This window comes from Pseudomonas koreensis (assembly GCF_025447595.1).
GTDB lineage: Bacteria > Pseudomonadota > Gammaproteobacteria > Pseudomonadales > Pseudomonadaceae > Aquipseudomonas > Aquipseudomonas koreensis_H.
On the sequence record NZ_JAOEJU010000008.1, the window covers coordinates 114,021 to 209,993 of the forward strand.

The 95,973-nt window shown below is 61.0% G+C and carries 94 protein-coding genes and 1 pseudogene (1 of these 95 cut by a window edge); 51 read left to right on the plus strand and 44 right to left on the minus strand.

All coding sequences use genetic code 11. The features are described 5' to 3' along the window. The 3 genes from chrA to N8H71_RS12710 form a co-directional block, all read left to right on the plus strand. On the plus strand, positions 1-640 hold the 3' end of the coding sequence (gene chrA / locus N8H71_RS12700) for a chromate efflux transporter (protein ID WP_262194242.1). The gene continues 707 nt to the left of window position 1, outside the view; the window shows 640 of its 1,347 coding nt (coding positions 708-1,347); its start codon lies off the left edge, out of view; its stop codon occupies positions 638-640. A gap of 422 nt (positions 641-1,062) precedes the next feature. Beyond that, on the plus strand, positions 1,063-2,427 hold the full coding sequence (locus N8H71_RS12705; RefSeq protein WP_262194243.1) for a glutamine synthetase family protein: 1,365 nt from the start codon (positions 1,063-1,065) through the stop codon (positions 2,425-2,427). Between the two features lie 144 nt (positions 2,428-2,571). Continuing rightward, complete coding sequence (locus N8H71_RS12710; protein ID WP_262194244.1) at positions 2,572-3,855, plus strand: NAD(P)/FAD-dependent oxidoreductase; 1,284 nt, start codon at positions 2,572-2,574, stop codon at positions 3,853-3,855. 125 nt (positions 3,856-3,980) lie between these two features. Here N8H71_RS12710 and N8H71_RS12715 read toward each other — a convergent pair whose 3' ends face one another. Next, the gene (locus tag N8H71_RS12715) at positions 3,981-4,766 is read right to left on the minus strand and encodes a DeoR/GlpR family DNA-binding transcription regulator (RefSeq protein WP_262194245.1); all 786 of its coding nucleotides are present in this window, start codon (positions 4,764-4,766) and stop codon (positions 3,981-3,983) included. Positions 4,767-5,011: 245 nt separating this feature from the next. After that, the gene (locus N8H71_RS12720; RefSeq protein WP_262194246.1) at positions 5,012-5,905 is read right to left on the minus strand and encodes a LysR family transcriptional regulator; all 894 of its coding nucleotides are present in this window, start codon (positions 5,903-5,905) and stop codon (positions 5,012-5,014) included. 84 nt (positions 5,906-5,989) lie between these two features. Here N8H71_RS12720 and N8H71_RS12725 point away from each other — a divergent pair, with 84 nt between their 5' ends. Next, complete coding sequence (locus N8H71_RS12725; protein ID WP_262194247.1) at positions 5,990-6,766, plus strand: NAD(P)H-dependent oxidoreductase; 777 nt, start codon at positions 5,990-5,992, stop codon at positions 6,764-6,766. Positions 6,767-6,790: 24 nt separating this feature from the next. On the opposite strand, the gene N8H71_RS12730 is transcribed toward N8H71_RS12725, so the two are convergent. Continuing rightward, on the minus strand, positions 6,791-7,306 hold the full coding sequence (locus tag N8H71_RS12730) for a transporter suffix domain-containing protein (protein ID WP_262194248.1): 516 nt from the start codon (positions 7,304-7,306) through the stop codon (positions 6,791-6,793). 131 nt (positions 7,307-7,437) lie between these two features. Here N8H71_RS12730 and N8H71_RS12735 point away from each other — a divergent pair, with 131 nt between their 5' ends. Genes N8H71_RS12735 through N8H71_RS12745 form a run of 3 tightly spaced genes read left to right on the plus strand, consistent with a single transcriptional unit; the run spans position 7,438 to position 11,111 of the window. Then, positions 7,438-8,991 carry an efflux transporter outer membrane subunit gene (locus N8H71_RS12735; RefSeq protein ID WP_262194250.1) on the plus strand — a complete coding sequence of 518 codons (1,554 nt, stop codon included), beginning with the start codon at positions 7,438-7,440 and terminating at the stop codon, positions 8,989-8,991. After that, entirely contained in the window at positions 8,984-10,096 is a 1,113-nt protein-coding gene (locus tag N8H71_RS12740; protein ID WP_262194251.1) for an HlyD family secretion protein, read from the plus strand. The genes N8H71_RS12735 and N8H71_RS12740 overlap by 8 nt, the downstream gene beginning before the upstream one ends. After that, positions 10,086-11,111, plus strand: coding sequence for a DUF2955 domain-containing protein (locus tag N8H71_RS12745; RefSeq protein WP_262194252.1), 1,026 nt, complete (start codon positions 10,086-10,088; stop codon positions 11,109-11,111). The genes N8H71_RS12740 and N8H71_RS12745 overlap by 11 nt, the downstream gene beginning before the upstream one ends. On the opposite strand, the gene N8H71_RS12750 is transcribed toward N8H71_RS12745, so the two are convergent. From N8H71_RS12750 to N8H71_RS12770, 5 genes are all read right to left on the minus strand, one after another. Next, positions 11,096-11,545 (minus strand): YMGG-like glycine zipper-containing protein, encoded by a 450-nt coding sequence (locus N8H71_RS12750; RefSeq protein WP_262194253.1) that lies wholly within the window; start codon positions 11,543-11,545, stop codon positions 11,096-11,098. The two genes, N8H71_RS12745 and N8H71_RS12750, sit on opposite strands and share 16 nt — an antisense overlap. Positions 11,546-11,651: 106 nt before the next feature. Continuing rightward, positions 11,652-12,671 (minus strand): AbrB family transcriptional regulator, encoded by a 1,020-nt coding sequence (locus tag N8H71_RS12755; protein WP_262194255.1) that lies wholly within the window; start codon positions 12,669-12,671, stop codon positions 11,652-11,654. A 28-nt stretch (positions 12,672-12,699) separates the two neighbouring features. Further along, positions 12,700-13,122 carry an HD domain-containing protein gene (locus tag N8H71_RS12760; RefSeq protein WP_262194256.1) on the minus strand — a complete coding sequence of 141 codons (423 nt, stop codon included), beginning with the start codon at positions 13,120-13,122 and terminating at the stop codon, positions 12,700-12,702. Positions 13,123-13,137: 15 nt separating this feature from the next. Continuing rightward, positions 13,138-13,527 (minus strand): hypothetical protein, encoded by a 390-nt coding sequence (locus N8H71_RS12765; RefSeq protein WP_262194257.1) that lies wholly within the window; start codon positions 13,525-13,527, stop codon positions 13,138-13,140. 200 nt (positions 13,528-13,727) lie between these two features. Next, entirely contained in the window at positions 13,728-14,153 is a 426-nt protein-coding gene (locus tag N8H71_RS12770) for a hypothetical protein (protein ID WP_262194258.1), read from the minus strand. A gap of 592 nt (positions 14,154-14,745) precedes the next feature. On the opposite strand from N8H71_RS12770, the gene N8H71_RS12775 reads away from it, so the two are divergent. After that, the gene (locus tag N8H71_RS12775) at positions 14,746-15,027 is read left to right on the plus strand and encodes a fructose-bisphosphate aldolase (RefSeq protein ID WP_262194260.1); all 282 of its coding nucleotides are present in this window, start codon (positions 14,746-14,748) and stop codon (positions 15,025-15,027) included. Between the two features lie 124 nt (positions 15,028-15,151). Here N8H71_RS12775 and N8H71_RS12780 read toward each other — a convergent pair whose 3' ends face one another. The 4 genes from N8H71_RS12780 to N8H71_RS12795 form a co-directional block, all read right to left on the minus strand. Next, positions 15,152-15,700, minus strand: a complete 549-nt coding sequence (locus tag N8H71_RS12780) for a cupin domain-containing protein (protein ID WP_011333561.1) — start codon at positions 15,698-15,700, stop codon at positions 15,152-15,154. A gap of 358 nt (positions 15,701-16,058) precedes the next feature. Further along, entirely contained in the window at positions 16,059-17,342 is a 1,284-nt protein-coding gene (locus N8H71_RS12785; RefSeq protein WP_262194261.1) for an NAD(P)/FAD-dependent oxidoreductase, read from the minus strand. 52 nt (positions 17,343-17,394) lie between these two features. Further along, complete coding sequence (locus tag N8H71_RS12790) at positions 17,395-18,885, minus strand: aldehyde dehydrogenase (protein ID WP_179695547.1); 1,491 nt, start codon at positions 18,883-18,885, stop codon at positions 17,395-17,397. 163 nt (positions 18,886-19,048) lie between these two features. Next, positions 19,049-20,425 (minus strand): glutamine synthetase family protein, encoded by a 1,377-nt coding sequence (locus N8H71_RS12795; RefSeq protein WP_262194262.1) that lies wholly within the window; start codon positions 20,423-20,425, stop codon positions 19,049-19,051. Between the two features lie 282 nt (positions 20,426-20,707). Between N8H71_RS12795 and N8H71_RS12800 the strand changes: the two genes are divergently transcribed. The 5 genes from N8H71_RS12800 to N8H71_RS12820 all read left to right on the plus strand — a co-directional run bounded on the left by N8H71_RS12800 (position 20,708) and on the right by N8H71_RS12820 (position 25,790). Continuing rightward, entirely contained in the window at positions 20,708-21,469 is a 762-nt protein-coding gene (locus N8H71_RS12800; RefSeq protein WP_102687367.1) for a gamma-glutamyl-gamma-aminobutyrate hydrolase family protein, read from the plus strand. A 219-nt stretch (positions 21,470-21,688) separates the two neighbouring features. Further along, positions 21,689-22,831 (plus strand): polyamine ABC transporter ATP-binding protein, encoded by a 1,143-nt coding sequence (gene potA, locus N8H71_RS12805; RefSeq protein ID WP_007957110.1) that lies wholly within the window; start codon positions 21,689-21,691, stop codon positions 22,829-22,831. Beyond that, entirely contained in the window at positions 22,828-23,742 is a 915-nt protein-coding gene (locus tag N8H71_RS12810) for an ABC transporter permease subunit (protein ID WP_230737168.1), read from the plus strand. Before potA ends, N8H71_RS12810 begins: the two co-directional genes overlap by 4 nt. Further along, positions 23,739-24,623 carry an ABC transporter permease subunit gene (locus tag N8H71_RS12815; RefSeq protein ID WP_262194263.1) on the plus strand — a complete coding sequence of 295 codons (885 nt, stop codon included), beginning with the start codon at positions 23,739-23,741 and terminating at the stop codon, positions 24,621-24,623. Before N8H71_RS12810 ends, N8H71_RS12815 begins: the two co-directional genes overlap by 4 nt. 69 nt (positions 24,624-24,692) lie before the next feature. After that, positions 24,693-25,790 (plus strand): polyamine ABC transporter substrate-binding protein, encoded by a 1,098-nt coding sequence (locus tag N8H71_RS12820; RefSeq protein WP_039770922.1) that lies wholly within the window; start codon positions 24,693-24,695, stop codon positions 25,788-25,790. A 240-nt stretch (positions 25,791-26,030) separates the two neighbouring features. Here N8H71_RS12820 and thpR read toward each other — a convergent pair whose 3' ends face one another. Further along, positions 26,031-26,570: an RNA 2',3'-cyclic phosphodiesterase gene (gene thpR, locus N8H71_RS12825; protein ID WP_262194264.1), complete on the minus strand. Its 540-nt coding sequence runs from the start codon at positions 26,568-26,570 to the stop codon at positions 26,031-26,033. Positions 26,571-26,677: 107 nt separating this feature from the next. Between thpR and N8H71_RS12830 the strand changes: the two genes are divergently transcribed. Then, entirely contained in the window at positions 26,678-26,872 is a 195-nt protein-coding gene (locus N8H71_RS12830; RefSeq protein ID WP_007957125.1) for a hypothetical protein, read from the plus strand. A gap of 117 nt (positions 26,873-26,989) precedes the next feature. Here the strand turns inward: N8H71_RS12830 and N8H71_RS12835 are convergent, their stop codons facing one another. Both N8H71_RS12835 and N8H71_RS12840 read right to left on the minus strand, forming a co-directional pair. Beyond that, complete coding sequence (locus tag N8H71_RS12835) at positions 26,990-27,343, minus strand: DUF1428 domain-containing protein (protein WP_262194265.1); 354 nt, start codon at positions 27,341-27,343, stop codon at positions 26,990-26,992. A gap of 18 nt (positions 27,344-27,361) precedes the next feature. Next, the gene (locus tag N8H71_RS12840; protein ID WP_262194266.1) at positions 27,362-28,426 is read right to left on the minus strand and encodes a hypothetical protein; all 1,065 of its coding nucleotides are present in this window, start codon (positions 28,424-28,426) and stop codon (positions 27,362-27,364) included. A 195-nt stretch (positions 28,427-28,621) separates the two neighbouring features. Here N8H71_RS12840 and N8H71_RS12845 point away from each other — a divergent pair, with 195 nt between their 5' ends. Beyond that, positions 28,622-28,894, plus strand: coding sequence for a hypothetical protein (locus N8H71_RS12845; RefSeq protein WP_262194267.1), 273 nt, complete (start codon positions 28,622-28,624; stop codon positions 28,892-28,894). A gap of 43 nt (positions 28,895-28,937) precedes the next feature. Here N8H71_RS12845 and N8H71_RS12850 read toward each other — a convergent pair whose 3' ends face one another. Beyond that, positions 28,938-29,135 (minus strand): hypothetical protein, encoded by a 198-nt coding sequence (locus N8H71_RS12850; RefSeq protein WP_262194268.1) that lies wholly within the window; start codon positions 29,133-29,135, stop codon positions 28,938-28,940. Positions 29,136-29,400: 265 nt separating this feature from the next. Between N8H71_RS12850 and paoA the strand changes: the two genes are divergently transcribed. From paoA to paoC, 3 genes are read left to right on the plus strand one after another with little or no spacing between them, the layout of a single operon-like run. Continuing rightward, positions 29,401-30,042 carry an aldehyde dehydrogenase iron-sulfur subunit PaoA gene (gene paoA / locus N8H71_RS12855; protein WP_262194270.1) on the plus strand — a complete coding sequence of 214 codons (642 nt, stop codon included), beginning with the start codon at positions 29,401-29,403 and terminating at the stop codon, positions 30,040-30,042. After that, a complete protein-coding gene (locus tag N8H71_RS12860) occupies positions 30,039-30,995 on the plus strand; it encodes an FAD binding domain-containing protein (protein ID WP_262194271.1) in 957 nt (318 codons plus the stop codon). The genes paoA and N8H71_RS12860 overlap by 4 nt, the downstream gene beginning before the upstream one ends. Beyond that, positions 30,992-33,190, plus strand: a complete 2,199-nt coding sequence (paoC, locus tag N8H71_RS12865) for an aldehyde oxidoreductase molybdenum-binding subunit PaoC (protein ID WP_262194272.1) — start codon at positions 30,992-30,994, stop codon at positions 33,188-33,190. Before N8H71_RS12860 ends, paoC begins: the two co-directional genes overlap by 4 nt. A 54-nt stretch (positions 33,191-33,244) precedes the next feature. On the opposite strand, the gene N8H71_RS12870 is transcribed toward paoC, so the two are convergent. Then, a complete protein-coding gene (locus tag N8H71_RS12870) occupies positions 33,245-34,189 on the minus strand; it encodes an aldo/keto reductase (protein ID WP_262194273.1) in 945 nt (314 codons plus the stop codon). Between the two features lie 111 nt (positions 34,190-34,300). On the opposite strand from N8H71_RS12870, the gene N8H71_RS12875 reads away from it, so the two are divergent. Then, positions 34,301-35,071, plus strand: a complete 771-nt coding sequence (locus N8H71_RS12875) for an alpha/beta hydrolase (protein ID WP_262194274.1) — start codon at positions 34,301-34,303, stop codon at positions 35,069-35,071. A gap of 129 nt (positions 35,072-35,200) precedes the next feature. Continuing rightward, entirely contained in the window at positions 35,201-36,067 is an 867-nt protein-coding gene (locus N8H71_RS12880) for a CAP domain-containing protein (RefSeq protein WP_262194275.1), read from the plus strand. Between the two features lie 4 nt (positions 36,068-36,071). Here N8H71_RS12880 and N8H71_RS12885 read toward each other — a convergent pair whose 3' ends face one another. Next, entirely contained in the window at positions 36,072-36,704 is a 633-nt protein-coding gene (locus N8H71_RS12885; protein ID WP_262194276.1) for a Vgb family protein, read from the minus strand. Positions 36,705-36,736: 32 nt separating this feature from the next. Continuing rightward, positions 36,737-37,948 carry a helix-turn-helix domain-containing protein gene (locus tag N8H71_RS12890; RefSeq protein ID WP_262194277.1) on the minus strand — a complete coding sequence of 404 codons (1,212 nt, stop codon included), beginning with the start codon at positions 37,946-37,948 and terminating at the stop codon, positions 36,737-36,739. Positions 37,949-38,154: 206 nt separating this feature from the next. Between N8H71_RS12890 and N8H71_RS12895 the strand changes: the two genes are divergently transcribed. Next, positions 38,155-38,763: a hypothetical protein gene (locus N8H71_RS12895; protein ID WP_262194278.1), complete on the plus strand. Its 609-nt coding sequence runs from the start codon at positions 38,155-38,157 to the stop codon at positions 38,761-38,763. A gap of 345 nt (positions 38,764-39,108) precedes the next feature. Next, positions 39,109-39,537 carry a nuclear transport factor 2 family protein gene (locus tag N8H71_RS12900; protein WP_262194279.1) on the plus strand — a complete coding sequence of 143 codons (429 nt, stop codon included), beginning with the start codon at positions 39,109-39,111 and terminating at the stop codon, positions 39,535-39,537. 67 nt (positions 39,538-39,604) lie between these two features. Here the strand turns inward: N8H71_RS12900 and mqo are convergent, their stop codons facing one another. Next, the gene (mqo, locus tag N8H71_RS12905; RefSeq protein ID WP_262194280.1) at positions 39,605-41,254 is read right to left on the minus strand and encodes a malate dehydrogenase (quinone); all 1,650 of its coding nucleotides are present in this window, start codon (positions 41,252-41,254) and stop codon (positions 39,605-39,607) included. Between the two features lie 431 nt (positions 41,255-41,685). On the opposite strand from mqo, the gene N8H71_RS12910 reads away from it, so the two are divergent. Continuing rightward, positions 41,686-42,111: a nuclear transport factor 2 family protein gene (locus tag N8H71_RS12910; protein ID WP_262194281.1), complete on the plus strand. Its 426-nt coding sequence runs from the start codon at positions 41,686-41,688 to the stop codon at positions 42,109-42,111. Between the two features lie 38 nt (positions 42,112-42,149). Here the strand turns inward: N8H71_RS12910 and N8H71_RS28855 are convergent, their stop codons facing one another. Both N8H71_RS28855 and N8H71_RS28860 read right to left on the minus strand, forming a co-directional pair. Then, a complete protein-coding gene (locus N8H71_RS28855) occupies positions 42,150-43,013 on the minus strand; it encodes a methyl-accepting chemotaxis protein (RefSeq protein WP_431768312.1) in 864 nt (287 codons plus the stop codon). After that, positions 43,005-43,763: pseudogene (locus N8H71_RS28860) on the minus strand (MCP four helix bundle domain-containing protein); the annotation flags it as partial. The gene N8H71_RS28855 and the pseudogene N8H71_RS28860, both read right to left, overlap by 9 nt. A gap of 249 nt (positions 43,764-44,012) precedes the next feature. On the opposite strand from N8H71_RS28860, the gene N8H71_RS12920 reads away from it, so the two are divergent. Together N8H71_RS12920 and N8H71_RS12925 are read left to right on the plus strand one after the other, a co-directional pair. Then, entirely contained in the window at positions 44,013-44,327 is a 315-nt protein-coding gene (locus tag N8H71_RS12920) for a DUF2388 domain-containing protein (RefSeq protein ID WP_262194283.1), read from the plus strand. Between the two features lie 114 nt (positions 44,328-44,441). Further along, a complete protein-coding gene (locus N8H71_RS12925; RefSeq protein ID WP_178082889.1) occupies positions 44,442-44,846 on the plus strand; it encodes a hypothetical protein in 405 nt (134 codons plus the stop codon). Here the strand turns inward: N8H71_RS12925 and ligD are convergent, their stop codons facing one another. The 3 genes from ligD to N8H71_RS12940 form a co-directional block, all read right to left on the minus strand. Then, entirely contained in the window at positions 44,847-47,393 is a 2,547-nt protein-coding gene (gene ligD / locus N8H71_RS12930) for a DNA ligase D (protein WP_262194285.1), read from the minus strand. A 122-nt stretch (positions 47,394-47,515) separates the two neighbouring features. Then, positions 47,516-48,247 carry a tellurite resistance TerB family protein gene (locus tag N8H71_RS12935; protein ID WP_262194287.1) on the minus strand — a complete coding sequence of 244 codons (732 nt, stop codon included), beginning with the start codon at positions 48,245-48,247 and terminating at the stop codon, positions 47,516-47,518. A gap of 91 nt (positions 48,248-48,338) precedes the next feature. After that, positions 48,339-49,073: a GntR family transcriptional regulator gene (locus N8H71_RS12940; RefSeq protein WP_262194288.1), complete on the minus strand. Its 735-nt coding sequence runs from the start codon at positions 49,071-49,073 to the stop codon at positions 48,339-48,341. Between the two features lie 117 nt (positions 49,074-49,190). On the opposite strand from N8H71_RS12940, the gene N8H71_RS12945 reads away from it, so the two are divergent. The 3 genes from N8H71_RS12945 to pcsA all read left to right on the plus strand — a co-directional run bounded on the left by N8H71_RS12945 (position 49,191) and on the right by pcsA (position 52,831). Then, complete coding sequence (locus N8H71_RS12945; protein WP_262194289.1) at positions 49,191-50,546, plus strand: class-II fumarase/aspartase family protein; 1,356 nt, start codon at positions 49,191-49,193, stop codon at positions 50,544-50,546. Positions 50,547-50,616: 70 nt separating this feature from the next. Further along, complete coding sequence (locus N8H71_RS12950) at positions 50,617-51,918, plus strand: cation:dicarboxylate symporter family transporter (protein WP_262194291.1); 1,302 nt, start codon at positions 50,617-50,619, stop codon at positions 51,916-51,918. Positions 51,919-52,108: 190 nt separating this feature from the next. Next, entirely contained in the window at positions 52,109-52,831 is a 723-nt protein-coding gene (pcsA, locus tag N8H71_RS12955; protein ID WP_115079921.1) for a phosphatidylcholine synthase, read from the plus strand. Positions 52,832-52,883: 52 nt separating this feature from the next. On the opposite strand, the gene N8H71_RS12960 is transcribed toward pcsA, so the two are convergent. Both N8H71_RS12960 and N8H71_RS12965 read right to left on the minus strand, forming a co-directional pair. After that, positions 52,884-53,696: a class I SAM-dependent methyltransferase gene (locus N8H71_RS12960; RefSeq protein ID WP_262194292.1), complete on the minus strand. Its 813-nt coding sequence runs from the start codon at positions 53,694-53,696 to the stop codon at positions 52,884-52,886. A gap of 25 nt (positions 53,697-53,721) precedes the next feature. Next, positions 53,722-53,994, minus strand: a complete 273-nt coding sequence (locus N8H71_RS12965) for a DUF4242 domain-containing protein (protein WP_064595343.1) — start codon at positions 53,992-53,994, stop codon at positions 53,722-53,724. A 231-nt stretch (positions 53,995-54,225) separates the two neighbouring features. Here N8H71_RS12965 and N8H71_RS12970 point away from each other — a divergent pair, with 231 nt between their 5' ends. Beyond that, the gene (locus N8H71_RS12970; protein WP_262194294.1) at positions 54,226-54,687 is read left to right on the plus strand and encodes a GNAT family N-acetyltransferase; all 462 of its coding nucleotides are present in this window, start codon (positions 54,226-54,228) and stop codon (positions 54,685-54,687) included. Positions 54,688-54,706: 19 nt separating this feature from the next. Here N8H71_RS12970 and N8H71_RS12975 read toward each other — a convergent pair whose 3' ends face one another. From N8H71_RS12975 to N8H71_RS12985, 3 genes are all read right to left on the minus strand, one after another. Further along, positions 54,707-55,921: a cytochrome c biogenesis protein DipZ gene (locus tag N8H71_RS12975; RefSeq protein ID WP_262194296.1), complete on the minus strand. Its 1,215-nt coding sequence runs from the start codon at positions 55,919-55,921 to the stop codon at positions 54,707-54,709. Positions 55,922-55,998: 77 nt separating this feature from the next. Continuing rightward, the gene (locus N8H71_RS12980; RefSeq protein WP_262194297.1) at positions 55,999-56,295 is read right to left on the minus strand and encodes a hypothetical protein; all 297 of its coding nucleotides are present in this window, start codon (positions 56,293-56,295) and stop codon (positions 55,999-56,001) included. Between the two features lie 29 nt (positions 56,296-56,324). After that, positions 56,325-56,594 (minus strand): DUF2790 domain-containing protein, encoded by a 270-nt coding sequence (locus N8H71_RS12985; protein ID WP_007956290.1) that lies wholly within the window; start codon positions 56,592-56,594, stop codon positions 56,325-56,327. Positions 56,595-56,900: 306 nt separating this feature from the next. Here N8H71_RS12985 and N8H71_RS12990 point away from each other — a divergent pair, with 306 nt between their 5' ends. Beyond that, the gene (locus tag N8H71_RS12990) at positions 56,901-57,641 is read left to right on the plus strand and encodes a response regulator (RefSeq protein ID WP_007956289.1); all 741 of its coding nucleotides are present in this window, start codon (positions 56,901-56,903) and stop codon (positions 57,639-57,641) included. Continuing rightward, positions 57,638-58,945, plus strand: coding sequence for an ATP-binding protein (locus N8H71_RS12995; protein ID WP_262194298.1), 1,308 nt, complete (start codon positions 57,638-57,640; stop codon positions 58,943-58,945). Before N8H71_RS12990 ends, N8H71_RS12995 begins: the two co-directional genes overlap by 4 nt. A 127-nt stretch (positions 58,946-59,072) precedes the next feature. Here the strand turns inward: N8H71_RS12995 and N8H71_RS13000 are convergent, their stop codons facing one another. Then, on the minus strand, positions 59,073-59,822 hold the full coding sequence (locus N8H71_RS13000) for an HvfC family RiPP maturation protein (protein WP_262194299.1): 750 nt from the start codon (positions 59,820-59,822) through the stop codon (positions 59,073-59,075). Continuing rightward, complete coding sequence (locus N8H71_RS13005; RefSeq protein ID WP_262194300.1) at positions 59,815-60,654, minus strand: HvfB family MNIO-type RiPP peptide maturase; 840 nt, start codon at positions 60,652-60,654, stop codon at positions 59,815-59,817. Before N8H71_RS13005 ends, N8H71_RS13000 begins: the two co-directional genes overlap by 8 nt. Before the next feature lie 1,314 nt (positions 60,655-61,968). On the opposite strand from N8H71_RS13005, the gene N8H71_RS13010 reads away from it, so the two are divergent. From N8H71_RS13010 to N8H71_RS13020, 3 genes are all read left to right on the plus strand, one after another. After that, on the plus strand, positions 61,969-63,015 hold the full coding sequence (locus N8H71_RS13010) for a class I SAM-dependent methyltransferase (RefSeq protein WP_179695578.1): 1,047 nt from the start codon (positions 61,969-61,971) through the stop codon (positions 63,013-63,015). Positions 63,016-63,177: 162 nt separating this feature from the next. Beyond that, the gene (locus N8H71_RS13015; protein WP_262194301.1) at positions 63,178-65,073 is read left to right on the plus strand and encodes a tetratricopeptide repeat protein; all 1,896 of its coding nucleotides are present in this window, start codon (positions 63,178-63,180) and stop codon (positions 65,071-65,073) included. A 78-nt stretch (positions 65,074-65,151) separates the two neighbouring features. Next, the gene (locus N8H71_RS13020; protein WP_262194302.1) at positions 65,152-66,003 is read left to right on the plus strand and encodes an NAD-dependent protein deacetylase; all 852 of its coding nucleotides are present in this window, start codon (positions 65,152-65,154) and stop codon (positions 66,001-66,003) included. Positions 66,004-66,104: 101 nt separating this feature from the next. On the opposite strand, the gene N8H71_RS13025 is transcribed toward N8H71_RS13020, so the two are convergent. Continuing rightward, positions 66,105-66,983 (minus strand): LysR family transcriptional regulator, encoded by an 879-nt coding sequence (locus tag N8H71_RS13025; protein WP_262194303.1) that lies wholly within the window; start codon positions 66,981-66,983, stop codon positions 66,105-66,107. 284 nt (positions 66,984-67,267) lie between these two features. Between N8H71_RS13025 and N8H71_RS13030 the strand changes: the two genes are divergently transcribed. The 3 genes from N8H71_RS13030 to N8H71_RS13040 are packed head-to-tail and all read left to right on the plus strand — an operon-like array spanning position 67,268 to position 69,849. After that, positions 67,268-67,966: a CoA transferase subunit A gene (locus N8H71_RS13030; protein WP_007956274.1), complete on the plus strand. Its 699-nt coding sequence runs from the start codon at positions 67,268-67,270 to the stop codon at positions 67,964-67,966. A gap of 24 nt (positions 67,967-67,990) precedes the next feature. Then, positions 67,991-68,656, plus strand: coding sequence for a CoA transferase subunit B (locus N8H71_RS13035; protein WP_007956272.1), 666 nt, complete (start codon positions 67,991-67,993; stop codon positions 68,654-68,656). A gap of 11 nt (positions 68,657-68,667) precedes the next feature. After that, positions 68,668-69,849, plus strand: coding sequence for an acetyl-CoA C-acetyltransferase (locus N8H71_RS13040; RefSeq protein ID WP_007956270.1), 1,182 nt, complete (start codon positions 68,668-68,670; stop codon positions 69,847-69,849). A gap of 114 nt (positions 69,850-69,963) precedes the next feature. Here N8H71_RS13040 and N8H71_RS13045 read toward each other — a convergent pair whose 3' ends face one another. Beyond that, positions 69,964-71,232 carry an Nramp family divalent metal transporter gene (locus N8H71_RS13045; protein ID WP_431768313.1) on the minus strand — a complete coding sequence of 423 codons (1,269 nt, stop codon included), beginning with the start codon at positions 71,230-71,232 and terminating at the stop codon, positions 69,964-69,966. A gap of 127 nt (positions 71,233-71,359) precedes the next feature. Next, positions 71,360-71,899, minus strand: coding sequence for a chalcone isomerase family protein (locus tag N8H71_RS13050; protein WP_262194305.1), 540 nt, complete (start codon positions 71,897-71,899; stop codon positions 71,360-71,362). 147 nt (positions 71,900-72,046) lie between these two features. Here N8H71_RS13050 and N8H71_RS13055 point away from each other — a divergent pair, with 147 nt between their 5' ends. Beyond that, a complete protein-coding gene (locus tag N8H71_RS13055) occupies positions 72,047-72,820 on the plus strand; it encodes a hypothetical protein (RefSeq protein WP_262194306.1) in 774 nt (257 codons plus the stop codon). Between the two features lie 86 nt (positions 72,821-72,906). Beyond that, positions 72,907-73,473 (plus strand): hypothetical protein, encoded by a 567-nt coding sequence (locus N8H71_RS13060; RefSeq protein ID WP_262194307.1) that lies wholly within the window; start codon positions 72,907-72,909, stop codon positions 73,471-73,473. A 3-nt stretch (positions 73,474-73,476) separates the two neighbouring features. Here N8H71_RS13060 and N8H71_RS13065 read toward each other — a convergent pair whose 3' ends face one another. From N8H71_RS13065 to N8H71_RS13080, 4 genes are all read right to left on the minus strand, one after another. Then, entirely contained in the window at positions 73,477-74,193 is a 717-nt protein-coding gene (locus N8H71_RS13065) for an alpha/beta hydrolase (protein ID WP_262194308.1), read from the minus strand. Positions 74,194-74,381: 188 nt separating this feature from the next. Beyond that, positions 74,382-75,494 (minus strand): succinylglutamate desuccinylase/aspartoacylase family protein, encoded by a 1,113-nt coding sequence (locus tag N8H71_RS13070; RefSeq protein ID WP_262194309.1) that lies wholly within the window; start codon positions 75,492-75,494, stop codon positions 74,382-74,384. 216 nt (positions 75,495-75,710) lie between these two features. Then, positions 75,711-76,490, minus strand: coding sequence for an ABC transporter substrate-binding protein (locus N8H71_RS13075; RefSeq protein WP_007956251.1), 780 nt, complete (start codon positions 76,488-76,490; stop codon positions 75,711-75,713). A gap of 254 nt (positions 76,491-76,744) precedes the next feature. Further along, the gene (locus N8H71_RS13080; RefSeq protein ID WP_262194310.1) at positions 76,745-77,179 is read right to left on the minus strand and encodes a rhodanese-like domain-containing protein; all 435 of its coding nucleotides are present in this window, start codon (positions 77,177-77,179) and stop codon (positions 76,745-76,747) included. A 100-nt stretch (positions 77,180-77,279) separates the two neighbouring features. Here N8H71_RS13080 and ftrA point away from each other — a divergent pair, with 100 nt between their 5' ends. Next, the gene (ftrA, locus tag N8H71_RS13085) at positions 77,280-78,254 is read left to right on the plus strand and encodes a transcriptional regulator FtrA (RefSeq protein WP_262194311.1); all 975 of its coding nucleotides are present in this window, start codon (positions 77,280-77,282) and stop codon (positions 78,252-78,254) included. A gap of 108 nt (positions 78,255-78,362) precedes the next feature. On the opposite strand, the gene cobF is transcribed toward ftrA, so the two are convergent. Both cobF and N8H71_RS13095 read right to left on the minus strand, forming a co-directional pair. Continuing rightward, positions 78,363-79,118: a precorrin-6A synthase (deacetylating) gene (gene cobF / locus N8H71_RS13090; RefSeq protein WP_262194312.1), complete on the minus strand. Its 756-nt coding sequence runs from the start codon at positions 79,116-79,118 to the stop codon at positions 78,363-78,365. Beyond that, a complete protein-coding gene (locus tag N8H71_RS13095; RefSeq protein WP_262194313.1) occupies positions 79,118-79,687 on the minus strand; it encodes a histidine phosphatase family protein in 570 nt (189 codons plus the stop codon). The genes cobF and N8H71_RS13095 overlap by 1 nt, the downstream gene beginning before the upstream one ends. Before the next feature lie 319 nt (positions 79,688-80,006). Between N8H71_RS13095 and N8H71_RS13100 the strand changes: the two genes are divergently transcribed. The 8 genes from N8H71_RS13100 to N8H71_RS13135 all read left to right on the plus strand — a co-directional run bounded on the left by N8H71_RS13100 (position 80,007) and on the right by N8H71_RS13135 (position 88,264). Further along, the gene (locus N8H71_RS13100) at positions 80,007-80,861 is read left to right on the plus strand and encodes a MurR/RpiR family transcriptional regulator (RefSeq protein ID WP_085607603.1); all 855 of its coding nucleotides are present in this window, start codon (positions 80,007-80,009) and stop codon (positions 80,859-80,861) included. Between the two features lie 2 nt (positions 80,862-80,863). Then, positions 80,864-81,508 (plus strand): isochorismatase family cysteine hydrolase, encoded by a 645-nt coding sequence (locus tag N8H71_RS13105; protein ID WP_262194314.1) that lies wholly within the window; start codon positions 80,864-80,866, stop codon positions 81,506-81,508. Continuing rightward, positions 81,505-82,836, plus strand: a complete 1,332-nt coding sequence (locus tag N8H71_RS13110) for a glutamine synthetase (RefSeq protein ID WP_262194315.1) — start codon at positions 81,505-81,507, stop codon at positions 82,834-82,836. The genes N8H71_RS13105 and N8H71_RS13110 overlap by 4 nt, the downstream gene beginning before the upstream one ends. Further along, positions 82,820-83,572, plus strand: coding sequence for an N-formylglutamate amidohydrolase (locus N8H71_RS13115; RefSeq protein ID WP_262194316.1), 753 nt, complete (start codon positions 82,820-82,822; stop codon positions 83,570-83,572). The genes N8H71_RS13110 and N8H71_RS13115 overlap by 17 nt, the downstream gene beginning before the upstream one ends. Positions 83,573-83,659: 87 nt before the next feature. Continuing rightward, positions 83,660-85,009: an APC family permease gene (locus tag N8H71_RS13120; RefSeq protein WP_085686274.1), complete on the plus strand. Its 1,350-nt coding sequence runs from the start codon at positions 83,660-83,662 to the stop codon at positions 85,007-85,009. Between the two features lie 118 nt (positions 85,010-85,127). After that, complete coding sequence (locus N8H71_RS13125) at positions 85,128-86,144, plus strand: arginine N-succinyltransferase (RefSeq protein WP_262194317.1); 1,017 nt, start codon at positions 85,128-85,130, stop codon at positions 86,142-86,144. A 55-nt stretch (positions 86,145-86,199) separates the two neighbouring features. Then, on the plus strand, positions 86,200-87,234 hold the full coding sequence (astA, locus tag N8H71_RS13130) for an arginine N-succinyltransferase (protein WP_007956239.1): 1,035 nt from the start codon (positions 86,200-86,202) through the stop codon (positions 87,232-87,234). A 160-nt stretch (positions 87,235-87,394) separates the two neighbouring features. Then, a complete protein-coding gene (locus N8H71_RS13135) occupies positions 87,395-88,264 on the plus strand; it encodes an isocitrate lyase/PEP mutase family protein (protein ID WP_007956238.1) in 870 nt (289 codons plus the stop codon). Positions 88,265-88,352: 88 nt separating this feature from the next. Here the strand turns inward: N8H71_RS13135 and N8H71_RS13140 are convergent, their stop codons facing one another. Further along, on the minus strand, positions 88,353-89,588 hold the full coding sequence (locus tag N8H71_RS13140) for a M20/M25/M40 family metallo-hydrolase (protein ID WP_262194318.1): 1,236 nt from the start codon (positions 89,586-89,588) through the stop codon (positions 88,353-88,355). 84 nt (positions 89,589-89,672) lie between these two features. Beyond that, entirely contained in the window at positions 89,673-90,746 is a 1,074-nt protein-coding gene (locus tag N8H71_RS13145) for a diguanylate cyclase (protein WP_262194319.1), read from the minus strand. Positions 90,747-90,936: 190 nt separating this feature from the next. Here N8H71_RS13145 and N8H71_RS13150 point away from each other — a divergent pair, with 190 nt between their 5' ends. The 3 genes from N8H71_RS13150 (at position 90,937) to hglS (ending at position 94,837) form a co-directional block, all read left to right on the plus strand. After that, positions 90,937-92,391, plus strand: coding sequence for a flavin-containing monooxygenase (locus tag N8H71_RS13150; protein WP_262194320.1), 1,455 nt, complete (start codon positions 90,937-90,939; stop codon positions 92,389-92,391). Between the two features lie 16 nt (positions 92,392-92,407). Then, positions 92,408-93,346: an alpha/beta fold hydrolase gene (locus N8H71_RS13155; protein WP_085686262.1), complete on the plus strand. Its 939-nt coding sequence runs from the start codon at positions 92,408-92,410 to the stop codon at positions 93,344-93,346. Positions 93,347-93,457: 111 nt separating this feature from the next. Further along, the gene (hglS, locus tag N8H71_RS13160; protein WP_262194321.1) at positions 93,458-94,837 is read left to right on the plus strand and encodes a 2-oxoadipate dioxygenase/decarboxylase HglS; all 1,380 of its coding nucleotides are present in this window, start codon (positions 93,458-93,460) and stop codon (positions 94,835-94,837) included. 46 nt (positions 94,838-94,883) lie between these two features. Here the strand turns inward: hglS and N8H71_RS13165 are convergent, their stop codons facing one another. Beyond that, entirely contained in the window at positions 94,884-95,561 is a 678-nt protein-coding gene (locus tag N8H71_RS13165; RefSeq protein WP_262194322.1) for a type 1 glutamine amidotransferase domain-containing protein, read from the minus strand. Positions 95,562-95,973 lie beyond the last annotated feature (412 nt).

Here is a 95,973-nt window from a genome sequence, read left to right on the forward strand (position 1 = left end):
GCTGTGGTGCCTGCCGATGGCGTTGCTGACGGCGCTGTTCGGCTGGGGTGGCACCTTCACGCAAATGGGCTGGTTCTTCACCAAAGCGGCGCTGTTGACGTTCGGCGGCGCTTACGCCGTGCTGCCCTACGTGTATCAAGGCGCGGTCGGGCACTACAGCTGGCTGACGCCGACGCAGATGATCGACGGTCTGGCGTTGGGTGAAACCACGCCGGGGCCGCTGATCATGGTGGTGGCGTTTGTCGGTTTTGTCGGGGCTTACGTGCAACCGACGTTTGGTCCGGACCATGCGTTTGCCGCCGGTGCGCTGGCCGCGACGCTGGTGACCTGGTTTACCTTCCTGCCTTCTTTCCTGTTCATTCTCGCGGGCGGGCCGTTGGTGGAGTCGACTCATAACGAGCTGAAATTCACTGCGCCACTGACCGCGATCACGGCAGCGGTGGTCGGGGTGATCCTGAATCTGGTGTGTTTCTTTGCTTACCACGTGTTCTGGCCCAACGGTTTTATCGGTCAGCCCGATATTTTCTCGATCGTGCTGGCCCTCATGGCCACCCTCGCCCTGTTCTTTTTCAAGCGCGGCGTGATCGAGGTGTTGATCGTTTGCGCCCTCGTCGGGCTGGGCTTTCATCTGTTGAGCTGAAGCGGGGACGCGCAACATGCTGCGGAATCAGGCGTTTACTTGGCCGGGGATTCCCCCTTACTATCCAGCCACACCGGCATGGCGGGACGCTCCCGTCGCCGACGTTTTCCGCCAACGGAAACACGCGTCATGAGCACGTCACTACAACAATCAGAATCGTTGAACGTCTCTGCACTGTGCGCCCTCCTTCACAGGGGCCGCGCATGAATCGCATCGTCAATCTCCCCATGGCCCTGAGCCGCTCCAAGCTGCGTCACTCCGCACGCCCGCCGGATATCTGCCTGCCCGTCTGATCGCGCCGGTAAAAATCGCGACAGTCCCCCTCTTTTTTCGATATCCCTGCCAGGACGCCCGCGCCTTTTGCCGAGCTGCGTCCGGCCCGAATCTGCGCGCCTGTGCGGCGCCATCGTGAGTGATTGATTATGAAATTCGCAGCCATTGAAGACGCCCGTAACTTTCTCGAGCAGAACCCCGACATCGACATGATCGAGCTGTTCATCCTCGACGCCAACGGCGTGCCGCGCGGCAAGTTGTTGCACCGCGAAGAGCTGCTCGCCGTGTACGAAAGCGGCCGCCCGCTGCCAAGCACCATCCTCGGCCTGACCGTGCATGGCGAAGACGTGGAAAACTCCGGTCTGGTGTGGGACGTCGGCGATATCGACTGCCGCGCCTACCCGCTGGAAGGCAGTCTGGTGCGCCTGCCGTGGCGGCAGATTCCGACTGCTGCGGTGCAGGTCAGCATGCACCCGGAACAAGGCATGCCGGCGAGCATCGCCGACCCGCGTCATCTGTTGATCAAGGTCATCGACCGCTTGAAAGCCGAGGGTTACCACCCGGTGATGGCCTGCGAGTTGGAGTTCTATCTGCTCGACGCCAAGCGCGATCACAACGGTCGCCCGCAACCGGCGCTGGATGCCGACGGCGGTCGACCGAGGCACACGCAGGTCTACGGTTTGCGTGAGCTGGAGCAGATCGAACCGTTCCTCGCCGACCTCTACAGCGCCTGCAAACTGCACGGCATTCCGGCGCGCACGGCGATCTCGGAATACGCGCCGGGCCAGGTGGAAATCACCCTCGAACACGGCGATGCGCTGGAGGCGATGGACCAGGCCGTACGCTATAAACGACTGGTCAAAGCCGTGGCGCACAAGCACGGGATGCAGGCGACCTTCATGGCCAAGCCGTTCGATCACCTGGCCGGCACCGGCATGCACATGCACGTCAGCCTCGCCGATGCCGAGGGGCGCAATCTGTTTGCCTCCGAAGATCCTGCCGGCACCCCGCTGCTGCGCACGGCGATTGGCGGGATGCTTGCGTCGTTGCTCGATTCGCTGCTGCTGTTCTGCCCGAACGCCAACTCCTACCGTCGTTTCCAGGCCAACAGCTACGCGCCACTGGCGCCGACCTGGGGCGTCGACAACCGTACCGTCAGCCTGCGCGTACCCGGCGGCCCAGCCAGCACCCGGCACATCGAACACCGCATCTGCGGCGCCGATGCCAACCCGTATCTGGCAGCTGCAGCGATCCTGGCAGGCATTCATCGCGGGATAAAAGAGGACATCGATCCGGGCGAGCCGGTGGAAGGCAACGGTTACGCGCAGGCGAAGGAATTGCTGCCGACCGACTGGCTGACTTCGCTCACGGCGCTGGAAAATTCGGTGTGGGCGCGGGATGCGCTGGGGCAGGAATTCCTCGGCGTGTATCTGGCAGTGAAACGTGCGGAATACCGGCAGTTCATGGCTGAAGTGGGCGAGCAGGACTGGCGCTGGTACTTGACCGAAGCCTGATCCTTCACAACTCCCCCCTGTGGGAGCGGGCTTGCCCGCGAAGGCGTCGTCACATTCAACACTTCAGGTGACTGACACATCGCTTTCGCGAGCAAGCTCGCTCCCACAGGGTCCGTGCACCGACTCCCGAATCTGGACACTGAAATGACTCAACGCACCAATTCCTACTACACCGCGACCCTCAACCGCGACACCGACTACCCGACGCTGCAAGGCAGGCACAAGGTCGATGTGGTGATCATCGGCGGCGGTTTCACCGGCGTCGCCACGGCCGTCGAGTTGGCCGAGAAAGGCCTGAAAGTGGCCATCGTCGAAAGCCACAAGATCGGCTGGGGCGCCACCGGTCGCAATGGCGGCCAGGTCACCGGCAGCCTGTCCGGCGACGGTGCGATGCGCAAACAGATGCGCAACACATTGGGCGATGAGGTCGATGATTTCATCTGGCACCTGCGCTGGCGCGGCCACGAAATCATCAAGCAACGGGTCGAGAAGTACGCGATCGATTGCGATCTCAAGCACGGCCATTTGCATGCAGCTTACAAGCCGAGCCACATGGCCGGTTTGCGCAGCGACTACGATGAAGCCGTACGTCGCGGCATGGGTGATGAAGTCAGCCTGCTCGACCGCAGCCAGGTGCGCGATCTGCTGCAAAGCGAGCTCTATCACGGCGCAATCAAGAACACCCGCAACATGCACCTGCACCCGCTCAACCTGTGCATCGGCGAGGCTCGGGCAGCGGAAAGCCTCGGCGCGCTGATCTTCGAAAACAGTGAAGTGCTGGAGATCATTCACGGCGACAACCCGGGTGTGCGCACCGCCCACGGCCAGATCGACGCCAATCAGGTGCTGCTGGCCGGCGACGTCTACCACAAGCTCGAACCGGGCCAGCTCAAGGGCAAGATCTTCCCGGCCATGGGCGGCATCGTCACCACCGAACCACTGGGGGATCTGGCCCGGCAGATCAACCCTGAAGACCTCGCCGTTTACGACTGCCGCTTCGTCCTCGATTACTACCGCCTCACCGCCGACGGTCGCCTGCTGTTCGGCGGCGGCGCCAACTACAGCGGCAAAGACTCACGGGACATCGCGGGCGAACTGCGCCCGTGCATCGAACAGACTTTCCCGGCACTCAAAGGGGTGAAGATCGATTATCAGTGGAGCTGCGCGATGGGCATCGTGATCAACCGCATCCCGCAACTGGGCAAGCTCTCGGACAACGTCTGGTATTGCCAGGGCTATTCCGGCCACGGCATCGCCACGACGCACATCATGGGCGAAATCATGAGCCGGGCGATCACCGGGCAACTGGAGCAGTTCGACACGTTTGCCGCGTGCTCGCACATTCGCGTGCCGATGGGGGATCTGCTGGGGAATCCGATGCTGGCGGCGGGCATGTGGTACTACCAAATGCTCGAAAAACTGCGCTGATCGAGCGGGCCCATCGCGAGCAAGCTCGCTCCCACAAAGTCCGAGGCGTACTCAAAACAGGTACCCCCCAAACCCTGTGGGAGCGAGCTTGCTCGCGAAAAGGCCTTTAAACTCACCACAAAACCTCAGTCAGGCGACTGCTCCACCTCAATCCCCAACCGCCGATAATCCTCAACACTCCCCGACGCCACATGCCGTTCGGTGATCAGCGTGTGCAAGCGCTCGCACGGCGCCACCACAAACGGTTCCACCGCGCCGAGCTTGTCCGCCGTGGTCACGGCAATCACCCGCGCCGCACAATCGAGCAGCGCCTGCTTGACCTGCACCTCATCGAAATGCAGCGAGGTGATGCCCACCTCCGGATGAATCGCGCAGACCCCGGTGATCGCCAGATCCGCCTTGATCCCCGACAGCAGCCGCAGCGCCTCATGTCCGCCAGCCGACATGGTTTTCGGGTTCAACTGCCCGCCCGCCAGAATCACTTTGATGCCCTGATACTCGGACAACGCAATCGCCGTCATCGGCGATGCCGTGACCGCCGTGAGGCTGATGTCCCTGGGCAGAGACCGCGCCACTTGCAACGTGGTCGAGCCGGAATCGAACATCACGGTCTGGCCGTTCTGTACCTTGCGCGCGGCCAATTGTGCCAGGCGGATCTTTACCTCATCGATCTCGTCGAGACGTGTGAAGTAATCCTTGCCGGTGTCCTTGGGCCGGGGCAGCGCCCCACCGTGTACTCGCTGTACCAGCCCGGCGTTGTCCAGTTCGGCGAGGTCGCGGCGGATGGTGTCTTCGGACACCGCGAAGTGTTGGCTCAGCTCGGACGCCATGACCTTGCCGTCACGTTCGAGGATCAGAAGGATTTTCTGCCGGCGCACGGACGGTAGTTCGGCAGCGGAATGATCGTGCATGGTTTTGCCTGTTTGTGCTTGTAATTGCAGGTTTTGCGAGAGTAGCCAAGCCGATCGCCAAACACAACGCTGGTATCAATGGTTTCAATCATTGAAATCAACAAGTCGAATTTTTTCTTCTTGCGGGACTTGTTCAAAATGGCCCCACTTTCAAAAAGATCAGGATGAATACCCCATGAACCTCAATTTCGCCTTCGCCTGCATGGTCGTCGTGTCGTTCGCCATCGCGCTCGGCCACGCCTGATTCAGACCGACGCGGCCAAGTGTTCGCGAAGCCACTTGTGCGCCGGATCACGGTGGGATCGTTCACCCCAGAACATCGCCATCTCGTAGCCCGGCACCTCCAGCGGTGCGGCGACCACTTGCAGTGCCGGGTTGTCACGCACCAGGCGTGACGGCAGCATCGCCACCAGGTCGGTGCTGGCCAGTACCGACATCACCAGCAGAAAGTGCGGCACCGACAGCACGACCTTTCGCGACAGCCCCACATCCGCCAGCGCCTTGTCGGTCACCCCGAAAAAGCCCCCGCCCTCCCGCGACACCATGACGTGCTCCAGTGCGCAGAATTGCTCGCGAGTCGGTACGGCGCTCAGCCCCGGATGCCCGACGCGTCCGGCCAATACGTAACGTTCGGTGAACAGCGTGCGATGACGCAACTCCGGCGGCGCGTCTTCCGTGATGTGCAGCGCCAGATCGAATATCCCCTGCTCCGCCTGCTTGACCATTTGCTTTGGCACCAGGTCGATGACTGCCAGACGCGTACCCGGCGCTTGCGCGCGCAAGCTGCCGAGGGCCGGCAACACGATGGTCGAGCCGCCATAGTCGGTCGCCGCGATTTTCCAGGTATGCGTCGCCTGTGCCGGATCAAATGCACTGGCCGGTGCCACTGCCCGCTCCAGCGCTTCCAGGGCTTCGCGCAGTGGCTCGCGAAGCTCATCGGCCCGCGCCGTCGGGCGCATGCCCCGAGGACCGGGCAGCAACAGCGGATCGCCGAAGATGTCGCGCAACTTGGCCAGGTGCACGCTTACCGACGGTTGCGACAGGTTCAGCCGCTGGGCGGCGCGAGTGACGTTGTGCTCGGCGAGCAGCACATCGAGGGTCAGCAGCAGGTTGATATCCAGCCGTCTTAAATTATTCATGGCTATACCAGACATATCAGACATTCATTTCCAATATACCCGGCAAACGCCGATCCTGCTGTCACTCGACAACGGAGCTTCAACATGAATGTCCTTTTGGTCTATGCCCACCCTGAACCTACCTCACTCAACGGCTCGCTCAGGGACTTCACCGTCCAGCGCCTGGAAGCCGCCGGACACAACGTGCAGGTGTCCGACCTGTACGCGATGAACTGGAAAACCACCCTCGACGCCGAAGACAGCCCGGAGCGCGACACCAGCCGTCCCCTCCACGCTTCGCTGGATTCAAAGATCGCCTACGCCGAAGGTCGGCAATCCGCTGACATCGCCGGCGAGCAGGAAAAACTGCGCTGGGCCGACACGCTGATCCTGCAGTTCCCGCTGTGGTGGTTCTCGATGCCGGCGATTCTCAAAGGCTGGGTCGAACGGGTCTACGCCTATGGTTTTGCCTACGGCGTCGGCGAGCACTCCGATGTTCGCTGGGGCAATCGTTACGGCGAAGGCAACATGCAAGGCAAGCGGGCGATGCTGATGGTCACGACCGGTGGCTGGGATTCGCATTACAGTCCACGCGGTATCAATGGCCCCATAGATGATCTGCTGTTTCCCATTCAGCACGGGATCCTGCATTACCCCGGTTTCGACGTGCTGCCGCCGTTCGTGGTGTACCGCACCAGCCGGATGGATGAGGCACGATTTGCGCAGACCTGCGAACAACTCGGCGCGCGTCTGGATGAACTCTGGAGCACTCGGCCGATTGCCTTCCGGCAGCAGAATGCCGGTGATTACGAGATTCCGGCACTGACCTTGAAAAGCGAAATTGCGCCGGACAGTGAAGGATTCGCCGCGCACATCAAATGACACAGGGGGCAATGCCCCCTTGTTTTATTCCGTGACCACCCGCGCCGTGCGCACGAACAGCGCATGCACCTTGTCCCAGAAGTTGCCCCCGAGCACAAAAAAGCTGCCGATGAACATCAGATCGCCCAGCGCCTGCATCTGCCAGAGGTTGGGTCGCACGCCCGGAAAGAAGTTGTCGAAATAAGGTTCCAGAAAGGACGACAACAGCGGCAGGCAGAACATCACCACGCCGATCTTGTGTCGCATCGGACTGACTTCGGCCACCGGCGTCGGTAGCACGCCCGAGATATAGCGGCCGATCGTACGTTTGAGTTCGGCGAACCCGGCCTTGCCCATCACGGCGATCACCAGCAACAGCAGCACCTTGTTGCTGATGAACAGCACGCCAGTCAGCGCCGCGACTTTCGAGCCTGGCACATCAAGGGCGGCTGCGAGCGGCACCAGAAGCCATGAACCGAGCATCACGCAGATGATCGCCACGCCGACCTTGAAGCGCCAGTTGGCGCCGGTCGGTTCAACCGGATTTTGAGCAGTCTCCATGGATTCCATACCTTTCGTCAGGGGCGCAGATCGATGAACTTCGCCTGAAAAAGCGTAGCAGGTGATTTGGCCTTTCAACCTGCAATCCGGGGTCTATGCTGCATTGAAAATTCCGATCTGGAACAGACAGAATGCCTGCAACGACGGCCCTGCTGCGACGACCCGGTCATCTGCTGCTGCTCGGAGCTCTGAGCCTTGGCGGTTGTATCCGTCTGGGACCGGACTTCCAGCCGCCCGGCGAACCCTGGAGCCGGCAATGGCAAAGCCCGGCGCTGGAACAGGCCAGCGAACGCGGCACCTATCCGGATCTGCGCCAGTGGTGGCAAGTGTTTTCCGATCCGGTGCTGGATCGCCTGATCAGCGAGGCCGACGCCCATAACGCCAGTCTCAAAGTGGCTGCCCTGCGGGTCCTGGAAGCCCGCGCACAATTGGGCATCGCCGAGAGCGGACGCTTCCCGCAACTGCAACAGGTTGGCGTCGACAGCCTGTATATCGATCGTCATCAGTCGGGCGGCAACAACCCGCAGGACACGCACTTCTGGCAGCACAGCGCGGCGTTCGATATCGGCTGGGAACTGGATTTCTGGGGCCGCTTCAGCCGTGCCATCGAGTCTTCCGACGCCAGCTATTTCGCCGCCCAGGCCAACTACGAAGACGCCCTGGTCCTTCTGCGCGCGCAGGTAGCCGATACCTATTTCCTGCTGCGCACCACTGAAGCGCGGCTGCGGGTTGCGCGGGAAAACGCCGATCAGCAGAAACGCAATTTCGAAATCACCGAGCAACTGTTCACCAGCGGCCAGACCGCCGAACTCGACCTGCAACAGGCGAAAACCCAATACCTGACCACCCTGGCCAGTATTCCGGCGTTCGAAGACCAGTTGCTGCGCACTCGCAACGCACTGGCCGTGCTGGTGGGCCAGCCGCCCGGTGGCTCGATGTTGCTGGCCGAGCAACAGGGGCTGATCCCGCTCGTTGACCGTGCTGTATTGCAAGACGTGCCGGCCAACCTGCTGTTGCGCCGCCCCGACGTGCGCGCGGCAGAACTGAATGTCGCCGCGCAATCGGCGCTGGTCGGCGTGGCGGAAACCGATCTGTACCCGTCGCTGACCTTGCTCGGCAGCATCGTCTGGTCGAGCGACTCGCTCGGTGCCACGCCACGCAGTCTCGACCTGATCGGCGGCCCGAGCCTGCGCTGGAACATCTTCGACTACGGACGTATCCGCAACAATGTGCGGGTCCAGGACGCGCGGTTGCAGCAATTGATCGAGGTCTATCGCGACAAGGTTCGCCAGGCCGCACGCGAAGCCGATGACGCCGCCAGCGGCTTGAGCAAGGGCCTTGAGCGGGAACGCATTCTGGGTGAGGCCGAAGCAGCGGCGCGGCGCTCGTTGGCGCTGGCCAACACTCAATATCGCGAAGGCTATTCGGACTTTCAGCGTGTGCTCGACGCACAACGGGCACTGCTGCAACTCCAGGACAGCTATCTGGTCACCCGCGCCAACGCCGTGAGCAATCTGATCGCCTTGTACAAAGCCCTCGGCGGCGGCTGGCAGAACAGCGCGCCACCAATTGACGAGCCGACCCTGCAACAGATGCAACAACGCACTGACTGGGGAAATTTGCTGACTGCCCCGCCGCCACAACCGACGTATCCCATCCCATCGCAGGTAAGCCACCATGACTGACGCCGCGCCTCCCGCCCCCGCCCCGGATCCGGCGAAAAAGGGCATCCGTCTGGTGTTGCTGGTGATTGTATTGAGCCTGGCCTGGTATCTGCTGGCCGACCGCTTCACGCCTTATACGCAGCAAGCGCGAGTCGGAGCGTTCGTGATCCCGGTGGCCTCTGAAGTCGCGGGGCGGGTAATCAAGGTCAATGTTCGCAACAACCAGGATGTGAAGGCCGGCGACGTCCTCTTCGAACTCGACCCGCAGCCGCTGCAAATCGCCGTAGAACGCGCCCGGGCGGATCTGGAAAACACCCGCCGTTCGGTCGGTGCCAGCACCGCCGGCATCGCCTCCGCCGAGGCTTCGTTGCGGGCTGCGCAGGCCAACGAACTCAAGGCGCGACAAGATAACCAACGGCTCGAAGGCTTGTACAAGCAGGATCCGGGAACGGTCTCGGTGCGCTTGCTGGAGGTGTCGCGGGCCAATCGCGAAGCCGCGGTCAGTCAGGTCGCAGCCGCACGCGCCGAAGTCGTGCGCGCTCGTGAAACCGAAGGCGGCAGCGATGCCGAAACCAACGCCAAACTGCGCGGCGCCGCCGCCACGCTGGCCAAGGCCGAACTGGATCTGGCCAACACCCGCATCGGCGCACGCTCGGCAGGATTGATCACCGACCTGCGCACCGACGTCGGCCAGTTCGCCGCCGTCGGCAGTCCGGTCATGACCCTGATTGCAATCCACGATGTTTGGATCAGCGCTGACCTCACCGAAAACAACCTTGGCCGGATCAGCGTCGGCACACCGGTGTCGATCATCCTCGACGCGCTGCCCGGTGAAGTGCTCGAGGGTCGGGTGCGCAGCATCGGTTACGGCGTCAGTGTCGGTTCGGCGCCTCCTCCCGGCACCCTGCCGACCATTCAGAACAGCCGCGACTGGCTGCGTCCGGCGCAACGCTTTCCGGTGATCATCGAGTTCAGCGATGAAGCGAAAAAGCGCCTGTTCGACAGCCGTGCGATACGCGCTGGCGGTCAGGCCGAGGTCATGGCGTTCCCGACCGAGGGCAATCTGCTCAACCCGCTGGGCCGGGTATTTGTCTGGCTGATGAGCTGGCTGTCGTATGCCTACTGAGCGCAGCGTCCCGGTGCAACGGGCCTTGCGCCTGGCCTTCGGCACCGCGTTGTGTACCGCTGTGAGCTATGCGCTCGCTTTACCGCTGTCATTCCTGTCACCGGTGCTGGCGGTGTTGCTGTTAGCGAGCGTGCCTCGGCCGCTGCCGTTCAAAGCCGCCTTGGCGCTGACGCTGGCCGCGGCGTTCACTACCGGTTTCGGCCTGCTGCTGGTGCCGTTGCTGCGTTACTACCCGGTCTGCGGTGTGCTGCTGATCAGCCTGGGTTTGTTCGCCGCGTTCAGGTACGGCTTACGCGGTGGAAACGTGCTGATCATGACCTTCATGGTGATCGGCATGACCCTGATCTCCGCCGCTGGCTTCGCCTCGTTCGAACTGGCGATGGCGGTCATCGGCGCGCTGATCAAAGGCCTGTCGCTGGCGGTCGTGGTGGTTGGCGTCAGTCATGTGTTTTTCCCGGAACCCGCCAACAGCCCCACGCCACCGGCGGCGCCCGCCCTGCCCGCCGAAGACGTGCCGCGCATCGCACTTCGCGCCACGCTGATCGTGATGCCGACGTTCGTGCTGGTGCTGATCGACCCGGCCAGCTATCTGCCGATCATTCTCAAGGCTGTCAGCCTCGGCCAGCAGAGCACCACCACCCGCACGTATCACGCCGGGCGCGAATTGCTCGGCTCAACCCTGCTGGGCGGGTTGCTGGCGGTGGCGTTCTGGTGTGCGCTGAGCCTGTTCGTGCACCTGTGGATGTTCGCGCTGTGGATGCTGCTGTTCAGCCTCGTTCTGGCACGCAAACTCTATCGGCTGCACACCACTGGGCTCACGCCGGGATTCTGGCTCAATACCCTGATAACGATGATCATCCTGCTCGGCCAATCGGTCGAGGACAGCGCCGCCGGCAAAGACGTGTACACCGCCTTCGCCGTGCGCATGGGCCTGTTCATTCTGGTGACACTCTACAGCGGCCTGATGATGCATTTGCTGGAAGCACATCGCCCGGCCACTCAAGGCGTGACCTGATAACCCCGGCCTTGCAGGCAACCGGTGTAGGCACTCGAACTGGTCGACGCATCGGTTCGGCGCTGCTCGCGCCGGTCCTGACGCTGCCGGGAGCCACCGACCACCGCACCCGCGGCGGCAGTCTGTTTGGCGCGGTTCTGGCGGTAATCCTGTTTCACGTCATCGTCGACGCGGTCGTAAATCTCGTCGCGCTGATTGCCGCGCACTTGCGCGGCGGCAGCCCCGGCAACCGCCCCGGTCGCCGCCCCTTTCACTCGCCCACCGACTTGCGGCGATGAGGGGGTGGAACTGGACGCGACCGCGTGACAGTCGTTGATATCGATCTGCATTTGTTGCGAAGTCTGGCCCTTGAGCGGGACCACGGATTCGGCGTGAGCCTGGGTGACACAGAGGGTGGCTGCGATGAAAAACGAGAGAGACGGAATGCGGTTCATGATTACCTCCGGCGCGGCATGGGATGGCCTTTGATGGCGGGGTAATCTGAAAGTGTAGTTCACGTGGCGAGCGCACTGACTCTCTCGCCACGGGGAGTTTGCTCGGTCAGGTTTCTTCTTGCCGGCGTCGCACCTGCACCAGTAACGCCGGCGCGAAGTGCAGCACCACCATCCGCGCCAGGTGGTGAGTGAGGATAAATACCACATTCAGGCCGCCAGCGAACGCCACAATGGCGATGGTTTCAATCGCACCCGGCATGTACGCGAGCCACAGCGACAACGCATCGCTGCCCAGCAATCGCGCGGCCGCCAAGGCAAAAACTGCTGCGACCAGAATCATCAAACCCACCGACACCAACGCCGTGCGGCCATGACGGGCCAGTTCCTTGAGGCCCAATCCCTTGAATCGTGAACCGATCCGCACGCCGAGAATCAGCGCCGCCAGGTTCAGGCTCCAGTCCGGCATGTGAAAGCCGTGCAGCCAGCCTGATTTCACGAACACCGCGGTGATGATGATTGCCGTCAACATGAACGGCGCCGGCACGCCTGCTGCGAGCAGTAACCGCCCGAGCACGATGCTCGAAACGATGACCGCGAGTACGGTCAGCGCCATGCCCGTCGACAGCGGATCACCTTCGGTAATGTCAACCGGCGCCGTTCCGGGAATCAGCAAACTCACCAGCACCGTGATCAGCAGCAGCCGCATCAAGTGCACGATGATCACCTTGCTCGACGCCTGATGCGATTCCAACAAATCGAACACCGCCGCCAGCGCCCCCGGATACACCGCCAGCAAGGCATCCGTGCGATTCCACCCTGCCCCGCGCGACAGCCACCACCCGGCCAGCGCCACTTGCACTGCCAGGCACAACAGCAACACGCCGAGGCTCGGCAACATCGTTGAGACGGTCGCACTGTCCCACGCTTCGAACATCAGCCCGGTGGCGATACCCAGCGTGACCTGGATGTAACCCAGCCCATAAGGCGTCGCCGGTACGAAGCCGAATTTGGTGACGACAAGTGCGGTGACAAGGATCGAACCCAACAGCAAACCGTGTGGCACGCCTTCGAACTGCAACAGCGCGCCGAATCCGGCAGCAATCAACAAACACAGAATGGATTTCATGGTCGCCTTCCTGGCTATTCAAATGACGTTAAGCGCGCAACCGTCCAATCGCCCGCCGGTATTTTTCGATCCGCTCCAGATCCTCCCAACTGGGTGAGGCAATCCGCGACAGGTCGCTGTTTTCTTCCAGGTCCGCCAGTTTCACCACCCGCCCGATCGGGTTCTGCGCCGCGCGCTCGACAAAGTCCTCGTAGGATTCGCCGGGCACTTTGGTCACCGATTCGATGGCGGACAACACTTCTTCGCTGAAGCCTTCCTTGCGCAATTCCTCCAGGCTGATGCCGCAGTCTTCGACCACATCGTGCAGCACCGCGACGATGCGCTCTTCCAGGCTGCTCATGCGCAACATCACTTTCAGCGGATGCAATATGTACGGCGCACCGCCCTTGTCCACCTGCCCCGCGTGGGCGGTGGCGGCAATCGCGATGGCGCGTTCGAGAGTCTGGGTCATTTGCGTTTCCTCGGATTAGGCGCCGTACCGGCCACTGATATAGAAATAGCGCTTGAACCAGCGCCCAATCGCCTGCAAACGCCCGGTTGGCTGCGCCGGCTCGGCGTATCGCTGCAGGATCAGCGAAACCAGATCAGCCTGACTCGCCTTCGGATGAGCATCCAGCAACTCGACCACCCAGGCGCATCCAGCCTTGTTCAAATGCTCACGCCACTCGCCGGGCCAGCCATCCAGCTCATCCAGCGCCAACCACCGCGCACCACCCTGCTCGACATGCCCGCCGCCAATCGATTGCTCAAGGCAGAACGGCGTCGCCGGGCGGGACAGGTCGATGCTGAAGAGGTAAATGTCCTGGGTTTTGTGCTGCGGCGTGGGGGCGTTGTTGCGGCTGCCGATCTGAATCATGCGCGGTTCCGTCCGTGGGAGAGGCGTTACAACTTGTTTCGCAGTCTACGACGTGGTGCTGGTGGGGGGAACCTTTGGTGATGAGCCGGGGCGTGGCAAGTGAAAGGTTTGACTGGGTAGTCCGGGGATGTCGTTTCAGTCACCCACAAAAAAGGGACACCGTTGGGTGTCCCTTTTGCGTATGGAGTCAGGCCGATCGATCAGCGCTTCATGGCCTCACACCGCGTACGCAAATCATGATTGTCGATATTCCCGCAACTGCTGCCGCTCGTGGTGGCATTGCAGTAGGCACGCTGGTCGTGGTCATCAATATTGCCGCAGGAACTGCCACCCTGCTCCGCGTTACACCGGGCACGCAGGTCATGATCATCGATGTTGCCGCAACTGCTGCCGCTCTGTTTGGCGTTGCAGTAGGCGCGCTGGTCATGGTCGTCAATATTGCCGCAGGAACTGCCGCCCATCTCCGCGTTACACGCCGCCCGCAAATCGTGATTATCGATATTGCCGCAACTGCTACCGCTCTCCCTTGCATTGCAATAGGCGCGCTGATCGTGGTCATCAATGTTGCCGCAACTGGCAAAGGTGTAGCTGCTGAACATCAACAACATTGCGAGTAATAGTCTCATCACACACTTCCATGGTTGACCAGGAACCAGCCTGGCACTGCTTGAGCCGATGAATGAGCGTCGCGACACGCCATCAAATTGACATCGGTTTTTAGGAAAGTTCCGGGACGAGAAAGTGCGCTTGAAAATCGAAATCTGAAAACCTCGTAGGAAATCACCACCCGTGGCGAGGGAGCTTGCTCCCGCTGGACTGCGAAGCAGGCCTAAACCTGCCGAAACCTTTTCCTCTGACACACCGCAGCCCTTGATTTACGCCAGCTACGCAGCCGAACGGGAACAAGCTCCCTCGCCAAAGGAGATAAATTTGCGTCCTACAGTCAGATTGCGGCAGTAGGGATCGGTGCCTAGAGTGGGTCTGTCGCTGGCCGCAGTCAGCGATGGGTTTCGCAGCCCAAAGGGAAATTGATTAACACCGTCAAACAGCAATTCTGGCAAAATTCGCCGGCATTACGTTTTATGGCGGTTGTGTGCGGGAGACTCTCGGGTCTGCCGGGTTTGGTCTCTTTCCTCGGTCTGCGAACCCGCTCATAACCGCCACCCAATTTGTTTCGCAGCAGAATCGGTGGCTCTTTTTTATTGAGAGACCTTTTCAATGACAAACAAAAAGCCGCTCTACCACTATATCCACATGTCCCATCCTGCCACTGACCACCCCGTCATGCTGATCGACGCCGACTCCCCAATACGCGACCTCCATGCCTGCGTAGCCGAACGCCTCAACGCCGTCCTCAAATACCTCGATCTCATGGCCTGTACCAGCCTCCCCGACTACCCAGAGCACGACATCAACACTGTCACCAACATCGCCAGAATCATGGTGCAGGATGTCAGGGATGTTTTTCGGGTGATTGAGCAACGGGGATTTGATCGTTAATACACGGATGGAAAACGCTCCTTGGAGTTACTGTCAAAACTAGTCCCTATAAAAAAGAGAAACCGCATTTCTGCGGCTTCTCTTGTATATCAAACACGAATATCGGATCGACTCAGTATCCGAATCAAAAATTCGCCGGCGTATTCGCACTAATAATCTCCGCCTCATCCGCTCCGATATTCCGGAACTTGTGCGGCAGCGTCGTCGGGAAGTAATACCCATCCCCCGCACTCAACACGCTCACCTGCCCGTCCACCGTCAACTCGACCGTGCCGCGCGTCACCAACCCGCACTCCTCGCCTTCCGCGTGAACAATCGGCTCTTCCCCGGAACTCGCGCCCGGCGCGTATTGCTCGCGCAGCAAGCGCATCTGGCGGCTGGGGACCGAGGCGCCGATCAAGAGCAGGCGCAGGCCGTGGCGGCCGAGGTCGGGTTGTTCGTTGGCGCGGAAGACGTATTGGTGTTCGCGGGGGGGCTGGTCGAAGGTGAAGAAGTCGGCCAGGGACATCGGGATGCCTTCGAGCAGCTTTTTCAGTGAGCTGACAGAAGGACTGACACGATTCTGTTCGATCAGGGAGATGGTGGCATTGGTCACGCCGCTACGCCGGGCCAGCTCGCGCTGGGAGAGTTTGTAGCTTTCGCGTACTAGTTTGAGTCGAGAACCCGTATCCATGACAGCCTTATGTTGAGGTACTTAAGGGCAATGGGGGTGGGTGGCGGGTGCCGCGCAGGTCGCGCGGATCACGTTGCTCCCGTGTCCCGGAACCGTGAAAGGCGGCTATTAAATCACGTTTGTCGGTGTTGCTCAGCAGGTTCGATGGACGGTGGGTAAAAAGAGCCTGCTGCTGATAATTGCGGGTCAGGCACAAGACCTGTGGGAGCGAGCTTGCTCGCGATTGGGCGGCACATTCAACATCCCTTTTGCTGATAGGCCGCTTTCGCGAGCAAGCTCGCTCCCACAGGGTTTGTGGTGTTGCTGGTCATGTGAAAAAACCGGCGGCGCCTGTGCGGGGCCACCGCCGGGGGGTTAATCAGATGCCGAAACGGTCGCGCAGCGAGTAGTACACGGCGCCGAGGGCGGTCAGCGGGGCGGAGAAGGTGCGGCCGCCGAGCATCGGCATGTGCGGCAGCGAAGCGAAAGCATCGAAGCGTTCGGCGTCGCCGCGGATCATTTCCGAGATCAGTTTGCCGGCCAGGTGCGAGCAGGTGACGCCGTGGCCGCTGTAGCCCTGCATGTAGTAGGCGTTTTTCTCGATGCGGCCGAATTGCGGCATGCGTGACATGGTCAGCAGGAAGTTGCCGGTCCAGCGGTAGTCGATTTTCACGTCCTTGAGCTGCGGGAAGGTCTTGAGGATCTTCGGGCGGATCAGGGTTTCGATGTCATCCGGTTCGCGGGCGCCATAGACCACGCCACCGCCGTAGAGCAGACGGTTGTCGGCGGTGAGGCGGTAGTAGTCGAGCAGGTAGTTGCAGTCTTCGACGCAGTAGTTGTTGGTGATCAGGCTGCGGGCCTGTTTCTCGGTCAACGGTTCGGTGACGCAGATCTGCGAACCGCACGGCATGCTCTTGGCTGTGACGCGGTTGTCGAGGCCTTGCGGCAGATAGGCGTTGCCGGCGATCAGCAGGTACTTGGCGCGGACCTGGCCTTTGGCGGTGCGCACGACGTTGGGCTCGCCGTATTTGATTTCCACCGCAGCGGATTGCTCGTAGATCTTGCCGCCCAGACGCACGATAGCCGCAGCTTCACCGAGGGCCAGGTTCAGCGGGTGAATGTGGCCGCCCTGCATGTCCAGCAGACCGCCGACGTAGGCGTCGGAGCCGACTTCGCGGCGGATGTCCGCAGCGTCGAGCATCTTCAGGTTTTTATTGCCGTAACGTTCCCAGCTACGTTTTTGTTCGGCGAGTCCCTTGAGCTGTTTGTTGTTCATCGCTGCGAAAATACCGCCCGGGCGGTAGTCGCATTTGATGTCGTATTCCTTGATGCGCGAACGGATGATGTCGGCGCCTTCGAAAATCATGCTGCCGAGAATTTCGGCCGTCTTGTCGCCGTAGCGTTCTTCGATCACGTCGACGTCGCGGCTGTAGGAGTTGACCAGTTGACCGCCGTTGCGACCGCTGGCGCCGTAGCCGACTTTCGCCGCTTCCAGCACCGTCACCTTGTAGCCGGCTTCTGTCAGGAACAGCGCCGAGGACAGGCCGGTGTAGCCGGCGCCGATGATGCAGACATCGCACTCCACCGATTCTTCGAGGATCGGGAAATCGATCACTTCGTTGCGGGTGGCCGCGTAGTAGCTGTTCACGTGTTGTTGTTTCATTTTTTTATTCTCCGAGGGTCGCCGGTTGCAGGCGACCACCGCTGTAAAAGAGTCAGAGCTTGATCCAGGTCGCTTTCAGCTCGGTGTACTTGTCGAACGCGTGCAGCGATTTGTCGCGACCGTTGCCCGACTGTTTGAAGCCACCGAACGGCGCGGTCATGTCGCCGCCGTCGTACTGGTTGACCCACACGCTGCCGGCGCGCAGGCCACGGGCGAAGGTGTGGGCCTTGCTCAGGTTGCTGGTCCAGACCCCGGCTGCGAGGCCGAAGATGCTGTCGTTGGCGATGTGCAGTGCTTCTTCAACGGTGTCGAAGGTGATCAGCGACAGCACCGGGCCGAAGATTTCTTCCTTGGCGATGGTCATCGCGTTGGTCACGCCGTCGAAAATCGTCGGCTCGATGTAGGTGCCGCCGGTTTCTTCGAGGGTGCGCTGACCGCCAGCGATCAGCTCGGCGCCCTGCTCCCGGCCGATGCTGATGTAGCGCAGCACGTTGTCCAGTTGACGCTGATCGACCACGGCGCCGACGGTGGTGGCCGGATCCAGGGCGTGCCCCGGTTTCCACGCTTGCAGCGCTTCCACCAGCAGCGGGATGAATTGCTCGCGGATCGAACGCTCCACCAGCAGGCGCGAGCCGGCGGTGCAGACTTCGCCCTGGTTGAACGCAATGGCGCCGGCCGCTGCTTGTGCTGCCGCGCGCAAGTCCGGTGCGTCGGCAAACACCACGTTCGGGCTCTTGCCCCCTGCTTCGAGCCAGACGCGTTTCATGTTGCTTTGGCCGGCATAAATCATCAGTTGCTTGGCAATCGCCGTGGAGCCGGTGAAGGCCAGCACGTCGACGTCCATGTGCAGCGCCAGCGCCTTGCCGACGGTGTGGCCGAAGCCTGGAAGGACGTTGAACACGCCTTTCGGAATACCGGCATCCAGTGCGAGCTGCGCAATGCGGATCGCGGTCAGCGGAGATTTTTCCGAAGGCTTGAGGATGAACGAGTTACCTGCCGCCAATGCCGGGGCGAATTTCCAGCTGGCCATGATCAGCGGGAAGTTCCACGGGACGATGGCCGCAACCACGCCGGATGGCTCGCGAGTGACCAGACCGAGTTGATCGTGCGGGGTGGCGGCGACTTCGTCGTAGATTTTGTCGATGGCCTCGGCACTCCAGCGGATCGCGTTGGCGGTCGCCGGGATGTCGATGCTCATCGAGTCGCTGATCGGTTTGCCCATGTCGAGGGTTTCGAGCAGCGCCAGTTCTTCCTGGTGTTGCAGGATCAGGTCGGCGAAGCGAATCAGGATGCGCTTGCGCTCGGCCGGGGCCTTGTTGGCCCACACGCCGGAATTGAAGGATTGGCGCGCGGCTTCGACGGCAAGATTGGCGTCGGCTTCATCGGTGCTGGCGACGGAGGCCAGGAAACGGCCGTCGACGGGGCTCAGGCATTCGAAGGTGTCGCCGCTGATGGCCGGGCGGTATTCGCCGTTGATGAAGGCGCGGGATTCGAGGGTCAGGGACTGGAAGCGTTGTTCCCAGTCGTTGCGGGTCATGGTCATGGGGTGACTCACACAGGAAAATTAGTGACCGATATCCCTGTGGGAGCGAGCTTGCTCGCGAATACGGTGGGTCAGTCACCTTCAATGTTGAAGGTGATGGCCTCTTCGCGGGCAAGCCCGCTCCCACAGGGTTTTGCGGTGTTAGCGAGATCGCGCTTGAGCGTCAGACGGTATGCAGATACCAGTTGTACTCAAGGTCAGAGATCGAGTTCTCGAACTCGGCCAGCTCGCTTTCCTTGCACGCGACGAACACGTCGATGTACATCGGGTCGATGTAGCGGGCCATGACTTCGCTGTCGTCCAGCTCACGCAGGGCGTCGCGCAGGTTGTTCGGCAGGCTCTGTTCGTTCTGCTCGTAGCTGTTGCCTTCGACCGGGGCGCCCGGCTCGATTTCGTTGGTCAGGCCGTGGTGGATACCGGCCAGCACGGAAGCCATCAGCAGGTACGGGTTGGCGTCGGCACCAGCGACACGGTGCTCGATGCGCACGGCATCCGGCGAACCGGTCGGTACACGAACGGCCACGGTGCGGTTGTCAATGCCCCAGCTCGGCGAATTCGGCACGTAGAACTGTGCACCGAAGCGGCGGTACGAGTTGACGTTCGGGCACAGGAAAGCCATTTGCGCAGGCAGGGTCTCCAGCACACCGCCGATCGCGTGGCGTAGCGCGGCGTTCTGCTCGGGATCCTCGCTGGCGAAGATGTTGTTGCCTTCTTTATCCAGGATCGAAATGTGCACGTGCAGACCGTTGCCCGCCTGGCCCGGATACGGCTTGGCCATGAAGGTGGTGTCCATCTCGTGGTCGTAGGCGATGTTCTTCACCAGACGCTTGAGCAGGACGGCGTAGTCGCACGCCTTAACAGGATCGGAAACATGGTGCAGGTTGACTTCGAACTGCGCCGGGGCGCTTTCCTTGACGATGGCGTCGGCCGGAATGCCCTGCTCTTTCGCGCCTTCGAGGATGTCTTGCAGGCAGTCGACGTACTCGTCGAGGTCGTCGATCAGGTAAACCTGGGTCGACACCGGACGCTTGCCCGAAACCGGCGAACGCGGCGATTGCGGACGACCGTTCACGTTGTCCTGGTCGATCAGGTAGAACTCGAGTTCGAACGCGGCGCAGATGGTCAGGCCCAGTTCGTCGAATTTGCGCACCACGTTGGCCAACACTTCACGCGGGTCGGCGAAGAACGGCTCGCCTTCCAGTTCGTGCATGGTCATCAGCAGTTGTGCGGTCGGGCGCTTCTGCCAGGGCTCGATGCTCAGGGTGCCAGGGATCGGGTAGCAGATACGGTCGGCGTCGCCGATGTCCAGGCCCAGGCCGGTGCTTTCCACCGTGGAGCCATTGATGTCGAGGGCAAAGAGCGAGGCCGGCAGGTTGATGCCTTTCTCGTAAACCTTATGAAGACTGGTGCGCTCGATGCGCTTGCCGCGCACCACACCGTTCATGTCTGCAATCAGAAGGTCGACGTACAAAACCTCAGGATGTTTCTTAAGGAATGCGTTTGCTTCGTTGAGTTGAACGGCACGCAGAGGGACCGACATGATGCACCTATTTAGCTGTTAATTATTATGTTCACTGCTGTTTCGCGGAGCCAGTCAACCCGAACGGCAAAGTGAAGTCAATAGCGAACACATGGCCGTTCAGCGTTTATTTTTCGGGCTTTTTTTAACACTCACGTGCCAACGCAGACGCCAGAGGCCCGGTATTCATGAAGATTTGATGAACGGCGTTTAGAATTTTTTACATGGGAGTTGTTAATTAAAATCAACGAGGCTAAGCTCCGGAAAAGCTCGTTCAAGTGTCAAACTTCGAGGTGAATAAAAATGGCATTCAAGCCATTGATCGGCGTTACTGCGTGCGTCAAACAGATTGGCCTGCACCCCTATCACATCAGCGGCGACAAGTACGTTCGCGCTGTCAGCGTTGCGGCGCTGGGGTTGCCCGTCGTCATTCCTTCCCTTGGCAAACTGACTGAAATCGAAGACCTGCTGGGTCAGCTCGACGGTCTGTTGCTGACCGGCTCGCCGTCCAACGTGGAGCCCTTCCACTATCAGGGCCCGGACAGCGCTCCCGGCACGGATCACGATCCGGCGCGGGATGCCACTACCCTTCCTCTATTGCGTGCAGCCATCGCGGCGGGCGTTCCGGTACTCGGCATCTGCCGGGGCTTCCAGGAAATGAACGTCGCGTTCGGCGGCAGCCTGCACCAGAAGGTGCATGAGCTGCCGGGCATGCTCGATCACCGCGAAGCCGACAGCCCGGATGTCGCCGTGCAGTACGCCCCGGCCCATGCCGTGACGGTGCTGCCTGGTGGTGTGTTCGAAGCGCTGGAGCTGCCGGGTGAATTCCAGGTCAACTCGATTCACAGTCAAGGCATCGACCGCCTCGCTCCCGGCCTGCGCGCCGAAGCCGTGGCGCCGGACGGCCTGATCGAGGCGGTCTCGGTGGAGCACAGCCCGACCTTCGCCCTCGGCGTGCAATGGCACCCGGAATGGCAAGTGCTGGACAACCCGAACTACCTGCGGATTTTCCAGGCGTTCGGCGAGGCTTGCCGCCAGCGTGCGGCGCGACGCAACCAGCGCTGACGCCACCCAACGATTGCAAAACCATTTACTGCCCCCGCGGGGTCGGCGGCTGCGCGTTTGCGCATCCGTCATCCGCGATCAGCAACACACCGCGAAAACAAAAAGCACCACCCGGCAGCCAGGACGGCGGCGCCGAACAACCCGCACGGTGCGGGTCTGCAATCCACTCTTAAGCCAGGCCGCGTTGGCCCGGCGACTGAAACCTGTTGGGAGTTTCACATGGCAAACGCCTCCAGCACTTACAGGAAGGCTCTTGAAGGTCATCAGCAACCGAAAAAGGTTCTGGTGAAGGTCGATCGAGTCACCAAGAAGTTCGACGAAACCACTGCGGTGGACGATGTGTCCCTGGAGATCCATCAGGGCGAAATCTTCGCCCTGCTCGGCGGCTCCGGCTCGGGCAAATCGACCCTGCTGCGCATGCTCGCCGGTTTCGAACGGCCGACTGAAGGACGCATTCTGCTCGACGGTGTCGACATCACCGACATGCCGCCATACGAGCGGCCGATCAACATGATGTTCCAGTCCTACGCCCTGTTCCCGCACATGACAGTTGCGCAGAACATCGCCTTCGGCCTCAAGCAGGACCGTTTGCCGGCCAGTGAAATCGACGCCCGCGTCGAAGAGATGCTGCGCCTCGTCCACATGACCCAATACGCCAAGCGCCGCCCGCATCAACTGTCCGGAGGTCAGCGTCAGCGCGTGGCCCTCGCCCGCTCCCTGGCCAAGCGTCCGAAGCTGTTGCTGCTCGACGAACCGATGGGCGCGCTGGATAAAAAGCTGCGTTCGCAGATGCAGCTGGAACTGGTTGAGATCATCGAACGTGTCGGCGTGACCTGCGTGATGGTGACCCACGACCAGGAAGAGGCCATGACCATGGCCGAGCGCATCGCGATCATGCACCTGGGCTGGATCGCCCAGATCGGCAGCCCGGTCGATATCTATGAAGCGCCGGTCAGTCGCATGGTCTGCGAATTCATCGGCAACGTGAACGCCTTCGACGGCACCGTGGTCGAGGACCTTGAAGGTCACGCGATCATTCACAGCCCGGACTTGCAGCAAAAGATCTACGTCGGCCATGGCGTCAGCACTTCGGTGCAGGACAAGTCGATCACCTACGCGATCCGCCCGGAAAAAATGCTCGTCAGCACGATCAAGCCGGAGACCCGCTACAACTGGTCCGAAGGCAAGGTGCATGACATCGCCTACCTCGGCGGCCACTCGGTGTTCTACGTCGAATTGCCGAGCGGCAAGATCGTCCAGTCGTTCATGGCCAACGCCGAACGCCGTGGCGCGCGGCCGACCTGGGACGACAAGGTCTACGTCTGGTGGGAAGACGACAGCGGCGTGGTACTGCGCTCATGAGAACCTTCAATCAGCAATTCCTGCGCCTGGTGCCCAGCGGGCGAAAGTTCGTCATCGGCATCCCGTTCATCTGGCTGTTCCTGTTCTTCATGCTGCCGTTCTTTTTGGTGATGAAGATCAGCTTCTCGGAAGCCGCGCTGTCGATCCCGCCGTACTCGGAGATCTACACCTACGCCGAACAGAAATTCCAGCTATTCCTGAACATCGGCAACTACACCATGCTCGGCGAAGACGAGCTGTACCTGTCGGCCTACCTCGGTTCGCTGAAGGTCGCGGCGCTGAGCACAATGATGTGCCTGGTGATCGGTTTCCCGATGGCCTACGCGATCACTAAGGCCAGCAAGGAAGCGCAAAACGTCCTGCTGCTGTTGATCATGATGCCGACCTGGACCGCGATCCTGATCCGCGTTTACGCGTGGATGGGTATCCTCAGCAACAACGGTCTGCTCAACGCATTTTTGATGTGGACCGGGCTCACCGATCACCCGATCGAGATCCTCAACACCAACACGGCGGTGTATATCGGCGTGGTCTATGCGTATCTGCCCTTCATGGTGCTGCCGCTCTACGCCAACCTGGTGAAGCACGACGGCAGCCTGCTGGAAGCCGCGCAGGATCTGGGGTCGAGCAACTTCAACAACTTCTGGAAAATCACCGTGCCGCTGGCCAAGAACGGCATCATCGCCGGCTGCATGCTGGTTTTCATTCCGGTGGTGGGCGAGTTCGTGATTCCGGAACTGCTGGGCGGCCCGGAGACCCTGATGATCGGTCGCGTGCTGTGGCAAGAGTTCTTCAATAACCGCGACTGGCCGGTGGCGTCCGCGCTGGCGGTGGTGATGCTGTTGATCCTGATTGTGCCGATTCTGCTGTTCAACCGCAGCCAGGCCAAAGAGATGGAGGCACGGGGATGAAACGCTTCGGTTTTGCAAAGTTCATGTTGATCTTCGGCCTGACGTTCATTTATCTGCCGATGCTGATTCTGGTGATCTACTCGTTCAACGCCTCCAAACTGGTGACGGTTTGGGGCGGCTGGTCGGTGAAGTGGTACGCCGGTTTACTCGACAACACCCAACTGATGGGCTCGGTGGTGCGCTCGCTGGAAATCGCCTGCTACACCGCGATTGCTGCAGTCGCGTTGGGCACCCTCGCCGCGTTCGTGCTGACCCGCGTGACACGCTTCAAGGGTCGCACGCTGTTCGGTGGCCTGGTGACCGCGCCGCTGGTGATGCCTGAGGTGATTACCGGTCTGTCGCTGTTGCTGCTGTTCGTGGCCATGGCGCAACTGATCGGTTGGCCGCAAGAGCGTGGCATCGTCACGATCTGGATCGCCCACACCACGTTTTGTGCCGCTTATGTGGCGGTGGTAGTCTCCGCCCGCCTGCGTGAGCTGGACCTGTCGATCGAAGAAGCGGCGATGGATCTGGGCGCTAAACCGTTCAAGGTGTTTTTTCTGATCACCATCCCGATGATCGCGCCGTCGCTGGCGGCGGGCGGCATGATGTCGTTCGCCCTGTCGCTGGACGACCTGGTGCTGGCGAGCTTCGTGTCGGGCCCGGGTTCGACGACCCTGCCGATGGAAGTGTTCTCGGCCGTGCGTCTGGGTGTGAAGCCCGAGATCAACGCCGTGGCCAGCCTGATTCTGCTGGCGGTGTCGCTGGTGACCTTCCTGGTCTGGTACTTCGGCCGCAAGGCAGAAGCCAACCGCAAGCGTGCGATTCAGGAAGCGATGGATCAGACCGCCAACGAATCGTGGCAGCAACCGCAACCTCAACGAGTGGCAGCGACGGCCTAGGGCCGTCGCGTTTTACGGCTTTGCGCTTTTGCTTAAAAGCTTTTGAATAAAAAGAATGGAGTTTCACCGATGAAAATGTTTGGCAGGACTCTGCTGACACTGTCCTTATTGGGCGCAATCGCCACGGGCGCCCAGGCCAACGACAAGGTGCTGCGCGTTTACAACTGGTCGGATTACATCGCCCCGGACACCGTCAAGAAGTTCGAGGACGAGACCGGCATCCGCGTGACCTACGACGTGTTCGACAGCAATGAAACCCTCGAGGCACGTCTGCTCGCGGGTAAATCCGGCTACGACATCGTGGTGCCGTCCAACAGTTTCCTGGCCAAGCAGATCAAGGCCGGGGTTTACCAGACCCTGGACAAATCGAAGCTGCCAAACTGGAAAAACCTCAACCCGGTGCTGCTGAAAAACGCCTCCGCCAGTGATCCGGACAACGCGCACGCGTTCCCGTACATGTGGGGCTCGATCGGCATCGGCTTCAACCCGGACAAGGTCAAGGAAGTGCTCGGCAAGAATGCGCCGACCAATTCCTGGGACCTGCTGTTCAAACCGGAGAACGCCGAGAAGCTGAAGGCCTGCGGCATCAGCTTCCTCGACTCGCCGACCGAAATGCTCCCGGCCGCCCTGCACTACCTGGGCTACCCGGTGAACGACAAGGACGTGAAGCACATCGCCGAAGCCGAAGCGCTGTTCATGAAGATCCGGCCATCGGTGGCGTATTTCCATTCGTCCAAGTACATCTCCGATCTGGCCAACGGCAACATCTGCGTAGCGGTCGGCTACTCGGGTGACGTGTTGCAGGCCAAGGCTCGCGCTGTCGAATCGGGCAACAAGGTCGAGATCGACTACAGCATTCCCAAGGAAGGCGCCGGCAGTTTCTATGACATGGTCGCGATCCCGCGCGATGCCGCCAACGTCGAGAACGCCTACCTGTTCATGAACTTCCTGATGCGCCCGGACATCATCGCCGAAGTCACCAACAGCATCGGCTACAGCAACGCCAACGAAGCCGCGACGCCGCTGGTGGACGAAGCGATCCGCAACGACCCGGGCTCGTACCCGCCGCAAGCGGTGATGGCGACGCTGTATGCAGTGCCGGATCAACCGATTGCTACCCAGCGGATAATGACCCGGGGCTGGACCCGCGTGAAACTCGGCAAATAACTGGATAAACCTGTGGGAGCGAGCTTGCTCGCGAAGGGGGTATATCAGTGAACATATCCTTTACTGAAAGACCGATTTCGCGAGCAAGCTCGCTCCCACAAGGTCAGCATGCCCCACCGAAATTCATGTTTTCCGTTCATGCAGCGCCTTACCACCGCTGCCCCCTGCTCTGAACGGCCTCACCTGGCTTTCCTCGGTTCAGGTGAATTCAGGCGCCCTCGGGCGCCTTTTTTTGTGGGTTCAGATCAGAGGCCATTCGGCCAGCGAGCGGTAACGGCCCTTGTGGGACTCGAACAGCGCAAAGCGCTCGGCACGCAGAAAGAACTCCGGCGGCGTGGCAGATTCCGGTTCCGGCGCGCGATAGTCCCGGGCCAGTGTCAGGTGCGGACGGTACTCGCGCGTCGCCTCTTCAAACCCGAACGGCAACATCGCCTGCTCCAGCGCATACACCAGCCGCAGCAATCCTTGCGGCGCCTGCTCCGGCGCCAGCGACAACACCCCGGCACGCCGCCAGACCTGCAAGCGATCCAGTGAAATCCTCAGCGCCTCACCCGGTGTGCGCACTTTTGCCGCCGCCTCGCAGACTTCGCCGATTTGCGCCAACGGCACCGCACCGAGAAACAGCAACGTCAGATGAAAGTTGTCCGCCGGCACCGGTTTACCGGTACGCAAACCCAGCTCGCTGCGCCACTGGGCAATCGCCTTGCGCTGCGCCGGCGGGCAGTCCAGGGCGAAGAACAGCCGCTTGAACGGTTGATCCCCGCGCGTTTCGTCCGTCATGGCCACGCTCCTTCGTTCGTCGAGATCCCTGGATTCTACACGCCCGTTTCTGGCGACTCTCGGCATGGGGTTTATAGTTCAACGATTGCCATCAACCGGAGGACGTCATGCGCGAGATCCTCAGCAAAGAACCCTGGTGGGCCCGACCGCCGAATCCCGGACAGGATGAGAGCGAACTTGAGTGGGGCTGGCTGGTGCATTACAGCGAAGGTGAGCCGCGTTTCGAATTCGTCCGCGAGCGGCCGACGGACGAGCAGATCCGCAACCGCAAAGGCTGCCGGATCACCCCGTCGGCGGAGTAAACACAAAACCTGTGGGAGCCAGCCTGCTGGCGATAGCGGTAAATCAGTCCTTACAGACTTTTCCGCTACAGCCGTCATCGCCAGCAGGCTGGCTCCCACATGGGATTTGCGTTGAATTCATGACTCGAGAATGTCCTTGAAGCCACCGTAAATCATCCGCATCCCATCGAACGGCATCGGATTGACGTCCGGCTGCATGCGCGGGTCTTCCATCATTTTCCCCATACCGGCGTCACGGGTGGCCTTGTCCGGCCAGACCAGCCAGCCCGCCGATACGGTTTCGCCTTCCTTGAGCTTCACCGCCATCGGGAAAGAGGTGACCTTGCCGTCCGGCACGTCATCGCCCCAGCCCTGAATCACCTCCAGAGCGCCGTACTCCTTGAACAGCTTCGCAGCGATTTCACAGTGTTTCTTGTACTGTTCGCGGTTGGCATTCGGCACGGGCGCCACGAAAACATCGATGTAAGCCATGGTTGTTCTCCTGCGGGTTTAGGGGTCGATCTGTTGAGTAGTCGATTCGGGCGGCTGCCATTCGACACGGTTGACGCCCAGACCGACCGACGGTTCGTCACCCCCACCGAGATTGCCCTCGACTTGTCCCGCAATATGCAGCGTGCCTGCCATCACACCGGTCGTCGGGTTTTGCACCAGCTTCAGCCAGGCCTTATCAAAGGTGTTGCCCAGGCTGCTGCGAATCAAGGCTTCGCTGTCAGGACGGTCATTGGCCTGGATGATTGCGCGGATTCCCGCCACACCGACTGAAATCAACGCCCCGGCCAGTTTGCCTGCCGCAGCCGCCACTGCGCTGGCGGCGCCGCGCGGGGCCATTTCAGCCTCCATGCGCTGGCTGGCGCGCTTGGCCACCGGGGCCATTGCCGACTCAGTCGAAGCCACGCCTTTCGAGCCGCCATCGGCATGAATCTTCTCGATCAGCGCCGCGTAGGCCGGCAGCGTGTTCAACGGTTCAGTGCTGACGATCTGGTACAGCGAAGCGTCCCGGGCCGGCGGCGGGCCAAGGGCGATAGCGGGGATTTTCTGCAACCGCCCGTTGAGCTGGGCGATGGGCACGCCGTGGCGCTGAGCGATGACTGGCATCTGTTGCGCCATCAGTTGCGCGTAGAACGCGGTGGACTGACCAAGGATCGCGTCCGGGTCGATCTCCACCGCTACCGGCGCCAGCACCCGCTCCTGATATTGCTCCAGCAGATAGTCCGCCAGGCGTTTGGCCGAGGCGTCCTGTTCGCCGCTGGCACTGATCGTGTACCAGCTGACCTTCATCGACAGCCATTCCTGGGTCCAGTAACTGCTGAACCACGGGATGAAATTTTCTTCAGTTTGCTCATAGACCCGAATGCGCCAATGTTCCATCGAGCCACGGGCGAACAGCTTGACCTGCTCGGTGGCCTGCTTCGAGGCGCTGACGATTTCCCGGTCGATCTGCTGCCAGGTGGCCGGCGAAACCACCACCGTCGGCGCGCTCACCGGGGCCCGCGCCGTGGTGGCGCAGCCGGCCAGCAACACCAGTGCGGCGACGAGCAGCGCACGCAGGTTCACGGTGACGGTGTCCTTGAATGACCAGATGTGCGGGTGATGACTTGAGTATAGGTGCCGCCAGCGAGCCGTTTGTCCGGTTGTATCCGCGCCCATCAACGCCGTCGATATTCACCATTGCGACGATTGCCTTCCGCATGCCGCCCCGCAAAGGCACGATTAACCCATCCGAAACAAACACCACGAGGAGTTCACATCATGATCAGTACCGTCACCCTCGCCGTGAGTTTCCCGGTGTTCGGCAACAACTACTACGACCAGCACGCCGTGTCGCGCAAGACGCAAGCGCTGGTGTTCAACCACGAATTCGAAGATCTGCTGATGCCTGCCGCCAGCAATCATTTCAGCAATGAAGTGGTCGGCCTCAACGATCAGTTCCGTTTTCTGAGCGACATTCTCGCCACCCATTTGCTGGACATCGAGGCCTCCGTGCCTGCGCGATCCAGCGTCCGGGCGAGCGCTCATTTTTAATGCCCGAGGGCGTTCCCGTCGGGGAACGCCCTCTTCGTTTCAGTCAGTCATCATCCCGGTCGCGGTGATAACGACGACGGTCGTAATCGCGGTCGTCCCAGCGTCGGTCATGATCGTAGTAACGGCCATGATCGCGGTCGTAATGCCGGCCATGGCGATGGTCATCGTCGAAGTCCGCCACACAGCCACCCAGCAACACGGCGGCGGAAACAGTCAGCAGCAAGGTTGTTGCACGCATCATTCAGAATTTCCCTAAAACCAAGGTTTTGACTACGGAAACGGTCAGCAGGCCCGCACCACACAGGCGCAGGTCGCGCAGCCGCAGATACGACCGGGGAAACAGACGATGATTCATTGCGTGGGCAGCCGTTCGTCCTGACTCATGAGCCGCGTGCATGAGCCCTTGCCGAAAATCCGTTAAAACCTTTTCCGCTTCCCGGCAGTCACTCCTAGGACCAGACCGGCAAACATGTCGGCAACCGCCCTGAATGAGAGGAGTCGCCGCAATGGATCCCCGTGAGCCGAAACCGATTTCCCGACGTACCTTCCTGATCCTCGGCGCGGTAACCGCCACCGCGTTCGCCTTGCCGCCGTTCATCGACCTGCGCGCCTATGCCGCCAATCTTGAGCAACCACCCAAGGCCAACGTATCGATTCGCATCAATGGCAGGCCGCAAGCCTTGCAGATCGACACCCGCACCACTTTGCTCGATGCCCTGCGCGAACATCTGCATCTGACCGGCAGCAAAAAAGGCTGCGACCACGGCCAGTGCGGCGCCTGCACAGTGATCGTCGACGGTCGGCGAATCAACGCCTGCCTGACCCTCGCGGTGATGCATGAAGGTGCCGAGGTCACCACCATTGAAGGCCTTGGCATGCCGGACAATCTGCATCCGATGCAGGCAGCGTTCATCAAGCATGACGGTTACCAGTGCGGCTATTGCACGCCGGGGCAAATCTGCTCGGCGGTGGCCGTGCTGGAAGAAATCCGCGCCGGCATTCCCAGCCACGTCAGCCCCGTTCTGACCGATCATCCTCAATTGATCGCGCGGGAAATCCAGGAACGCATGAGCGGCAATATCTGTCGCTGCGGGGCCTACTCGAACATCATCGAAGCGATCAGCGAAGTTGCGGAGGTGCCGGCATGAGACCGTTCAACTACAGCCGTGCCGACTCCCCCGCTGCTGCCGCCACACAGGCCGCACAAATTGAAGGTGCGAAGTTCATTGCCGGCGGCACCAACTTGCTCGACCTGATGAAGCTCGACATTGAAACACCGTTGCACCTGATCGATGTCAATCACCTGGGTCTCGATCAGATCGAAGCCACCCCTGAGGGTGGCTTGCGCATCGGCGCGCTGGTGCGCAATACCGACCTGGCGGCCGATGCCCGAGTGCGCAAGGACTACGCACTGCTTGCCCGCGCCCTGCTGGCCGGGGCTTCCGGCCAGTTGCGCAACATGGCCACGACCGCCGGCAATTTGCTGCAACGGACCCGCTGCCCGTATTTCTACGACACCGCCCAAGCCTGCAACAAACGCAACCCCGGCAGCGGTTGCGCAGCGATCGGCGGGGTTACACGGCAACTGGGCATCATCGGCGTCAGCGAAGCCTGCATTGCCACACATCCAAGCGACATGGCGACTGCCATGCGGGCGCTGGACGCGCAGATCGAAACGGTCAGACCCGATGGCAGCAACCGCACCCTCGATATTGCCGATTTCCATCAGCTACCCGGCACCACCCCGAACATCGAAACCAGCCTGACGTCCGGCGAGATGATCACGGCGGTGACATTGCCGGCTCCCCTCGGCGGCACCCACGTTTATCACAAGGTACGCGATCGTTCGTCCTACGCTTTTGCGCTGGTGTCGGTCGGCCTGATTCTGCAAAAGGACGGTAGCGGCCGGATCGCCGTAGGTGGCATCGCCCCGAAGCCGTGGAGGGTCGAAGCGGCGGAAGCGTTGCTGGCGCAAGGCGCCAAAGCCGTCAGCGCGAAACTGCTGGAAGGTGCGACGCCCACCGATGACAACCGGTTCAAAATGACGCTGGTCGAGCGCACGCTCGCCTCTGTGCTGGCGCAAGCGAGGGACGAAGCATGAAATTCGACACGCCCGCCACCACCAATCCGATCGACCAGTTGAAGGTGATCGGCAAAGCCACTGACCGCATCGAAGGCCCACTGAAAACCAGCGGTCAGGCACCCTACGCCTACGAACAGCATGAAGCGGTGGCCAACCAGGCTTATGGCGTCATGGTCGGATCGGCCATCGCCAAGGGTCGTATCACTGGCATTGATCTCGACGCAGCCAAAGCCGCGCCGGGCGTGCTGTCTATCGTCACGGCGACCAACGCCGGCAAGCTCGGCAAGGGCAAATACAACGCTGCCCACCTGCTGGCCGGCCCCGAAGTGCAGCATTATCACCAGGCCGTGGCGCTGGTGGTGGCCGAAACTTTTGAGCAGGCCCGCGCCGCCGCGCAGCTGGTCAAGGTCAATTACCAGACTGCCGAAGGCCAGTTCGATCTGGCCCGCGTGCGCGATCAAGGGGTCGAGCCCAAGGACGAATTGCCGGACGTCACTCACGGTGACTTTGCCGCCGCCTTTGCGGCAGCCCCGGTGCAGTTCGACCAGACCTACTCCACGCCGGATCAGTCCCACGCCATGATGGAACCGCACGCAACGCTGGCTACTTGGAATGGCGATCAGGTGACGTTGTGGACTTCGAACCAGATGATCGCCTGGAGCGTCGGTGACATCGCAGAGACCCTCGGTTTACCCAAGGAAAAGGTCCGGTTGATCTCGCCTTACATCGGCGGCGGATTTGGCGGCAAGCTGTTCATCCGCGCCGATGCGATTCTCGCGGCGCTCGGTTCGCGCCTGGCCGGGCGGCCCGTGAAAGTCGCGCTGGCCCGTCCGCAGGTCGCCAACAACACCACCCACCGCCCCGCCACCCTTCAACGGATTCGCATGGGTGCCACGGCCGACGGCAAACTCACCGCCATCGCCCACGAAGGCTGGTCGGGCAATCTGGCCGAAGGCAAGGTCGAGGTCGCGGCGCAACCGAGCCAGTTGTTGTACGCCGCGGAAAATCGCCTGGTGAGCATGCGCCTCGCGCCGCTGGACCTGCCGGAAGGCAACGCGATGCGCGCACCCGGTGAAACCCCGGGGCTGATGGTGCTTGAAATCGCCATGGACGAAATGGCCGAAAAGCTAAAACTCGATCCGATCCAGTTCCGCATCCTCAACGACACCCAGGTCGATCCGGTGAAAACCGAGCGACCGTTCTCGCAACGACGGCTGATCGAATGCCTGCAAACCGGCGCCGAACGCTTTGGCTGGGACAAGCGCGCTGTGCAGCCCGGCACGCGGCGAGAAGGTCGCTGGCTGATCGGTATGGGCGTTGCGGCAGCCATTCGCAATAACCTGCTGGTGAAATCCGGCGCACGGGTGCGACTGGAGCGCGACGGCAAGATCACCGTTGAAACCGACATGACCGACATCGGCACCGGCAGCTACACCATCATCGCCCAGACTGCTGCAGAAATGATGGGCGTGAACCTCGACCATGTGACGGTTCATCTGGGCGATTCGAATTTCCCGGTGTCATCCGGCTCCGGCGGCCAGTTCGGTGCCAACTGTTCGACAGCCGGGGTCTACGCCGCCTGCATGAAACTGCGCGAAAGCGTTGCAGCGAAACTCGGCATGACCGCAGGTGACGTGAGTTTCGCCGATGGACAGGTCACGGCCGCCGGAAAAACCCTGCCGCTGCGCAACGCTACGCGGGACGGCGCCCTGACTGCCGAGGACAGCATCGAATTCGCCGATCTCGCCAAGCAATACCAGCAATCGACGTTTGGCGCGCATTTCGTCGAAGTCGCGGTGGACGCTGCCACCGGCGAAGTCCGCGTGCGGCGGATGCTCGCGGTGTGCGCCGCCGGGCGCATTCTCAATCCGAAGTCCGCGCGCAGCCAGGTGATCGGGGCGATGACCATGGGCGTCGGCGCGGCGCTGATGGAAGAGTTGTCGGTGGACAAACGACTGGGCTTCTTCGTCAATCACGATCTGGCCGGTTACGAGGTGCCGGTGCATGCCGACATCCCCCATCAAGAGGTGATTTTCCTTGATGAGACCGACCCGGTTTCATCGCCGATGAAAGCCAAGGGCGTGGGCGAACTGGGCATCTGCGGCGTGAGTGCAGCGGTGGCCAATGCAATCTACAACGCCACCGGGGCCAGGGTGCGGGAGTATCCGATTACCCTGGACAAGATTCTGGATGCGTTGCCTGAGATGATCTGAAATCGGTAGCGCACTAGCATGGGGTGCTGGTGCGCGACTCACACGGGAACATGACTAACCCACCAATGCAATCAACTGCTGCCGCTGCGCATCGGTCAACATCAGGCCGAACCCGGCGCCGGCGTTATCGGCCATATACACAGGGTTACTGGTACCGGGGATCACACAGATCACCGCCGGATGCGCCAGCAGGAATTTCAGCGCCAGTTGCGGCCAGCTCTTCGCCCCCACTTGCGCCGCCCAACCCGGCAGCGGCTTGCCTTTGAGTCGCGCAAGCAAGTTGCCGCCGCCGAACGGCCGGTTGCAGATCACCGCCACCCCGCGCTCGCGGCATAACGGCAGGATGCGTTTCTCGACACCGCGATCGTCCAGGGCGTAATTGATTTGCAGAAAATCCAGCTTCTCGGCCTTGAGCACGGCCTCGACTTCGTCATAGGCTGACGGCGTGTAGTGGGTGATGCCGATGTAGCGGATACGGCCCTGCTCTTTCCAGTCGCGCAGGGTCGGCAGATGGGTTTGCCAGTCGAGCAGGTTGTGGATCTGCATCAGGTCGATGCGCTCGGTGCGCAGCAGGCTGAAGGACTGCTCCATCTGCGCGATGCCCTCCTCGCGGCCCCGGGTCCAGACTTTGGTCGCCAGAAACGCCGGCGAGCGTGGTTCGTGGATCGAGAGCAATTCGCCAGTGGTTTCTTCGGCGCGACCGTACATGGGCGAGCTGTCGATCACCGTTCCGCCCTTTTTGAACAGCTCGGCGAGCACCGCCGGCAATTGTTTGTAAACCGGATCGCCGGGCGCGACGTCGAAACCGCGATAAGTGCCCAACCCCACCAGCGGCAGTGGCTCGGAGCTCGAAGGGATGGCGCGGGTCTGCATGGTCTGGGCTCCTGTGGCGTAAGGCGACGTAATGGCGGCCAGCGCCCGGTCAAAGGTGAAAACCGCTGACACCCCGGCGGCCAGCGTCAACAACCGGCGGCGGGAATATTCCTCAGTGTGGTTCATGCTGGCGCCCTTGCCGTGTGGATCTGTTGCACCTTGTGTTTTGACGCAGCCCGCAAAACCGTTGGACTACACTGCGACAGCCAACCTGCGCGCCTCGTTAAAGTTAGTCGAATGTCCAGAACCCTGTTGTCACTCGTCGCATTGATCGTCGCTGTCTACCTTATTCTGTGCACGGCACTGTTCGTATTTCAGCGGGCGCTGATCTGGTTTCCCCAGCCTGCGGCGGTGGGTTCGCCGGATTCGCGGATGATCCTGACAATGCCCGATGCAGAAATCCGCGTGACGGTGCGCGAGCGCGCGGGGCCGAGAGCGCTGATCTATTTCGGCGGCAATGCCGAAGACGTTTCGCGCAACCTGTCGGAGTTTTCCGAGGCGTTCCCTGACTATTCGTTGTATTTGCTGCATTACCGGGGTTTTGGCGACAGCGGCGGCTCACCCTCCGAAGAGGCGATCGCCGAGGATGCGCTGGCGCTGTTCGATCAGGTTTACGCCAGTCATCCGCAGATTGCCTTGATCGGACGCAGTCTCGGCTCCGGCGTGGCGGTGCGGCTGGCAAGTCAACGACCAGCAAAACAGCTGATTCTGGTCACGCCCTACAACAGCCTTGAAGAAATCGCCACCCGTCAGTACCCGTGGGTGCCTGTGAAGTGGTTGCTCAAGGATCGTTTCCAGTCTGGTCTGTACGCGGCACACATCCGCGTGCCGACGCTGTTGCTGGCTGCAAGTGATGATGAGGTGATCCCAAGGGACAGCTCGGAACGATTGCTGGGGCACTTTCCCAAAGGCGTGGCGACGCTGAAGGTCGTGCCGGAATCGGCACACAATTCGATTTCCGAACGGCCGCAATATCTGCAATGGATGGAGGATGTGCTGAATCGCTGAGCACTTCGTCGGCGGCCTGTCAAAACCTCGCGGCGCTTCGTGAACCAAGTGCAAAAAGGCCAGTCCTACTCGCGCCGCATTCGCGACTAACTCCCTATCAGCGCTACCTTTTTCAGAGCTTTGCGTCCCATGCGCCACGCCGTCCGTTCGTCTCGCTTCGTTTCGCTGTGCCTGCTGATCCTTTCTCCACTGCTTTCTCCCACTGCACACGCCGGCGCCGAGCGGCAACTGGTGGCCGCCATCAACGATTACCGCGCCCATCCGCAACGCTGCGACCGGCGCCCGGCCCAACGGCTGGCGCCGCTGACACTGAAGTCGAACCTGGCGTTGCCGGTCGGCTATGGCTACAGCGGTGGATTGCGCGAACGACTGAAAGACTCCGGCTATGCGGCCGTGGCGGTGCGCAGCATCCGGATTGTCGGCGCGCAGGACGCCGAAGAGGCTTTCGATATGCTGCAAGACGACTACTGCGGCGCATTGCTCGACGATCAGTACGCCGACATCGGCATCAGCCGTGCCCGCAGCGAATGGCAAGTGGTGCTGGCCCGGCCGGTGCTCGACAGTCGCGTGGGCGACAATCGCAGCGTCGGCAAGGCCTTGCTGGCCGAGGTCAACGCCGCCCGTGCACGTCCGCGAATGTGCGGTCGTCAGCGCTTCGCCGCTGCCCGCCCCCTGAGCTGGAACCCGGCACTCGGCGCCGCCGCTCAGGGCCACAGCAAGGCCATGGCCTACGGCAACTATTTCGCCCACCGCGATCCAGACGGTGATGGCCCGGCAGATCGCGCCCGGGCGGCCGGATACCGTGGCCGGCAGATCGGCGAAAACATCGCCGCCGGGCAAAGCGCACCGGGCAAGGCCATGGCCGGCTGGTTGGCCAGCCCCGGACACTGCGCCAACCTGATGAACCCGATGTTCACCCAGGTCGGCGCCGGGTTTGCCAGTGAGGCTCGCAGTGATGAAGGGGTTTACTGGACGATGCTGTTCGGGGCGCCTTGAGCGCTCACTTCGGCCGACGCACCGCCCGCACCCTGCCGCTGTTCCCGCCGCCACAGTAGAAGCGCTCAGCGCCATCGGCCTCCAGCCCGGAGACGCCGATTCCGCTGGGCAACGTCAGGCTTTCCAGAACCTCGCCGTTGCTTGGGTCGACTCGCCGGATCTCGCTTTCATCGCCTTCCCAGGTGCCGTGCCACAGCGCGCCGTCGACCCAGGTGACGCCGGTGACAAAACGATTGGATTCGAGGGTACGAAGGGTTTTCCCGGTGTCCGGGTCGATCTGGTGGATCTTGCGGTCGCGGTATTGCCCCACCCACAACGAGCCCTCGGCCCAGGCCATGCCCGAATCGCCACCGTCACCCGGAGCCGGAATGGTATGGAGCACACGCCCGGTGGCCGGGTCGATCTTGTGAATTCGGCGGTCGGCAATCTGGTAAAGGTGCTGGCCATCGAACGCGGTCCCGCCATCGGCGCCGACCTTGATCGTGCGCACGGTTTCGCCGCTGGCCGGGTCCAAAGCGTTGAGCTGACCATCGCTGGCGAACCAGACTTGCCGGCCATCGAAGGTCACGCCATGGACACCGTCGACACCTTCAAACGGGCCGTATTCCCGAAGGATTTCTGCACTTGCCTGTTTCATGCTGGTTTCCTCGTTGAGTGGGTGAGTCCAGCCTAGCCATTGCCCAGCGACACCGGGAGTAACAAGATCGTCGCGAAACCCGGCACCGGCGGCGTCAGCCAGCGTCGTGCACGGCCAACGCCGAACGACTGAACCTTGTCTTGCGCCGCCAGCGTTTCAAGCCCTCGCTGTACCTGACGCTGGCTGCTGCCCAACGCGAGCGCCAGTGCCGAACTCGACCATGCCTCGCCGTCGGCGAGCAGTGCCAGCAGCGCGGCGTATTTGTCTTCGAGCGGTAACGTGAGCAATGCCACGTCTTGCGCAATCAGTGCATAACCACGGGAAGTCGCGGCGATCCCGGCCAACGGCTGCAACGCCGCACGCAACCGGCCGATCTCGACCCGCAACCGGGCGCGGTGGGATTCGTCATCAAGTTTCAATCGGAAGGCTTTGGCGACCAGCGTCGCTCGCGGAACATCTCCAGGCCAGGCTTCAGCAAGCAGCCGAACGAGATTGAACAGCACTGGCCGTGTGGCCAGCGCCACGGTCATTCCTGTACCGCAAACGTTGTAGCGACAGGCATCAACCACCAGCGCCGGCGAGGCAAACAACGCTTCAACTTGCGCAAGTGTCACCGCTTGCACCTGACCGGCAACGATCAATCGGGCAGCGGGAGCTTCGAGGACTTGCCGGGCGTGCCCGATCTCCGCCGACAACGCTGGAATAGCAGCCGACTGTGCCGCCCGTTGTGCGCGTTCCAGCGCTGTTTGCGCCTTGTGCGCCTGCACCCGGCGCAAAGCGATCCCGGCGTTCATCAGTTCATGGACGGCGTGCAGAGCCGGAGGTAACGGTGCAGGATCGAGTTCACCGAGCAGCTTTTCAGCCGCTTCCAGCTGGCCGATCAGCAGCAGCCGACGAATCTGCAAACAGCGCGCATGCGCGGCATTTACGCCGTCGCCATGATCCTGCAAGACCCGTCGCGCCGCCTCCAGCGCCTCGACCGGCCAGCGAAGATCCCGCGCCGCCAGCGCCACTTCGGCCTCGGCCACCACGCAACGCGCCCGGGATAATGGCTCGTTGACGCCAAACGCTTTCACCGCTCGTTGCAGCAATGCCTTGGCCCGCGTCATATCGCCAAGTTGCGCCATCGCGATCCCGCGCAGGGCCAGCGCTGGAGGGTCTTCGCGCAGGGCAACGAAATTCAGCGCCGCCAACGGATCCCCCACCGCCAGTGCGCGGCCGGCGGCGTTGATCAGCGAGTCCATGGGAAGTCCGACATGCAAGGCATTCCGGTATCAGATCGTGGGTGGAGTCTAATACCGAATGCGGTTTTGTCTGTGTGGTCGCGTTACAGCGGGAAATCCGTTTGCTGGGTAAAAGGGCCGGGATTAGATCACACGCCACATCCATGGCGCTTCAGTTAATCTGCGTCGGCTGGGAAAGGAAAACAGTCCATCATGGAGCCGATCATTTGAAACGTCTTGCCTTGTACCTGTTGCTCCCATTGTTCGCGGCCTGCAGCACGGGCCCCTTTCTATATCCGGAATCGACCGTGGGCGAGCACGCGCTGCTGGTCAGGACATGTCCCGGCGCCAAGCCGTCCATGAGGTACAAGACCGCTTCAAAGGCGCTCGACTGGGTTCATCTTCTCGTCTATGCGCCGTTGCCGGGCATGCCAACCAAACCCGACTCCCACCTCTCCACGGACACCGAGTTGCGGATGTACGTTTACCTCTACACGCCCCCGTACATGCGTAACCTGCAAACAGCGGAACAACGCAAGATCGCCAACGAAACCCCTCCTCCGGCACTCTGGATCAGCGCGGCGTCGCCTGAGGCCACCGTGCAACTGGCCAACGGCAAGTCCTATACGGTCACGATCGAACACCTGAAAACCGGTTTCGACCCGCGTGAAACGAAGCTGGATATTTATTCCCCGGGAACGCCCTTGGGGGACGGTGAAATGGACGATTTCATCCTGACGCTACCGGATCTCTTCCTGAATGGAGAAAAAATCCCGACCGCGCCGATCCATTTCAAAGTCCGTGAAGAGCGCCACATGCCGCTGCTCAACTGCTGATCTCAGACCGGAGAAATCGTGGCAAGGACGCCGATCATGATGGTCAACACAAGAAAGCCGCCGAGGAAAATCGCCATCTTAGCCATGAAGGCCTCCTGAATACTGAATGTCCGGCGCACCGGGCGCTTCGGAATGAAGCGCGTCGCGTATGGCCGAACGGCAGGGGTATTTTGGGCGCATGGCTGAGATGGTTACAGATGCAGATTCGACAGGAAAAAGCGGATCAGATGGATCGGGCTGGCGCATGGGTCGATATTCAGATCGGTACAGATGGTTTCCATTGCGCCGCTTTGATCTAGAGTCATGGGCGCCGTGCAAAGACAACAAAAATACAGGAGTGAAACCATGTCCGACCTGAACCTGCACCCCAACGTCGCCGAATCCCTGAACCGCTGGCACGAGATGATCCGCACCGGCAACCTCAAGGCCCTGCCCGAGTTGCTCGATCCCAAAGCGGTGTTTCGCTCGCCAATGGCGCATACGCCCTACCCCGGCGCGCCTGTGGTCTCGATGATCCTCAACACCGTGTTCAATGTGTTCGAAGACTTCAAATACCACCGAGAACTGGCGACGGCCGATGGCCTGAATGTGGTGCTGGAATTCAGCGCCAAAGTGGGAGCGAAAGAGCTCAAAGGCATCGACATGATCCGTTTCGATGAGCACGGAAAGATTGTCGAGTTCGAGGTTATGGTACGGCCGTTGAGCGGTTTGCAGGCGCTGGGCGAAGAGATGGGCCGGCGACTCGGAGCCTATCTGGCTGCCGCCAAGGCCTGAATTCCGGACACAAAAAAGCCCACTGACCTTCACCGGTTCAGTGGGCTTCGTGTGTCAGGCGTCTGGATTACAGAGCCATGTCACGTGCAGCGCTTTCTTTTGGAGCCAGGGCTTTTTCAGCCGAGGCGTCCGCCGCTGGAGCTGCAGCCTGACCAATCACCGGAGGGGTTGGCAGTTGCAGGATCTTGGCGGTGTAAGCCCACTCTTCAGCCACTTTGGCTGGATCGTTGTTCAGCTGGGTGCCGTAGCTTGGAACGATCTGGTGCAGCTTGGCTTGCCACTCAGGGGTAGCGACCTTGTCCTTGAAGACCTTCTGCAGCACGCTCAGCATGATCGGTGCAGCAGTCGACGCGCCTGGCGATGCGCCCAGCAGGCCGGCAATCGAACCGTCTTGCGAAGCAACGATTTCGGTGCCCAGTTTCAGAACGCCGCCAGCGGCTTCATCACGCTTGATGATTTGCACGCGCTGGCCGGCTTGCCACAGGCGCCAGTCTTCGGCTTTGGCGTTCGGGAAGTATTCCTTCAACGCGTTCAGACGGTCTTCATCCGACAGCATCAGTTGACCGGCCAGGTACTCGACCAGCGGGTATTCCTTGATGCCGACCTTGGTCATAGGCCAGATGTTGTGGGTGGTGGTGCTGGTCAGCAGGTCCAGGTACGAACCTTCTTTCAGGAACTTGGTGCTGAAAGTCGCGAACGGGCCAAACAGGATGACGCGCTTGCCGTCCAGGACACGGGTGTCCAGGTGCGGAACGGACATCGGAGGCGCGCCAACCGAAGCTTTACCGTAGGCCTTGGCCAGGTGTTGTTCGGCGATGGCCGGGTTATCGGTCACCAGGAACGAGCCGCCTACCGGGAAGCCAGCGTATTCCTTGGCTTCAGGAATGCCCGACTTCTGCAGCAGGTGCAGTGCACCGCCGCCGGCGCCGATGAACACGAACTTGGCGTCGGTTTCAGTCTTGGTGCCGTCTTTCAGGTTTTTGTAGCTGACGCGCCAGGTGCCATCGGCGTTCTTGGTGATGTCCTGGACTTCGCTCGACAGTTTCAGGTCGAAGTTAGGCTTGGTCTGCAGGTAACCGGCGAACTGGCGGGTGATTTCGCCGAAGTTCATGTCGGTGCCCAGCGGGCTCCAGGTGGCCGCGATTTTCTGGTTCGGGTCACGCCCTTCCATCATCAGCGGAACCCACTTCTTGATCACAGCCGGGTCTTCGGAGTACTGCATGCCGGCGAACAGCGGGCTCGCTTGCAGGGCTTCGTAGCGCTTTTTCAGGAATTTGATGTTGTCATCGCCCCACACGAAGCTCATGTGCGGAGTGGTGTTGATGAACGAACGAGGGTCCTTCAGGACGCCTTGACGAACCTGCCAGGCCCAGAACTGACGGGAAACCTGGAACGCTTCGTTGATTTCGACGGCTTTAGGGATGGTGACATTGCCCTTGTCGTCTTCCGGGGTGTAGTTCAGCTCGGCGAGTGCGGAGTGACCGGTACCGGCGTTGTTCCAGCCGTTGGAGCTTTCCAGGGCGACGCCGTCGAGGCGCTCGACCATTTCCATCGACCAGGTCGGTTCCAGCTCATTGATCCACACACCCAGGGTGGTGCTCATGATGCCGCCGCCGATCAACAGCACATCGACTTTCTTTGCTTCTTCCGCATGAACGGACGACAGCCCCATCGACAAAGCCAGCCCAAGCAAGGCTGTGTTCACTTTCTTAAACATCTGTTGCACCTATGATAAAACGCCTTCCGCCCGCCGCTGTTGTACGTATGAGGTCCCCTGCTTTGCGACACTCAGGCCAGCGTCGCGGGTTCCGGCACACTTCAATTTTGACGGGTGGGCACACAAGGCCGACAGGCTGCGTCGACCTCAGTTATATGTCCCTTCTGAACTGACTTCTTATCATTATTGGCTTCAGCTACTTGAGCGACAGGGGTTCTGTCGGCTCGCCAAACGGCGTGCCAGACGGAATTGGGTCAAGCCAAGTGGGGCGAAGAATATCACGTCAGGGCAAACCCGCGCGTCTGTTCGCGACCGGATAGTTTTCGAATGGTTCCTGAAGGACTTTCTGTCTACCCAAAAATCCTGCTAAGTTGTACGACGACTGACAAATAATCAGCCGTCTCGACTACCTACAACAACAAGGAATGCCCATGAACAAAGCCAAACTGCTACTCGGTCTATTCTGCGTCTTCAGCGGATACGTCGCCGCCGCCCCCGCCGAACAGGACGTCGCTCAGGCCGTCGACCACCTGACCCAGGCGATGCTGCACAAGGACGTCGCCGAACTGAACGCCCTGACCGCCGACAACCTCACCTACGGCCACTCCAGCGGCAAGATTCAGGACAAGAAAGCCTTCATTGCCGATATCGAAACCGGCAAGAGCGCATTCAAGACGCTGGAGATGCAAAACCAGACCATCACCCTGTCCGGAGACACTGCGCTGGTACGCCATCATTTTTCCGCACAGGCTCTGAAAGGCACCGAGGTCGTACCGACTGAAATCGAGAACTTCCAGATCTGGCAGAAGCAGGGCGGGAAGTGGTTGTTGGTGGGGCGTCAGGCTTACAAGTTCTGAAAAATGAACTCTGCCGCTTGCGGGGCGGCAGAGTTTTCTCACAACCGAAACCGATCCACCGACTGCGCCAGCCTCCCCGCCAGACTCGACAACTCATCCGTCGTAGTCGCTGTCTCGCCGATCACCCGGCTGTTGCCCTCCGACATTCCGGCGATCATCTCCACCTGATGCGCAATCTCGTTACTCGCCTGGCTTTGCTCGCCGATCGTGCGGGTGATGTCGTTGACCAGTTGCGTGGTGTTCAACGTCGCGTCGAGGATTTCTCGGATGGCGCGTTCCACGTCTGCAGTGACCGCCATCCCCTTGTCGACCTGGGCGACACCGGCCTCCATGCTGCTGACAGCTTCGCGGGTACTGTTCTGAATACGTGCAACCATCGCGGCGATTTCCTGCGTCGATGCGCTGGTGCGTGCGGCGAGGCTGCGGACCTCATCGGCCACCACCGCAAAGCCCCGGCCCTGCTCCCCCGCCCGGGCGGCCTCGATGGCGGCATTGAGCGCCAGCAGGTTGGTCTGGTCGGCGATGCTCTTGATCACCTGAATGATATTGAAGATGCCTTCCGATTCCTGATCCAGCGTGCGGATCACCTGTGCCGACTGCTGCGCCGAACGGGCAATGTCGTCCATGTCGCTGACCACTTGGTGGATCACCTGCCCGCCGTTCTTCGCCAGCGATTCGGCCTGGCTGGCCATGTTCAACGCAAGCTCGGCGTGGCGGGTGATTTCCTCGATGCTGGCGGTCATCTGGCTCGCGGCAGCGGCCATGGTGCCGGCGGCGGTGCTTTGCTGCTGACTGCTGTCGGCCACCTGATGGCAACCGTGGCTCAGTTGTTCGCTCATGCCGCTGACGCCGTGGGCGTTGCGTCGCACCACGTCGATCATGTCCCGCAGGTCGCTCTGCATGGTCGCCAGCGTGCGGATCAGCGCACTGGCTTCGTCCTTGCCGGACGGTTCGGCGATCGGTTCACTGAGGTTGCCGTGGGCGATGCTTTCGGCGATGCGACTGGCGGATTTCAGTGGCCCCATGATGCTCAGGATCACCCAGCGGCCCTGAACCAACAGCAGCAAAAGACTGGCGACCAGGACGACGCCGAGCGCGATATTGGCATTGCGGATCGCCGCCGCGGTGCCTTCGCTGGTCTGGCGGGTATTGGATTCGATCAGCTCGCTGAGGGCGGCCATCTGTTCTTCGAGCTGGCTGAACGCGGTACTGAAGGTCCCGAGATGCTGCTGGGCGGCGTCCGGGTTTTCCAGTGCAAGACCGACGATCTGCTCGCCGGCGCTGATGTAGGTGTCGAGGCTCGGCTTGATTTGCTCCAGCGCGGACTTGATTGTCGGATTGACTGGCAGCTTGAGGTTTTCACCCAGCACCTCGCGAAAATGTGCCGCATGCTCTTCAACTGAACTGCGCACCTCGTCCGCCGTACTCGTGCTTTTGCCCAGCCCCACCAGCATCGCCGAATACACATCGGCACGCAGGGCGTCGTGCATCATGTCGGCCTCCATGTGGTTGCGCAGCGCGCTCATGCTGACCGCGTTGTCACTGACCGCCGACGCCATCCGTTGATTACCGACGTAACTGACCAGGCTCACGATCAACGCCGTCAGCAGGCTGGTCGCAATCAGCAACACCAAACGCAGTTTGATCGACACCGTGGTTTCCTCCCTGGTTGCGCCCGATGACGCCTTTCAACAGTTCAGTTAAGCCTATTTCCATGAACCCGCCGCGCCGGAGCGTCTCAACGTGTGTCGCCACCTGACGTAAAAAAGCGCACTGTGCGGCAGTTCTCGCTTTGCTCTCCGATACCGCTCACGCCAATGCATTGAACTCCGGCGTCACCGCGCACCTCTCACATTATGTGGTACTTCCTTTTCGCTTTACGCTGCTGGAGGAACACCGTCATGCGCCGTTTATTACTCGTTTCGTCTCTCATGCTGTGCCTGCCGTTCGGATCAGCCTTCGCCAAAGTGGACGCGGGTGATGTCGCCACTTCGGCAGGTGTCTCTGCTTCGCTGTATTCAACCTTCAAGGATCACAAAATGGTGATTCCGGCCCGTGACGACTTGTCTGCATTCGTCGCCAGTGGCGGTGCCATTCGTGGTGTGTATCTGGAGTCGGTGCTGCAACAGGTTCGTCAGAGCAATCCTGGCCTGAACGCCAGCGACGAGGACCTGGCCAACGCGATCCTCGTGCACTACGAAGGTTTGTCGCAGTAACACCCGCACGCCGGGCGACGGTGGCTGACGGACTCGCCACCCTAGCGCCGTGCCGATGGATGGCAGCCGGGGAACCATGGGCAAAACCGCCGATCGGCCTCTATGATGGAGGCCATGACGATTTCCGCCTCCCTTCGCTCCCCTTGCCCGCCGGGTCTTTGCATCTGCGGGCGTGATCCGCTGCTGGATACACCCGGCGCGGACGTGCGCATCCTGCTGCTGACCCGCGAGGAGGAAAAGCGTCTGCTTGAGCGTCTGGAAAACCTCAAAGACCTCGCCGACCTCGAGCGACTGCAAGGCAAGATGTTCGATCAGCTAGGGATTCGCGTGCTTATAGCACCGAAGTTCGGTGAGGTACGGACCGTCCGCGGCGGCATCGAAATCGAAGTCGAAGAGCTCCCGGGGCTCTGCCGCAAAACCCGAAAAACCATTCCCGCCGCTATCCGCCGTGGCCTGGAAAACAACCCGCAAGTCGCCTTTGATCTGCTCAACGCCCACGACTTGTTGCGCGACACCTGATCATTTCTTCATGCCCACCCGCTTGCGCATCTCGGCCGTGATGCTTTGCCGGGTTTTCTTCATGTCCGCCCAAGGCTCATCGCCCACTTCCGCCAGCCGTTCGTGAACGTTGCGCACGTTCCATTGATCGGCGCCCTTGATCTCGCCGACCTCTTCCCGAAACAGCGGCACCGACACCGGTAACCCCTCGCGAGTACGCGCTGCGTAGGCGCAGATAGTGGTGGCGCCCAGGCCGTTGCGCAGGTAATCGATGAAGATCCGCCCGACACGATTTTTCGGCCCGGACACCGCAGAAAAACGCTCCGGCAACAGCTTCGCCATGTGAGTGACGATGGCGTGGCTGAAATCCTTGACCTCGTCCCAGCCATGCTTGCGGGTCAACGGCACCACCAGATGAATGCCCTTGCCGCCGCTGGTCTTGAGGAACGCCTTCAGTCCCAGCTCATCGAGCACAGTCAGGGTCAGTGCGGTGGCTTCAACCATACTTTTCCATGGCAGCGCGGGATCCGGGTCGAGGTCGAGGACAAAGCGGTCGGGCTTGTCCAGAGCCGTCGTGGTGGCGTTCCAGGTGTGCAGTTCGACCGTGCTCATCTGCACCGCGCCGATCAAGGCTTCGGCGTTGTTGATCAGCATCACGGGCTGGCCGGTAAGCTCTTTGTCCAGCGTGCGGATGCCGGGGATTGCCAGGTGCTCGGCGTTCTTCTGGAAGAACAACTCACCGGCGATACCGTCCGGCGCACGCACCAGCGCCACAGGGCGATCCTTGAGTTGCGGCAGAATCCATTCGGCGACGCTGGCGTAATACTCGGCCAACTGCATTTTGGTAGTGCCACTGCTGGCATCGATCACCCGGTCGGGGTGAGTGATCCGCACCTTGCCGTCGGCCAGGCCGGATTGGGACGGCGCGATAGTTTGAGCCTTTGAAGTCTTCATGGGTCTGGCGCGCTCCTCGGTGATGTCCTTGGCCGGTTTGTCCTCGCGCAGGCCATGGAACACGGCGTGGCGCACCGAACCGTCCTGGGTCATTTCGGCAAACGCCACTTCCGCCAATAGATTCGGCTTGAGCCAGTGCACACCCTTGGCCTCGAAACCCGTGGGCGGATTGACCACCGCCGCTTTCTTCACCCGCAACGGCTTCAACTGCGCGAGGATGCTCTTGAGGGTGGTTTCATTGAATCCGGTGCCGACCTTGCCGGCGTAACGCAACTCGCCGCTGTCACGATCATGCAAACCCAGCAAAAGCGCACCGAACGAACTGCGCGCGCCTTTCGGATCGGTGTAGCCGACGATCACGAATTCCTGGCGATGCTTGCACTTGAGCTTGATCCAGTCACTGCTGCGGCGCGACACGTAAGGCGAGCCAAGACGTTTACCGATCAGGCCTTCCATGCGCATCTGGCAGGCGCTGTTGAGCAACGCCTGCGGCGTTTCGTCGAACGCCTCGGAAAAGCGCAGCAACGGATCTTCATGGGCTTTCAACACCGTGGCCAGCGCCGCGCGCCTTTCCTGCACAGGGATTTCACGCAGATCGACGCCGTTGAGATACGGCAGATCGAACAGGTAATAGAGGATGTTTTCACTGCGGCCCGCATCGAACGCATTTTGCAGGGCCTGAAAATCCGGCACGCCGTCCGCGTTGGCGACGACCATCTCACCGTCAAGCCACGCCGATTCCAGGCCCAGCGCTGCAAGGGCCTGCGCCTGCTTCGGCAACTTGTGCGTCCAGTCATGACCGTTGCGGGTGAACAACTGCACCTCGTCATGGTCGATGCGCGCCATGATCCGATAGCCGTCGAACTTGATCTCGTATTGCCAATTCCCTTCCGGCGCACTCTCCACCAGGGTGGCCAGTTGCGGTTTGAGTTGCTCAGGGATATTGGCCTTGTGCGCCCCGGCAAGTTTGCCCGAGGCGGGCTTGCGAGATGCTTTAGGCGAGGCTTTCAGCGGCTTGACCTGCTTCGCACTGAGCCGGGGTTTGTCGACGATCGTGCGTTCGCTGAGCACGCTGTCGGGTTCGGCGACCAGCACGTCGTAATCACTTTGCGGGCGCGCGGCGCTGTCCTGATGCTTGATCAGAAACCACTGCTCTTTCTTGCCCGGCATGTGGGTGCGCACCAGATTCCACACCCCGGCGAGCTTCTCGCCTTGCAATTCGAATTTGAGTTTGCCCTTGGCGTAGGCTTTCTCCGGGTCTTCCAGCGGAATCCACACGCCGCGATCCCAGACGATCACATCGCCGGCGCCGTAATGCCCCTCGGGAATGCTGCCCTCGAACGTCGCGTAGTCCAGCGGATGGTCTTCCACGTGCACGGCCAAGCGCTTGACCTTGGGATCCAGCGACGGCCCCTTGGGCACCGCCCAGCTCTTGAGCGCGCCGTCGAGTTCCAGGCGAAAGTCGTAATGCAGGTGCGAGGCATCGTGCTTCTGGATGCAGAACTGCAGGGCGTGGTCGCCAGCGATTTTCTTGCCCCGGCGTTTGACTGCCGCCGGTTCCGAGGTTGCGCAGAAGTCGCGCATTCGGTTGTAGTCGTCGAGATTCCTGTTCATGGCGGCTCCGGGTGCAGACGGGTCCTGTTATGCAGAAGAGCCGTGCCCCCGGAGAAAAATTCAATCGACGTAAAAAAGCCCCGGACGGATGGATCCCGTCCGGGGCTTTTTCAAGGTTTTTTTCAGGCTGTGCCCTTGGCCTGCTGCTCCAGGTGAACCTGCAACTCGGGGTCGATCTGCAACGCCGCCGCCAATTCATCCAGATAATTGCGCTCGGCGTCCTGCTGATCGTCCACCAGCATCACGCTGGCAAGGTACATTTCGGCGGCCATGGCCGGATCGTTCAGCGCCGCCTGGGCGACTTCGGTGGGGTCCAGCGGTTTGGCGACTTCGTCGTCGAGCCATTGCTGCAGGTTCGGGTCGTCGGTATGGCGGCCGATTTCGCTGCTGATCAGGTGTTTTTCCGACTCGTCGATCCGCCCGTCGGCCTTGGCCGCCGCGATCAATGCACGCAAAACGGCGTGGCTGTGTTCTTCGACTTGCGGGCCGGACAGCAGATCCGCGGTTTGCGGGGTTTGCTGCGGAGCGGCGGACGCCTGGCTGCGTTGCCAGGCCTGATACGCCTGGAACGCCATCATGCCCAGCGAAGCCAGTGCCGCGTAATTGGTGCCGCCAGAACGACTCTGCGTCCCGCCACCCAGCGCTCCGCCACCGCCGAGCAGTCCACCGAGCAGCCCGCCCAGACCACCAAGCCCGCCAGCGGGAGAACCGCCGCCGCTGTTGCCACCGCCGCCCAGCAGACCACCGAGCAATCCACCCAGCCCGCCCAGTCCACCGCCGGCCGATGCGCCACCTTGTTGTCCCGCCGAGGCCTGGCCTCGCAGCAGTTGTTCGAGCAGATCGCTGGTGTTCATGACGTCGTCCTCAGGCAAAGGAAGTGACTGCGTCAGGCAACGATAGACTGCTGCGCCAGTTGTGCCAGCACCGTTGGGCTGACGCCGGGCATCAGCCCGGACTCTTTTCCCGGCGCATCTGTGTCACCAGCGTGAAGCGGTCTTCAGGGTGCGTGGTTTCCGATACCACCATCAGGGCGCCGTCCTCGTCACGGTACTGGCGAATGATGTTCAGCCCCGGCGATCCGGCTTCGGCGTTGAGGCTTTTGGCGATCTCCGGACTCAGCAACACCGCGCGCACCTGCTGGTCGACTACGTCGATGTGCCGGCCGAAATGACGTTCGATCAGGGCGGCGATCAGTTCGTCCGGATGCTGCTCGGCCAGTTCGATGACTTCGGCGTAAGTTTCCTGCGCGTAGACATCGGTCCAGCACAGCGGCGCCCGCCGGTTCTGTTCGTCGACGCGAATGCTCGACACGCAAAAATAATGCTCCCCCGGTTCCATGCCCAGGCGTCGGGCCTGGGCAATGTCGGCGACAAAACGGGAGACGTTCTGAATGCTGCGCATCTGGGTTTCCGCCAGGTGCACCAGGTCGGACACCGAGGCCAGCGACTGCGAGTACCCGCCCTTGGGCGAGATGGACTCGACGCGGGTGCCGACCCGCTTGCGCCGCGAGACCTGCCCCTGATTCTGCAATTGCGTAATGGCCGCCCGCACAGTGTGCCGGCTCACGTCGTACAGCTCGCACAGTTCGAACTCGGTCGGCAGCAACGATCCGAGCGGATAGCGACCGCTGGAGATGCCCTCCATCAAGTCTTTTGCAACGACCGCATAGCGCGTGTTCATACCTTTCATCAGTCCCGATGGTTAAGCGAGTTGACAGTGTATCAGCGAGGGCGCAAGAATTATGTACGGACATAATAAATATGTCCGATCAATAACAAACATATTCAGGATTCCCTCATGTCCAGCACTGTCTTCGACTCCGCCCTGTTCCGCGACATGTTCGGCACCGCCGAGATGCGCAGCGTGTTTTCCGACCAAGCCCTGATCGAACGCTACATTGAAGTGGAAATCGCCCTGGCCCGGGCCGAAGCACGCTGCGGCGTGATCCCGGCGGCTGCCGCCGAGCAGATTGCCGAGCTGGCAACCTATGCCTCGCTCGATCTGGCATTGATGCAGCACGAGACCGAAATCGTCGGTTACCCGATCCTGCCGCTGGTGGAGCAGCTGTCGAAAACCTGCGGTGAAGCCGGCCGTTACGTGCACTGGGGCGCGACCACCCAGGACATCATGGACACTGCCGTCGTCCTGCAAGTCCGCGCTGCGCTGGCCATCGTCGAGCGCGACATTCAAGCGGTGCGCGGCTTGCTCGCCGACCTTGCCAAGCGCTATCGCGACACGCCGATGGCGGGCCGCACGCATTTGCAACACGCGCTGCCGATCACCTTCGGCTACAAGTGCGCGGTGTGGCTGAGCATGTTCGACCGCCACGCAGAACGTCTGGTGGAGCTGCGTCCACGAGTGGAAATCGGTCAGTTTGCCGGCGCGGCGGGCACCCTCGCCTCCCTTGGCGACAAAGGTCTGGAAGTGCAGGAAGCGCTGATGGACGAACTGGGTCTCGGCGTACCGCAAGCCACCTGGCACGTCGCCCGCGATGGTCTGGCAGAAACCCTGAACTTCCTCGGTCTGGTCACCGGCTCGCTGGGCAAGATTGCCCTCGACGTCATGATGATGATGACCAGCGAACTGGGCGAAGTGTATGAGCCGTTCGTCAAGGGCCGTGGCGCCAGCAGCACCATGCCGCAAAAGCGCAATCCGATTTCCTGCGAGCTGATGTATGCCGCTGCCAAAGGCGTACGCCAGCAGGCCGGTCTGATGCTCGACGCGATGATTCAGGACTTCGAGCGCTCCACCGGTCCATGGCAAGCGGAATGGATCGCCATCCCGGAGGCCTTCGCCCTCAGCGCTGCCTCGCTGGGTCAGGCGAAATTCATGCTCGCCGGCCTCGAAGTGCGCACCGAGCGCATGCGCAAAAACCTCGACATGACCCAGGGTCTGATCGTCGCCGAAGCCGTAATGATGGGGCTGGCGCCGGCACTCGGTCGTCAGGTTGCGCATGACGTGGTCTATGCCGCCTGCCGCATGGCCAACGATCAGGGCACCAGCCTGCTCGACGCGCTGCTGGCCCAGGGTGAGGCCACCGCGCAACTGGATGTCGAGGAACTCAAGCGCCTGACCGATCCGGCCAACTACCTGGGCCTTGCGCCGCAGATGGTCGACATCGCCCTGGCGCGTGAGGGTTCGGTCAAACGCTGATCCTCACCGGGCTCGCCGCGCGCGAGCCCTCTGCCCATCGCTCGCCAATAACAACAACGAGACCGCAGACATGACCACCCCCGACAAGAAACCGCTGTACAAGGACCTGACCTTTCAGGTGATCGCCGCTATGATGCTCGGGATTGCCTTCGGCTTCCTCGCACCGGAACTGGCGGCCAGCTTCAAGATTCTCGGCGACATTTTCCTCAAGCTGATCAAAACCGCCGTGGCGCCACTGGTGTTCTTCACCGTGGTCCACGGCATCGCCTCGGCCGGCGACATCAAACGCGTCGGTAAAGTCGGCCTGCGTGCGTTGATCTACTTTGAAGTGGTGTCGACCATCGCCCTGGCCATCGGCCTGCTCTGGGGCAACCTGCTGAACATCGGCTCCGGCATGCACGACGCTCACCCGAGCAGCGCCACCGCCGCAGCCGCCAGTGCCGCCGTCGCCAAGGGCCATGCGCCGGCGTCGACCCTGGACTTCATCTACGGGATATTCCCGGACAACTTCGTCGGCGCCTTTGCCGGCGGCCAATTGCTGCAAGTGCTGGTGATTTCGGTGCTGTTCGGCTTCGCCCTGCTGGCGCTGAAACCGGAACGCCGCAGCGTGATCGAGGATGGTCTGAGCCGGGTCTCGGAGTGCTTCTTCGAGTTCATCAACCTGATCATGAAGTTCGCCCCGCTCGGTGCGTTCGGCTCGGTGGCGTATGCGGTCGGCAGCAACGGCTCGGCGGTGCTGATGTCACTGGCCAATCTGGTGCTGATGTTCTACGTCGGCGTCGCGTTTTTCATCTTTGTCGTACTGGGTGCGGTCTGCCGTATTTCCGGGTTCAGCCTGTGGCGGTTCCTCAAGTACATCAAGGATGAGATTTTCATCGTGCTCGGCACCGCTTCGTCGGAAAGCGCTCTGCCGCGCCTGCTGCAAAAACTCGAGAAATTCGGCTGCTCGAAACAGAGCGTCGGCCTGGTGTTACCCACCGGTTATGCCTTCAACCTCGACGGCACGTCCATTTACATGTCGCTGTGCGTGCTGTTCATCGCCAATGCCTACGGCGTGCCGATGAGCTGGGAGCAACAACTGGGCACCATCGCGATCATGCTGGTCACTTCCAAAGGCGCGGCGGCGGTATCCGGTGGCAGCTTCGTGGTGTTCGCCGCGACCGTTACGGCGATTGGCGTACTGCCGGTGGAAGGTCTGGCGCTGCTGTTCGGCGTCTACCGCTTCATGTCGATGGCCATTGCCACCTGCAACACCATTGGCAACAGCGTGGCAACGGTGGTGGTGTCGAAGTGGTCAGGCGAGTTCACCGAGCAGACCGCCAAGGCGGAATACAGCCGGGTCTTTGGTCGCAATCCGGAAGCAGCACTCTGACGGTTACCGATGTCACATAAAAATGCCCCGGCCACGCCGGGGTATTTTTTTCAGGGCCAGCTAATCTTCAAGAATGGGTGAACCTTGACCCGGCCCGACCGGTCGATAGCTGCAACCCCGACCCGGTTAGTCGCCACCCTTGCTGCCCAAGGGTCTACGCGGCTTGCTGCACTTTCTGGAGAACGCCTTCGTGATATCGACCGTCCACATCGCCAGGCTCAAAGCCTGGGGCGCCCATGGTTTCACCGCGACCGGCGTGGTCACCGCCTTTCTGGCCACCCTTGCCCTGCTGGAAAACCAGCCGACCCATTGCCTGATGTGGCTGGGCGTGGCGCTGATCGTCGATGGCCTAGACGGGGCGCTGGCGCGCAAGGTCAACGTGCAGTCGGTGCTGCCGAGTTTCGACGGATCAATCCTCGATCTGGTGATCGATTACCTGACCTACGTGTTCATCCCGGCGCTGTTCATCTATCGCTACATCCCCCTGCCCGACTACACCTTGCTGCTGACCGTGTCGCTGATTCTGGTGTCGTCGCTGTTCTGCTTCTGCAATGTCAACATGAAGAGCAAGGACAACTATTTCGTCGGTTTCCCCGCTGCCTGGAACGTGGTTGCCTTGTGCTTGTACATCATCGATCCGGGGCCGTGGATCACCTTCCTGACGGTGATTGGCCTGGCGCTGCTGACCGTGACCCGGATGAAATTTTTGCACCCGTTCCGGGTACGCCGGTTCATGCCGATCAACATTGCGGTGACGGCGATCTGGCTGCTGTGCAGTCTGTCGCTGGTGCTGAACCACCCGGTGATCAACCCACTGGTGATGGGCCTGTGGTTGCTGGCGTCGGCTTACTTTCTGGGTATCTGCATCTGGCGCACGGCGCTGGAATGGTTTGACAGTGCGCATCTGAAATAGAAACCCTTTCGGGATCCCTGTGGGAGCGAGCTTGCTCGCTCCCACAATGGGTTCAGCGTTTAGTGATGACCACCTCCAGATATTCACTCGGCACCACCATCGATTCCGGCCCTGCCCGGTTCAATCCGTCGATCAGTTGCGTCAGATCTCCCTCCAGTGCCTGCCCGCTCTCCGGTGGCAACGCCGCAAAAGCCTTGTGCACCGGCCCGTACCAGCGGCGAAAAATGTCGATGAAATGCGCCGCCGAGCGGTAACGAAAGTTGAAGTGACGCCGAGTTACCTGCACCACGAAGTTGCGGTCGTCGAACTGTGAGTGCAGCCAGGCTTCCGCACCCCAGTTCGACGGTGGTTGCGCACCGGGTGGCGGTGGCAGGTGCCGGCCGAGGGTCTTGAACATCTGGCCGACGAAACCTTCCGGTGTCCAGTTGGCCAGGCCGATCCGTCCGCCACGGCGACAGACCCGCGCCAACTCCTTGGCAGCCTTGGCTTGATCCGGAGCAAACATCACGCCGAAAGTCGACAGCACCGCGTCGTAACTGTTGTCGGCGAACGGCAGCGCTTCGGCATCGGCAACCTGGAAGGTCACGTCCAGATGCTCGGCGCGCGCCCGATCCTGGCCGCGCTCCAGCAACGCCGCGACATAGTCGGTGGACGTCACCAGACAACCACGGCGCGCCGCCGCCAACGTGGCATTGCCGTTGCCGGCAGCGACATCCAGCACTTCTTCATCGCAACGCAGGTCGCAGGCTTCGGCGAGGGTTTCGCCGACGATCTGCAAGGTAGTGCCGATGACGGCGTAGTCGCCACTGGCCCAGGCGACTTTCTGGCGTTCCTTCAGGGCAGTGAGATCAATGGGGGTACTCATGAATGGGTGCTCCACAGCAGAGGGGTCATTCGGCGGTCGTCGGGTCGATGATGCTCGTCACCCGGGACACGCTGTTGGCCGGAAATCCCCCTTGCCGGGCGTGTTCACGCACCAGTTCTTCGTTGGGTGCGATGTACACGCAATAGATCTTGTCGGCAGTCACATAACTCTGCAGCCACTGCACCTCGGGCCCGAGTTCACGCAGCACGTTGCAGGACGTCTGCGATACGGCCTTTAGTTCTTGTTCCGATAGCTTTCCGGCTCCTGGAATCTCGCGTTCAATCACGAACTTCGGCATGGCAACCTCGCTTTCTTTTTATGGGTGTCAGAGCCATTGGCGGCCCTGCTCGCCCACTATCGCGCGGGTGCTGTCCGGCGTCCCTGCCAATCGTCCGGAGAGCCCGTAAAACCGGGCCTTGGCCGATGAATGGCGGGATTTTGTAAAGGCCCCGAAACACTGTCAGGGGGGTTGCCAACGCGTCGGCTGATCGGCTCTCATGCAAGCCCTCCCCCGGAACGGAATTCGATCATGTCCTTGCGCTTCGAATGGCTCGCCGATCACATGCAGCACAGCGACACCTATGCAGCGTGGATTCACCAACAATTTCATTACGAATATGCCGAGCACCCCCTGGCCGGATGGCAGCGGGAATTTGCCGAGGGGCAGACCAATGGCGACTGGCGTTGCCTGATTGCGCTGGACGGGGATCGACTGTTGGGCGGTGCGGCACTGGCACGGGCAGATCTTGCAACGCGACCGGATCTGGGACCGTGGCTGGCCTGTGTGCTGGTCAGCCACGAATCACGCGGCCAGGGTCTGGCAGAAAGATTGATCGAGGGAATCGCCGAAGAAGCGAAACACCGGGGCCTGCCGCGTTTTTACCTGCACACCCAAAGCAAGCAGGACTATTACGCCAAACGCGGCTGGACGGTGCTAGAGCGTTTTCATGCGTGGGGCAACGAACAATGGCTCATGGTGCGTGACCTGTGAGCCATCGAGTTTTGCGGTTTTACGCAGCCGGCGCCTTGGCCTCTTTGAGCAGCTGCTGAATCATCTGCTCCTGCGCCTGGTAACTGCCTTCGCCGAAGTGGGTGTAACGCACCTGCCCTTTGGCGTCGACCAGGTAATGTGCCGGCCAGTACTGGTTATCGAAGTTGCGCCAGATCGCGTAGTTGTTGTCGATGGCCACCGGGTAGGTGATGCCGAGCTTCTGCACCTGATCCTTGACGTTGTCGATGATCCGCTCGTAGCCATATTCCGGGGTGTGCACGCCGATCACCACCAAGCCGTCCTTGCCGTACTTCTTCTCCCACTCTTTCACATACGGCAGGGTGTGCTGGCAGTTGATGCAGTCATAGGTCCAGAAGTCCACCAGCACCACTTTGCCGCGCAGGGATTCAGCGGTCAGTTCCGGTGAGTTCAGCCATTGCACTGCGCCGGACAGCGACGGCATCGCGCCTTTGCCGGCCTCGTCTTCGGTCGAGTCTGCACGGACTTTGCTGACGAAGTAGTCCACCACCTTCGGCACGTTTTCCAGCACGCTTTTCTCGACCGACGCCACGCCTTGGGACGAGGTGTTGGCCAGCAACAGGTTATCGGCACCAGTGGCAATCACTGCCGCCGTCGCCAGCACCGCGACACCCGCACCGCGACGGAACCAGCCAGTGAACGGAATCGATGGCTTCAGACGATTGACCAGCCCGCGACCGGCGAAAATCAGCGTCCCCAGCGACAGCGCACTGCCCGCACCGTAGGCCAGCAGCAACAGGCTGGTCTGGGCGTTGGCGCCTTGCAGCATGGCGCCGGTGAGGATCACGCCGAGAATCGGCCCGGCGCATGGCGCCCACAACAGACCGGTGGCCACGCCGATCATGATCGACGCCATCGGGCCGGCCTTTTTCCGGCTGTCCGGGTCGAGGCGATTGCCCAGCAGCACGAAGGGCCGGGCCAGCCAGTCACCGATGCGCGCGGAAATCAGCGACAGCGCAAACAGCACCATCACCGCCAGCGCAATGTGGCGACCGGTGTTGCTGGCCTCGATCACCCACTCGCTGCTGACCACCGCCAGGCTGGATATCAAGGCAAAGGTCAGGGCCATGCCGCCGAGGGTCAGCAGGATTGAAGAACGGGTGCGGTCGGCCCCGGCGAACAGGAACGGCACCACCGGCAGAATGCACGGACTGAGGACAGTCAACAGACCGCCCAGGAAAGCGATGAGAAACATGAGGTTCACCTTTTGAATGAGGGGCGGTCTGTTGAGTGGTTCGGGGGCCGCCCGTTACGGGCAGCCCCCTTCAATCCTCAAGCCGTCTGGCTGTCCAGCCATTGGCTTTGCGGCGTACGGCTGGCACCGTTTTCAGCCACCATCTGGCCTTGCGGCGTATGGCTGGAACCGTCGGCGGCGACCATCTGCCCCTGCGGTGTGCGGCTGGCGCCGTCGGCGGCGATCAGGCCGTCGCTGCCCGGCTTGGCCACCGGCGCCAGTTGGAAGCAGGTGCTGCTGCCACAGCTGTTCTGTTCGACGGCAGCGTTGGCATGGGCCGCGACGCCGGCAAGGGAGAAGGCAACAGCGGTCAGATAGCGCGATACATTGTTCATGGCGATGTTCCTTTTATAGAGGTGGGTAATCAGTTGTCTTCGTTGCAGCCGTCGGCGAATTTGCGGTAGTCGAGCACCTGGGTCTTGCCGGCCGAATCGAGGTAAGTCAGGCGGGCGTCGACGATGCCGCAGGTCATCGAGTTGTCCTGTTTCAGCGAAACCACTTTCTGGATGTCCAGGTGGCTGCCGTAGGAGTAGGTTTGCGGGGTGACATCGGCTTCGGCGCGGGCCGACAGGGTGCAGATGTTCAAAGCGGCAAACAGGCAAGCGGCGGCGATCGATTTGGTCTTGGTGTTCATGGCGTTTTCCTCGGGGCTTCAATGGTTGAATCGTTGATTGGGCCGAGGCGTTCTGTGTGTGCCTCGATGGAGCTCATTTAAAGCTCGCGAGGTATCGCGCATGTGTCGGCAAATGCCGTGTATAAATCGCTACGTATCCGCATGCGCCCGGGATACACAGCGATACAAAACCCTGTAAAAATCCGCTTTTTGCGTCGGCGTGTATCCGTCACAGCGCTGGATACACTGCAATACAAAGGCAGGCAGGCGGCCTCGCGCAGGCTCGATAGACTGCCCGGCAATCCCCTTTGATTGAGGTTTGGCCCCATGGAACATGTCGATCACATCCTGATCGTCGACGACGACCGCGAGATTCGCGAACTGGTCGGCAATTACCTGAAGAAGAACGGCCTGCGCACCACAGTGGTTGCCGATGGCCGGCAGATGCGCAGTTTTCTGGAAGCCAACACCGTCGACCTGATCGTGCTCGACATCATGATGCCCGGCGACGATGGCTTGCTGCTGTGCCGCGAATTGCGCTCGGGCAAACACAGGGCCACGCCGATCCTGATGCTCACCGCGCGCAATGATGAAACCGACCGCATCCTCGGCCTGGAAATGGGCGCCGACGACTACCTGACCAAACCGTTCGCCGCCCGCGAGCTGCTGGCGCGGATCAACGCCGTGCTGCGGCGCACACGGATGCTGCCGCCGAATCTGGTGGTCACCGAAAGCGGCCGGCTGCTGGCGTTCGGTCGCTGGCAGCTCGATACATCGGCCCGGCATCTGCTGGACAAGGACGGCACCATGGTCGCGCTGAGTGGCGCGGAATACCGTTTGTTGCGAGTGTTCCTCGACCATCCGCAACGGGTGCTGAGCCGCGATCAATTGCTGAATCTGACCCAGGGCCGCGACGCTGATCTGTTCGACCGTTCCATCGATCTGCTGGTCAGCCGTCTGCGCCAGCGCCTGCTGGATGACGCCCGCGAACCGGCCTACATCAAGACCGTGCGCAGCGAAGGTTATGTGTTCTCGCTGCCGGTCGAAGTCCTCGGAGCCCCTGCATGAATCTCGCCCTGCGCTGGCCGCGCACCCTCGCCTCCCGGTTGTCGCTGATTTTCCTGATCGGCCTGATCCTCGCTCAGGCGCTGTCGTTCGGCGCGCAATATTACGAGCGCTACGAAAGCGCGAAGAACACCATGCTCGGCAACCTCGAAACCGATGTCTCGACCTCGATTGCCATTCTCGACCGCCTGCCCGCCGAAGAGCGCCCGATGTGGCTCAAGCGTCTGGCCCGCAACAACTACGGTTACCTGCTGAGCGAAGGCGAACCGGGCACCCCGATCGGCCAGGATGAAGTGCCGATTGCGTTGACCTCGATCACCGATGCGATCGGCGAAGCGTACCCGTTGACGTTCACCGACATTCCCGGCCCGAAAAAACACTTTCAGGGCCACTTGCGCCTGAGCGACGGCAGCCCGGTCACCATCGATGTGCGTCCGTCGATGGTGCCGCTGTCGCCGTGGCTGCCGGTGGTGTTGCTCGGGCAACTGGCGCTGATGCTCGCCTGCACCTGGCTGGCGGTGCGCATTGCCATCCGCCCTCTCACCCGCCTCGCCAACGCAGTGGAAACCCTCGACCCCAACGCCCACCCGATCAACCTCGATGAAAAAGGCCCGAACGAAGTGGCCTACGCCGCCCGCGCCTTCAACTCGATGCAGACGCGCATCGCCGCGTACCTGAAAGAACGCATGCAACTGCTGGCGGCGATCTCCCACGATCTGCAAACCCCGATCACCCGCATGAAGCTGCGGGCGGAGTTCATGGACGATTCGGCCGAGAAAGACAAACTGTGGAACGACCTCGGCGAGATGGAACATCTGGTGCGCGAAGGCGTGGCTTATGCCCGCAGCATCCACGGCTCGACCGAAGAAAGTCGGCGTACCAATCTGGATTCGTTCCTCGACAGCCTGGTGTTCGACTATCAGGACATGGGCAAGGAAGTGCAGTTGAGCGGCAAGAGTGAGGCGGTCATCGACACCCGCCCCCACGCCTTGCGCCGGGTGCTGGTCAACCTGACCGACAACGCGCTGAAATTCGCCGGCGCTGCCGAGCTGCTGATTCAGCGCGACAAGGCCGGCCTCTCGATCAAGGTCATGGATCGCGGCCCCGGCATCGCCGAAGAAGAACTGGCCCAAGTGATGGAACCGTTCTACCGCGTGGAAAACTCGCGCAACCGCAGCACCGGCGGCACCGGGCTGGGGCTGGCGATTGCCCAGCAACTGGCGATGGCGCTGGGCGGTTCGCTGACGCTGAGCAATCGCGAGGGTGGCGGGTTGTGTGCGGAGCTGAAGTTGCCCCTGCACACCTGAAGCAAACATAAATCCCTGTGGGAGCGGGCTTGCCCGCGAAGAGGCCAGCAGAGTCAATATATTCATCGACTGAACAGACGCCTTCGCGGGCAAGCCCGCTCCCACAGGATTTGCGGTGTTTGTGAGATCACTTGATGCCGATCACCCCGTCCTCATGCAGTTGCAGCAACAACGCCAGTCCGCTGTCCATGAATGACACCGTTCCCGGCAACCCCGCCTCCATCGCCAACCCTTGCAGTTGCTCGCGACCACTCAGCAGCGGGAATTCCTCGATCCGCTGCAACAACCGCCATGCCAGCGGGCTCAGCTCGGAAAACTTCACACTCCAGTCCGTCGTGCGCCGTACCAGCAAAAGGGTTGGCTGGGCTGGCGGCGTGGCCGGTTGATGATCCGGCCCGAGCATTTGCACCGGCCAGGTGTACGCCAACGGCCAGGCCAGTGCCGAGACCTGCAACGGCCGATCCAGCAAGTGCGCCGGATCACTCACAGACAAGGCTTCGGCGTCGGACTGCTGCAACACCATTTCCACCCATTCGTAATGCGCCAGCTCCACCAGAAACGCCGGCCACTCGCCTTCGCTCAACACGGCAGGTTCCGAGGCGAGGTAACCGACGAACTCCTCGGCGATCTCACCGAATTTCGGCGTCTGCGCGCGGTAGTCCCGCAGGAAGCCGCGGATCAATGTGCGCCAGCGTTCCTGGCCGATGATCCGGATCAACACCGGAAATGTGCTGCCCAGCAGTTGCGAGACGTTGTTGAACACCAGATCGCGATAGACATTGACCCGCGCCGCGTTCATGTCGGCGGGCGGCGCTTCATGTTCCGGATCGCGCAAATAGCGGGTCAGGGCCTGTTGTTGCAGCAGAAGATTATCCACGCAGGCCTCCTTCGGTTTGCAGGCGGCGGATGGTTTGCAGCTCGGCCACCAGTTCAGAAAACGCCGGGAAATTGAAATCCCGCTCCAGCAAGGTCGGCTGCGCGCCGAATCGGCGATAGGCGTCGGCCAGCAACGCCCAGACCACCGGTTTGACCGAGGCGCCATGGGTGTCGATTTTCAGCGTGTCGGACTCGTCGAAATGCCCGGCCACGTGCATCCCGACCACCCGACCCGGCTCGATGGCGGCCAGAAACGTCTGCGGATCGAAACCGTGGTTGATCGAATTGACGTAGACGTTGTTCACGTCCAGCAGCAGGTCGCAATCGGCCTCGCGCAGCACGGCGTTGGTGAAGGTCACTTCGTCCATGTCCTGCCGGGGCGCGGCGTAGTAGGAAACGTTTTCCACCGCCAGCCGCCGGCCGAGAACGTCCTGGGCCTGGCGGATCCGTGCGGCGACGTGGTGCACCGCTTCTTCGGTGAACGGCAGCGGCAGCAGGTCGTAGAGGTGACCGTCGTCGCTGCAATAGCTCAGGTGTTCGCTGTACAGCGGCACCTTGTAATGATCGAGAAAGGTCCGCACTTCCCGCAGGAAACCGACGTCCAGCGGCACCGAGCCACCGAGCGACAATGACAGCCCGTGACAGGACAAGGGATATCGTTCGGCCAGCTCGCGCAGCGCGGCGCCATGGGCACCGCCGACGCCAATCCAGTTTTCCGGGGCGACTTCAAGAAAATCGAAATCGCCGGTGCGGGCGGCCTGCAGGTCTTTCATCAGGCCGCGACGCAGGCCGAGCCCGACGCTGGCCTGCAAGGTGGGGTGGGGAATCTGCATGGGCAGGATCTCTGCTGAGGAGCCGCCGGGCGTGGCGACTGACAGGATCAGTTAAACCGGCGGGTGTATCGCGGCTGTGTGGGCAATGCGCGGGAAGTGGCGGGTTTTGTATCGGCGGCGGGCCTGTACACAATGGGATACAGACTCGCTGCCTTCTTAGTGAACGGCGAATACATCGGTTTAAACCAACTCAAAAACTGTACCTACAACCCTGTATATCCAGAGCTTACGGATGACACCTACAGGTGCCGGCGAAATGCCCTACCTTCGCACGAGAACCAGCTGATTGAATTATCATTTTTGACAGATTAATGAAGCAAAAAAAACCCGCATCAGCCGAAACTGACACGGGCTTTTCCCCAACATCAACGACAGTTACTTCAGGTCGTCAAAGTGGTCTCGCAGGAACTCGTAAAAGCGAAACGCTTTCAACAATCTCCATACGAGGCTCAACGTACGCAACAAAAGCTTAATACGTTTTGGCCTCCAAGGTTGGGGGCCAAACCTCCAGCGCACTTACCGGATCACGCGTACCTTCGGAAGAACACGCCAGTACTTCCGGTGAGGCGGCCGGTTGAAATCCCTCCGAATCATCATTCCGGCACGGATGCAAAACCGTGTCAGAGGGCGTGAAACCGTTAGGCCACCAGCCAAACCCTACCGCTGCACCAGGGTGTGAGCGCGGGCATATTAACCCAGAATCGCAGGTGGTAAGTCTCGGCCCAGTGATTCTTAAATGAAAGAAGCGCGCATTTTGTAAACCGTTATTTCTGTCAGTACTTCTCTCCTATATCAGGTACTGAAAACACCGTTCAGGATCTCTAATACACCCACTCATGGCGGGTAAAAATTACGTTGCAAGGATAGGAAAAGCTCAATAACATGCCTTCCACGCCAGTGCTTCCGGTGAGACGCACTAAGCCTCAGCCGCAATCTGAGGCTTGCTAAAAAACCGCCCCGCAAGGCGGTTTTTTTTCGCCCATCATTTGCTCCAGGCGGACATGGGCCGGCGCTTTGTCTTGGCCTCTTGGCGAGATCGCCCTGAGTCGCATCGTTTGGCATAGGACAGGCACCGTCGGCGGATAATTCGGGAGCCCACGCTAACGTGGGAGAGCGTACCATTGCGATACAAGCCTCGAAATCCACACAGCCCGCTCCCGCCGGCGCCAACAGCGGCTAGACTCAATCAGTACCCAGTCGAGGGGGACGCAGGACAGCAGTGTCGCCCTGCCCGTTTCCACGACCACCGCCCGGTGGTGAATGCCTCGACCCCCAATGCCACCGGACTGTGATCCTGTCAAAGGAGCACATGAAATGGACGAGGCCAGACTCAACGAATTCATGGGCAAACTGGTCAACGACATGGGCGGCGCGGCGATGCTGGCCAATGTCATTGTCGGCGAAGAACTCGGCCTGTATCGGGCAATGGCCGACAGTCAGCCGATCAGCCCCGAATCCCTCGCTGCAAAGACCACCTGCAACCCGCGACTGGTGCGCGAATGGCTGAGCGCCCACGCGGCGTCCGGCTACATGGAACACCACGACGGCAAGTTTCGCCTGCCGGAAGAACAGGCGCTGGCCCTGGCCAAGGAGGATTCGCCGGTTTACGTGGCCGGCGGCCTCGGCGTGGTAGCGTCGTTTTTCCATGACAAGGACAAGCTTGTCAAAGCCATGCGCGGCAACGGCGCCCTGCCCTGGGGCGATCACCATCCCTGCATGTTCACCGGCACCGAGCGGTTCTTCCGCCCCGGCTACAAGGGGCATTTGATCGCCGAGTGGCTGCCGGCGCTGGACGGCGTGGTGGCCAAACTCGAAGAAGGTGCCAAGGTCGCCGACATCGGCTGCGGTCACGGTGCATCCACGGTGATCATGGCTCAGGCGTATCCAAACTCGCGGTTCGTCGGCTTCGACTATCACGCGCCTTCGATCACCGTCGCCACCCAGCGGGCCGAAGAAGGCGGCGTCAGCAGTCGCGCGCGGTTCTTCCAGGGCACGGCGAAAAGCTACCCCGGCGATGACTATGACCTGATCTGCTATTTCGACTGCCTGCATGATATGGGCGATCCGGTCGGCGCGGCGCGGCATGCCTACGATTGCTTGAAGGACGACGGCACGGTGTTGTTGGTCGAGCCCTTCGCCAACGATGCGCTGGACGACAATATCAATCCGGTCGGGCGGCTGTTCTACGCGGCATCGACGTTCATTTGCACGCCGAACTCGCTGTCTCAGGAAGTGGGATTGGGGCTCGGTGCGCAGGCCGGCGAGATGCGCTTGCGCAAGGTGTTTACTGAAGCGGGCTTCAAACACTTCCGGCGGGCGACGCAGACGCCGTTCAACCTGATTCTGGAGGCGCGCAAGTAATGGAGGGTCGCTGAACTGCGGACACTTCCCATGTCAGGTGTTCAGCGACTGCCGTTTTCCCCATGCACTCATTTGTGGTGTAAACGCCGCCTCAAATCGGTGGACACCATCAGGTCATTTCGCTGAGCATCCATGATTTGGAATCAGGAACGGCTTCAGGCAATGAGTTACTTCTCCAGAAAAAACACCTCTGGCTCCTTCGCTTCTGACGGATTCAGGTATCAGGATGGGTGTGCGTTGCTTCACGCAGTAAAAAACCTTCTGAACAACGACTTTAAAAGCATCGGCATCGAGACAGAGGATGACTTTTGCCTACTGTTCGGCAGTACCCGCATCAACGTCCAGGTCAAAGACAGCGAACTGAACTTTCCGTTGATAAAGTCTCATCTTGCTGATAACCAGATCCTGATCGGATCCAGCATGAAAAAAGAAGTTGAAACATTCATCACCTACCTGACGCATTACAGAAACGCACAGGCATCGGGTGAGACTGACGACAAGAAATTTGAAATTTCGCAGGACTTTGCAGAACTTCTGCAAAAGCATGAGCTGGACAACATACCGCCGTCATGGACACCGCTTCACCACCCTCGTGCAGGTCTCTACGACTGCATCGCGGTCAACATTCACTCCATCGCCAGGAGCAGGCAGCAGATCGTCGACGCGGATGCTTGCATCGCGCGAATGCTGCATTTGTTCGCAAATGCGCGCTGCGACAGGAACCATCTCGGTAAAAATCAGTTGCTCGGGGTAATTTCAGAATTCAGCGCCGACGTACAAATCGTCAAGAGCAATTACGCCAGGTTCGAAACGCCTATTGCCCAAAAAGTCATCCAGTCGGTTGGCGGAAATACCGCCAGGCTGCTGGACAAGGTCGCGGAAAAAATCCATTACGCAGATACGCTGCAGAAAAAGGGGCGGTACGCAGACGCACTGACTATCTACACATCTCTGTCAATGTTCCTGGAAACCGACGAGATTTTTCTGGCCTGTGCCATGTTGCACGATGTGCTCGACAACGTCGAAGCTGCAAAAAGCAGTGCAATTGAGGCACTCGACTGCAATCCAAGATGCTTCGGTGCTCATTTTATCCTTGGCACCCTTGCGCAAGCGCAAGGTGACAGGACCGGAACGCTCAACCACTTCGAGTCCGCTTACGCCATCGACTCTTCCAACCCGGTTCTGCTTTATAACCTTGGCGTCTACTGGCAGACGCATGACCGGCCCAAGGCCATGGCTTTTTACGAACAGTCGTTGAGGTCGGATAATGACAACAGCTCCGCGCATCTGAACTACGGCATCTGCCTGTTTTTGAATGGCGACTACTCCGATGCCTTGCACCATATTGATCAAGCTTTGTTACTTGAACCTGGCGCGCCAAGTGCTCTGGCACAGAAAGGTGAGATACAGCGATTTTTCGGTAACCATGCCGAAGCCATCGACTCGTTTGAAAGGGCTTTGAAGAAAGACCGGGATAATGTTCCGAGTCTTGAGGGCATCGCTTACTGTCGCCTTGCACTCGGCGACACCTCCGGTGTCGGCTTACTAATTGACTACCTTGAAGAAAAGCTCAGTTCGCTGCGAGTCGGGGAGCGGCTTAAAGTCGAAGATATGGGCTGGAACAGCACCAATGTGATCGTCTTGGAGCGTTGCAATAAGCAACAGCTGAAGTTCCATTACAACGATATGGTTGCAACGGTTTACTGGCCCAATAACGACAAGATCGGACTGGGAACCTATCAAGTCGACGAGATAATGCTCCCCTTGATTCTCAAGGACTACGACTGCAGTGAACATTATCAAGAGGCATTACGGCTCATCTCTCTCACTTCAATCGAGGCTCCCGAACCAACACGCGGATCGATAAGAGAAAGAAGTGACTGCTGCGAAATTGCGTTAAAGGTCAATGCTTTTACGCTCAGCGGCAACACACCCAGGATCAATGGAGGCTATGAGAGCTTCCGAGAGCATTATCACGGTGTCTATCTGTTGATGCTTCGGGACATGCAGGGTAACAACGCTTCCACCTTCCGCCTGCGGGGCATTGAATTTTTTTAGCCGTACCATTCGATAGTACATCTTCACTCAGGCATCGAGTGCTAACCTGCAACCTCACGGTTTACCGGAGCTGCAACAATGCTCGACCGCCCCCTTCACGGACATCTCGACTATCTGCAACAGGTCATGGCCGACGGCGACTTCGTTGTGCTGACCGGCGCCGGCATCAGCACGCCGTCGGGTATTCCGGACTACCGCGACACCGACGGTGTGCGCCGTGGCCGGCAGCCGATGATGTACCAGGAATTCCTCGCTGCCCCGGAATCGCGCCGGCGCTATTGGGCCCGGGCGATGCTCGGCTGGCCACGGGTGCGCCAGGCGCGGCCGAACGTTGCCCATGAGGCGCTGGCCAGTCTGCAAAGCAACGGCCGAATCGGCGGTTTGATTACTCAGAATGTCGATACCCTGCACGATCAGGCCGGCAGTCACGATGTCATTGAGCTGCACGGCAGCCTGCACCGGGTGTTATGCCTGGATTGCGGTCAGCGCAGCGAGCGGGATTCGATTCAGCAATTGATGGAAACGCAGAATCCGTATCTGGCGGGTGTCGATGCCGTGCAGGCACCGGACGGCGACACCCTGCTCGACCCGGCCTTCGAAGCACGATTTCAGGTGCCGCACTGCCCGCATTGCGCAGGCGAACGGATGAAACCGGACGTGGTGTTTTTTGGTGAGAACGTGGCGCAGCCGACAGCAGCGCGGGCCATGGCGCTGGCGGAAAATGCCGCCGGGATGCTGGTGGTCGGTTCGTCGTTGATGGCGTATTCGGCGTTTCGCCTGTGCCGGGTGATTGCGGATCGGGGCAAGCCGTTGATTGCGATCAATCTGGGGAAGACGCGGGCGGATGAGTTGCTGGAGTTAAAGATTGAGAGGTCTTGTGAGCAACTCCTGCCCCTCCTGGCGCAGAAACTCACCCCCTTGAATACATAAAGCCCGATGTGGGAGCCAGCCTGCTGGCGATAAGGCCCGCACCACCAATAAAGATGTCGCCTGCTCGTCCGCCATCGCCAGCAGGCTGGCTCCCACAAGGGTCAGTATTCCGACCTCAAAATATCGAACAGCGCCTGTGCCGCCGCCGACAACTCATTCCCCGGATCGGTCAGCACGCCAATCGCCCGCTCCACCACCGGTTCGTGCAAGGTCAGGCAATGCGCGCCCAACTCGCGCATCTGCCCGGCACACAACGCCGGCACCGCACTGACGCCCAGCCCGCTCGCCACCATCCGCCCGACCGTCGCCAGTTGGTGGCTTTCAAACTCCACCGGCAATTTCATCCCTCGGGCCTGCAAGTGCTCCTCCAGCATCACTCGCACCGTGGAGGGTCGTTGCAGAGTGATGAACGGTTCCTGCAGCAAAGTCTGCCAATCAATGTCGCTGCGACCAGCCAGCGGCGAATCCTGCGGCACCACGGCGACGAAGCGATCCCGGTAAAGCGGCGTGAATGTCAGCGAAGTGTTCTGCATGGGCTCGAACGCCACGCCAAGTTCGACCTGACGATCGCGAACCATTTCCAGCACTTGCTCGTTGATCACGTCGTTGACCGTAACGTTGACGTTCGGATAACGCGCGCGGAAGGTCTTGAGGATCGGCGGCAGCAGGTTGCCGGCAAACGACGGCATCGCCGCCAGCGTCACTCGCCCGCGTTGCAGACTGAAGCGCTGACGCATTTCGTCTTCGGCGTTGTCCCAGTCGGCGATCAGGCGCCGGGCCAGCGGCAGCAGCGATTCGCCCTCCGGGGTCAGCGCCACGTTGCGCGTGTTGCGGCTGAACAGGCGCCCGCCCAGGCCCTCTTCCAGCGCCTTGATGGTCAGGCTCAGCGCTGATTGCGACAGGTGCAGGCGCTCGCAGGCCACGGCAAAGCTCAGGCTCTGAGCCACGGCGAGAAAGGCGCGGATTTGCTTGATGGTCATGAACGATTCACTCAAAAGACTAAGCTGAACACCTCATTGATCGTTCCCACGTCGAGGCGTCGAACCGTCCGCGTGGGAACGCAGCCCGTGACGCTCCGAGTCACTGGGACGCAGAGCGTCCCCGGAGGCATTCCCACGCGGAGCATGGGAACGATCAACAAGGCCAACTATTGAGCTTTATCAATCAATCAACCTTAAAAATCAACTTAACAAATATATCCTTCAGCGAGACACTCCAGTCATTCGGCTAGCCAGCCGCCCGACAAACAATAAAAGAGGTGCATATGGCAGGTTTCGACAAGCGCGTGTATTCCTACGAGGAAGCCATGGCAGGTCTTGAAGACGGCATGACCGTGATCGCCGGCGGCTTCGGCCTGTGCGGCATTCCGGAAAACCTGATCGCCGAGATCAAGCGCAAGGGCACCCGCGACCTCACCGTCGTCTCCAACAACTGCGGCGTGGATGGCTTCGGCCTCGGCGTGCTGCTGACCGACCGCCAGATCAGCAAGGTGGTCGCCTCCTACGTCGGCGAAAACAAACTGTTCGAAGAGCAACTGCTCAAAGGCGACATCGAAGTCGTCCTGACCCCGCAAGGCACCCTCGCCGAAAAAATGCGCGCAGGCGGCGCCGGCATCCCGGCCTTTTTCACCGCCACCGGCGTCGGCACCCCGGTTGCCGAAGGCAAGGAAGTGCGTGAATTCCACGGTCGCAAGTACCTGATGGAAGAGTCCATCACCGGCGACTTCGCCATCGTCAAAGGCTGGAAGGCCGACCACTTCGGCAACGTCATCTACCGCCACACCGCCCAGAACTTCAACCCGCTGGCCGCCACCGCCGGCAAGATCACTGTGGTCGAAGTCGAAGAAATCGTCGAACCCGGGGAACTGGATCCGGCACACATCCACACGCCCGGCATCTACGTCGACCGGGTCATTTGCGGCACGTTCGAAAAACGCATCGAACAACGCACCATCCGCAAATAATCCAGGCTGACGGAGAACAAGAACATGGCACTTACCCGCGAACAAATGGCTCAACGCGTCGCCCGCGAAATGCAGGACGGCTACTACGTGAACCTCGGCATCGGCATCCCGACCCTGGTCGCCAACTACATCCCCGAAGGCATGGAAGTCATGCTGCAATCGGAAAACGGCCTGCTCGGCATGGGCCCTTTCCCGACTGAAGACACCATCGACGCCGACATGATCAACGCCGGCAAGCAGACCGTGACCGCGCGGATCGGCGCTTCGATCTTTTCCTCGGCCGAATCCTTCGCGATGATCCGCGGCGGCCACGTCGACCTGACCGTGCTCGGCGCGTTCGAAGTGGACGTGCAAGGCAACATCGCCTCGTGGATGATCCCCGGCAAACTGGTCAAGGGCATGGGCGGCGCGATGGACCTGGTGGCCGGCGCCGACAACATCATCGTGATCATGACCCACGCATCCAAGGACGGTGAGTCCAAGTTGCTGAGCCAGTGCAGCCTGCCGCTGACCGGCGCCGGTTGCATCAAGCGCGTCCTGACCGACCTCGCCTACCTGGAAATCGAAAATGGCGCTTTTGTCCTCAAGGAACGCGCACCTGGCGTCAGCGTCGAGGAAATCGTCGCCAAAACCGCTGGTAAACTGATCGTCCCGGATCACGTACCGGAAATGCAGTTCGCTGCCGAGTGAGGAATTCGAAAATGCAAGACGTCGTCATTGTTGCCGCCACGCGTACCGCGATCGGCAGTTTCCAGGGATCGCTGGCCACCGTCTCCGCCGTGGATCTGGGCGCAGCGGTCATCCGTCAGTTGCTTGAGCAGACCGGTCTGGACGGTGCTCAGGTCGATGAAGTGATCATGGGCCAGGTGCTGACCGCCGGCGCCGGCCAGAACCCGGCGCGCCAGTCGGCGATCAAGGCCGGCCTGCCCCACGCCGTACCGGCCATGACCCTGAACAAGGTTTGCGGCTCGGGCCTCAAGGCCCTGCACCTTGGCGCTCAAGCGATCCGTTGCGGCGACGCGGACGTGATCATCGCCGGCGGCCAGGAAAACATGAGCCTGGCCAACTACGTGATGCCGGGCGCACGTACCGGTCTGCGCATGGGTCACGCACAGATCGTCGACACCATGATCAGCGATGGCCTGTGGGATGCATTCAACGACTACCACATGGGCATCACCGCCGAGAACCTGGTCGAGAAGTACGAGATCAGCCGCGAGCAGCAAGACGCCTTCGCCGCCGCCTCGCAACAGAAAGCCGCCGCGGCCATCGAGGCCGGTCGTTTTGTCGATGAAATCACCCCGATCCTGATCCCGCAGCGCAAAGGCGATCCGGTGGCATTCAAGGTTGACGAACAGCCACGCGGCGACACCACTGCCGAATCCTTGGCCAAACTGCGCCCGGCGTTCAAGAAGGACGGCAGCGTCACCGCCGGCAACGCTTCGTCGCTGAACGACGGCGCCGCCGCCGTGATCCTGATGAGCGCCGAAAAAGCCAAGGCCCTGGGCCTGCCGGTACTGGCGAAAATCGCCGCCTACGCCAACGCGGGCGTCGACCCGGCAATCATGGGCATCGGCCCGGTTTCCGCCACTCGCCGCTGCCTGGACAAGGCTGGCTGGAGCATCGGCCAACTCGACCTGATCGAAGCCAACGAAGCCTTCGCCGCACAATCGCTGGCGGTGGCCAAGGATCTGCAATGGGATCTGGACAAGGTCAACGTCAACGGCGGCGCCATCGCCCTCGGTCACCCGATCGGTGCATCGGGCTGCCGTGTGCTGGTGACCTTGCTGCACGAGATGATCAAGCGTGATGCGAAAAAGGGTCTGGCGACCCTCTGCATCGGCGGCGGTCAAGGCGTGGCCCTGGCGCTGGAACGCGCTTAAACGCAAAACAGGTTCAACAGCGGGCGGCGGATCCACGACATCCACTGCCCGTTGGCAACAAACCCGGTACGACTCACGTCGCACCGGGTATTTTTTTGTCTGCGTCCTGAAAGATCAGGCGGCCAATTGCAGAATCAGCCAGGCATTCGCCCCGCTGATCACCACAAACAATCCCCACGCGAGAATCTTGGTCGGCAACCGGTTCACAAACGGCCCCATCAGCCGTTTGTCGTTGGTCATGCGAATCAGCGGATACAGCGCAAACGGCAATTGCAGGCTCAACACCACTTGGCTCAGTACCAGCAACTTGCCCACCGCGCCATCGCCCATCAGCCACACGCCGATGAACGCCGGAATCAGCGCCAGCCCACGGGTGATCAGGCGCCGCTGCCAGCAAGGGATCCGCAGGTTCAGATAGCCTTCCATGATCACTTGTCCGGCAATGGTGCCGGTGAAGGTCGAACTCTGCCCCGACGCCAGCAGCGCCACGCCGAACAGCACACTGGCCAGCGCGCCGCCCACCAATGGGTCGAGCAAGTGATAGGCGTCCTGGATGTCGACCACGTCGGTGTGCCCGGACTGATGAAAGGCAGCCGCCGCGAGAATCAGGATCGCCGCGTTGACCAGCAACGCCAGCGCCAGCGAACCGATGGTGTCGATGCGCGCCAGTTTTACCGCGTCCTGCTTGCTGGCCAGATCCTTGCCGATCAACCGTGTCTGCACGATCGAAGTGTGCAGGTACAGGTTGTGCGGCATGACGGTGGCGCCGAGGATGCCAATGGCCAGATACAACGGCGCGGCATCGCCAATCGCCGACAGCGACGGTTTGAAGCCTTGGGCGACGTCCGGCCAGTAAGGTTTGATCAACAGCAGTTCAACGAAAAAGCACACGCCGATAGTGGCGACCAACACCAGCATGATCGCTTCCAGCCGCCGGAAACCGCGGTTTTGCAGGGCCAGCACCAACAGCGTGTCGAACGCCGTCAGAGCGATACCGAACGTCAGCGAACACCCCAGCAACAGGTGAAACGCCAATGCGCAGCCGAGTACTTCCGCAAGATCGGTGGCGATGATCGAGATTTCCGCCAGCACCCATTGCAACCTTGCGGTCGGAGTGCTGTAGCGCTCGCGGGACAGCTGCGCCAGATCACGCCCGGTGGCGATGCCCAGCCGCGAGCACAGGCATTGCACGACCATGCCCGCCAGACTCGCCAGCAACACCACAAACAACAGGCTGTAGCCGAAGCGCGAACCGGCCTCGATCGCGGTGGCCCAGTTACCCGGATCCATGTAGCCGATCGACACCAACAAACCGGGGCCGGCAAAACGCAGCACGCGTTTGAAGAACGAGGCGTTCGGATCGACCGAGACACTGCCGGCCACTTCCGGCGGACAAAACGGCGCGGTGGCGATTTTGGGCAAGCTGAATTTCACGCACACATCCAGAAACAAGTCGAAAGACGCAGCTTAGACGTTTCAGTCGGCGCGCCCAAGAGCAGATGTGCTGTGCTCAGGGTTTCGCATTGCCAAGCAATTGCTGGCGCAATTCGGGGCTGCGCGTGCGCGGGTCGAACCAGATGTCGAAAAACGCTCGGGCGAACTGCGGGTCATCGATTTCATGCTGCAACTGTTGACCGACAAAGAACCGCGCGCCCTGCCCCGGCAGATACACCCCGGTGATCCGCGTACCGGCCTGGACGTCGACAAACGATTGCTGCATCTGGGTTTGCCATACGGCCAGTTGCACCGGGCTGAGGGACGCACCGGCCAGACGCCTGATCTCATCGACGCTGGCCTTCACCAGATCGTCGCGAGAAATGGAGCGTCGGTAGATCAGCTCAAGGGCAAACGGTTGACCTTCGGCCAGCGGTCGCGCCGCGCTCCACAAGCGGGCGTTGTAGACGTCGAAACCGAACACACTGAAATCGCCGGTGCCGATGATCTGTGCGCCGGGCACCGCGTCCTGCCAACTGGCCCAGGTGGGTGTCAGCAACAAGGCCCACAAGCCGATCCCGCAGCATCCACGCAACACCTTCGTTGTAGTGCTCATCGCGGCATCGACTCCGGCAAACCCTGATACTCAGAGCATAGTCCGCTATCGCCTTCGGCATTTTGTATACATGTTTTGCATGCACATGCAGCAATCCGTGAACGACAATGCTAACGTGGTCCTCATTCACCCGACGGAGACACCTGCGTGCTGATCCTCAAACTGCTGCTGATTCCCGGTTTTTTGCTGCTGATTTCCTTGGCCGGGAAGCGTTGGGGCCCCAGCGTCGCCGGATGGCTGTCGGGGTTGCCGGTGGTAGTCGGGCCAATTCTGTTTTTCCTCGCCATCGAACAAGGCCCGGCGTTTGCCGCGCAATCGGCGGTCGCGGCGCTGTCGGCCATGTTTGCGATGATCGCCTTTTGCGTCACCTATGCGCAGGTGGCGCAGCGGGCGAAATGGCCGCTGGCGTTGGTGGTTTCCTTATCGGTCTGGGCCGTGCTGGCGTTGATCCTGTCGTTGATTCCGGCCTCTCTGCCTTTCTCGATTGCCGCCGCTGCGACTGCCCTTCTTGCCGCGCCGTACCTGTTTCCCAAGGTGCAACCAGTGGTCAGCGGCCCGGCGCCGAAGTCGGACAAACTGGTCTGGCGGATGATCGCCGGGGCGGCGTTGACGCTGGTGGTGACGATGCTGGCCAGCACCGTCGGCGAGCGCTGGAGCGGATTGCTCGCGGTGTTCCCGGTGCTCGGCAGCGTGATGGCGGTGTTTTCCCAGCAGACCCGTGGCCCGGCGTTTACCGCCGCGTTGTTGCGGGCGACGGCGACGGGGATGTATTCGTTTTCGGCGTTTTGTCTGGTGTTGGCGCTGACGGTTCCAAGCCTGGGCTTCGGTGGTTTCGTGGTGGCCGTGGCCGTTTCGGTGGCGATGCTGGGCGTCACCCGGCAGTTGCTGGCCAAACCCGCGCCGGCACCGTCGCCGAACTGAACCCGCCCGGACAAACCGCTCTGGAGTGCCGGGTGTGCTCCGTGGGATGATCGCCGCCCAAGCGCGACCATCCCTCGGAGATTCGAATGTCATTGCTTAGCAAGAAAGCCGTCGTCCTGTTGCTGGCGGCGGTGGCCGGTTTCGGCGCCATCAATGCTCAGGCAGCCAAGGCCAAAGAAAAGGCTGTCACCGAGAAAGTCTCGATGCTCGACGGCAAATTCAGTTTTGCCCTGCCCAAGGGCTTTGTCGGCGACCCGCTGCCGGCCGGGCCGACCGGTGCCAAGGGCACCATGTACAGCAACGACGCCACCAAGACTGTGGTCATCGTCGCCGAAAACCAGATTCCCGAAGGCAAAAACGTCAAGGACAACGACAGTGCGTTCCTCGACGGCACCATCTCCGATTTCATCGACGCCCAGCGCAAGGCGCTGCCTGACTTCAACAAGCTCAGCGAAAAGAGCCTGACCCAGAAAGGTAATGGCCTGGGCCTGCGTCAGGTCGACAGCACCGCCACCCAGGGCGGCGGCCAGACTCTCAACACCACGCTGCTGGCTGGCTCCGGCACGCGCATGGCACTGGTCCAGGTGATTTCCCGGGCCAGCGACAAGAGCGGTCACGAGGCACTGGTGAAAACCATCCTCAAGGAAAAGTGATCTTCACGGGTTGAGTTGCTGCAACCAGTCGTTCAAATCCCGAAGCTCGGCCGCGCTGATGCTGTGGCCGACGCCGGGATAGGCATGAAATTGCGGTTTGTACGACAGCTTCTGCAACAACGCATCGGCCTCGGTGCCACCGCTGTACGGCACACGGTCATCCGCCGTGCCGTGGCCGATGAAGATCTCCAGCGGCGGATGCTGTTGCTCTGACTTCAGCTCGCTCTTGAGCACCGGCAACACCCGCCCGCTCAACGCCGCAATCCCTCCGACCGCCGCCGGCTGCCGCAGCCCCACCTCGTACGTCATCATCGCGCCCTGGCTGAAACCGATCAGGTACACCTTGTCCGGTTGCGCGTGATATTTCTGCGCCGCAGCGGCGATAAAGGCCCGCAGTTTCTGGCTGCTGGCCTTCAGATCATCGGTCTCACCGTTGTAGGCCCCTTCGCCTTTCTTGCGAAACCACTGGAAACGCCCTTCCCCCAACGCCATCGGTGCCTGCACCGACAGGTAGTTGTACTGCTTGGGCAACTGAAATTTCATACCGATCAAGTCTGCTTCGTTGCTGCCATAGCCGTGCAGGAAAATCACCAGCGGACGCTGTTCGGCGTCCGGGTGCACCTGGGCCATGTAATTGAGCGGCAGATCGTTTTGCAGCGAGGTCTGAGCCTGAACGGCAGTGGACGCCAGCAGCGTCAACAGCGCAAACATCTTCAACATAAGCCTTCCTTCACACAGTGCAGGGTTCGGGGCAGAGCCTAACACTGTGATCCGGATGATGGGGTGCTGCAGATGCCGCCATCGTGAGCAAGCTCGCTCCCACAATTGACCGCATGCTACTGAAACAACACCATCTCTGTGGGAGCTAGCTTGCTAGCGATGAGGACATCAAATTCAGCGAAGATCCTTCAGTCGTTAATCAGCTTCCCGACTCGGATCGGCTCGCGCCCCGCCACTTTCGCCTGCCAAATTCCCGGCTGGGTGTAGCGTCCGCGATCAATGGCGAACAACACACCACTGGTGCCGGCGCACACGGTGGTCACGCGATCCTTCAGCGGATCGACCACTTCGAACAGCGCATCGCCGCGCTCAACCCACTCACCGGCATTGCGCAGGAAACTCACCACGCCGTGGTGCGGGGCGAACAGGTATTCGGTGCCTTCGAACGGCATGCCTTCGCAGCATTCCTCTGGTGCTTTCGGCCATTCGCCGCTGATGAAGCCCTGTTCGGCCAAAAAGCCCAGGATCGCCTCACAATTGGCCTGAGCCTGATCGACGCGAGTGTCGCCCATGCTGCCCAGTTCCAGGGTGGTGGCGAGGTTGGCCGGCGGAATCGCCGCGTTCGGGAAAGCCCGGGCCAGGCGCAACCACGGCGAGGAGCACGATTCATCGAACGAACTGCCGCCGGAGTCTTCACACAACAGCGCCACGCCAGCCTTCAGCCGTGCGGCGAGGGATTGCCACTGTGGCCAGTGCTGCGGCAGTGCGTAAATATGAATCGCGGCGTCGAAATCGCAATGCAGATCGAGGGTGATGTCGGCCTCACAGGCGTGGCGCAGCAACAGACGGTGCAGCGCTTCCAGTTGCGAAGCGGGGGCCGGCAACTCATCGAGCACCTGACCCATGGTCTGGCGGATCAACGCGATGTTGGCCTGGGCATCACCGCCCAACTGATCCCCGATGCGCTCGGCCACCGGCGCGCTGAGTTCGACGAAGGAGCGGTTGAAGTTCTTGCCGCTGCCCAGCTCGAAACGCCCCATGTGGCTGCCTTGCAAATGCTGATCGAGGCCGATCGGGTTGGCCACCGGCACCAGTTCGATCACGCCCTGCAACTGACCGTTGGTTTCCAGCGCGGCCAGGCGCTTTTTCAGTTCCCACGCAGTGCGCATGCCCGGCAGTTCATCGGCGTGCAGGCTGGCCTGGATGTAAACCTTGCGCGGGCCGGCGCCGTAACGGAACACGCTCAGGGAACGTTCGCTGCCCAAGTGGCTCCAGGGCAGAAGATGATCGATGCGTTGCATGGGGAAGGACTCCAGAATGCCGGATCACTGAGTTCCCTGTGGGAGCGAGCCTGCTCGCGAAAGCGGAGTATCAGTCGAAGACGATGTTGAATGTTAAACCGCATTCGTCGGAACGTCGCCCGGAGCAAACTCGCGCCCACAAAGTACTCACGTCAATGAAACAAGCATAAAAAAGTGGCCACCGCGTCAACGGGGCCACTTCTTTTCTACGGCGTATTAATGGCCGTACACGTCAAAGTCGAAGTACTTGTCCTGCACTTGCTTGTACTTGCCGTTGGCGCGGATTTCGTTGATGGCGGTGTTGAATTTCTCCGCCAGCTCGGTATCGCCTTTACGCACTGCGATACCAGCGCCGCCGCCGAAGTACTTGGCGTCTTCGTAGGTCGGGCCGACGAACTCGAAGCCTTTGCCGGCGTCGGTTTTCAGGAAGCCGTCGCTCAGGTTGACCGAGTCGGCCAGCATCGCGTCGATACGGCCGGACACCATGTCCAGGTTGGCTTCCTGCTGCGAGCCGTAACGCACCAGTTCGATCCCGGCCGGCACCAGCACTTCGGTGGCGTAACGGTCGTGGGTACTGGCGCGCAGCACGCCGACTTTCTTGCCTTTGAGCTCGACCAGCGGGTCTTTCACGCCGGAGCCTGCCTTCATCACGAAGCGCGCCGGGGTGTGGTAGTACTTGATGGTGAAATCGACGTTTTTCTTGCGGTCGTCAGTGATGGTCATCGAGGACAGGATCGCGTCGATCTTCTTCACTTTCAGCGCCGGGATCAGACCGTCGAACTCTTGCTCGACCCAGGTGCATTTGACTTTCATCTGCTCACACAGCGCATCGCCGATGTCCACGTCGAAACCGGCCAGTTTGCCGTCAGGGGTTTTCATCGAGAATGGCGGGTAACCGGCTTCGATACCGATACGGATCGGTTTGGCGTCTTCGGCCACGGCGGTCAGGGACAACATCGACAGTGCCAGGGCACCGAACATTACCAGCTTTTTCATTTATTACTCCCGTGTGCGGAGGCTTTTATTGGCAGCTTTCAATTGTCAGGTTCGGCCTTGGGCTGTGCAGCGCAAAGAAACCGAAGTGGCCGGCAGTCTATGGCGGCGCGCAAGGGGCAAATTGTTTTTAAGCGACAAATACTTACAGAAAATCGGCGAGTGCCATCACGTGGGAAAAGTGTGCGCCAGAGCGGTGCAAGGCTTGTAGGACAAAGCCGACAAAAGCTGCCGCCGAAGCGGCAACCCTCCGGTTATCAGCAATCGCAAGCGATCGGCGCGGTGGCGATGCGCAGTGTCGCAACACTCAACTGAAAGCCTTCATCCAGCCAACCGGTCACCCCGCCGATCATCTCCTTGACCGGATAACCCAACGCCGCCAGCTTCACCGCGGCCTTGTTGGCGCCATTGCAGTGAGGGCCGGCGCAATAAACCACGAACAGTGTGTTTTTCGAGTAGTCCACTAACCCTTCCGCCGTCAGCAAACGCCCCGGGATATTGATCGACCCGGGGACATGCCCACGCTCGAAGGCCAGCGGTCCGCGCACGTCCACCAGCACAAAGTCGACTTCGCCGGCTTCCTGGCTGCTGAAGACGTCGGAACAATCGGTTTCGAAGGTCAGACGGTTGCTGAAATGCATCAGGGCAATGGCCGAAGGGGCAGCAGGAATTTCGCGAACCAGGCTGGGCATGTTGAATCACTCCTTTGTCTGTGGGGATGAACAGACTTTATCGAGCCGCCGCTTGTCGCTACAGTGGCGCACAAGACACTCACCGGGAATTTTCCGCCAAATGCCTGATTCACCTGGATTGGTCACGATTCTGGCCTACGACGGCCTCTGCACATTCGAGTTCGGCATCGCCGTGGAGATCTTCGGCCTGGCCCGGCCGGAGTTCGATTTCCCGTGGTACGAGCACTGCATCGCCGCCGTCGATCAAGGCCCGATGCGCGCCATGGGCGGGATTCAGGTGCTGGCGGACGGTGGTCTGGAATTGTTGGCGGATGCGCGCACCATCATCATTCCCGGTTGGCGCGACCGCAGTGCGCCGGTGCCCGAGGCCTTGCTCGAAGCATTGCGTGGTGCCCATTCACGCGGCGCCCGGTTGCTGTCGATCTGCTCGGGCGTGTTTGTGCTGGCCGCCAGCGGTCTGCTCGACGGGCACGGCGCCACCACTCACTGGCGCTACACCTCGGAGCTGGCCGAGCGCTTTCCGGCCATCGATGTCGACCCGGACGTGCTTTACGTCGACTCCGGCCAGTTGATCACCTCGGCCGGCAGTGCGGCCGGGATCGACGCCTGCCTGCATCTGGTGGCGCGAGACTTCGGCACCCAGATCGCCAACTCGGTGGCACGAAGGCTGGTGATGTCGCCGCAGCGCACCGGTGGTCAGGCGCAGTTCATTCCGACACCGGTCAGCCCGACGCCGCGAAGTGACCTGTCGCGAGTGATGCAGTGGGCCCGCGAGCGCCTGCACGAACCGCTGGAGGTACGCGATCTGGCCAGCGAAGCGGCGATGAGCGAGCGCACTTTCCTGCGCAAATTTACCGAAGCCAGCGGCCAGTCACCCAAGGCCTGGTTGCAACACGAACGTCTGGCACGGGCGCGGGAATTGCTGGAAAGCACGCCGCAGAACACCGAGCAGATCGCCCTGCGCTGTGGCTATCGCTCGGTGGAAAGCTTCCGTGTGGCGTTTCGCAGCGTGGTCGGCGTGCCGCCGTCGGTGTATCGCGAGCGCTTTGGTCGTGAGATCAGATCTACTTTTTGAGTTGAACTCACAGCCCTCTTCGCGAGCAAGCTCGCTCCCACAGGATCAAGTTGCTATCTGTGGGAGCGAGCTTGCTCGCGAAAGCGCCTTTCCCAGGCAACATGTGACTCAAGGCTTGCGCAACAGATAAGTGTCCATGATCCAGCCATGCTCGGCCCGGGCAGCCTTGCGCACCCGTTCGATCTCATCGGCAACGTCGCCGAGCTTGCCATGGATGAGGATTTCGTCCGGCGTGCCGAGGTAGGCGCCCCAGTAAATCTCTGTCTCCTGATCCGCCACGTGGTGGTAGGAATCTTCCGCGTCGAGCATCACCACCAGGCTGTCGGTGTCACTCACCTGCCCTGCCGCCAGGCGCCGGCCAGTGGTGATTTCAATCGAGCGGCCAATGGTGTTCAGAGGCACCTTGTGCTGTGCCGACAAGGCCTGAACGCTGGTGATGCCGGGGATCACCTCGAATTCAAACGCGCATCGCCCCGAAGCCAGAATTGCCTGCAGGATGCGAATGGTGCTGTCGTACAGCGCCGGATCGCCCCACACCAGAAAACCGCCGCACTGCCCGTCAGCCAATTCGTCATTGATCAGGCGTTCGAAGGTTTGCTGCTTGGCGCGGTTCAGATCATCGACGCTGGCGCTGTAGTCCACATCGCCGCGCTCGCGTTCCGGGCTGTGGGCTTCGGCGAAACGGTACGTACGATCGGTGATGTAGCGTTCGCAGATTTCGCGACGCAGGTCGATCAGCTTGTCCTTGCTCTGGCCCTTGTCCATCAGGAAAAACACGTCCACCCGGTTCAGCGCCTTCACCGCCTGCATCGTGATGTAGTCCGGGTTGCCGGCACCGATGCCGATCACCAGCAATCGCTTCATTACTCTGCTCCGTCCAGATTCATGCCGGACAAGCGTAGCCGCCAGCGCCCGGTAAACCGCAGATCGACCACCGCCAGCGGCTCGACATCGATGCTGTGAAACGCCTCGCCCTGCACGACCTGCATCAATGCAGCGCGAATCACGAACGGATGGGTAACCGCCACCACGTGACCCTGCGTGGCTTGCAGTGAAAGCAGCCACGCCGCCACTCGTTCACGCAGTTGCACCACGGACTCACCGCCATGGGGGGCGGCGTGCGGATCTTCGAGCCAGGCTTGCAATGCGTCGGGTTCGTTCCGTTGCAAGTCCTTGATCGACTGACCTTGCCACCGTCCCCAATCGCAATCACGCAGTGCCTGATCGATGTGCGCTTCAGGGCCAAACCACGCCGCCGTCTGACGGGTACGCAATTCCGGGCCGCAAATCAGACGGGATGCCTTGTCGAAACGCGAAGCCAGCGAGCAGGACGCCAGCAAAGTTTCTTCAACAGGTTCGCTCGTAGGAAAACACGCCAATTTTTGTGCGACTGTTCTGGCATGGCAGATCAATGTCAAACGGGTGGTCTGCACGGGGAGTCACTCGATTGGAATAGGTGAAGCTCATCGTCGAAAGAGCTGATGTAGCGGCAATTGTGCCGTAAAGCGGGAGGTTCCGGGCAATCGACTAGGCAACTCGAGCGCGTGGAAGCGGCAATGTCTGACACCACTATGGGCAATGGACTACAAGACTGGTCGACATCCGTGTAGCCCTTGCGTTACGGGCTTCCCGCCCCATTTTGGGGCCTGGTTTAAACGCTGAAAAATTCGCTAGACATGTAGCGTCAGTTACATAAATACTGTTTTAACGGATTGTGAAGCGAATTCAACACCCCATCCAGCAGGAGCCCGGATGCCCCCTTTAAGAGACCTGATCACCGACCCCGGCCTTGACCTGACGCCGTCGGAGCGCAAAGTCGTTCGCGCCTTGCTCGATCAGTATCCACGCAACGGGCTTGGCCCGATGGCGCGCCTGGCCGAACATGCCGGTGTCAGCGATCCGACCATCGTGCGGCTGGTGAAAAAGCTCGGCTTCGGTGGTTATGCCGAATTCCAGGACGCACTGCTCAGCGACATGGACCATCGCCTGCGCTCGCCGCGCACCCTGTTGCAGCCGCGCTCGCATCAGAACAAGGACGACGCCTGGAGCCATTATCTGGCCCACAGCCACAACCTGCTGGCGGAAACCCAGGCCCTGACCCAACCGGAAGACGTGCGGATCCTCGCTGACTGGCTGCTCGACACCCGGCATCAGGTCTACTGCTTCGGCGGGCGTTTCAGCAGCCTGATGGCAACTTACCTGCTCAATCATTTGCGCTTGCTGCGCCCCGGCTGCTTTGCACTGGAGGACAACGCGCAACTGCCGGATCGCCTGTTCGACCTTCAACGCCAGGACGTGGTGCTGGTGTTCGACTATCGCCGCTACCAGACCCAGGCCTTGCGCGTAGCCAGCGCGGCAAAGAACAGCAATGCTCGCGTCGTGCTGTTCACCGACATCTATGCTTCGCCGCTGCGCGAACTGGCCGACATGATCATCAGCGCTCCGGTGGAGTCGGCCTCGCCGTTCGACACCATGGTCCCGGCGCTGGCCCAGGTCGAGGCATTGATCGCCTGTCTGACCCTGCGCTGCCCGGACCTGGCCGATCGCCTGGAAGGCATCGATGCCCTGCGCAACGACTTCGACACCCACTTGCTGGAGGATAAATAAGGATGTTCAGCCTTCCCCATCGCTCGCCACGGGACCTGCCGTTTGTCACCGACCACACCGCCCTGTTGCTGGTGGACATGCAGCGTGCCTGGCTCGAACCACAGTTCGACCCGCACCTCGAAGGCCCGGACGCCGCGTACTTCCTCAACCGCACGCGCTCGCAAGTGGTGCCCAACCAGATTCGCCTGCTCAACGCCTTCCGCGACGCACGGCAGAACGTGCTGCACACCCTGATCGAAAGCCTGACCGCCGACGGCCGTGACCGCTCATTGGATCACAAACTGTCGGACATGCACCTGCCCAAGGGCAGCCCGCAGGCTCAGGTCATTGCCGAGCTGACCCCGGCGGAAAACGAAATCGTGCTGCCGAAGACCTCGTCCGGGGTCTTCAACTCGACCAACATCGACTACGTGCTGCGCAACCTTGAAACCCGCCACCTGATCATCGCCGGCATCGTCACCGACCAATGCGTGGACATGGCCGTGCGCGACGCCGCCGACCGTGGCTACCTCGTCACACTGGTGGCGGACGCCTGCGCGACCTACAACGAAGCACGCCACGACGCCTGCCTGAACGCGATCAAGGGCTACTGCTGGATCACCGACACCGACACCGTGCTCGGCCGGTTGCAGGAGATGCAGCCATGAGCGAACGCCTGTCGCCGTTGCCGATGACCACCATCGTCACCACCGACCTGATCGGCGTCACCCGTGGCCGTTCGTTTCCCACCGATGAGCTGGAGCACTATCAGGCCGCCGGTTGCGGCTGGGTGCCGGCCAACAGCGCGCTGACGCCGCAGGACATCATCGCCTCGACCAGTCCGTGGGGCGCTTATGGCGATCTGCGGCTGATTCCCGATCTGGCCAGCCGCGTCACCGTCGGCAACGGCCCGGACGCCGTAGCGCCAGCGCTGGATTTCATCCACGGCGATATCCGCGAAACCGATGGCCGGCCGTGGGCAGCCTGCCCGCGCACGCTGTTGCGCAACGAGGTCGAGCGCTATCGCGATGAACTCGGCTTGCAGGTCAACGCCGCTTTCGAACACGAATTCAATCTGCACGCCGGGTTTGCCGAACATCTGGCGTTCTCGCTCGAAGCCCAGCGCCAGGGCGCCGAATTCGGTGGCTGGCTGCTCAGCGCTCTGCGCGCCGGTGGCGTCGAGCCGGAAATGTTCCTGCCCGAATACGGCAAGCACCAATACGAAATCACCTGCCGCCCGACCCTTGGCGTAGCGGCGGCGGATCGCGCGGTGAACGTGCGCGAGATCACCCGCGAGATCGCCCGGCAAATGGGCCTGGATTTGAGCTTTGCGCCGAAGACCGCCGCCGACGCGGTATGCAACGGCGTTCACCTGCATGTCAGCCTGCTGGATCTGGCCGGCCAGCCGATGCTCTACGACGCCGGCACCAGTAATGGTTTGTCGACTCTCGGCCAGCACTGGGCGGCGGGTGTGCTGCATTACTTGCCGGCGCTGTGTGCGTTCACTGCACCGACGCCGGTGTCGTACGAACGTTTGCAGCCGCACCACTGGAGCGCGTCCTACGCCTGCCTCGGGCAACAGAACCGCGAAGCGGCGCTGCGGATTTGCCCGACCGTGAGTCTGGGCAACAAACCCGTGGCGAAGCAGTACAACCTGGAGTTCCGCGCCATGGATGCCACCGCCTCGCCGCATCTGGCGATGGCCGCGCTGCTGATCGCCGGACGCCTGGGTATCGAGCAGCGTCTGGCGCTGAACGCGATCACCGATGAAATCCCCGATTCACTCAACGACGAACAACGCAAGGCCCGGGGCATCGTTGCCCTGCCCGCCTCCCTGGCCCAGGCACTGGATTGCCTGCGTCGCAGTGAAGCGCTGGTCGAAGCGCTGCCAAGCGCGTTGCTCGAGACTTTTTTCGCCCTTAAAACCGAGGAACTGGCGCTGACGGAACAGCTCTCGCCCGCTGATCTATGTGAGCACTATGCACGCCTGTACTGAATCCGCCGAGCTTGGGTTGTACACCCGACCGGTCTACAACCTGAGCCGTGAAGATTCGACGCACCCGCTGATTCTGGTGTGCGAACACGCCAGCCGCTACATCCCTGAGGTCCTGAACAATCTGGGCCTGGATGAAACGGCTGCGCGCGAACACATTGCCTGGGACATCGGTGCCCTGGCGCTGGCCGAGCAACTGTCGGAGCAACTGGGCGCGACGCTGTTGAGCGCCAACTATTCGCGCTTGCTGATCGACCTCAACCGCCCCCGGCATGCGCCCGACAGCATCCCGGCGCAGAGCGAGATCTATCAGGTGCCGGGCAACCGCGAGCTCGACGAGGCCACCCGCGAATACCGTCGCCAGTGCCTGTTCAAGCCGTTTCACACGCGGCTGCAACAACTGATCGATGCACGTCTGGCCGAAGGTCGGCCGGTGCGGGTGGTAGGGATTCACAGTTTCACCCCGGTGTACTACGGCCAGCCGCGCGAGCTGGAAGTCGGCGTACTGTTCGGTCAGGCCAAGGCCTACGCCCAACGGATGCTCGACGGTCTGGAACGACATCCGCTGAAAGTCGCCGGCAACCAGCCGTACAAGATCGACCCGCTGGGCGACATGACCGTGCCGGTGCACGGCGATGCCCGAGGCCTGGAGTCGGTGCTGATCGAGGTGCGCAACGACCTGCTGCGCAGCCCGGAAGCGGTGACCCGCTGGGCGAATTATCTGGCTCCACTGCTGTAAGAATTGTTGTAACCACTGCTGACGCTGTAAACGACGGACCGATATAACAACTAAAACGACCGATTGGCTGACAAGGAGTTGCGCTTCATGGAAATAGAAGAGTTCGGCTACAAACAGGAGTTGAAACGTAGCCTGACACTGACCGATCTGGTGGTGTACGGGATGATCTTCATGATCCCCATCGCCCCGTTCGGCGTGTATGGCTACGTCAACGCCGAGGCACCTGGGATGGTGCCTCTCGCGTACATCATCGGCATGGTGGCGATGGTCTTCACCGCGCTGAGCTACGGCAGCATGGCCCGGGCCTTTCCGATTGCCGGATCGGTTTATTCCTACGCGCAACGGGGCCTGAATCAACACGTCGGTTTCATCGCCGGCTGGCTGATGCTGCTCGACTATCTGCTGATTCCGCCGCTGCTCTACGTTTATGCGGCGATGGCGCTCAACCACTTGTACCCGGACATCCCGAAAGTCGGATTCATTCTGGCGTTCCTGGTCAGCGCGACCTTCGTCAACCTGCGCGGCATCACCTTCACCGCTCGCATGAACATCCTGTTCCTGCTCGCGCAACTCGTGGTGCTGGGGATTTTCCTGTTCTACGCCTGGAATGCCCTGCACAACGGTGGCGGCAACGGCCAGTTGACCCTCGCGCCGCTGTATCACCCGGAAACCTTCAACTTCGCCCTGCTGATGCAAGCGGTGTCGATTGCGGTACTGTCGTTCCTCGGCTTCGATGCAATCTCTACCCTCGCCGAAGAGATCAAAGGCGATCCGGGCCGCAGCGTCGGCAAAGCGGCGTTGATCACTCTGGTGGTGATGGGCGTGATTTTCGTCGCGCAAACCTGGATCGCTACCGATCTGGCGGCGGGCATGGGCTTCAAGTCCGCCGACACCGCGTTCTATGAAATCGCCGAAATCGCCGCCGGCAGTTGGCTGGCGACCCTGACTGGCGTAGCAACGGCCCTGGCCTGGGGCGTGGCGGTGGCAATCACTTCGCAAGCGGCAGTCTCGCGCCTGTTGTTCGGCATGGCCCGCGACGGCAAGCTGCCGAAGGTGCTGGCCAAGGTCCATCCGAAGCACAATACCCCGTACCTGAGCATTTATCTGGTGGCCGTGCTGTCGCTGGTCATCTGCTACCTGTTCATCAATTCGGTAGACACCCTGACCTCGCTGGTCAATTTCGGTGCCCTGAGCGGCTTCATGCTGCTGCACCTGACCGTGATCAATTACTACTGGCGCCGGCAGAAGTCCGGTCAGGTGATCCGTCACCTGATCTGCCCGGTGATCGGCTTCATCATTGTCGCGGCCATCATGTACAACATGGGCGTCGATGCACAGAAACTCGGCCTGATCTGGATTGCACTGGGTCTGGTGTACCTGTTCTTCCTGAACAAGCTCGGCGCCAGTACCGCGCTGCCTGACCCGAGCAACGGCTGACAAAAAAAAGAGCGGCGTCTGACAACAAATCAGGCGACCGCCGATTTAACGCGTGGAAACCGACAGTGATAGTCAGGTTCGGCGAATGGGCCGAACCTTTTGATACAGGAGTGCATCCATGCTGGTCTTACGCCCAGTCGAGCCAAACGACCTGCCTCAATTGCAACAGCTGGCGCGCGACAGCCTGGTGGGCGTCACATCCCTGCCGGACGACAGTGAACGTCTGGGCGAAAAAATTGCCGCGTCTTGCGCCTCGTTCGACAGTGATGCCGCGGCTCAGGGCGCGGAGAATTACTTCTTCGTGCTGGAAAATCTGGACAACCGACGTCTGGTCGGCTGCTCGGAAATTCTCGCCACCGCCGGACACGACGAGCCGTTCTACAGTCTGCGTAACCGCCATTTCACCAGTGCCTCGCGGGAGCTGAACATCGAACACGGGGTGCCGGCGCTGTCGCTGTGTCACGACCTGAGCGGGCATACGCTGCTGCGCGGTTTTCACATCGATGAGGCGCTGGTGCGCACGCCGTTTTCCGAATTGCTGTCGCGGGCACGCCTGCTGTTCATCGCCGCCCACGCGCCGCGTTTTGCCGAAGCGGTGATCACCGAAATCGTCGGTTACAGCGATGAGAATGGTCACTCACCCTTCTGGGATGCGCTGGGCAAACATTTCTTCGACCTGCCATACGTCGAAGCCGAGCGGCTGTGCGGATTGCAGAGCCGAACGTTTCTCGCCGAACTGATGCCGCAATATCCGATCTACGTGCCGATGCTGCCGCAGGCGGCGCAGGACTGCATAGGACGCATCCACCCGGACGGTCAGGAAGCCTTCGACATCCTTGAGCGCGAGGGTTTTGAAACCAACAGCTACATCGATCTGTTCGATGCCGGCCCGACCCTGTACGCACGCACCGCCAACATCCGTTCGATCGCCCAAAGCCAGACAGCCACGGTACAGGAGGAACCCCTGATCGATGCTCGTGGTCGTTATCTGGTGAGCAATGATGCTCTGCATGGCTTTCGGGCAGTGGTCGCCGAGCTGGATTACCAGCGCGGTCAGCCTCTGGCGCTCGCCCCGTCTCTGTGCTCGGCGCTCAACGTCCGCGCTGGCGGCACGATCCGGGTGATCGCCCTGTGAACCGCGCCCCGACCCAACGACAGTGCCCGAACAGGCGCGCAAAAGGAGTTGCAGCATGATTGTCCGTCCGGTCCAAGTCAGCGACCTGCCAGCGTTGATGACGCTGGTGCAACAGGCCGGCCCCGGGTTCACAACCCTGCCGGCCAACGAAGATCGTCTGGCCCACCGGGTACGCTGGGCACAGCGCGCCTTCGCCGAACAGGTCGAGCGGGCCGACGCCGATTACCTGTTTGTGCTTGAAGACGACGAGCAGCGAGTAGTCGGCGTCAGCGCTCTGGCCGGGGCCGTCGGCCTGCGCGAGCCCTGGTACAACTATCGGGTCGGGCTGACCGTCAGCTCGGCACCGGACCTGGGCATCCAGCGGCAGATCCCGACATTGTTCCTCAACAACGAACTGACCGGCCAATCGGAACTGTGCTCGCTGTTCCTGCGCCACGACCAGCGGCACGGCAGCAATGGACGTCTGCTATCGCTGGGGCGTTTGCTGTTTGTCGCCGAATTTCCGCACCTGTTCGGCGAGAAGATGATCGCCGAACTGCGCGGCAGTGCCGACGAGCAAGGCTGTTCGCCGTTCTGGGACAGCCTGGGCCGGCACTTCTTCCAGATGGACTTCAGCCACGCCGACCACCTGTCCGGGCTGGGCAACAAGGCGTTCATCGCCGAACTGATGCCGCGTCAGCCGCTGTACACCTGCCTGCTCACCGAACAGGCCCAGGCCGTGATCGGCCAGGCCCACCCCAACACCGAGCCGGCACTGAAAATCCTTCAGTCCGAGGGTTTCGCTCACAAAGGCTACATCGACATCTTCGACGGTGGCCCGGTGATTGAGGCGCCGATCCGCAGCATCCGCACCGTGCGCGACAGCCTGGAACTGACCCTGAGCATCGGCACCCCGGACGACCAGGCGCCACTGTGGTTGATCCACAACCGTCGCCTGGAAAACTGCCGCATCACCGTCGCGCCGGGACGCCGGGTCGGCAGTAGTCTGGTGATCGACCGCCTCACCGCCAAACGCCTGCAATTGCAGCCGGGCAACTCGGTGCGGGCGGTGCCGCTGCCCAATCAACAGCAGCAGGCTGTGGCGGCCTGAGCACAGATTCCTGTAGAGAAAGCGCCTGAACAGGATTTTCCTGGTTAACTTCCTCGTTAATTCGTCATGATCCTTGACCCATTGGCGTGATAGCCTTTTCACCTTCGGCGTTGACACCTTTGCTCAAGCCTTTCCATTCCTTTGTATTGGTGGAACTCGTATGACCAGGCTTTCTCATCAAGATTTGCGCCGTAACTTCCGTCAGCTGCTGGCTTCCGACACCTGCTATCACACCGCATCGGTGTTCGATCCGATGTCCGCCCGCATCGCCGCTGACCTGGGTTTTGAAGTAGGGATTCTCGGCGGCTCGGTCGCCTCGTTGCAGGTGCTGGGCGCCCCGGACTTTGCCCTGATCACTCTCAGTGAATTCGCTGAACAGGCCACCCGCATCGGCCGCGTCGCTCAACTGCCGGTGATCGCCGACGCCGACCACGGCTACGGCAACGCCCTGAACGTGATGCGCACCATCGTCGAACTGGAACGCGCCGGCGTCGCCGCGCTGACCATCGAAGACACTCTGCTGCCGGCACAATTCGGCCGTAAATCCACCGACCTGATCACCGTCGCCGAAGGCGTCGGCAAGATCCGCGCGGCACTGGAAGCCCGGGTCGATTCGGAAATGGCGATCATTGCCCGGACCAACGCCGGCATCCTGCCGAATCAGGAAATCATCAGCCGTACCAAGCAGTACCAGGCCGCCGGCGCCGACGGCATCTGCATGGTCGGTATCCAGGACTTCGATCAGCTCGAGCAAATCGCCGAACACCTGACCGTCCCGCTGATGCTGGTGACCTACGGCAACCCGGCACTGCGCGACGACAAACGCCTGGCCGAACTGGGTGTGCGCGTGACCATCGATGGCCACGGTGCTTACTTCGCGGCGATCAAGGCGACTTACGACAGCCTGCGCGAACAGCGCCAGATCTTCACCCAGGCTTCTGACCTGAGCGCCACCGAACTGACTCACACCTATACCCAGCCTGAGGAATACATTCTCTGGGCCAAGGAATACATGAGCGTCAAAGAGTAACCCCGCACCACGCGACAAAGAGGCAGAGCGGCCCGACGCCATTACGAGTCCACTCGCATGGCGCCCGCCGCGAAACCGCTGCCTGCCGCTACTGTTTCGCCAGCTCCATAATCATCCGCGACAACAGATAGATTCGCGGTGCCACGCTCTCCACTTCTGCGTACTCCTCCGGGGTATGAATGTTTCCGCCGACAATCCCGAACCCGTCCAGCGTCGGCGTACCCACCCCGGCCGACAAGCTCGCGTCCGCCGCCCCGCCGCTGCCTTCTTCGGTCAACTTGCGGCCGATTTCGCCGTAGATCCCCTGGGCCATCGCCATCAAACGATCCGACTCCGCCGTCTGCGGCATCGGTGGCAAGCCGCGTTGCAATGAAGTCTTCACTTCGGTATCGGGAATCAACTTGTCCTGCGACACCCGCGCCAGATCCTTCTCGATCCGGTCGAACTCCTCCGGCACCGCCGCCCGTACGTCAGCCTTGGCTGTGGCCTGATCCGGAATCACGTTGGTGCGGTCGCCAGCCTTGAGCACGGTGAAGTTGATGGTGGTTTTCTTGGCCTCGTCGCCGAGCTTGCCCAGTTGCAGAATCTGATGCGCCGCTTCCATCGCCGCATTGCGCCCCAGTTCCGGCGCGACGCCGGCGTGGGCAGCCTTGCCTTTGACCTCGACCAGCGCGGTGGCGCTGCCCTTGCGCCACACCACCAGACCATCGGCCGGCCGGCCCGGCTCGAGATTGAGGGTGACGTCGTGGAGCTTGGCAGTTTTCTTGATCAGGTCGGTGGCGACGTCCGAACCGGTTTCTTCGCTGGCATCGAGCAGGAATGTGATTTGCGCGTAGTCCTTGAAGTCGAGGTTCTTCAGAATTTTCAGCGCATAGATACCCGCGACGATCCCGCCCTTGTCGTCCATTACCCCCGGCCCGTAGGCGCGGCCGTCCTTGATGTGGAATGGTCGCTCGGCGGCAGAGCCTTCCTTGAACACCGTGTCCATGTGCGCCATCAGCAGGATTTTCGCCTTGCCGGTGCCTTTGAGGGTGGCGAGTACGTGGTTGGTTTTTTCCGGGGTGTTGGGCACCAGTTCGATGGTGGCGCCGAGCTTTTTCAGCTCATCGATGGCGATGTCGCTGACTTGCTTGAGCCCCGGTTCATAGCCGGAACCGGAGTCGATGTTGACCAGCCGCTCCAGCAGCTTCAGCGCTTCGGGTTTGTACTGTTCGGCGTCGGCCAGCACCTGTTTGTGCGGTTCGGCGAACGCGCCAGCGGCTGCGAAAGAGAGGGTCAGGCCGAGACCGGCGGCCAGCAGGGAACGAGGGAATTTGAACGTCATGAATCCATCCTTGTTTCGTGTCGGGTACTGAACCGTACCTGACATCGCGCCAAGGCTCTATACCGGATGCGACCCCCACCCCGTTCAAACCGAATCGAATACCTCACGCCGCGGCTTGTCGTCGCTGCAGCATATCACCCGGTTACGCCCGCCGGCCTTGGCCTCATAGAGCGCGCGGTCGGCGTCATCAAGCCAACGAGTTGCATCGACGTGCGACGGATCGAGCGCCGCCAGACCGATGCTCAGGCTGACTTTCAGCGCCGGGTTCTGTTCGTACACAAGAAAGGAAAAGCGCTCACGCAACGCTTCCATCGCCTGCGCCGCATTGAACAGCGGCAAGTCCGGCAGGATCACGCAAAACTCGTCACCGCCGTAGCGCCCCGCCACATCGGCCAGACGCAGGTTCTGCTTGAGCATCTTGCTCAGCTGACGCAGGACGATATCGCCAGCCACATGGCCGTAGGTGTCATTAATGGCTTTGAAGTGATCGATGTCGATCAGCGCAATAGCAGCACCTTTCTGCTGACGCCGGCAGCGCTGGAACTCGATTTCCAGTTGGTCCTTCCAGGCTCCGTGATTGAGCAGACCGGTGAGGCTGTCGGTGCGGCTCAGGGCCAGCAATTCGCGCTTATGCAGCCCGAGGGTGTAGGCCTGGCGAAAGCAGATCCAGCCCAGTGCCAGCGGATACAACATCAACAGCGGCAAACAGGCATAGAGTTGCGCCGGGGTGGTCATCGGGACGAACGCGGGGGCAAACATCACCAGCCCGACACCGACGCCAAGCAACTGCGCCGCCGCCCCGGCCAACAGAAAACGCAGGCCACCGATGGCGACGTTGTTCATCGCCATCATCGAAATGGTCGTGGCACTGGGCAAGGGATTGAAATGCATGGCGGCGACCCAGAAGCCACCGAGAAAGGCGTCGATCAACAGGTTGCGGTGTTCGGCGTGGTACGGAACCTTCGCCCGGCGGGCCCATTGATACGCGAGGTGCGGCCAGAGCAGTCCGTTGAACACCATCAGCACCCAGACCCAGGTCGGCGGATCGAGTGGATACATCGCAACGCTCACGCACAAAAGCCCCAGGATCAGTCCCAGAGTTCGCGATGTATAAAGCCTCCTGGCCAGTGAAAGTCCCTTTCCTCCCGTTCTTCCCATAAGGGCCTCGATCACTCGACGGTACTGCGAACACCATAAAACCGATGTGCTCGGAGTCTAACAGGGCGACGTTAAATAGCCATCACCGGCCAGCGGGCCGAATAACCCGCCGTCAGCGACACACGGCGGGCAAATGATTGGCTATACATGAAAGGAAGAAAATGGAAAAAAGACTCTAAGAAGGAGGCCCATGCAAACCTACCAAGTGTTGATCATCGGCAGTGGTTTTGGCGGCCAGTGCGCGGCGGTCAATCTGCTCAAGGCCGGTATCGACGACTTTCGCTTGGTGGAACGCCGGGACTTTTTCGGCGGCACCTGGTGCCAGAACACCTACCCTGGCGCGGCGGTGGATGTGCCGTCACCTCTTTATTCGTTGTCGTTTGCACCGTATCGCTGGACGCAGATGTTCGCCGAACAAGCAGAACTGCACCGCTATACCGACCATGTGGTCGAGCGTTTCGGCCTGCGTGACCGGGTGGAACTGCAGGCCAACGTCGAACGCGTCGAATGGGACGACACCGAAAAACGCTGGGCCGTATACACCGGCACCAAGGGCACTTTTTATGCGCAGTTCCTGATCAATGCCACCGGGCCGCTGAGCCAACCGGTTATCCCACACTTCCCCGGCCAGGATCGCTTTCAAGGCAAGACATTTCATACAAACAATTGGGATCACAGCTACGACTATCACGGTAAACGCGTGGCGATTGTCGGCAGCGGCGCCAGTGCAGCCCAGGTGATTCCGACAATTGCACCGGATGTTGCCCAGTTGCATGTCTTCCAGCGTACAGCCCATTGGGTACTGCCTCGGGCAGACCGTACGTTCGGGCGATTTCAGCGCTGGCTGCTGGGTCTGAAACCCGCCTACAAACTGCTGCGCTGGATGATCTACTGGCAGTTCGAAACCCGGGTCATCGCCTTCAAATACTCGAAACCGGCGATTCACATGGTGCAGCGCCAGGCCCTGAAATTCCTCAAGCGCCAGGTGCCTGATCCCGAACTCCAGCGCAAACTGACACCCGACTTCACCATCGGCTGCAAACGGGTGCTGCTCTCCAGCACCTATTACCCGGCGCTGACCCGGCCCAACGTGACACTGCACAGCCGCGAGCAAGGCATCGCCAGCCTCGACGAAACCGGCATCGTCACCATTGACGGTCAGCATATCGACGTCGATCTGATCATCTGGTCGACCGGTTACGACGCCACCGACGGCGTGATTTCCTACCCGGTCAGCGGAAAAAACGGCGTGCAATTGCGCGATGTCTGGGCGCAATACCCGCGCGCCTACCTCGGCACCAGCCTGCCGGATTTCCCTAACCTGTTTATCGTCACCGGGCCGAACACCGGCATCGGCCACACCTCGGCGTTGTTCATCATCGAATCGCAGATGAACTACATCCTCGACTGCATCCGCACCTTGCAGGCCAAAGGTCTGCGCAGCATCGAAGTTCGCCCAGAAGCAGAACGTACCTACACTCAGATGATTCACCGGGAGATGGAGCGAACGGTCTGGAAAACCGGCGGCTGCCACAGTTGGTATCAAAGCAGGAGCGGTCATGTGATCGCGATGTTCCCCGGCTTCAGTTTCAGCTACCACCGGTTGACCCGGGCGCTGAAACCGGCCGACCACATTCTGTCTTGAACAAGGAAGACCCACGATGCTTTTGCTGTTTGTCGCCCTCGCGGTTTTCGTGGCCTGGAGCTGGTTGAGTTACCCGGCGGTCGGCCACTGGCTCTACGATCTGAGTGCGGCCCTCGAGGCCAAGTTGTACCGGCTGCACAAGATTGAAGTGCCGATTGCCGAAATGACCGTGTCGACCTGGCAAGGCGGGCCTTATGAAGCGTCGAGCAGCATTCTGATGCTGCACGGCTACAGTGCCGAAAAGAACCTGTGGCTGCGCTTCGCCCGGCATTTTGTCGGGCAGTACCGGGTGATCATCCCGGACCTCGCCGGCCACGGCGAAACCGGCTTCAAGGCCGGCGGCGGCTACGACATTCCGGTGCAGGCCAAGCGCATGATCCAGTTGCTCGACGTCTGCGGGGTCGAGAAAGTCCACGTGATCGGCAACTCCATGGGCGGCTACATCGCCGCGTGGCTGGCGGCGACCTACCCGGACCGCATCGCTTCGGTGGCGCTGATCGACCCGGCCGGCGTCACTGCGCCCGAAGCCAGCGACATGGAGCGCCACCTTGCCCGTGGGCACAATCCGTTCCTGATCAATTCCCGGGAAGAATTCCGACGCTTCTATGCCATGACCATGGCCTCGCCGCCGTGGGTGCCCGGCTTGGTGCTCGACGCGATCGCTCAGCGCTACGAACAATGCCGCGACGAACTGGAAGAGATCTTCCGCGATTTTCGCGCCAGCCCACCGATGGAGCCGAAACTGCCGGACATCAAATGCCCGGCGCTGTTGCTCTGGGGTCGCAAGGACCGGTTGATCGACGTCAGCAGCGTGCCGGTGTGGAGCAAAGGCATCAGCAATTTGCGGGTCGATGTCTGGGATGGCGTCGGCCATATGCCGATGGTCGAACAACCGTCGAACACGGCACGTCTGTATCGCGAGTTTCTGGGGGAGAATTCGCGTCAGGACAGGTAAACGGTCAGTCGTTGGCAGAATGAAGTTCGTAGGATTCTTCGTTTGCCCGCATCGGCGAAGGCTGCGATCTTTTCCAACATCCTTTACGTGACCGTGCCAGGAATTTTTTTCATGACCGTGCAGCCTTTCGTCAGCCCCGACCTGATCCGCCAACGCTTTTCCAAAGCGATGTCCGACATGTACCGCGAAGAAGTGCCGCTGTACGGCGCATTGATGGAACTGGTGGAACAGACCAACCGCGAGGTGTTGGCGCGGGAGCCGCAGATCGCCAATCAACTGCACAGCACTGGTGAGATCGAACGGCTGGATATGGAGCGCCACGGCGCGATCCGCGTCGGCACCGCCTCGGAACTGGCCACCCTCGCCCGCCTGTTTGCGGTGATGGGCATGCAACCCGTGGGTTATTACGACCTGACCCCTGCCGGGGTACCGGTGCATTCCACGGCATTCCGTGCGGTGCATGAAGATGCGCTGCAGGTCAGCCCGTTCCGGGTGTTCACTTCGTTGCTGCGACTGGAATTGATTGAAGACCCCGAGCTGCGCGCCTTTGCTGAATCGGTGCTGGATCAGCGTTCGATCTTTACGCCTTCGGCGATAAGGCTGATCGAACAGGCAGAAGCCTCTGGCGGCCTGAATGAATCCGAGGCCGGGGAATTTGTCCTGCAAGCGCTGGAGACTTTTCGCTGGCACCACAGCGCCACCGTCACCGCCGCGCAATACCAGACCCTCAGCGCCCAGCATCGTCTGATCGCCGATGTCGTGGCCTTCAAGGGCCCGCACATCAACCACCTGACCCCGCGCACGCTGGACATCGATATCGTCCAGGCGCAGATGCCGCTGCATGGCATCACGCCCAAAGCAGTGATCGAAGGTCCACCGCGCCGGCAGCATCCGATCCTGTTGCGTCAGACCAGTTTCAAGGCGCTGGACGAGCCGATCGCCTTCACCGACCAGACGCAAACCCGTGGAAGCCACAGCGCTCGCTTCGGTGAAATCGAACAACGCGGAGCAGCGCTGACTCCCAAGGGCCGTGCGTTGTACGACCGTCTGCTGAATGCCGCACGGGATGAACTGGGGGATTTCCCCAATGAAGGCAATGCCTCACGTTACAACGCGCTGATGACCCAGCATTTCAGCGAATTCCCTGACAGCCTCGAGGGCATGCGCGAGCAGGAACTGGCGTACTTCCGTTATTTCCTGACAGACAAAGGGCTGGCGGCGGGTCGTCCTGTTGATGTTTCGCTGCAAGGATTGTTGCGCGACGGCTATGTGAAAACCGAGCCTCTGGTGTACGAAGATTTCCTGCCTGTCAGTGCGGCGGGGATTTTTCAGTCGAACCTGGGGGATGCGGCGCAGACGCACTATGGCGAGCATTCCAACCGTCAGGCATTCGAACAGGCCCTGGGGCGTTCGACCATCGATGAGCTGGAGTTGTATGCCGAAACGCAACAGCGTTCGATTGAGGAATGTCTAGCCGCGTTGACCCGATAACACCGAAAAAAAGGTCGTCTGAAATATCGGACGACCTTTCAGGATTTCAGCGCAGCCGCGACAACAAGCTCAAAGCTGTCGCCTCGGACGATGCAGGATTCTGCCCCGTCAGCAGCAACCCGTCCTCCACCGTGTAACTTGCCCAATCCTCGGCCTTGGAAAAAATCCCGCCCTTGGCCTTGAGCTCATCCTCCACCAGAAACGGCACCACATCGGTCAGCTGTACCGCGTCCTCTTCGCTATTGGTGAAACCGGTCACGCGTTTGCCTTTGACCAATGGCTGGCCATCGACACCCTTGGCGTGACGCAATACACCCGGCGCATGGCAGACAGCCGCAACCGGTTTACCACTGTTGTAAAACGCTTCGATCAGCGCGATGGAGTGTCGATCCTCAGCCAGATCCCACAATGGACCATGGCCGCCCGGGTAGAACACCGCATCGAAATCCGCCACTTTGACCGTATCAAGCTTGACTGTTGAGGCCAGCGCCAACTGAGCAGCGGTGTCCGTGCGAAAACGCTCCGTGGCTTCGGTTTGCGCGTCCGGCGCATCGCTTTTCGGGTCCAGCGGCGGTTGGCCGCCCTTGGGTGAGGCCAGAGTCAGCTGGGCGCCGGCATCCTTGAACACGTAATACGGAGCGGCGAACTCCTCCAGCCAGAATCCGGTTTTCTTGCCGGTATTGCCCAGTTGATCGTGGGACGTCAGAACCATCAGGATTTTCATGTTGTTCTCACTCTGCTTGAGAAATTCTCAACCGTCGTGCGGTCGGCCTGAGTGATTGACCGTAGACGTTTGCGGTTCGTTTCACTCGGTTGGCGTCTGAGCCCAACTGCGCAAGAAGTTGCGCAGTCGTGCGTAATAAAACACCCCTTAAAACCGCTGTAAGCCACGCCAATCATGGCCTCCAGCCAAGTGCGCAAGAAGTTGCGCAGTACTGCGCAACTTCTTGCGCACTTTTTGCCTGAAACGCAGCTGTTTTTCACGAAAACCAATGACCTCCAACACCAACCCCCTGGTTTTACGGGGGTTCCAAATTGTTGGCACGCTCCTTGATAACCGTCAGCCACCCACCGGGCGATTTCGCCTCCCGGGCACCCTAACTTTATCCGCAAGGAGCACCTCCCATGGCAACACC

Excerpts from the sequence above, each read along its gene's own strand:
- N8H71_RS12705 (WP_262194243.1), top strand. The coding sequence starts at position 1,063 with ATGAAATTCGCAGCCATTGAAGACGCCCGTAACTTTCTCGAGCAGAAC.
- N8H71_RS12710 (WP_262194244.1), top strand. The coding sequence starts at position 2,572 with ATGACTCAACGCACCAATTCCTACTACACCGCGACCCTCAACCGCGAC.
- N8H71_RS12715 (WP_262194245.1), bottom strand. The coding sequence starts at position 4,766 with ATGCACGATCATTCCGCTGCCGAACTACCGTCCGTGCGCCGGCAGAAA.
- N8H71_RS12720 (WP_262194246.1), bottom strand. The coding sequence starts at position 5,905 with ATGAATAATTTAAGACGGCTGGATATCAACCTGCTGCTGACCCTCGAT.
- N8H71_RS12725 (WP_262194247.1), top strand. The coding sequence starts at position 5,990 with ATGAATGTCCTTTTGGTCTATGCCCACCCTGAACCTACCTCACTCAAC.
- N8H71_RS12730 (WP_262194248.1), bottom strand. The coding sequence starts at position 7,306 with ATGGAGACTGCTCAAAATCCGGTTGAACCGACCGGCGCCAACTGGCGC.
- N8H71_RS12735 (WP_262194250.1), top strand. The coding sequence starts at position 7,438 with ATGCCTGCAACGACGGCCCTGCTGCGACGACCCGGTCATCTGCTGCTG.
- N8H71_RS12740 (WP_262194251.1), top strand. The coding sequence starts at position 8,984 with ATGACTGACGCCGCGCCTCCCGCCCCCGCCCCGGATCCGGCGAAAAAG.
- N8H71_RS12745 (WP_262194252.1), top strand. The coding sequence starts at position 10,086 with ATGCCTACTGAGCGCAGCGTCCCGGTGCAACGGGCCTTGCGCCTGGCC.
- N8H71_RS12750 (WP_262194253.1), bottom strand. The coding sequence starts at position 11,545 with ATGAACCGCATTCCGTCTCTCTCGTTTTTCATCGCAGCCACCCTCTGT.
- N8H71_RS12755 (WP_262194255.1), bottom strand. The coding sequence starts at position 12,671 with ATGAAATCCATTCTGTGTTTGTTGATTGCTGCCGGATTCGGCGCGCTG.
- N8H71_RS12760 (WP_262194256.1), bottom strand. The coding sequence starts at position 13,122 with ATGACCCAGACTCTCGAACGCGCCATCGCGATTGCCGCCACCGCCCAC.
- N8H71_RS12765 (WP_262194257.1), bottom strand. The coding sequence starts at position 13,527 with ATGATTCAGATCGGCAGCCGCAACAACGCCCCCACGCCGCAGCACAAA.
- N8H71_RS12770 (WP_262194258.1), bottom strand. The coding sequence starts at position 14,153 with ATGAGACTATTACTCGCAATGTTGTTGATGTTCAGCAGCTACACCTTT.
- N8H71_RS12775 (WP_262194260.1), top strand. The coding sequence starts at position 14,746 with ATGACAAACAAAAAGCCGCTCTACCACTATATCCACATGTCCCATCCT.
- N8H71_RS12780 (WP_011333561.1), bottom strand. The coding sequence starts at position 15,700 with ATGGATACGGGTTCTCGACTCAAACTAGTACGCGAAAGCTACAAACTC.
- N8H71_RS12785 (WP_262194261.1), bottom strand. The coding sequence starts at position 17,342 with ATGAAACAACAACACGTGAACAGCTACTACGCGGCCACCCGCAACGAA.
- N8H71_RS12790 (WP_179695547.1), bottom strand. The coding sequence starts at position 18,885 with ATGACCATGACCCGCAACGACTGGGAACAACGCTTCCAGTCCCTGACC.
- N8H71_RS12795 (WP_262194262.1), bottom strand. The coding sequence starts at position 20,425 with ATGTCGGTCCCTCTGCGTGCCGTTCAACTCAACGAAGCAAACGCATTC.
- N8H71_RS12800 (WP_102687367.1), top strand. The coding sequence starts at position 20,708 with ATGGCATTCAAGCCATTGATCGGCGTTACTGCGTGCGTCAAACAGATT.
- potA (WP_007957110.1), top strand. The coding sequence starts at position 21,689 with ATGGCAAACGCCTCCAGCACTTACAGGAAGGCTCTTGAAGGTCATCAG.
- N8H71_RS12810 (WP_230737168.1), top strand. The coding sequence starts at position 22,828 with ATGAGAACCTTCAATCAGCAATTCCTGCGCCTGGTGCCCAGCGGGCGA.
- N8H71_RS12815 (WP_262194263.1), top strand. The coding sequence starts at position 23,739 with ATGAAACGCTTCGGTTTTGCAAAGTTCATGTTGATCTTCGGCCTGACG.
- N8H71_RS12820 (WP_039770922.1), top strand. The coding sequence starts at position 24,693 with ATGAAAATGTTTGGCAGGACTCTGCTGACACTGTCCTTATTGGGCGCA.
- thpR (WP_262194264.1), bottom strand. The coding sequence starts at position 26,570 with ATGACGGACGAAACGCGCGGGGATCAACCGTTCAAGCGGCTGTTCTTC.
- N8H71_RS12830 (WP_007957125.1), top strand. The coding sequence starts at position 26,678 with ATGCGCGAGATCCTCAGCAAAGAACCCTGGTGGGCCCGACCGCCGAAT.
- N8H71_RS12835 (WP_262194265.1), bottom strand. The coding sequence starts at position 27,343 with ATGGCTTACATCGATGTTTTCGTGGCGCCCGTGCCGAATGCCAACCGC.
- N8H71_RS12845 (WP_262194267.1), top strand. The coding sequence starts at position 28,622 with ATGATCAGTACCGTCACCCTCGCCGTGAGTTTCCCGGTGTTCGGCAAC.
- N8H71_RS12850 (WP_262194268.1), bottom strand. The coding sequence starts at position 29,135 with ATGATGCGTGCAACAACCTTGCTGCTGACTGTTTCCGCCGCCGTGTTG.
- paoA (WP_262194270.1), top strand. The coding sequence starts at position 29,401 with ATGGATCCCCGTGAGCCGAAACCGATTTCCCGACGTACCTTCCTGATC.
- N8H71_RS12860 (WP_262194271.1), top strand. The coding sequence starts at position 30,039 with ATGAGACCGTTCAACTACAGCCGTGCCGACTCCCCCGCTGCTGCCGCC.
- paoC (WP_262194272.1), top strand. The coding sequence starts at position 30,992 with ATGAAATTCGACACGCCCGCCACCACCAATCCGATCGACCAGTTGAAG.
- N8H71_RS12870 (WP_262194273.1), bottom strand. The coding sequence starts at position 34,189 with ATGAACCACACTGAGGAATATTCCCGCCGCCGGTTGTTGACGCTGGCC.
- N8H71_RS12875 (WP_262194274.1), top strand. The coding sequence starts at position 34,301 with ATGTCCAGAACCCTGTTGTCACTCGTCGCATTGATCGTCGCTGTCTAC.
- N8H71_RS12880 (WP_262194275.1), top strand. The coding sequence starts at position 35,201 with ATGCGCCACGCCGTCCGTTCGTCTCGCTTCGTTTCGCTGTGCCTGCTG.
- N8H71_RS12885 (WP_262194276.1), bottom strand. The coding sequence starts at position 36,704 with ATGAAACAGGCAAGTGCAGAAATCCTTCGGGAATACGGCCCGTTTGAA.
- N8H71_RS12890 (WP_262194277.1), bottom strand. The coding sequence starts at position 37,948 with ATGGACTCGCTGATCAACGCCGCCGGCCGCGCACTGGCGGTGGGGGAT.
- N8H71_RS12900 (WP_262194279.1), top strand. The coding sequence starts at position 39,109 with ATGTCCGACCTGAACCTGCACCCCAACGTCGCCGAATCCCTGAACCGC.
- mqo (WP_262194280.1), bottom strand. The coding sequence starts at position 41,254 with ATGTTTAAGAAAGTGAACACAGCCTTGCTTGGGCTGGCTTTGTCGATG.
- N8H71_RS12910 (WP_262194281.1), top strand. The coding sequence starts at position 41,686 with ATGAACAAAGCCAAACTGCTACTCGGTCTATTCTGCGTCTTCAGCGGA.
- N8H71_RS28855 (WP_431768312.1), bottom strand. The coding sequence starts at position 43,013 with ATGCAGAGCGACCTGCGGGACATGATCGACGTGGTGCGACGCAACGCC.
- N8H71_RS12920 (WP_262194283.1), top strand. The coding sequence starts at position 44,013 with ATGCGCCGTTTATTACTCGTTTCGTCTCTCATGCTGTGCCTGCCGTTC.
- N8H71_RS12925 (WP_178082889.1), top strand. The coding sequence starts at position 44,442 with ATGACGATTTCCGCCTCCCTTCGCTCCCCTTGCCCGCCGGGTCTTTGC.
- ligD (WP_262194285.1), bottom strand. The coding sequence starts at position 47,393 with ATGAACAGGAATCTCGACGACTACAACCGAATGCGCGACTTCTGCGCA.
- N8H71_RS12935 (WP_262194287.1), bottom strand. The coding sequence starts at position 48,247 with ATGAACACCAGCGATCTGCTCGAACAACTGCTGCGAGGCCAGGCCTCG.
- N8H71_RS12940 (WP_262194288.1), bottom strand. The coding sequence starts at position 49,073 with ATGAACACGCGCTATGCGGTCGTTGCAAAAGACTTGATGGAGGGCATC.
- N8H71_RS12945 (WP_262194289.1), top strand. The coding sequence starts at position 49,191 with ATGTCCAGCACTGTCTTCGACTCCGCCCTGTTCCGCGACATGTTCGGC.
- N8H71_RS12950 (WP_262194291.1), top strand. The coding sequence starts at position 50,617 with ATGACCACCCCCGACAAGAAACCGCTGTACAAGGACCTGACCTTTCAG.
- N8H71_RS12960 (WP_262194292.1), bottom strand. The coding sequence starts at position 53,696 with ATGAGTACCCCCATTGATCTCACTGCCCTGAAGGAACGCCAGAAAGTC.
- N8H71_RS12965 (WP_064595343.1), bottom strand. The coding sequence starts at position 53,994 with ATGCCGAAGTTCGTGATTGAACGCGAGATTCCAGGAGCCGGAAAGCTA.
- N8H71_RS12970 (WP_262194294.1), top strand. The coding sequence starts at position 54,226 with ATGTCCTTGCGCTTCGAATGGCTCGCCGATCACATGCAGCACAGCGAC.
- N8H71_RS12975 (WP_262194296.1), bottom strand. The coding sequence starts at position 55,921 with ATGTTTCTCATCGCTTTCCTGGGCGGTCTGTTGACTGTCCTCAGTCCG.
- N8H71_RS12980 (WP_262194297.1), bottom strand. The coding sequence starts at position 56,295 with ATGAACAATGTATCGCGCTATCTGACCGCTGTTGCCTTCTCCCTTGCC.
- N8H71_RS12985 (WP_007956290.1), bottom strand. The coding sequence starts at position 56,594 with ATGAACACCAAGACCAAATCGATCGCCGCCGCTTGCCTGTTTGCCGCT.
- N8H71_RS12990 (WP_007956289.1), top strand. The coding sequence starts at position 56,901 with ATGGAACATGTCGATCACATCCTGATCGTCGACGACGACCGCGAGATT.
- N8H71_RS12995 (WP_262194298.1), top strand. The coding sequence starts at position 57,638 with ATGAATCTCGCCCTGCGCTGGCCGCGCACCCTCGCCTCCCGGTTGTCG.
- N8H71_RS13005 (WP_262194300.1), bottom strand. The coding sequence starts at position 60,654 with ATGCAGATTCCCCACCCCACCTTGCAGGCCAGCGTCGGGCTCGGCCTG.
- N8H71_RS13010 (WP_179695578.1), top strand. The coding sequence starts at position 61,969 with ATGGACGAGGCCAGACTCAACGAATTCATGGGCAAACTGGTCAACGAC.
- N8H71_RS13015 (WP_262194301.1), top strand. The coding sequence starts at position 63,178 with ATGAGTTACTTCTCCAGAAAAAACACCTCTGGCTCCTTCGCTTCTGAC.
- N8H71_RS13020 (WP_262194302.1), top strand. The coding sequence starts at position 65,152 with ATGCTCGACCGCCCCCTTCACGGACATCTCGACTATCTGCAACAGGTC.
- N8H71_RS13025 (WP_262194303.1), bottom strand. The coding sequence starts at position 66,983 with ATGACCATCAAGCAAATCCGCGCCTTTCTCGCCGTGGCTCAGAGCCTG.
- N8H71_RS13030 (WP_007956274.1), top strand. The coding sequence starts at position 67,268 with ATGGCAGGTTTCGACAAGCGCGTGTATTCCTACGAGGAAGCCATGGCA.
- N8H71_RS13035 (WP_007956272.1), top strand. The coding sequence starts at position 67,991 with ATGGCACTTACCCGCGAACAAATGGCTCAACGCGTCGCCCGCGAAATG.
- N8H71_RS13040 (WP_007956270.1), top strand. The coding sequence starts at position 68,668 with ATGCAAGACGTCGTCATTGTTGCCGCCACGCGTACCGCGATCGGCAGT.
- N8H71_RS13050 (WP_262194305.1), bottom strand. The coding sequence starts at position 71,899 with ATGAGCACTACAACGAAGGTGTTGCGTGGATGCTGCGGGATCGGCTTG.
- N8H71_RS13060 (WP_262194307.1), top strand. The coding sequence starts at position 72,907 with ATGTCATTGCTTAGCAAGAAAGCCGTCGTCCTGTTGCTGGCGGCGGTG.
- N8H71_RS13065 (WP_262194308.1), bottom strand. The coding sequence starts at position 74,193 with ATGTTGAAGATGTTTGCGCTGTTGACGCTGCTGGCGTCCACTGCCGTT.
- N8H71_RS13070 (WP_262194309.1), bottom strand. The coding sequence starts at position 75,494 with ATGCAACGCATCGATCATCTTCTGCCCTGGAGCCACTTGGGCAGCGAA.
- N8H71_RS13075 (WP_007956251.1), bottom strand. The coding sequence starts at position 76,490 with ATGAAAAAGCTGGTAATGTTCGGTGCCCTGGCACTGTCGATGTTGTCC.
- N8H71_RS13080 (WP_262194310.1), bottom strand. The coding sequence starts at position 77,179 with ATGCCCAGCCTGGTTCGCGAAATTCCTGCTGCCCCTTCGGCCATTGCC.
- ftrA (WP_262194311.1), top strand. The coding sequence starts at position 77,280 with ATGCCTGATTCACCTGGATTGGTCACGATTCTGGCCTACGACGGCCTC.
- cobF (WP_262194312.1), bottom strand. The coding sequence starts at position 79,118 with ATGAAGCGATTGCTGGTGATCGGCATCGGTGCCGGCAACCCGGACTAC.
- N8H71_RS13100 (WP_085607603.1), top strand. The coding sequence starts at position 80,007 with ATGCCCCCTTTAAGAGACCTGATCACCGACCCCGGCCTTGACCTGACG.
- N8H71_RS13105 (WP_262194314.1), top strand. The coding sequence starts at position 80,864 with ATGTTCAGCCTTCCCCATCGCTCGCCACGGGACCTGCCGTTTGTCACC.
- N8H71_RS13110 (WP_262194315.1), top strand. The coding sequence starts at position 81,505 with ATGAGCGAACGCCTGTCGCCGTTGCCGATGACCACCATCGTCACCACC.
- N8H71_RS13115 (WP_262194316.1), top strand. The coding sequence starts at position 82,820 with ATGCACGCCTGTACTGAATCCGCCGAGCTTGGGTTGTACACCCGACCG.
- N8H71_RS13120 (WP_085686274.1), top strand. The coding sequence starts at position 83,660 with ATGGAAATAGAAGAGTTCGGCTACAAACAGGAGTTGAAACGTAGCCTG.
- N8H71_RS13125 (WP_262194317.1), top strand. The coding sequence starts at position 85,128 with ATGCTGGTCTTACGCCCAGTCGAGCCAAACGACCTGCCTCAATTGCAA.
- astA (WP_007956239.1), top strand. The coding sequence starts at position 86,200 with ATGATTGTCCGTCCGGTCCAAGTCAGCGACCTGCCAGCGTTGATGACG.
- N8H71_RS13135 (WP_007956238.1), top strand. The coding sequence starts at position 87,395 with ATGACCAGGCTTTCTCATCAAGATTTGCGCCGTAACTTCCGTCAGCTG.
- N8H71_RS13140 (WP_262194318.1), bottom strand. The coding sequence starts at position 89,588 with ATGACGTTCAAATTCCCTCGTTCCCTGCTGGCCGCCGGTCTCGGCCTG.
- N8H71_RS13145 (WP_262194319.1), bottom strand. The coding sequence starts at position 90,746 with ATGGGAAGAACGGGAGGAAAGGGACTTTCACTGGCCAGGAGGCTTTAT.
- N8H71_RS13150 (WP_262194320.1), top strand. The coding sequence starts at position 90,937 with ATGCAAACCTACCAAGTGTTGATCATCGGCAGTGGTTTTGGCGGCCAG.
- N8H71_RS13155 (WP_085686262.1), top strand. The coding sequence starts at position 92,408 with ATGCTTTTGCTGTTTGTCGCCCTCGCGGTTTTCGTGGCCTGGAGCTGG.
- hglS (WP_262194321.1), top strand. The coding sequence starts at position 93,458 with ATGACCGTGCAGCCTTTCGTCAGCCCCGACCTGATCCGCCAACGCTTT.
- N8H71_RS13165 (WP_262194322.1), bottom strand. The coding sequence starts at position 95,561 with ATGAAAATCCTGATGGTTCTGACGTCCCACGATCAACTGGGCAATACC.